This is a genomic window from Xanthomonas sp. NCPPB 1826, assembly GCF_056725285.1.
Genome location: NZ_CM161521.1, coordinates 1,661,774 through 1,775,843, shown reverse-complemented (window position 1 = coordinate 1,775,843; position 114,070 = coordinate 1,661,774). Strand labels below are relative to the sequence as shown.

At 66.1% G+C, this 114,070-nt stretch carries 104 protein-coding genes and 1 tRNA gene (2 of these 105 cut by a window edge); 69 read left to right on the top strand and 36 right to left on the bottom strand.

Features of this window, described 5'->3' with window-relative positions:
- Positions 1–274, top strand: partial view of a TatD family hydrolase gene (locus AC1PLA_RS07700; RefSeq protein WP_481105912.1) — the final stretch only. It extends 494 nt beyond the left edge of the window; the window shows 274 of its 768 coding nt (coding positions 495–768); the start codon falls outside the window, past its left edge; its stop codon occupies positions 272–274.
- A gap of 38 nt (positions 275–312) precedes the next feature.
- Here AC1PLA_RS07700 and AC1PLA_RS07695 read toward each other — a convergent pair whose 3' ends face one another.
- Entirely contained in the window at positions 313–1,143 is an 831-nt protein-coding gene (locus AC1PLA_RS07695; RefSeq protein ID WP_047124233.1) for a tRNA threonylcarbamoyladenosine dehydratase, read from the bottom strand.
- Positions 1,144–1,216: 73 nt separating this feature from the next.
- Between AC1PLA_RS07695 and AC1PLA_RS07690 the strand changes: the two genes are divergently transcribed.
- Positions 1,217–1,645 carry a hypothetical protein gene (locus tag AC1PLA_RS07690; RefSeq protein WP_481105911.1) on the top strand — a complete coding sequence of 143 codons (429 nt, stop codon included), beginning with the start codon at positions 1,217–1,219 and terminating at the stop codon, positions 1,643–1,645.
- Between the two features lie 166 nt (positions 1,646–1,811).
- On the top strand, positions 1,812–2,294 hold the full coding sequence (locus tag AC1PLA_RS07685) for a glycine zipper 2TM domain-containing protein (RefSeq protein WP_016902706.1): 483 nt from the start codon (positions 1,812–1,814) through the stop codon (positions 2,292–2,294).
- A gap of 221 nt (positions 2,295–2,515) precedes the next feature.
- Here the strand turns inward: AC1PLA_RS07685 and AC1PLA_RS07680 are convergent, their stop codons facing one another.
- On the bottom strand, positions 2,516–2,731 hold the full coding sequence (locus AC1PLA_RS07680; RefSeq protein ID WP_003483561.1) for a cold-shock protein: 216 nt from the start codon (positions 2,729–2,731) through the stop codon (positions 2,516–2,518).
- Between the two features lie 227 nt (positions 2,732–2,958).
- Between AC1PLA_RS07680 and AC1PLA_RS07675 the strand changes: the two genes are divergently transcribed.
- Entirely contained in the window at positions 2,959–3,444 is a 486-nt protein-coding gene (locus AC1PLA_RS07675; RefSeq protein ID WP_481105910.1) for a DUF456 domain-containing protein, read from the top strand.
- Between the two features lie 206 nt (positions 3,445–3,650).
- Complete coding sequence (locus AC1PLA_RS07670; protein WP_016902704.1) at positions 3,651–4,784, top strand: phospholipase A; 1,134 nt, start codon at positions 3,651–3,653, stop codon at positions 4,782–4,784.
- Positions 4,785–5,111: 327 nt separating this feature from the next.
- On the opposite strand, the gene AC1PLA_RS07665 is transcribed toward AC1PLA_RS07670, so the two are convergent.
- From AC1PLA_RS07665 to AC1PLA_RS07650, 4 genes are all read right to left on the bottom strand, one after another.
- Positions 5,112–5,750 (bottom strand): carbonic anhydrase, encoded by a 639-nt coding sequence (locus tag AC1PLA_RS07665; protein ID WP_024938923.1) that lies wholly within the window; start codon positions 5,748–5,750, stop codon positions 5,112–5,114.
- A 186-nt stretch (positions 5,751–5,936) separates the two neighbouring features.
- On the bottom strand, positions 5,937–6,572 hold the full coding sequence (locus AC1PLA_RS07660) for a glutathione S-transferase family protein (RefSeq protein WP_039520404.1): 636 nt from the start codon (positions 6,570–6,572) through the stop codon (positions 5,937–5,939).
- Between the two features lie 13 nt (positions 6,573–6,585).
- Positions 6,586–7,011: a hypothetical protein gene (locus tag AC1PLA_RS07655; protein WP_166764524.1), complete on the bottom strand. Its 426-nt coding sequence runs from the start codon at positions 7,009–7,011 to the stop codon at positions 6,586–6,588.
- A 196-nt stretch (positions 7,012–7,207) separates the two neighbouring features.
- Positions 7,208–8,725: a fumarate hydratase gene (locus AC1PLA_RS07650; protein ID WP_481105909.1), complete on the bottom strand. Its 1,518-nt coding sequence runs from the start codon at positions 8,723–8,725 to the stop codon at positions 7,208–7,210.
- Positions 8,726–8,980: 255 nt separating this feature from the next.
- Between AC1PLA_RS07650 and AC1PLA_RS07645 the strand changes: the two genes are divergently transcribed.
- Together AC1PLA_RS07645 and AC1PLA_RS07640 are read left to right on the top strand one after the other, a co-directional pair.
- Positions 8,981–10,861: an ABC transporter ATP-binding protein gene (locus AC1PLA_RS07645; protein ID WP_481105908.1), complete on the top strand. Its 1,881-nt coding sequence runs from the start codon at positions 8,981–8,983 to the stop codon at positions 10,859–10,861.
- Positions 10,862–11,060: 199 nt separating this feature from the next.
- On the top strand, positions 11,061–11,840 hold the full coding sequence (locus AC1PLA_RS07640; RefSeq protein ID WP_481105907.1) for a ferredoxin--NADP reductase: 780 nt from the start codon (positions 11,061–11,063) through the stop codon (positions 11,838–11,840).
- Positions 11,841–11,971: 131 nt separating this feature from the next.
- On the opposite strand, the gene AC1PLA_RS07635 is transcribed toward AC1PLA_RS07640, so the two are convergent.
- The gene (locus tag AC1PLA_RS07635; protein WP_104645083.1) at positions 11,972–12,460 is read right to left on the bottom strand and encodes a glutathione peroxidase; all 489 of its coding nucleotides are present in this window, start codon (positions 12,458–12,460) and stop codon (positions 11,972–11,974) included.
- Between the two features lie 441 nt (positions 12,461–12,901).
- On the opposite strand from AC1PLA_RS07635, the gene AC1PLA_RS07630 reads away from it, so the two are divergent.
- Complete coding sequence (locus tag AC1PLA_RS07630) at positions 12,902–15,100, top strand: M3 family metallopeptidase (RefSeq protein ID WP_481105906.1); 2,199 nt, start codon at positions 12,902–12,904, stop codon at positions 15,098–15,100.
- A gap of 97 nt (positions 15,101–15,197) precedes the next feature.
- On the opposite strand, the gene AC1PLA_RS07625 is transcribed toward AC1PLA_RS07630, so the two are convergent.
- From AC1PLA_RS07625 to AC1PLA_RS07615, 3 genes are all read right to left on the bottom strand, one after another.
- Positions 15,198–15,698, bottom strand: a complete 501-nt coding sequence (locus AC1PLA_RS07625) for a MarR family winged helix-turn-helix transcriptional regulator (RefSeq protein WP_039520389.1) — start codon at positions 15,696–15,698, stop codon at positions 15,198–15,200.
- Between the two features lie 66 nt (positions 15,699–15,764).
- The gene (locus tag AC1PLA_RS07620; protein ID WP_039528199.1) at positions 15,765–16,610 is read right to left on the bottom strand and encodes a DUF3298 and DUF4163 domain-containing protein; all 846 of its coding nucleotides are present in this window, start codon (positions 16,608–16,610) and stop codon (positions 15,765–15,767) included.
- Positions 16,611–16,658: 48 nt separating this feature from the next.
- Positions 16,659–16,943 (bottom strand): GNAT family N-acetyltransferase, encoded by a 285-nt coding sequence (locus AC1PLA_RS07615; RefSeq protein ID WP_481105905.1) that lies wholly within the window; start codon positions 16,941–16,943, stop codon positions 16,659–16,661.
- Between the two features lie 216 nt (positions 16,944–17,159).
- On the opposite strand from AC1PLA_RS07615, the gene AC1PLA_RS07610 reads away from it, so the two are divergent.
- Positions 17,160–17,360: a hypothetical protein gene (locus AC1PLA_RS07610; protein ID WP_481105904.1), complete on the top strand. Its 201-nt coding sequence runs from the start codon at positions 17,160–17,162 to the stop codon at positions 17,358–17,360.
- A 141-nt stretch (positions 17,361–17,501) separates the two neighbouring features.
- Here the strand turns inward: AC1PLA_RS07610 and AC1PLA_RS07605 are convergent, their stop codons facing one another.
- Both AC1PLA_RS07605 and AC1PLA_RS07600 read right to left on the bottom strand, forming a co-directional pair.
- Entirely contained in the window at positions 17,502–18,110 is a 609-nt protein-coding gene (locus AC1PLA_RS07605) for a rhomboid family intramembrane serine protease (protein WP_104594812.1), read from the bottom strand.
- Positions 18,111–18,117: 7 nt separating this feature from the next.
- Entirely contained in the window at positions 18,118–19,683 is a 1,566-nt protein-coding gene (locus AC1PLA_RS07600; RefSeq protein WP_167704307.1) for a POT-type proton-dependent oligopeptide transporter, read from the bottom strand.
- Between the two features lie 291 nt (positions 19,684–19,974).
- Here AC1PLA_RS07600 and AC1PLA_RS07595 point away from each other — a divergent pair, with 291 nt between their 5' ends.
- The 4 genes from AC1PLA_RS07595 to AC1PLA_RS07580 all read left to right on the top strand — a co-directional run bounded on the left by AC1PLA_RS07595 (position 19,975) and on the right by AC1PLA_RS07580 (position 25,408).
- Positions 19,975–21,744: a M14 family metallopeptidase gene (locus tag AC1PLA_RS07595; RefSeq protein ID WP_481105903.1), complete on the top strand. Its 1,770-nt coding sequence runs from the start codon at positions 19,975–19,977 to the stop codon at positions 21,742–21,744.
- A gap of 123 nt (positions 21,745–21,867) precedes the next feature.
- Positions 21,868–24,105: a beta-glucosidase family protein gene (locus AC1PLA_RS07590; protein WP_481105902.1), complete on the top strand. Its 2,238-nt coding sequence runs from the start codon at positions 21,868–21,870 to the stop codon at positions 24,103–24,105.
- Positions 24,106–24,247: 142 nt separating this feature from the next.
- Positions 24,248–24,334 (top strand) — tRNA-Leu (locus AC1PLA_RS07585).
- Positions 24,335–24,505: 171 nt separating this feature from the next.
- A complete protein-coding gene (locus AC1PLA_RS07580) occupies positions 24,506–25,408 on the top strand; it encodes a DUF2884 family protein (protein WP_481105901.1) in 903 nt (300 codons plus the stop codon).
- A 21-nt stretch (positions 25,409–25,429) separates the two neighbouring features.
- Here AC1PLA_RS07580 and AC1PLA_RS07575 read toward each other — a convergent pair whose 3' ends face one another.
- The 5 genes from AC1PLA_RS07575 to AC1PLA_RS07555 all read right to left on the bottom strand — a co-directional run bounded on the left by AC1PLA_RS07575 (position 25,430) and on the right by AC1PLA_RS07555 (position 30,630).
- Complete coding sequence (locus tag AC1PLA_RS07575) at positions 25,430–25,666, bottom strand: hypothetical protein (protein WP_481105900.1); 237 nt, start codon at positions 25,664–25,666, stop codon at positions 25,430–25,432.
- A 221-nt stretch (positions 25,667–25,887) separates the two neighbouring features.
- The gene (locus tag AC1PLA_RS07570) at positions 25,888–27,468 is read right to left on the bottom strand and encodes a DHA2 family efflux MFS transporter permease subunit (protein WP_024938907.1); all 1,581 of its coding nucleotides are present in this window, start codon (positions 27,466–27,468) and stop codon (positions 25,888–25,890) included.
- 6 nt (positions 27,469–27,474) lie between these two features.
- On the bottom strand, positions 27,475–28,668 hold the full coding sequence (locus AC1PLA_RS07565) for an HlyD/EmrA/EmrK family protein (RefSeq protein WP_047125658.1): 1,194 nt from the start codon (positions 28,666–28,668) through the stop codon (positions 27,475–27,477).
- A gap of 10 nt (positions 28,669–28,678) precedes the next feature.
- The gene (locus AC1PLA_RS07560) at positions 28,679–30,166 is read right to left on the bottom strand and encodes an AdeC/AdeK/OprM family multidrug efflux complex outer membrane factor (protein WP_181142528.1); all 1,488 of its coding nucleotides are present in this window, start codon (positions 30,164–30,166) and stop codon (positions 28,679–28,681) included.
- A gap of 23 nt (positions 30,167–30,189) precedes the next feature.
- A complete protein-coding gene (locus AC1PLA_RS07555) occupies positions 30,190–30,630 on the bottom strand; it encodes a MarR family winged helix-turn-helix transcriptional regulator (protein WP_481105899.1) in 441 nt (146 codons plus the stop codon).
- A gap of 123 nt (positions 30,631–30,753) precedes the next feature.
- On the opposite strand from AC1PLA_RS07555, the gene AC1PLA_RS07550 reads away from it, so the two are divergent.
- The 3 genes from AC1PLA_RS07550 (at position 30,754) to AC1PLA_RS07540 (ending at position 35,053) form a co-directional block, all read left to right on the top strand.
- Positions 30,754–31,605, top strand: coding sequence for an AraC family transcriptional regulator (locus tag AC1PLA_RS07550; RefSeq protein WP_481105898.1), 852 nt, complete (start codon positions 30,754–30,756; stop codon positions 31,603–31,605).
- Between the two features lie 60 nt (positions 31,606–31,665).
- Positions 31,666–33,909, top strand: a complete 2,244-nt coding sequence (gene parC / locus AC1PLA_RS07545; RefSeq protein ID WP_039528220.1) for a DNA topoisomerase IV subunit A — start codon at positions 31,666–31,668, stop codon at positions 33,907–33,909.
- A gap of 487 nt (positions 33,910–34,396) precedes the next feature.
- A complete protein-coding gene (locus AC1PLA_RS07540) occupies positions 34,397–35,053 on the top strand; it encodes a thiopurine S-methyltransferase (protein WP_481105897.1) in 657 nt (218 codons plus the stop codon).
- Positions 35,054–35,330: 277 nt separating this feature from the next.
- Here AC1PLA_RS07540 and bfr read toward each other — a convergent pair whose 3' ends face one another.
- Positions 35,331–35,816, bottom strand: a complete 486-nt coding sequence (gene bfr, locus AC1PLA_RS07535) for a bacterioferritin (RefSeq protein ID WP_039511630.1) — start codon at positions 35,814–35,816, stop codon at positions 35,331–35,333.
- 146 nt (positions 35,817–35,962) lie between these two features.
- Between bfr and AC1PLA_RS07530 the strand changes: the two genes are divergently transcribed.
- The 3 genes from AC1PLA_RS07530 (at position 35,963) to hpaM (ending at position 42,042) form a co-directional block, all read left to right on the top strand.
- The gene (locus AC1PLA_RS07530; protein ID WP_481105896.1) at positions 35,963–38,371 is read left to right on the top strand and encodes a penicillin acylase family protein; all 2,409 of its coding nucleotides are present in this window, start codon (positions 35,963–35,965) and stop codon (positions 38,369–38,371) included.
- Positions 38,372–38,606: 235 nt separating this feature from the next.
- Entirely contained in the window at positions 38,607–40,751 is a 2,145-nt protein-coding gene (locus AC1PLA_RS07525) for a TonB-dependent siderophore receptor (protein ID WP_481105895.1), read from the top strand.
- Between the two features lie 241 nt (positions 40,752–40,992).
- Positions 40,993–42,042 (top strand): type III secretion-associated outer membrane-bound protein HpaM, encoded by a 1,050-nt coding sequence (gene hpaM / locus AC1PLA_RS07520; RefSeq protein ID WP_481105894.1) that lies wholly within the window; start codon positions 40,993–40,995, stop codon positions 42,040–42,042.
- 68 nt (positions 42,043–42,110) lie between these two features.
- Here hpaM and asnB read toward each other — a convergent pair whose 3' ends face one another.
- Positions 42,111–43,805 carry an asparagine synthase B gene (asnB, locus tag AC1PLA_RS07515; protein ID WP_481105893.1) on the bottom strand — a complete coding sequence of 565 codons (1,695 nt, stop codon included), beginning with the start codon at positions 43,803–43,805 and terminating at the stop codon, positions 42,111–42,113.
- Positions 43,806–44,167: 362 nt separating this feature from the next.
- Between asnB and AC1PLA_RS07510 the strand changes: the two genes are divergently transcribed.
- Entirely contained in the window at positions 44,168–45,040 is an 873-nt protein-coding gene (locus AC1PLA_RS07510; protein WP_481105892.1) for a tetratricopeptide repeat protein, read from the top strand.
- A 208-nt stretch (positions 45,041–45,248) separates the two neighbouring features.
- On the opposite strand, the gene dapE is transcribed toward AC1PLA_RS07510, so the two are convergent.
- The 7 genes from dapE to AC1PLA_RS07475 all read right to left on the bottom strand — a co-directional run bounded on the left by dapE (position 45,249) and on the right by AC1PLA_RS07475 (position 52,201).
- A complete protein-coding gene (dapE, locus tag AC1PLA_RS07505; RefSeq protein ID WP_481105891.1) occupies positions 45,249–46,379 on the bottom strand; it encodes a succinyl-diaminopimelate desuccinylase in 1,131 nt (376 codons plus the stop codon).
- Positions 46,380–46,490: 111 nt separating this feature from the next.
- The gene (locus AC1PLA_RS07500; protein WP_039528236.1) at positions 46,491–46,847 is read right to left on the bottom strand and encodes an arsenate reductase; all 357 of its coding nucleotides are present in this window, start codon (positions 46,845–46,847) and stop codon (positions 46,491–46,493) included.
- The gene (locus AC1PLA_RS07495) at positions 46,844–47,317 is read right to left on the bottom strand and encodes a hypothetical protein (protein WP_481105890.1); all 474 of its coding nucleotides are present in this window, start codon (positions 47,315–47,317) and stop codon (positions 46,844–46,846) included. The genes AC1PLA_RS07500 and AC1PLA_RS07495 overlap by 4 nt, the downstream gene beginning before the upstream one ends.
- Positions 47,314–48,477: a 2,3,4,5-tetrahydropyridine-2,6-dicarboxylate N-succinyltransferase gene (dapD, locus tag AC1PLA_RS07490; protein ID WP_481105889.1), complete on the bottom strand. Its 1,164-nt coding sequence runs from the start codon at positions 48,475–48,477 to the stop codon at positions 47,314–47,316. Before dapD ends, AC1PLA_RS07495 begins: the two co-directional genes overlap by 4 nt.
- 21 nt (positions 48,478–48,498) lie before the next feature.
- Positions 48,499–51,108, bottom strand: coding sequence for a [protein-PII] uridylyltransferase (locus AC1PLA_RS07485; protein ID WP_104561619.1), 2,610 nt, complete (start codon positions 51,106–51,108; stop codon positions 48,499–48,501).
- On the bottom strand, positions 51,105–51,881 hold the full coding sequence (gene map, locus AC1PLA_RS07480; RefSeq protein ID WP_039520326.1) for a type I methionyl aminopeptidase: 777 nt from the start codon (positions 51,879–51,881) through the stop codon (positions 51,105–51,107). Before map ends, AC1PLA_RS07485 begins: the two co-directional genes overlap by 4 nt.
- 8 nt (positions 51,882–51,889) lie before the next feature.
- Positions 51,890–52,201 carry a hypothetical protein gene (locus AC1PLA_RS07475; protein ID WP_481105888.1) on the bottom strand — a complete coding sequence of 104 codons (312 nt, stop codon included), beginning with the start codon at positions 52,199–52,201 and terminating at the stop codon, positions 51,890–51,892.
- Here AC1PLA_RS07475 and AC1PLA_RS07470 point away from each other — a divergent pair.
- The 16 genes from AC1PLA_RS07470 to bamA all read left to right on the top strand — a co-directional run bounded on the left by AC1PLA_RS07470 (position 52,200) and on the right by bamA (position 70,315).
- Positions 52,200–52,724, top strand: coding sequence for a Csu type fimbrial protein (locus AC1PLA_RS07470; protein ID WP_039530071.1), 525 nt, complete (start codon positions 52,200–52,202; stop codon positions 52,722–52,724). The genes AC1PLA_RS07475 and AC1PLA_RS07470 overlap by 2 nt on opposite strands.
- Before the next feature lie 8 nt (positions 52,725–52,732).
- Positions 52,733–53,503 (top strand): fimbrial biogenesis chaperone, encoded by a 771-nt coding sequence (locus AC1PLA_RS07465; RefSeq protein ID WP_039511607.1) that lies wholly within the window; start codon positions 52,733–52,735, stop codon positions 53,501–53,503.
- A gap of 16 nt (positions 53,504–53,519) precedes the next feature.
- Positions 53,520–55,871: a fimbria/pilus outer membrane usher protein gene (locus AC1PLA_RS07460; protein ID WP_481105887.1), complete on the top strand. Its 2,352-nt coding sequence runs from the start codon at positions 53,520–53,522 to the stop codon at positions 55,869–55,871.
- On the top strand, positions 55,868–56,902 hold the full coding sequence (locus tag AC1PLA_RS07455) for a Csu type fimbrial protein (protein ID WP_481105886.1): 1,035 nt from the start codon (positions 55,868–55,870) through the stop codon (positions 56,900–56,902). The genes AC1PLA_RS07460 and AC1PLA_RS07455 overlap by 4 nt, the downstream gene beginning before the upstream one ends.
- A 48-nt stretch (positions 56,903–56,950) precedes the next feature.
- Positions 56,951–57,283, top strand: coding sequence for a hypothetical protein (locus AC1PLA_RS07450; RefSeq protein WP_349793811.1), 333 nt, complete (start codon positions 56,951–56,953; stop codon positions 57,281–57,283).
- Between the two features lie 2 nt (positions 57,284–57,285).
- Positions 57,286–57,993, top strand: coding sequence for a fimbrial biogenesis chaperone (locus tag AC1PLA_RS07445; protein ID WP_481105885.1), 708 nt, complete (start codon positions 57,286–57,288; stop codon positions 57,991–57,993).
- A 405-nt stretch (positions 57,994–58,398) separates the two neighbouring features.
- Complete coding sequence (rpsB, locus tag AC1PLA_RS07440; protein ID WP_026064294.1) at positions 58,399–59,220, top strand: 30S ribosomal protein S2; 822 nt, start codon at positions 58,399–58,401, stop codon at positions 59,218–59,220.
- Between the two features lie 169 nt (positions 59,221–59,389).
- Positions 59,390–60,268, top strand: coding sequence for a translation elongation factor Ts (gene tsf, locus AC1PLA_RS07435; RefSeq protein ID WP_016902389.1), 879 nt, complete (start codon positions 59,390–59,392; stop codon positions 60,266–60,268).
- Positions 60,269–60,551: 283 nt separating this feature from the next.
- On the top strand, positions 60,552–62,075 hold the full coding sequence (locus AC1PLA_RS07430; protein ID WP_481105884.1) for a sensor domain-containing diguanylate cyclase: 1,524 nt from the start codon (positions 60,552–60,554) through the stop codon (positions 62,073–62,075).
- Between the two features lie 104 nt (positions 62,076–62,179).
- A complete protein-coding gene (gene pyrH / locus AC1PLA_RS07425) occupies positions 62,180–62,902 on the top strand; it encodes a UMP kinase (RefSeq protein ID WP_039520304.1) in 723 nt (240 codons plus the stop codon).
- Positions 62,903–63,099: 197 nt separating this feature from the next.
- Positions 63,100–63,657 carry a ribosome recycling factor gene (gene frr / locus AC1PLA_RS07420; RefSeq protein WP_016902392.1) on the top strand — a complete coding sequence of 186 codons (558 nt, stop codon included), beginning with the start codon at positions 63,100–63,102 and terminating at the stop codon, positions 63,655–63,657.
- A 17-nt stretch (positions 63,658–63,674) separates the two neighbouring features.
- On the top strand, positions 63,675–64,436 hold the full coding sequence (gene uppS, locus AC1PLA_RS07415; RefSeq protein WP_065050119.1) for a polyprenyl diphosphate synthase: 762 nt from the start codon (positions 63,675–63,677) through the stop codon (positions 64,434–64,436).
- Positions 64,433–65,260: a phosphatidate cytidylyltransferase gene (locus tag AC1PLA_RS07410; protein WP_016902394.1), complete on the top strand. Its 828-nt coding sequence runs from the start codon at positions 64,433–64,435 to the stop codon at positions 65,258–65,260. Before uppS ends, AC1PLA_RS07410 begins: the two co-directional genes overlap by 4 nt.
- A 2-nt stretch (positions 65,261–65,262) precedes the next feature.
- Positions 65,263–66,453, top strand: coding sequence for a 1-deoxy-D-xylulose-5-phosphate reductoisomerase (locus AC1PLA_RS07405; protein WP_047128444.1), 1,191 nt, complete (start codon positions 65,263–65,265; stop codon positions 66,451–66,453).
- Between the two features lie 26 nt (positions 66,454–66,479).
- Entirely contained in the window at positions 66,480–67,826 is a 1,347-nt protein-coding gene (gene rseP / locus AC1PLA_RS07400) for an RIP metalloprotease RseP (protein ID WP_481105883.1), read from the top strand.
- 83 nt (positions 67,827–67,909) lie between these two features.
- Positions 67,910–70,315, top strand: coding sequence for an outer membrane protein assembly factor BamA (gene bamA / locus AC1PLA_RS07395; protein ID WP_180969299.1), 2,406 nt, complete (start codon positions 67,910–67,912; stop codon positions 70,313–70,315).
- Positions 70,316–70,387: 72 nt separating this feature from the next.
- Here bamA and AC1PLA_RS07390 read toward each other — a convergent pair whose 3' ends face one another.
- Positions 70,388–70,582 carry a hypothetical protein gene (locus AC1PLA_RS07390; RefSeq protein WP_039511580.1) on the bottom strand — a complete coding sequence of 65 codons (195 nt, stop codon included), beginning with the start codon at positions 70,580–70,582 and terminating at the stop codon, positions 70,388–70,390.
- Positions 70,583–70,710: 128 nt separating this feature from the next.
- Here AC1PLA_RS07390 and lpxD point away from each other — a divergent pair, with 128 nt between their 5' ends.
- The 8 genes from lpxD (at position 70,711) to AC1PLA_RS07350 (ending at position 80,874) form a co-directional block, all read left to right on the top strand.
- On the top strand, positions 70,711–71,724 hold the full coding sequence (gene lpxD / locus AC1PLA_RS07385) for a UDP-3-O-(3-hydroxymyristoyl)glucosamine N-acyltransferase (protein ID WP_024940380.1): 1,014 nt from the start codon (positions 70,711–70,713) through the stop codon (positions 71,722–71,724).
- Positions 71,721–72,182 carry a 3-hydroxyacyl-ACP dehydratase FabZ gene (fabZ, locus tag AC1PLA_RS07380; protein ID WP_016902400.1) on the top strand — a complete coding sequence of 154 codons (462 nt, stop codon included), beginning with the start codon at positions 71,721–71,723 and terminating at the stop codon, positions 72,180–72,182. Before lpxD ends, fabZ begins: the two co-directional genes overlap by 4 nt.
- 23 nt (positions 72,183–72,205) lie before the next feature.
- Positions 72,206–72,997, top strand: a complete 792-nt coding sequence (lpxA, locus tag AC1PLA_RS07375) for an acyl-ACP--UDP-N-acetylglucosamine O-acyltransferase (protein WP_481105882.1) — start codon at positions 72,206–72,208, stop codon at positions 72,995–72,997.
- Positions 72,998–73,026: 29 nt separating this feature from the next.
- Positions 73,027–74,298 (top strand): lipid-A-disaccharide synthase, encoded by a 1,272-nt coding sequence (gene lpxB / locus AC1PLA_RS07370; protein WP_481105881.1) that lies wholly within the window; start codon positions 73,027–73,029, stop codon positions 74,296–74,298.
- Positions 74,295–75,017 (top strand): ribonuclease HII, encoded by a 723-nt coding sequence (locus tag AC1PLA_RS07365; RefSeq protein WP_326519826.1) that lies wholly within the window; start codon positions 74,295–74,297, stop codon positions 75,015–75,017. Before lpxB ends, AC1PLA_RS07365 begins: the two co-directional genes overlap by 4 nt.
- A 288-nt stretch (positions 75,018–75,305) precedes the next feature.
- A complete protein-coding gene (dnaE, locus tag AC1PLA_RS07360) occupies positions 75,306–78,893 on the top strand; it encodes a DNA polymerase III subunit alpha (RefSeq protein WP_102596364.1) in 3,588 nt (1,195 codons plus the stop codon).
- A gap of 180 nt (positions 78,894–79,073) precedes the next feature.
- A complete protein-coding gene (locus tag AC1PLA_RS07355; RefSeq protein ID WP_016902405.1) occupies positions 79,074–80,033 on the top strand; it encodes an acetyl-CoA carboxylase carboxyltransferase subunit alpha in 960 nt (319 codons plus the stop codon).
- A gap of 85 nt (positions 80,034–80,118) precedes the next feature.
- On the top strand, positions 80,119–80,874 hold the full coding sequence (locus AC1PLA_RS07350; protein ID WP_046342159.1) for a tetratricopeptide repeat protein: 756 nt from the start codon (positions 80,119–80,121) through the stop codon (positions 80,872–80,874).
- 287 nt (positions 80,875–81,161) lie between these two features.
- On the opposite strand, the gene AC1PLA_RS07345 is transcribed toward AC1PLA_RS07350, so the two are convergent.
- Positions 81,162–81,608, bottom strand: a complete 447-nt coding sequence (locus tag AC1PLA_RS07345) for a CopD family protein (RefSeq protein ID WP_481105880.1) — start codon at positions 81,606–81,608, stop codon at positions 81,162–81,164.
- Between the two features lie 74 nt (positions 81,609–81,682).
- Between AC1PLA_RS07345 and AC1PLA_RS07340 the strand changes: the two genes are divergently transcribed.
- Together AC1PLA_RS07340 and AC1PLA_RS07335 are read left to right on the top strand one after the other, a co-directional pair.
- Positions 81,683–82,285, top strand: coding sequence for a methyltransferase (locus AC1PLA_RS07340; RefSeq protein WP_167704363.1), 603 nt, complete (start codon positions 81,683–81,685; stop codon positions 82,283–82,285).
- Positions 82,286–82,771: 486 nt separating this feature from the next.
- Entirely contained in the window at positions 82,772–84,079 is a 1,308-nt protein-coding gene (locus AC1PLA_RS07335; protein ID WP_481105879.1) for a polyhydroxyalkanoate depolymerase, read from the top strand.
- Between the two features lie 477 nt (positions 84,080–84,556).
- Here the strand turns inward: AC1PLA_RS07335 and AC1PLA_RS07330 are convergent, their stop codons facing one another.
- A complete protein-coding gene (locus AC1PLA_RS07330) occupies positions 84,557–85,468 on the bottom strand; it encodes a sensor domain-containing protein (protein ID WP_481105878.1) in 912 nt (303 codons plus the stop codon).
- Positions 85,465–85,827 (bottom strand): PadR family transcriptional regulator, encoded by a 363-nt coding sequence (locus tag AC1PLA_RS07325; protein ID WP_016904272.1) that lies wholly within the window; start codon positions 85,825–85,827, stop codon positions 85,465–85,467. Before AC1PLA_RS07325 ends, AC1PLA_RS07330 begins: the two co-directional genes overlap by 4 nt.
- 336 nt (positions 85,828–86,163) lie before the next feature.
- Here AC1PLA_RS07325 and AC1PLA_RS07320 point away from each other — a divergent pair, with 336 nt between their 5' ends.
- The gene (locus tag AC1PLA_RS07320) at positions 86,164–87,723 is read left to right on the top strand and encodes an alginate export family protein (protein ID WP_481105877.1); all 1,560 of its coding nucleotides are present in this window, start codon (positions 86,164–86,166) and stop codon (positions 87,721–87,723) included.
- Positions 87,724–87,851: 128 nt separating this feature from the next.
- On the opposite strand, the gene AC1PLA_RS07315 is transcribed toward AC1PLA_RS07320, so the two are convergent.
- Positions 87,852–89,210 carry a hypothetical protein gene (locus tag AC1PLA_RS07315; protein WP_481105876.1) on the bottom strand — a complete coding sequence of 453 codons (1,359 nt, stop codon included), beginning with the start codon at positions 89,208–89,210 and terminating at the stop codon, positions 87,852–87,854.
- 154 nt (positions 89,211–89,364) lie between these two features.
- Here AC1PLA_RS07315 and AC1PLA_RS07310 point away from each other — a divergent pair, with 154 nt between their 5' ends.
- From AC1PLA_RS07310 to AC1PLA_RS07300, 3 genes are all read left to right on the top strand, one after another.
- Positions 89,365–90,039: a DUF502 domain-containing protein gene (locus AC1PLA_RS07310; RefSeq protein ID WP_024940643.1), complete on the top strand. Its 675-nt coding sequence runs from the start codon at positions 89,365–89,367 to the stop codon at positions 90,037–90,039.
- 4 nt (positions 90,040–90,043) lie between these two features.
- A complete protein-coding gene (locus AC1PLA_RS07305) occupies positions 90,044–90,820 on the top strand; it encodes a queuosine precursor transporter (RefSeq protein ID WP_047125687.1) in 777 nt (258 codons plus the stop codon).
- A 221-nt stretch (positions 90,821–91,041) separates the two neighbouring features.
- On the top strand, positions 91,042–91,644 hold the full coding sequence (locus AC1PLA_RS07300) for a LysE family translocator (protein WP_026064763.1): 603 nt from the start codon (positions 91,042–91,044) through the stop codon (positions 91,642–91,644).
- Here AC1PLA_RS07300 and AC1PLA_RS07295 read toward each other — a convergent pair.
- Positions 91,608–92,405 (bottom strand): AraC family transcriptional regulator, encoded by a 798-nt coding sequence (locus tag AC1PLA_RS07295; protein WP_052767944.1) that lies wholly within the window; start codon positions 92,403–92,405, stop codon positions 91,608–91,610. The genes AC1PLA_RS07300 and AC1PLA_RS07295 overlap by 37 nt on opposite strands.
- A 226-nt stretch (positions 92,406–92,631) precedes the next feature.
- Here AC1PLA_RS07295 and AC1PLA_RS07290 point away from each other — a divergent pair, with 226 nt between their 5' ends.
- A complete protein-coding gene (locus AC1PLA_RS07290; RefSeq protein WP_102581034.1) occupies positions 92,632–94,572 on the top strand; it encodes a DUF885 domain-containing protein in 1,941 nt (646 codons plus the stop codon).
- A gap of 6 nt (positions 94,573–94,578) precedes the next feature.
- On the opposite strand, the gene mmuM is transcribed toward AC1PLA_RS07290, so the two are convergent.
- From mmuM to AC1PLA_RS07270, 4 genes are all read right to left on the bottom strand, one after another.
- Positions 94,579–95,541 (bottom strand): homocysteine S-methyltransferase, encoded by a 963-nt coding sequence (gene mmuM / locus AC1PLA_RS07285; protein ID WP_481105875.1) that lies wholly within the window; start codon positions 95,539–95,541, stop codon positions 94,579–94,581.
- Complete coding sequence (gene mmuP / locus AC1PLA_RS07280) at positions 95,538–96,935, bottom strand: S-methylmethionine permease (protein WP_481106173.1); 1,398 nt, start codon at positions 96,933–96,935, stop codon at positions 95,538–95,540. The genes mmuM and mmuP overlap by 4 nt, the downstream gene beginning before the upstream one ends.
- A gap of 548 nt (positions 96,936–97,483) precedes the next feature.
- The gene (locus AC1PLA_RS07275) at positions 97,484–97,909 is read right to left on the bottom strand and encodes a hypothetical protein (protein ID WP_039520257.1); all 426 of its coding nucleotides are present in this window, start codon (positions 97,907–97,909) and stop codon (positions 97,484–97,486) included.
- A 56-nt stretch (positions 97,910–97,965) separates the two neighbouring features.
- Positions 97,966–98,646, bottom strand: a complete 681-nt coding sequence (locus AC1PLA_RS07270; RefSeq protein ID WP_104561585.1) for a hypothetical protein — start codon at positions 98,644–98,646, stop codon at positions 97,966–97,968.
- Positions 98,647–99,275: 629 nt separating this feature from the next.
- Here AC1PLA_RS07270 and gloA2 point away from each other — a divergent pair.
- The 18 genes from gloA2 to AC1PLA_RS07180 form a co-directional block, all read left to right on the top strand.
- Positions 99,276–99,665, top strand: a complete 390-nt coding sequence (gene gloA2 / locus AC1PLA_RS07265) for an SMU1112c/YaeR family gloxylase I-like metalloprotein (RefSeq protein ID WP_167707376.1) — start codon at positions 99,276–99,278, stop codon at positions 99,663–99,665.
- A 205-nt stretch (positions 99,666–99,870) separates the two neighbouring features.
- On the top strand, positions 99,871–100,416 hold the full coding sequence (locus AC1PLA_RS07260) for a hypothetical protein (protein ID WP_481105874.1): 546 nt from the start codon (positions 99,871–99,873) through the stop codon (positions 100,414–100,416).
- Positions 100,406–100,969: a hypothetical protein gene (locus AC1PLA_RS07255; RefSeq protein ID WP_481105873.1), complete on the top strand. Its 564-nt coding sequence runs from the start codon at positions 100,406–100,408 to the stop codon at positions 100,967–100,969. Before AC1PLA_RS07260 ends, AC1PLA_RS07255 begins: the two co-directional genes overlap by 11 nt.
- Before the next feature lie 88 nt (positions 100,970–101,057).
- The gene (locus AC1PLA_RS07250) at positions 101,058–101,507 is read left to right on the top strand and encodes a DUF2147 domain-containing protein (RefSeq protein ID WP_481105872.1); all 450 of its coding nucleotides are present in this window, start codon (positions 101,058–101,060) and stop codon (positions 101,505–101,507) included.
- A 234-nt stretch (positions 101,508–101,741) separates the two neighbouring features.
- A complete protein-coding gene (gene metG / locus AC1PLA_RS07245; RefSeq protein ID WP_481105871.1) occupies positions 101,742–103,829 on the top strand; it encodes a methionine--tRNA ligase in 2,088 nt (695 codons plus the stop codon).
- A gap of 184 nt (positions 103,830–104,013) precedes the next feature.
- Positions 104,014–104,604, top strand: coding sequence for an HAD family hydrolase (locus tag AC1PLA_RS07240; RefSeq protein ID WP_039528307.1), 591 nt, complete (start codon positions 104,014–104,016; stop codon positions 104,602–104,604).
- Between the two features lies 1 nt (position 104,605).
- Positions 104,606–105,037: an Rnf electron transport complex subunit RnfB gene (gene rnfB, locus AC1PLA_RS07235; protein ID WP_051747452.1), complete on the top strand. Its 432-nt coding sequence runs from the start codon at positions 104,606–104,608 to the stop codon at positions 105,035–105,037.
- A gap of 195 nt (positions 105,038–105,232) precedes the next feature.
- Positions 105,233–106,021 (top strand): hypothetical protein, encoded by a 789-nt coding sequence (locus AC1PLA_RS07230; protein WP_047128432.1) that lies wholly within the window; start codon positions 105,233–105,235, stop codon positions 106,019–106,021.
- A gap of 85 nt (positions 106,022–106,106) precedes the next feature.
- Positions 106,107–106,475: a DUF4345 family protein gene (locus AC1PLA_RS07225; protein WP_024940530.1), complete on the top strand. Its 369-nt coding sequence runs from the start codon at positions 106,107–106,109 to the stop codon at positions 106,473–106,475.
- Between the two features lie 58 nt (positions 106,476–106,533).
- A complete protein-coding gene (locus AC1PLA_RS07220) occupies positions 106,534–107,097 on the top strand; it encodes a sigma-70 family RNA polymerase sigma factor (protein ID WP_024940529.1) in 564 nt (187 codons plus the stop codon).
- The gene (locus tag AC1PLA_RS07215) at positions 107,094–107,936 is read left to right on the top strand and encodes an anti-sigma factor (RefSeq protein ID WP_181118747.1); all 843 of its coding nucleotides are present in this window, start codon (positions 107,094–107,096) and stop codon (positions 107,934–107,936) included. Before AC1PLA_RS07220 ends, AC1PLA_RS07215 begins: the two co-directional genes overlap by 4 nt.
- A 226-nt stretch (positions 107,937–108,162) precedes the next feature.
- Positions 108,163–109,161, top strand: a complete 999-nt coding sequence (locus AC1PLA_RS07210) for an acyl-CoA desaturase (RefSeq protein WP_481105870.1) — start codon at positions 108,163–108,165, stop codon at positions 109,159–109,161.
- A complete protein-coding gene (locus AC1PLA_RS07205; protein ID WP_039520238.1) occupies positions 109,158–110,408 on the top strand; it encodes an NAD(P)/FAD-dependent oxidoreductase in 1,251 nt (416 codons plus the stop codon). The genes AC1PLA_RS07210 and AC1PLA_RS07205 overlap by 4 nt, the downstream gene beginning before the upstream one ends.
- A complete protein-coding gene (locus tag AC1PLA_RS07200) occupies positions 110,408–111,313 on the top strand; it encodes a DUF1365 domain-containing protein (RefSeq protein WP_481106172.1) in 906 nt (301 codons plus the stop codon). The genes AC1PLA_RS07205 and AC1PLA_RS07200 overlap by 1 nt, the downstream gene beginning before the upstream one ends.
- Entirely contained in the window at positions 111,310–112,605 is a 1,296-nt protein-coding gene (locus AC1PLA_RS07195; protein ID WP_481105869.1) for a class I SAM-dependent methyltransferase, read from the top strand. The genes AC1PLA_RS07200 and AC1PLA_RS07195 overlap by 4 nt, the downstream gene beginning before the upstream one ends.
- Positions 112,602–113,147: a DUF2878 domain-containing protein gene (locus tag AC1PLA_RS07190; RefSeq protein WP_481105868.1), complete on the top strand. Its 546-nt coding sequence runs from the start codon at positions 112,602–112,604 to the stop codon at positions 113,145–113,147. Before AC1PLA_RS07195 ends, AC1PLA_RS07190 begins: the two co-directional genes overlap by 4 nt.
- Complete coding sequence (locus AC1PLA_RS07185) at positions 113,144–113,926, top strand: DUF1295 domain-containing protein (RefSeq protein ID WP_024940522.1); 783 nt, start codon at positions 113,144–113,146, stop codon at positions 113,924–113,926. Before AC1PLA_RS07190 ends, AC1PLA_RS07185 begins: the two co-directional genes overlap by 4 nt.
- A 17-nt stretch (positions 113,927–113,943) precedes the next feature.
- Positions 113,944–114,070: the 5' end (the start) of an SAM-dependent methyltransferase gene (locus AC1PLA_RS07180; protein ID WP_039528333.1), read on the top strand. Its footprint extends 944 nt past the window's final position; only the first 127 of its 1,071 coding nucleotides appear in the window; the start codon lies at positions 113,944–113,946; its stop codon lies off the right edge, out of view.

The window sequence follows — 114,070 nt, the reverse complement described above, 5'->3', positions numbered from 1 at the left end:
GAAGCTGGATTTCATGATCGGCCTGGGCGGCCCGGTGACCTACCCGCGTGCCAATCGCCTGCGCGGCCTGGCTGCAACGATGCCGCTGGACTGGCTGCTGCTGGAAACCGATGCGCCGGATCAGCCCGACGCCAGCATCCGCGGCCAACGCAACGAGCCGGCCTACCTGCGCACGGTGCTGGACTGCATCGCACAGCTACGCGGCGAGGCGGCCGAGCACATCGCCGCGCAGACCACCGCCAACGCGCGGCGGTTGTTCGGGTTGCCGGGCTGAGCGCACTGCCCGTTGCCGCATGACACGGCAACGCGCACTCACCCCGCCGAGGCAGCCTCGGCAACAGGCTTGGCAGCAGCCACCTTCGGCTTGAGCAACATCTCCAGCGCCTTGCCCACCGCGACAAACGCAAAGGTGCCGGTGATATGCGTGGCTGCGCCCAGCCCTGCCCCGCAATCCAGCTTGAGTGTGGCGTCGGCATCCAGTTGCGGGCGGATGCCGCAGACGCTGCCATCGGCCTGCGGATATTTGACGTTCTCCAGCGAGTACACCGCCGGCACGCCGAAATAGCGCTGCGGATTCTTGGGGAAGTTGAACTCGCTGCGCAGCTTCTTGCGGATCAGCGCCAGCATCGCGTCGTGTTCGGTGCGCGAGACATCGCGTACCCGCACCAGGGTGGGATCGGTGCGCCCGCCAGCGGCGCCCACTGTCAGCAAGGGCAACTTGCGTCGGCGACACCAGGCGATGGTTTCCACCTTCACCCGGAAGCTGTCGCAGGCATCGATCACCAGGTCGAACGCATCGCCGAGCAGCTGTTCGATATTGCCGGCGGTGAGGAACGACTCCACCGCATCGGCTTCGATTTCCGGGTTGATCGCCACGCAGCGTTCGGCCATCGCGCGCGCCTTGTTGCGTCCGTACTGCCCTGCCAGCGCCGGCAGCTGCCGGTTGGTATTGGACACGCACAGGTCGTCGGCGTCGATCAGGCGGATATGGCCGACGCCGGTACGCGCCAGCGCCTCGACCACCCACGAGCCCACGCCGCCCATCCCCACCACCGCCACGCGGCAGGCGGCCAGCCGCTCGACCGTGCCGACTCCGTACAGCCGGTCGATACCGGCAAAGCGTTCACGCCATTGTGCTTTCATCGGCCTATTTTACGCGCGCCGCTCAGCGCGCGCCCATCGACCTATTGAAGCCCGCGTCCACGGAGGTCCGTCCATGCCCGCCCCGCCCACCGAACAATCGCGCGCGTCCCGCTATGCCTTCCTGCTGGTGCTGGGCATCCTGATCGGGCTGGCGTGCACGGTGATGGTGGCGCGCGTGCTGCAGGCCAGACGCAACCCGGTGCCGGACAGCCTGATGCAGGTGATGGCTTACCAAGTGCGCGCCCTGCAAGCCGATACCGATGGTGGCTGCAACTCCACACGCCAGCGAGCGCGACTGCAATCGCTGCGCCTGCTTGCCGGCGAACTGGAGCCGGCCTTTCCAGACATCGGCGAGGACCGCCGCTTCGGCGAGCATGCCAGCGCCCTGCGCACCGTCCTGGACCAGGCACAGCGCACGCCGCCAGCCGATTGCGCCGCGCTTGCCGCAGTCAGGCCACAGATCAATGACGCCTGCGAGGCCTGTCATCGCGACTTCCGCTGACCGCCATCGCACCTCCGCATCGACGCGCATGGCAGCGGTTGTGAACAGCACGCTCGGGTTTCGTTAAGCCTGGAGTGATCCAGTTGGCAGACCGTTCACCCTGACCAACACAGGATGACGTCGCCGCGGCCCTGACCGCTTTTTCGAACCACCCCGGAGAGACCTCATGAAGACCCGACTGCTCGTCATTGGCCTGGCTGCAACCGCAACGCTGGTTGGCTGCGCCACCTCCCAGCCCCAGTACGGCAGCTACCGCGGCGACCGCGGCTACGACCAGGGCTATTCGCAGCCGCAGGCACGCTGCGTGGATTGCGGCATCGTGACCCGCATCGATGAAGTCGGCCCGACCCGCAGCGCTCCTACCGGCACCGGTGCTGTGCTCGGCGGCATCGTCGGCGCGGTGGCCGGTCGCCAGATCTCCAAGGAGACCGGTGGCAGCAAGGGCAACAAGAACGTCTCGGCCGTGGCCGGTGCCGCCGCCGGCGCGCTGGCGGGCAATGCGATCCAGAACAACGTCACCAGCGACAGCTTCGATGTGCAGGTGCGCATGGACGACGGCCGCGTGATCGTGGTGAACCAGCGCGACCTGGCTGGCGTGCGCGAAAACGCCTATGTGCGCGTGGTCAACGGCAAGGTCGTGCTGCGCTGATCGGCGCGCTTACCAGTAGCGGCCAGGAAAACCACTGCGCTCACCGTCAGGCCGGCGCAGTCGGCGCCCGGAATCGACATGCATCCACGTGTACTTCGATCTCTTCGTGCCCGCCTGACCACTGCTCGCTACGTTCGATTCGCCAGTGTTGGCGAATGACAGAAAGGCCCGGCGACGGGCCTTTCTGCTGTCTGCGCGATGGCCGCGGTGTTGCGCCGCGCTCAGACCACCTGCACCGCATCGGCCTGCAGGCCCTTCTGTCCCTGCACGACGGTGAAGCTGACCTTCTGGCCTTCCTTGAGGCTCTTGAAGCCCTGGATCTGGATCGCACGGAAATGGACGAAGACGTCCTCGCCGTTTTCGCGACTGATGAAGCCAAAGCCCTTGGCATCGTTGAACCACTTCACGACACCATTCTCGCGTTCGATATTGGACATCTCGACTGACTCCCTACGACACTGTGATGGACTGACGGTGGTGGCTGTGATTGCAAGGAGGAAGCGAGGTACAAAGATGTAGCGGATCGAACGATCTACCGCATCAGGCCACGATTCACGGTGACCGTTGCAAACAGCAGCGCTGGCAACTTAACCCGCGCCAAACGAATTTTCAAGCAGCCCTTGCGCAATTTTGTCAAGCCTGAAACAGGACATTTTTAAACATCATGGATACCACCGTCGTCTACTACATCCTGGCTGGCGTGCTGGTCCTGATCGGCCTTGCCGGAGTCGTCCTGCCGGCGCTGCCAGGCCTGCCACTGGTGTTCGCGGGGCTGCTGGTGGCCGCCTGGGCCGATGGCTTTGCCCACGTCGGCTGGGTGGCGCTGGTGATTCTGGGCCTGATGACGGCGTTGTCGTTTGCGATCGACTTCCTTGCCACTGTGTACGGCGCCCAGCGGGTCGGCGCCAGCAAGGCGGCACTGTGGGGCTCGCTGATCGGCTCGGTCGTCGGCATCTTCTTCATGCCGATCGGCTTGTTCGTCGGGCCGTTCGCCGGCGCGTGGCTCGGCGAGTATTGGCAGACCCGCAAATCCGACCAGGCCACCAAGGTCGGCTTCGGCACCTGGCTGGGCATCGTGTTCGGCACCGCGACCAAGCTGGCACTGGGCCTGTGCATGCTGGGCGTGTTCGCCATCGCTTGGTTTTTCTAGCCGATTTCCAGCGCTCACCGAGGCTGAGTGGGTCGATTGATCGCATGGAAAACGACAACCCAGCCGCCAACGCGGTCGCGGCCAGCTATCGATTGCAGGCATCGCCCGGATGTTATGCCACCGTGTACACACCGCGTATGCAGGCGCGACCGTTAAGCTTCGCATCTGACGCGCCTGCCTGGCGCCTTTATTCGGCCAGACTGCCCATGTCCAAGCACCGCACCCGTCCCTTGATGCTGATTGCCCTGGCGGCCGCGCCGCTGGCGCACGCACAGGAAATCGCCCCTACCCCCGCCTCGCCGCAGGCCTGCACTTCCGTCACCTCGGATGCGGCACGGCTGGCCTGCTACGACCAGGCGCTGGGCTATACCCCGCAGCTGACCGCCGAGGCCGATGCCGCCGCGCAGATCGCCAAGCAGAAAGAGTCCAAGCCGCAGGACGAGCGTGCCATCAGCCGCGTCGGCGATTTCTTCCGTGCCGATGGCCAGGACCAGCCCAAGGCCGAGGCGGTCGCCAACGCCGGCCGCGGTTCGTTGCTGGACCGCCGCTGGGAGCTGGCCAAGGATTCCAAGCTGGGCACCTTCCAGTTGCGCGGCTACAAGCCGGTCTACCTGCTGCCGGCGTTCTGGACCAGCGACTCCAACCGCACCCCGCAGTCGCCGAACCCGGCCAACTCGGTGTCCACCCCGCAGCAACTGGACAGCACCGAACTGAAATTCCAGCTCAGCTTCAAGACCAAGGTGGTCGAGGATCTGTTCGGCGACAACGGCGACATCTGGATGGGCTACACCCAGAGCTCGCGCTGGCAGGCCTACAACACCGATGCCTCGCGCCCGTTCCGCGAAACCAATTACGAGCCGGAAGCGATGCTGGTGTTCCGCAACAACTACAGCCTGTTCGGCTGGAAGGGCCGCATGAGCGGCATCAGCATCAACCACATGTCCAACGGCCGCGAAGATCCGCTGTCGCGCTCCTGGAACCGGGTCATCCTCAACATCGGGCTGGATCGCGAGAACTGGGCACTGACGCTGCGCCCGTGGTTCCGCATCAAGGAAGACCGCGCCGACGACAATAATCCCGATATCGAGGATTACATGGGCCGTGGCGACGCCACCCTGGTCTACAACAAGGACGGGCACGAAGTGGCATTGATCGCGCGGCATTCGCTGCGCGGCGGCGACCGCTCGCACGGCTCGGTGCAGCTGGACTACGGCTTCCCGATCACCAACCTGCTGCGCGGCCACGTGCAGGTGTTCGACGGCTACGGCGAAAGCCTGATCGACTACAACCACAAGGCCACCTACATCGGCCTGGGCGTGTCGTTGCTGGAGTGGTTCTAAGCACATCGCACCGCTGCGCTGAGCAACGTCGAGACCATTGAAAAGCCGGCATGCGCGCATGCCGGCTTTTTTACTTGTGGACTTGCAGCTTGGAGCGGCAAAACGTAGCAAGCAGTCGTCAGCTGGGCGCGCAGGAATCGTAGTGCATGCGTGGCATGCAGGTTCCGGACACGGCCCACGCCTGCCTGGCGATGAGCGCAGCAGTTTGATAGCCGCTCCAAGTTCCACAGCGCTGACAGCTAGGCTGCTCCACACCCTCCGCACATACAAAAAAGACAGCGCAGGAGATCATCCTGCGCTGTCTTCATGAAACGGCTTTGGCAGCGATCAGACGTCGAAGAAATCGACCTTGCCATCTTTCAAGGTGTAATACGCACCGACGACGCGAACATTGCCTGCGCGCAGCGGTTCGAGCAGCGCCGGCTCGGACGCGCCACGCAGGCGGTCGACGGTGCGCTTGACGTTGGCCTTGACCGAGGCCGCCAGCAGGTCGTCGCCGCCCTTGCTCTTGGCGGTCAGCACGGCCGGGACGATCGGCTCGATCATCGCGCCGATCGCGCCCGGGAAGAATGCGTTCTTCTCCACCACCGACACCGCCGCGGCGACCGCGCCACAGCTCTCGTGGCCCATCACCACCACCAGCGGCACGCCGAGCTGGCTGACCGCGTATTCGATGGAGCCCAGTGCCGTGGTGTCGACGGTATTGCCGGCATTGCGGACGATGAACATCTCGCCCAGGCCGCGGCCGAACAGCAGTTCCGGCGGCACGCGCGAATCCGAGCACGACACCAGAATCACGAACGGGGTCTGCCCCAGCGCCAGTTCCAGACGGCGCTTGCTGTCGGAAATGACCTTCTTGGGGCGGTTTTCCACGAAGGCGGCATTGCCGTCACGCAGCACCTGCAATGCCTGCTCGGCATTGAGATCGGTCTTCTTCGACGGCGCCGCACCAACGGCGAACGGCAGTGACGCGGCGGCGGCCGCGATCGGCGCACAACAGGCACATTGCAGCAGTTTTCGACGGGATGCGGAATGCGACATGGACGAGCCCCTGCTCTCTGGTTGTCTGGCGATCGTACACCGCGCCAGGCGCGGCACCACGGCGCGACTGGAGCTTATGTCGACACGATTTCGCGGCCCGCGCCCTTCGGTTCAGGTCCAGTCCGTCAGACCCTCGCGGCGATAGGTTTCCTGAAATGCCGGGCGGGCTTTCATTCGCTGCGCATGCGCCTGCAAGGCCGGCCAGGTGTCGCTGGGCCGGGGCATGTTGCGCGACCAACGCATCATCATGGTCAGCATGAAATCGGCCGCCGACAGGGTCTGCCCGAGCAGATACGGGCCATTGGCCTGCAGGTGTGCATCGACCCGCGCCCAGGCCGCCTCCAGTCTGGCGCGTGCCTGGGATTGCGCGGCATCCGCGTGCGCGGCGCCGGCCGGCTCGTCCGGATAGAACCAGGCCCGGTACGCCGGCTGCAAGGTGTTGGCGCAGAAGAACATCCACTGGTAGTACGCCGCGCGCTCGGGAGTACCGAGCGGCGGTGCCAGCCCAGCCTGCGGATGCAGGTCGGCCAGATGCAGCACGATCGCGGCCGCCTCGGTCAGCACGTGTCCGTCGAGCACCAGCGTCGGCACCACGCCGGCCGGATTGAGCGCCAGATACTGCGGCGATTTCTGCTCGCGCCGGTCGAAGTCCAGCGGATGCAGTACGTGCGGCACATCGAGTTCGATCAGCAGCCAATGCACGACCAGTGCGGCAGTGCTGGGGGCGTGGTACAGCGTGGTGGTCATGCAAACTCCTTCGTCAGTTGGTACAGGAACGCAAGCAGGCGAGCTTGCGGGGTTCACAGCGATTGACATCGCTCTGCTGCGTGCAATCGAACACCTGGGCCATGCAATTGGCCCGCTGCGCCGGATTCTGGGTTGCGTCGCAGCTCTTTCCGCGTGGTGCAACCGCCATGCGGCAGCTGCTTTCGCTGGGCCGGTCGGCGGCGCACTGCGCGGCGCGGCGGTTGCACTGCGCGATGCAGCGCTCCATCGCCGAGGGGCCGTTGAAGCGCGTTGCGGTGTCGCTGGGCTTGAGCGGCTTTTTCTCGGCAAACGGTACTGGCGCGGTGGGTTGCGGCGCATAGTTGCCGGACGGAAACAGCACGGTGGGCTGGGTCTTTTGTTGCGCTGCCAGAGGCAGGCTGGCGCACACCAGGAAGGCGAGGCAGACGAGACGGAGCATTCCTGTTCTCCTGAGGGTGCCGGCATGTACGCCCCGAGCATAGCCCGTTCCTGTTGGGCCGTCCCGCCACCCTACGTGAGACACGCATGCAGGCGTTTTTTCCAACACATAGGCAGCGCGTGCGAACAGCAGGCACGCGCAGCGCCCAAACTGAAAACGGCGACGCAGTGCAAGTGCGTCGCCGTTCCAGGGTTACTTATTCCACCACGACCGGAATCTTGCCGATGCGCGATTGCCATTGCCGCGGGCCGGTCTTGTGCACCGATTCGCCGGTGGAATCCACCGCCACGGTGACCGGCATGTCCTTGACCTCGAATTCGTAGATCGCTTCCATGCCCAGGTCTTCGAATGCGAGCACGCGTGCGGCCTTGATCGCCTTGGACACCAGATAGGCCGAGCCGCCGACCGCCATCAGATACACGGCCTTGTTGTCGCGGATCGCCTCGATCGCCGCATCGCCACGCTCGGACTTGCCGACCATGCCCAGCAGGCCGGTCTGCTCCAGCATCTGGCGGGTGAACTTGTCCATGCGCGTGGCGGTGGTCGGGCCGGCCGGGCCGACCACTTCATCGCGCACCGGGTCGACCGGGCCGACGTAGTAGATGAAGCGGTTGGTGAAGTCGACCGGCAAGGTTTCGCCCTTGTTGAGCATGTCGATCATGCGCTTGTGCGCAGCGTCGCGGCCGGTCAGCAGCTTGCCGTTGAGCAGCACTACCTCGCCCGGCTTGAAGCTGGCCACTTCCTCACGGGTGATGGTGTCCAGGTTGACCCGGCGCGCGTTGGTCGGGTTGTAGGTGAGCTTGGGCCAGTCTTCCAGCGACGGCGGGTCCAACATCACCGGGCCGCTGCCATCCAGGGTGAAGTGCGCATGGCGGGTGGCCGCGCAGTTGGGAATCAGCGCCACCGGCAGGTTGGCCGCGTGGGTCGGGTAATCCTTGACCTTGATGTCCAGTACCGTGGTCAGGCCGCCCAGGCCCTGCGCGCCGATGCCGAGCGCGTTGACCTTTTCGTAGAGTTCCAAGCGCAGCTCTTCGGCGCGATTGGACGCGCCGCGCGCCTGCAGGTCGACAATGTCGATCGGCTCCATTAGCGCTTCCTTGGCCAGCAGCATGGCCTTTTCGGCGGTACCACCGATGCCGATGCCGAGCATGCCCGGCGGGCACCAGCCGGCGCCCATGGTCGGCACGGTCTTGAGCACCCAGTCGACGATGGAGTCGGACGGGTTGAGCATGGCGAACTTGCTCTTGGCCTCCGAACCGCCGCCCTTGGCCGCGACGATCACTTCGACATGGTGGCCGGGCACGATCTTGGTGTTGACCACCGCCGGGGTGTTGTCGCGGGTGTTGGTGCGCTTGCCGGCCGGGTCGGCCAGCACGCTGGCGCGCAGCTTGTTGTCAAGGTGGTTGTAGGCGCGGCGCACGCCTTCGTTGACCATGTCTTCCACGCCCATGGTGGCGTCGTCCCAGCGCACCTGCATGCCGATCTCGAGGAACACGGTAACGATGCCGGTGTCCTGGCAGATCGGGCGATGGCCTTCGGCGCACATGCGCGAGTTGATCAGGATCTGCGCGATGGCGTCCTTGGCCGCCGGCGACTCTTCGCGCTCGTAGGCAGCGGACAGGTTCCTGATGTAGTCGACCGGGTGGTAGTAGCTGATGTACTGCAACGCGTCGGCGACGGACTGGATGAGGTCTTCCTGCTTGATCGAGGTCACGGCTGGCTCTACGGCTGGCGGGGGCAATCCGGCCATTTTAGTCGAAACTCCCGGCGTGTCCGGGCGTTGCGTCAATCGAGGCAATTGATCAGGCCTGCGATCGCACGCGGGGGCTGCCCCCGCGGTATTGGCGCGCTACAGGCAAGCGACCACGTTGCTTGCACGCGTGCAGTCGGCAGCGGCGCGCCAATGCCGCCGTGGGCGCGGCGCACCTCCAACACCCCGCGCCGACGCGTGGCGCTGCACACTAAGCCGATGTCAGCCTCCCGTTCCGGCGCCTCTGCGCCTGCCGCTCCCCGTACCGGCCCTACCCTGCGCGAGCGCCTGGATGCGCTGCGCAACCTCCCGCCCTTCCTGCGCCAGATCTGGCAGACCAGCCGCTGGCTGAGCGCCAGCAGCATCGGCCTGCGCGTGCTGCGCGCGTTGATGCCGGTGGCCTCGTTGTATATCGGCAAACTGATCATCGACGAGGCCATCCACCTGGTCGGTCAACCGCCGGCCTTCGACTCGCTGGCGCAGGCGCTGGGCAGCGGCCGGCTGAACCGGTTGCTGGAATTGCTGGCGCTGGAACTGGCCCTGGCGATCGGCTCGGACCTGCTCGGCCGGCTGGTCGGCTACGCCGATGCCTTGTTGTCGGAGCTGTTCAACAACGCCGCCAGCGTGCGCCTGATGGAGCACGCCGCGCAGCTGGATCTGGAGGACTTCGAAGACCCCGACCGGCAGGACAAGCTGGATCGCGCGCGGCGCCAGACCATGAACCGCATGAACCTGATGAGCCAGCTGTTCGGCCAGGTGCAGGACGCCATCACCGTGGTCAGCCTGGCCGTGGGCCTGGTGGTGTATGCGCCGTGGTTGATTCTGCTGCTGGCGATCGCGCTGATCCCGGCCTTCATCGGCGAGGCGCATTTCAATGCGCTGGGCTATTCGCTCAACTTCCAGTGGACGCCGGAGCGGCGCCAGCTTGACTACCTGCGCCAGGTCGGCGCGAGCGTCGAGACCGCCAAGGAAGTCAAGATCCTCAACCTGCACCGCTTCCTGATCGCGCGCTATCGCCGGCTGGCCGACAAGTTCTTCCAGGCCAACCGCGCGCTGGCGCGCAAGCGTGCGTTGTGGGGCGCATTGCTGGCTGCGCTGGGCACCCTGGGCTACTACATGGCCTATGGCTACATCGCCTGGCGCACCGTGCGCGGCGATTTCAGCATCGGCGATCTGACCTTCCTGGCCGGCAGTTTCCTGCGCCTGCGCCAGTTGCTCGAAGGCCTGCTGATCGGGTTCTCGCAGGTCGCCGGCCAGGCCTTGTATCTGGACGATCTGTATTCGTTCTTCAACATCGTGCCGGAGATCCGCTCGCGCCCGAACGCGCTGCTGGTGCCGCGACCGATCCGCCAGGGCTTCGTGTTCGAGGACGTGGGCTTCCGCTACCCGGATGCCGAACAGTGGACGGTGCGGCATCTGGATTTCGAACTGCGTGCCGGCGAAGTGCTGGCGCTGGTCGGCGAAAACGGCGCCGGCAAGACCACCCTGGTCAAGCTGCTGGCGCGGCTGTACGACCCGGACGAAGGCCGCATCCTGCTCGATGGCCGCGACCTGCGCGACTACGACCTGGACGATGTGCGCGCCAACCTGGGCGTGATCTTTCAAGACTTCGTGCGCTATCACCTGAGCGTGGGCGAGAACATCGGTGTCGGCCAGGTCGATGCGATGGACGATGTGCCGCGCATCCGCGCCGCTGCGCAGCGTGCGATGGCCGGCGAGCTGATCGACAGCCTGCCCGATGGCTACGACCAGCTGGTCGGACGCCGCTTCAAGAACAGCGTGGACCTGTCCGGCGGGCAATGGCAGAAGATCGCCATCGCGCGCGCCTACATGCGCGATGCGCAGCTGATGATCCTGGACGAACCCACCGCCGCCCTGGATGCGCGCAGCGAGTTCGAGGTGTTCCAGCGCTTCAAGGAGCTGTCGGACAACCGCACCGCGGTGCTGATCTCGCACCGCTTCTCCAGCGTGCGCATGGCCGACCGCATCCTGGTGCTGGCCGCGGGCCGCATCGAGGCCAACGGCACCCATGCCGAACTGATGGCCCAGGGCGGGCGCTATGCGGAGCTGTTCGAGTTGCAGGCGGCGGGGTATCGGTGAGGCCGGGATTGGGGAGTCGGGATTGGGGATTTGCAAGAGCAGATCCTGGGTTCTGGACGCATCGGGCTCGCGGATGAGCCGGCAGCTCTTACCAATCCCCAATCCCGACTCCCCAATCCCGGCACCCAAATGAGAGCCTCTCTCATTTGGCCGGCTTGAGGTAGAATTGCCGGGTACTCTTCCCACGACACTTACCGGTATGTCTTCCGCTTTCGGCGCCGAAACGGTGCTTGAGGTCCGTCACTGGACCGATGCCTACTTCAGCTTCACCACCACCCGCGATGCCGGTTTCCGCTTCGAGAACGGGCAGTTTGTGATGATCGGTCTGGAGACCGAGACGCGGCCGCTGCTGCGCGCTTACTCGATCGCCAGCGCCAACTGGGAAGAACACCTGGAGTTCTTCAGCATCAAGGTGCCGGACGGTCCGCTGACCTCGCGGCTGCAGCACATCCAGCCGGGCGACAAAGTGCTGGTTGGCAAGAAGCCCACCGGCACGCTGCTGATCAGCGACCTGCACCCGGGCCGCAACCTGTATCTGCTGGGCACCGGTACCGGTCTGGCGCCGTGGCTGTCGGTGATCAAGGACCCGGAAACCTACGAGCGTTTCGACAAGGTGATCCTGACCCAGGGCGTGCGCTTCGTGCAGGATCTGGCCTATCGCGACTACTTCGAGCGCGAGCTGCCGCAGCACGAATTTCTCGGCGACATCCTGCGCGAGAAATTGATGTACTACCCGGCGGTGACGCGCGAGGCGTTCGCCAACCAGGGCCGCCTGACCGAGCTGATGGCCGATGGCCGCATGCAGCAGACGCTCGGGCTGCCGCCGCTGGATCCGGCCAACGACCGCTTCATGATCTGCGGCAGCCCGCAGATGCTGGCCGACCTGCGCAGCTTGCTGGATGCACGTGGCTTCCAGACCTCGCCACGCATCGGCACGCCGGGGCATTACGTGTTCGAGCGTGCCTTCGTTGAGAAGTGATGCGGCGCGCGTGAGACGCCCGCGCGATGCGGCGTTTACGCAGACCGCGACGCCGGCATGCACTGTCGTAGGAGCGCACCTGGGCGCGATGAAGCGTTGCCGGTAATGCCTCATCGCGCCCAGGTGCGCTCCTACGGTTCAACTAACGCGCGCTCGATATCCGCTGCCAGCGCGTCCGGCTTGGTGGTCGGGGCGTAACGCTCCAGCACCGTGCCATCGCGGCCGATCAGGAACTTGGTGAAATTCCACTTGATCGCTTCCGATCCCAGCACGCCGCGCTGTTCGCGCTTGAGCCATTGCCACAGCGGATGCGCGCCGCTGCCATTGACCTCGACCTTCTCGGCCAGCGGAAAATCCACCGCGTAATCGAGCGAGCAGAACTGGCGGATCTGCGCGGCATCGCCCGGCTCCTGATGACCGAACTGATCGCAGGGAAACCCGATCACCACCAGACCACGCTCGCGATAGCGCTGCCACAGCGCCTGCAGGCCTGCGTATTGTGGGGTAAAGCCGCATTTGGAAGCGACATTGACCACCAGCACCACCTTGCCGGCGTAATCGCGCATCGAGCGGGGCCGGCCTTCCAGGTCGGTGAATTCGAACGTGGAGATGTCGCTCATGGCTGCCCTGAAGTGTGCGAGGTGGGCAGCGTAACCCAGCAGCCCGCGGTGTCGCATCGCGGTTGCCGAGCGCGTCAGCCGGGAGGGGCGGTTTTCAACGGACCCGTCGCCGCAGCCAGCTGACCCTTCCCGCTGGTCCCGGCCGTTGCCGGCCGCTGACACGGCACGCTACCGGCCAGCATCCGTCAGGCGGACTGATCGAGACCTCGCTGCCCGCCGAGCAGCCGGAATGCAGCCGAGTGGAACACGCCGCAGCGCATGCCGGCAGCGCCGGTCCGGCGGCTGCGCGCGCATGGTGTCATCGGTTCCTGCATCCGCAAGGCGAGCACCGCTCGTGCCCGCCTGATGGCATCGCAATGACCTTGCAGCCATGCCTTTTGTCACACGCCTGTCCGGCCCGGCTGGGGTAGCCTCGGCGGCTCGCACTTTGGAGCCACCCTCTTGACCACCCGTCTCGCCTTTGCCCTGGCCGCTTCCCTGGGACTTGCCATGCCGTCCTACAGCATCGCCGAACCTGCCGCCACGCAGGCCGCCACCCAAGCCAACCCCTTCTTTGCCGACAGCACGCTGCCACTGCACTACCCGCAGTTCGACAAGATCAAGGACAGCGATTTCGCACCCGCCTTCGACGCCGGCATGACCGAGCAGTTGAAGGAAGTGGAAAAGATCGCCAACCAGAAGGCCAAGCCGAGCTTCGACAACACCCTCATCGCGCTGGAAAAAAGCGGCGCCACGCTGGATCGCGCCACCACGGTGTTCTTCAACCTGGTCGGTGCCGACACCAACGACGCGCGCAAGAAACTGCAGGCCGACTATTCGGCGAAGTTCGCCGCGCACCGCGATGCGATCTCGCTCAATGGCAAGCTGTTCGCGCGTATCCAGACCCTGTACGACCAGCGCAGCAAGCTGGGCCTGGACGCCCAGGGCGTGCGCCTGGTCGAGAAGTACTACAGCGATTTCGTACGCGACGGCGCCAAGCTCTCCGATGCCGACAAGACCACGCTCAAGGCGATGAATGCCGAGCTGGCCAACCTGGGCACCACCTTCAGCCAGAACGTGCTGGCGGAAGTGAATGCCGCCGCCGTTGTCGTCGATGACGTCAAGCAGCTCGATGGCCTGTCCGAAGAGCAGATCGCCGCTGCCGCCGAAGCCGCCAAGGCGCGCAAGCTCGACGGCAAGTACGTGATCGCGCTGCTCAACACCACCGGCCAGCCGCCGCTGACCCAGCTGAAGAATCGCGAACTGCGCAAGAAGATCTACGACGCCTCGGTGTCGCGTGGCAGCCACGGCGGCCAGTACGACAACACCGCACTGGTGGCGCGCATCATGAAGCTGCGCGCCGACAAGGCCAAGCTGCTCGGCTTCCCGACCTACGCTGCCTATTCGCTGGAAAACCAGACCGCCAAGACGCCGGAAGCGGTCAACGCGATGCTGGGCAAGCTGGCACCGGCCGCGGTGGCCAACGCCAAGCGCGAAGCGGCCGATCTGCAGGCGATGATCGACAAGGAACAAAAAGCCGCGCGCAAGCCGAGCTTCAAGCTCGAAGCCTGGGACTGGGCCTACTACAGCGAGAAGGTGCGTCAGGCCAAGTACAACTTCGACGAATCCCAGCTCAAGCCGTACTTCGAGCTGAAGAACGTGCTGGAAAACGGCGTGTTCTATGCGGCCAATCAGGAATATGGCCTGACCTTCAAGCAGCGCACCGACCTGCCGACCTACCGCGACGACATCACCGTCTATGACGTGTTCGACGCCGACGGCAAGCAGCTGGCGATCTTCATCGCCGACATGTACGCACGCGAATCCAAGCGCGGCGGCGCCTGGATGAACTCCTACGTGTCGCAGTCGGCGCTGACCGGTTTCAAGCCGGTGGTCGCCAATCACCTCAACATCCCCAAGCCGCCGGCCGGCCAGCCGACGCTGCTGACCTGGGATGAAGTGACCACCATGTTCCATGAGTTCGGCCATGCGCTGCACGGCATGTTCTCGGACGTCAAATACCCGTATTTCTCCGGCACCAGCGTGCCGCGCGACTTCGTCGAGTTCCCCTCGCAGGTCAACGAGATGTGGGCCGACGAGCCGTCGATCCTGAAGAACTACGCCAAGCATTACCAGAACGGCACGCCGATGCCGCAGGCGCTGCTGGACAAGGTGATTGCCGCGTCCAAGTTCAACCAGGGCTTTGCCACCACCGAGTATCTGGGTGCGGCCATGCTCGATCAGAACTGGCACCAGATCAGCGCCAGCCAGGTGCCCGACGCCGCCGGCGTGATGGCGTTCGAAGCCAAGGCCCTGCAGCAGGACGGCATCGCCTACGCGCCGGTGCCGCCGCGCTATAAGACCCCGTATTTCAGCCACATCATGGGCGGTTACGCGGCCGGCTATTACGCCTACATCTGGTCGGAAGTGCTCGACGCCAACACCCAGCAGTGGTTCAAGCAGCACGGCGGGCTGAGCCGCGCCAACGGCGATCGCTTCCGTCAGACCCTGCTCTCGCGCGGCGGCAGCGTCGATGCGATGGAACTGTTCCAGAACTTTGCCGGCCATGCGCCGCAGATCGAGCCCCTGCTCGAGAAGCGCGGCCTGAGTGCGCAAGGCGGCGATGGCGCCACGCCGGAAGCGCCGCAGTCCAAGCCGTAATCGCACCGCGTTGAAACCAAGACGCCGCCCGGAGCGATCCGGGCGGCGTTTTTGATGGTCGCGATGAAACGTGCTGCGCGAGCCGCAGACGCCGCGCTCAGAGCTCGACCGAATCCACGCCGTCGAGCAATTTCCTCAACAGCTTTTCCAGCCGCACCTGCTCGGCATCGCTGATGCTGGAGGTCTCTGCATTGAGCAGCGTGCAGGCGTCGGGAAGCAGGCTGTTGATCAACGCCAGGCCTGCCGGCTGCAAGGTCAGCATGATCTTGCGCCGATCGTCCGGGCTGCTGCCACGCGCGATCAAGCCCTTCTCGCACAACTGGTCGGTGAGCCGGGTGATGTTGGCCGGCTTTTCGCTGGCGGCCTCGGCCACCTCGGTAGGCGTGATCGCCTGCTCCGGGGTGCCGTAGAGCATCATCAGAATCTCGTATTCCGGCGGGCTGATGCCGTATGGCTTCAGCCGCACACAACCCTGCGTATGCAGTCGCTTGTAGAGATGCTTGATCAGCCGCACCAGGACGGCTGGTTCACGCGGAAACGCCGGATAGCGCACACAGGTGTGGTCCACGCGACTTGCGGTTGGATCGAAACTACTCATATCACCCGTTTGATTACATTACTGAATGGCCAAGCCATTCAATCACATCATCTGCGGGGTGACACCTCAGCGTGCGAAGAGATGTACATATTCCGGCGCGACCGACGCCAACAATGTTGAGGCAGCGACCTCGGCCGTTTGCGTGCCATCCGAATACGGTCCCACCTGATACGGCGGAAACACGAACCGAAGCGCGGTGATCTGCCCGGCCGGATTGAGCACCGGCACGAACTGGGCAAAGTTGTCGACCTGCGCGGCAGTGCCTTCGGCAATCATGCGATCGGCCGAGGCCACCTGCTCGGCCTGTTCTGCGACCGGCACGCGATCGGCTTCCACGCGCTGGGTGGCGGCGTTGTGCAATTGCACGGCCACCTCGCGCCCGATCTTTTCCCAGCCTGCCGGGTCCGGAATCAAGGCCTGCGCGGTCAATTGCCTGCGCTCCTTGACCAGCCAGACGAAGCGCGCCACCAACGGCTCGCCATGCGCACCACCGGTATAGCGGCTGCCGTCAGCGGACACGACGATCAAGTCCGGGGTCTGCAATACGGTCTCGAACGCCAGTGACAATTCGTAAGGTGCGGCTGGCTTGTCGTTGCCGAGCCCGGACACCGCTTCCATGAGTTCGGCGCGTGCTGCCTGCGCATAGCTGCGGATCAGTCCGCTCAGCTCGGGAAACGCGTCCAGCCCACGCGGATAGCTGATACCCACCATATAGGCGGGTGCTTGCTCGATCACATCCTCCAGCGGGCCGCTTTGCACCAGCACGGGCTCGGCCGGCGGTGCCGCAGCAGCGGTTGCGTCAGCTGCCGGCTGTGCCGATTCGGCCGTTGTCGGCTCGCGCTGCGTACATCCTGCCAACACGGCCAGCATCAGCAAGCCCCGGACTGCGTTCACTCCTGACAACCGCCCCATTCCCACCTGCTCCCCATCGATACATCTGCAAAGACACGCTGCCGGCGATCAGGCCAGCAGATCCTGAAACTGTTGGTGCCGCCGGATATACGCCTCGGCGTAACTGCAGGCAGGCACGACCTTGTAGCCCTGCTGGCGCGCGTGGGCCAAGGCAGCCTCGACCAGCACTGCGGCAATGCCGCGTCCCCTGATCGCGTCGGGCACATGCGTATGCGTGATGGTCATGCGCTCACCTTCCAGACGGTATGCCAGCTCGGCACGTTGTCCATCGGTGTCTACGCTGAAGAGCTGCTGCGTGGAATCGTGGTCTGCCTGCACTGTCGCTGCCTCCATGGTGGTCTGCACGAGGCAGTGACGATGGCGAGCAGTGTGACCAGCGCGGCGCCGCGCCTGCGTGAAAATGAATCGATGCTGTGACCGCCCGCGCAGCCTGCCGGACCGGCACTTAAGTTCGCTCGCGCCGCGCCGATAGCTCAGCCGAAGGCGCCCGTTGCAAGCCGGGCCGGCGCGACCGCCGATGCCTTCGCCTTACCTACGAGGAGTCACCGCATGCACAACGATTCGGCAGGACACAGCGCAGACAGCGATAGCTCGCTGCTGGAAGGCCTGTTCCAGTTCGCCATCACGGGCGACACCCACAACCCCGACTTCGCGCAGCTCAACGACACGGTGTACCAGCGCCTGCAGCAGGCCTACGGGTCGGTGCCCACCGGCAGCGTCGCTGGCGACCAGAACCGCGACGCGGCCTGAGCCGGCATCGCATCACTGCCCAGGACCACGCGCGCACTCGCGAGGGTCATGGTCCGGTCGCCCAAGGCGGCCCGCTCTTCCCGACACCGTCGACCTAACCGCGCGTGCCCACCGGCGGCCAGCGGTCGGTTTGCCAACCGATCAGCCGAAACGCGGATTGGATAGCTGCTGCAGGAATACCTGCAGCACGCGCGGCTCCATGATCAGCATGAACATCACGCCGAACGCGGCACCGGCCAGGTGCGCGCTGTGGTTGATGCGATCGCCGCCGCGGCGGTCCATCCACAGGCTGTAGCCGACATAGAACACCGCGTAGATGATCGCCGGCGCCGGAATGAACAGCACCAGGATGATGGTCCACGGCTGCAGCAGGATGAAGGCGAACAACACCGCCGACACTGCGCCGGAGGCGCCCAGGCTGAGATAGTTCGGGTTCTTCTGGTTCTTCAGATAGCTGGGCAGGATCGAGACCACCAGCGCCGCCAGATAGAACAGCGGGTAGGTCAGCACGCTGCCGGTCAGCTGGGTCATCACTTTTTCGATCACCCGGCCGAAGAAGAACAGCGTGATCATGTTGAAGACCAGGTGGCCCAGGTCGGCATGGATGAAGCCGTAGGTGACCAGGCGGTCGTACTGCTTGTGCTTGTCCAGCGCCGGCGGCCACAGGACCAGGCGGTCGGCCAGCTTGCGGTTGTTGAACGCCATCCACGAGACGATGCCGGTGATGGCGATCAGGATCAGGGTAATCATGCGGACCTCAGGCAGAACGGTAATTGTCGACCATGCGATACCCGCGCGCGTACAGGCCGAAGGCCAGTGCCGCCAGGAACGCGAAGGCCGCGAAGAAGAACATCAGAAATGCCGCTTCGCTGAGCCCAGTATCGGCGATGTGGGAGGTCACCGTGGCGTTGCGCACTGCCACGTTCGACAGCAGCACCCATAGATTGCCCACCGTGGTGGTCAGATACCAGAAGCTCATCACCACGCCCTTCATCGACGGCGGTGCCTGGCTGTAGGCGAACTCGATCCCGGTAGCCGACACCAGCACCTCGCCGAAGGTCAGCAACGCATAGGGCAGGATCTGCCAGGCGATATGCATCGGCTCGCCGCCGTCCATGCTGATCTGGATGGCGCCGACCGCGATCCAGGCCAGGCCGCCGAAGGCGATGCCGCAGGTCATGCGGCGCAGCGCGGTCGGCTCCCAGCCGCCACGTCGCAGCAGCGGATACAGCACCAGATTGTTGAACGGGATCAGCAGCATCACCAGCAGCGGATTGAGCGCCTGCATCTGCGAGGCGGTGAACCAGGCCGGCATCGTCATCTCGCGCCCCTGCAGGACCCAGGTCGAGGCCTTCTGGTCGAACAGCGAGAAGAACGGCGTCACCAGCGCGAAGATCACCAGCACCCGCAGCAGCGCGCGCACGCCTTCGACCGCGGTATCGGGATGGGTGCCACGCGCACGCTCCAGCTGCCACCAGGTGCCGCCGCCGATGCCGGCCAGCAACAGCACCAGCGCCATGCACAGGCAGATGACGATGCCGAGCTGGTCGACCAGCGCGAAGCACGCCAGCGCCAGCAGCACCGAGACCACTGCCAGCATCAGGCCCGGGCGGCCCTGCCCCGGCGCCTGTGTCAGCAATGCGGTGCGTACCACCGCACCGAAGCCGTGCGGGTCCTTCGGCGGCAACGGCACCCGCACATAGCGCCTGCGGCCCAGCCAGAACACCAGCGTGGCCACGAACATCAGGATGCCCGGAATGCCGAATGCCCACGCCGGGCCCAGGTTCTTCAGCGCCAGCGGGATCAACAACGAGGCGAACAACGAGCCGAAGTTGATGATCCAGTAGAAGCCGTCGAACACCACCTTGGCCAGGTGCTTGTTGGACTGGTCGAACTGGTCGCCCATGAACGAGGCCACCAGCGGCTTGATGCCGCCCGCACCCAGCGCGATCAAGCCCAGCCCGAGGAAGAATCCGTTGCGGCTGCCTTCGAACAGCGCCAGGCAGGCATGCCCGGCGCAATACACCAGGCTGAACCACAGGATGGTGTTGTATTTGCCGAAGAAGCGATCGGCCAGCCAACCGCCGAGCAGCGGGAAGAAAAACACCCCGATCATGAAGCTGTGCAGGATGTGCTTGGCCTCGGCCTCGCGGCCGGGTCCGCTGACCTCCTGCAACAGCAGCGAGGTGATCAGGAACTGCACCAGGATGTTGCGCATCCCGTAGAAGCTGAAACGCTCGCAGGCTTCGTTGCCGATGATGAAGGGTATCTGGCGCGGCAGCCGCGCACCGGCAGTGGGGCCCGGCAAGGTGGAAGTGGTCAAGGGCAGTCCGGTCGAGCAGAAAACACGCGCTATCGTACCGGCGGCCGCCGGTTGGCCGCCATCGCGACCATGGGATAAGGCCTTGGATGCGCGCGGCATGCATCGACGCCGCTGCGCTCATTGCCGCCGTTGCGGTGCACCTGACACGTCCTCCAGCCCAGGCGTGCCGAAAAATGCTGTCGGTACGCCGCAACCACGCCGATCACACGCAAGTCATGACGCAGTGCAGATTGGCCTGCTGCGCCGGCTCGGCTACATTGCAAACGTTTTCCTGGAACACTGGACCGCTGGATGCCCCGCTTCACCCGCCTGGCCCTGAGCCTGTTGCTGCTGACCACCGCCCCTGCCGCACTGGCCGCCGACCCGCTGACCACCCAGGCCGAGCGCAGCGGGTTTGCGCAAACCGGACGCTACGATGAAGTCATCGCGCTCTGCGATGCCTTTGCGCAGCGCTACCCGCAGGCGGTGCGCTGCATCGAGTTCGGTACCACCCCGGAAGGCCGGCCGATGAAGGCGCTGATCGTCTCCACCAGCGGCGCACTGGATGCCGACAGCGCTGCGCAGCGCAAGTTGCCGGTGGTGCTGGTGCAAGGCGGCATCCATGCCGGCGAGATCGACGGCAAGGACGCGGGCTTTCTGGCCCTGCGCGAATTGCTGGACGGCAAAACCGGCAAAGGCGTGCTCGACAAACTGGTCTGGGTGTTCGTGCCGGTGTTCAACGTCGACGGCCATGAGCGCTTCGGCACCTGGAACCGGCCCAATCAGCGCGGCCCCGAGCAGATGGGCTGGCGCACCACCGCGCAGAACCTCAATCTCAATCGCGACTACCTCAAGGCCGACGCGCCGGAAATGCAGGCGATGCTGCGGCTGGTGCAGCACTGGGATCCGCTGATGTACGTGGACCTGCACGTCACCGATGGCGCCAAGTTCGAGCACGACGTGTCGGTGCAGGTGGAACCCGTGCACGCCGGCGATGCCACGCTGCAACGCGACGGCACGCGCTGGCGCGATGCGGTAATTGCTGACCTGTCCAGACAGGGCTCGCTGCCGCTGCCGTATTACCCCTCGTTCGTGCACGAGGACGACCCGACCTCGGGCTTTGCCGACGACGTGTCGCCACCGCGGTTTTCGCATGGCTATTTCCTGCTGCGCAACCGCTTCGGCATGCTGGTGGAAACGCATTCGTGGAAGACCTACCCGGTGCGCGTACGCGTCACCCGGAACGCCATCGTGTCGGTGCTGCAGCAGGCCGCGCGCAACGGCGTCAGCTGGCGCGCCGATGCGCTGGCGGCCGATCAGCGCGCCACCAGGCTGGCCGGCGAGATGGAGCCGTTGAGCTTCGCTGCCGGCCCGGCCGCACGCACCGTGGCCTTCCGTGGTTACGCCTACACGCGTACGCCCTCGCCGATTTCCGGCGCGTTGATGACGCGCTACGACGAGACCAGGCCACAACTCTGGAAGGTGCCGTTACGCGATCAGATCAAGCCGGACGTAGTGGTCGATGCGCCACGCGGCGGCTACCTGGTACCTGCCGCGCAAGCGGCGCTGGTGGCGGAGAAACTGCGCCTGCACGGCATCGCCTTCGACACCATCGCCACCACTGCCGCCCATCCGGTGCAGAGCTTCCGTGCCGACAAGGCCACGTTTGCCGCGCGCTCCAACGAAGGCCACCAGAACCTGGAGATCACCGGGCAATGGCGCGATGAAACCCGCACCGTGCCGGCCGGCTCCTTGTTCGTGCCGATCGCCCAGGCCAGGTCGCGCCTGGTGATGGCGATGCTGGAACCGCAGGCGCCGGATTCGCTGCTGCAATGGGGCGTGTTCAACACCGCATTCGAGCGCAAGGAATACATGGAGGACTACGTCGCCGAAGAGGTCGCGCGCGACCTGCTCGAGCGCGACCCGGCAGTGAAGGCGCAGTTCGAACAGCGCCTGGCCAGCGATGCGGCCTTCGCGGCCGACCCGAAGGCACGCTTGGAATTCTTCGCCCGCCTGCATTCCTCCTGGGACGAGCGCTACCGCCTGTATCCGGTGTTACGCACGGGACAGACGCAGTTCTGAGCCGGCACCCGCTTCCGGCAAGCACCTGATTCGGCGCGCACGCGCGCCTTTCGAACCTGGGCACTGCGGTGCCCTCCCCTGATTGCAACCGCACCACAAGGACCACCCGTGCCACACCTCGATATGAAACCGTTTACACACTCCAGGCCACGCCATCTCGCGCTGGCCATCGCCCTTGGCGTCAGCACCGCGTTTGCCGCCCCGCTCGGCGCACAGACCGCCGCCGCAGTGCAGCCGTGGATGGACACCGCGCTGACCGCGGACCAGCGCGCCAACCGTCTGCTCGCGCAGATGAGCGAGGACGAAAAATTCCAGATGTTGCGCAGCTACTTCGGCCTGGGCACCGACAAGATTCCCAAGCCCGAGGGCGCGTTGGGCTCGGCCGGCTATGTCCCCGGCGTCCCACGGCTGGGCATCCCGGCGCAGCAACTGGCCGATGCCGGCGTGGGCGTGACCAATCCCGGCGGCATCCGTAAGGGCGACTTCGCCACCGCGATGCCGTCCGGCCCGTCGGCTGCGTCGAGCTGGAATCCGCAGTTAGCCTATGCCGGCGGCAAGACCATGGGCCGCGAATCCTGGCAGCAGGGCTTCAATGTGCTGCTGGCCGGCAGCGTCAACCTGCAGCGCGACCCGCGCAACGGACGCAATTTCGAATATGCCGGCGAAGACCCGCTGCTGGCCGGCACCATGGTCGGCGAGTCGATCCGCGGCGTGCAGAGCGAGCACGTGCTGTCGACGATGAAGCACTACGCGCTCAACGACATGGAGACGCGCCGCAATTTCCACAGCGCCGAGATCGGCGAGCAGGCGATGCACGAATCGGACCTGCTGGCGTTCGAGATCGCGTTGAAGATCGGCGACCCGGCCTCTGTGATGTGCTCCTACAACAAGATCAATGGCATCTACGGCTGCGAGCACGATTACCTGCTCAACCAGGTACTCAAGCAGGAATGGAAATACCCCGGCTACGTGATGTCCGACTGGGGCGGCGTGCACAGCGGCTCCAAGGCGGCCCTGGCCGGGCTGGATCAGCAATCGGCCGGCGAAGTGTTCGATGCGGCGGTGTTCTTCGACGCACCGTTGCGCATGGCGGTGTCGGCCGGCGTGGTGCCGCGCGCGCGCTTCGACGACATGGTCAAGCGCGTGCTGCGCAGCCTGTTCGCGCATGGCGCGTTCGACCATCCCACCCAGCGCCAGCCGATCGACGGCAAGGCCGGGCAGCTGTCCGCGCAGCATGTTGCCGAGGAAGGCAGCGTGCTGCTGCGTAACGAGCAGGCCACCTTGCCGCTGTCCAGGGACGTGCGCCGCATCGCGGTGATCGGTGGGTATGCCGACAAGGGCGTGATGTCCGGCGGCGGTTCCTCGCGTGTGGACTACACCATCAACGGTGGCAACGCCGTACCCGGCCTCAACCCGACCACCTGGCCCGGCCCGGTGATCATCCATCCGTCCTCGCCGCTGCAGGCACTGCGCGCCGCGTTGCCGAACGTGCAGATCGATTATGTCGACGGCAAGGACCGCGCTGCCGCGGCACGCGCGGCCAAGGCCGCCGATGTGGCGATCGTGTTCGCCACCCAATGGTCGGCCGAATCGGTGGACCTGCCGGACATGCAATTGCCCGACAACCAGGATGCCTTGATCGAGGCGGTGGCCAAGGCCAACCCCAAGACCACCGTGGTGCTGGAAACCAATGGCCCGGTGCGCATGCCCTGGGCCGAGCGCGTGCCGGCGGTATTGCAGGCGTGGTATCCGGGCATCGGCGGCGGTGAGGCGATCGCCAACCTGCTGACCGGTGCGGTGAATCCTTCCGGCCATCTGCCGGTGACCTGGCCGGTGGACGAATCGCAGCTACCGCGTCCCTCGATCCCGGGCCTGGGCTTCAAGCCGGCTAAGCCGGGCGAAGACAGCATCGACTACGCCATCGAAGGCGCCAACGTCGGCTACAAGTGGTTCGCCGCGCGCAAGCTGACCCCGCGTTATGCGTTCGGCCATGGCCTGTCGTATACGCAGTTCCGCATGGGCGGGCTGCGCGTGGAAGCCAACGGCAGCCAGCTCACGGCGAACTTCGAGGTGGAAAACATCGGCCAGCGCGAAGGCGCCGCCGTGCCGCAGCTCTACGTCACCCTGCCCGACGGCCATGCCACCCCGCTGCGCCTGATCGGCTGGCAGAAGCTCACGCTCAAGCCGGGCGAAAAGCGCACCGTGCAGGTGATCGCCGAACCCAAGACGCTGGCCGACTTCGATGCCAAGGCGCGTCACTGGACGATTGCCGCCGGCACCTATCGCGTGCAGCTGGCGCGTTCGGCAAGCGAACCGGTGCAGAGTGCAGAGGTCAGCTTGCAGGCGGCGCAGCTGCCGTAATCCGGTGTGGTGGCGGGCATGCAGTGCGCATGTCCGCCACGCCGTCTTCTCCTTTCGCCAGCAGACACCGGCCACCACGAAAAATTTGTGCCGGATGCGTTGACAGCGTCGCGCGCAACTTGCACAATTCGCCTCCTGAGTCGCCCAGGTGGCGGAATTGGTAGACGCACTAGCTTCAGGTGCTAGCGGGGGCAACTTCGTGGAGGTTCGAGTCCTCTCCTGGGCACCACGACTCACGATAGATCGTAAAAAACCCCGCTCAGGCGGGGTTTTTTGCGTCTGGGCCATACGATTGCACGATGGTGTGTCGGCATCGGTGATGTCTGCAGATCGGCAGCGTCGCAAGGGTGCGGTGTCAGTGACTTTCGACACGCGACCAGCTGTTGCCGCTGTAGCGACCATGCACGACGCCTCAACGACGGCAGCACGCCCCATGCGCATCCTCCTCTGGCTTGCCCTGCTGCCGGCCGTTGTCAGTCCGCATGCACGGGCACAGCAGACCGACAAACACGATGCCCCGCGCCATCGCGCGCAGGTGTCTTCGCAGCAATGCGGTCTCGGCACACCATTCAACGTGCTCGCCGACAGCGGCGGCATCTGGCTTTACCGCGACAGCGATTGGCCACGCGAAATTTTCTTCCACGGCGGCGAACTGAGCATCGACCACAAGCTGCAGCAGACCAGCACGGCCGATGCACGACGCCTCTGGGAGATGGAACAACGCACCCGCGCATTGATGCCGCAGGTTGCCGGCATTGCCTATCAGGTGATCGACCTCAGTTACGACGCGCTCGGTGGTGTCATCGAGGTCATGACAGGCAGTGCACTCAACGCCCGCAAGATCGAACGGCTGCGTAAGCGCGCACGCGCGTATGTCGACGGCACCCTGGGTAGGGGGCGTTGGGAGCAGGAGGCCTTCGGCGGCAACTTCGCGAACTACGTCGAACACGAAGCCGAGCAATTCAAGGGCAGCATCGCGCGCCACATGCTCTGGCAGATCGTCACCGGGCGTTCGGACGGAATCGACAAACGCGCCCAACAGATGGAGGGCCAACTGGATGCAAGGCTGGATGCCCAGGCGTCCACCATCGAGGCCAACGCCAACGCGCTATGCACCCAGGTGCAAGCACTGCGTCAGTTACAGGACGCGCTCGAGTTCCGCTATCAGGGCAAGCGGCTGCAACTGCTCGCGCCCCAGGACGACACGCCGCGCCATGACACCGAGCATGACGAACCGAAGTCGGACAACGGCGACGCACCACCGAACCGCGCAGTCGAGCTGCAACCAGCAACAAACAGCTGAGACCTCACGCCCTCGGTCTGATCATTGTTTCCTGGGCGGGGCGGGCATGTCCTTGAAGCCCTTCCGGATGGCACTCGAACGGGCGAGATCTCCGCTTGCCTCATACGCCTCGGCAAGGCTGTCCAGCGCATTGCGGGACGCCGGAAACAGCAACACATTGAGCGCGAACACACGAATCGCCGCATCTGCGCCGGTCAAGGTTGCAGCGCCCTCACCGCTCCAAACGGTTTGCTGGTTGCTTTGCAAAGTGCTGCGCACACCAACCATCTCGACTGGCTCTTGCCCACCCACCGTCGCGGGACCTTACGCGGCATGGATGCCGCGTAAGAGCCTACACGGACGTACTTGCGGCGTGTCCCGCGAGGGTGGGCGGGCAAGAGCCCTGCAGCCAAGTCGCAGATCACCCGCTCTGCACTACACCGGCATGAAGTCGTTGTCTTAGCCGATGTTAGAGCGGCCAAGCGCCTTGTGACTCGCGCTCAATGCCCGCCCGCCGCCGCCGCGCCGCCCGCACCTGCGCCGAACGGTGGTTTGGCCAGCCACAGGAAGAAGATGATCGCCAGGAAGGTCCAGCCGAGCAGGTAGAAGATGTCGTTGAAGCCCATCTGCGAGGCCTGGTGGTTGATCATATTGTTGAGCGAGGCTGCGCCGCGTTGCAGGTCGCCCTGCCCCATCGCGGTGACCTGCTCCTGCATGCCCGGCGTATACACCGAGATGTGTTCGGTGATGTGCGCATGGTGCACCTGGGTGCGGCGTGCCCACAGATAGGTGGTCAGCGATGCGGCAAAGCTGCCGCCCAGGGTGCGCAGGAAGGTGGCCAGGCCGGAACCTGCCGCGATCTCGCGACCATCCAGGTCCGAGAGCAGAATCTGCAGCACCGGCATGAAGAACAAGGCCACACCTACGCCCATCACCAGCTGCACGGTGGCCACATGGCTGAAATCCACCTGCAGGTTGAAGTTGGAGCGCAGGAAGCTGGTGAACGACAGGAAGATGAAGGCGACGGTGGCGAGCATGCGCAGGTCGAAACGTAACGCGTACTTGCCCACGAATGGCGTCATCAGCACCGGCAGGATGCCGATCGGCGCGGTGGCAAGGCCGGCCCAGATCGCGGTGTAGCCCATGTCGCGTTGCAGCCATTGCGGAATCAGCAGGCTCACGCTGAAAAACGCCGCATAGGCCACCACCATCGCCAGTGTGCCGGCGCGGAAGTTGCGATGCCGGAACAGCTTGAGATCGACGATGGGATCCTTGTCGGTGAGTTCCCAGATCACGAACACCACCAGCGCCACGGCAGCGACGCAGGCCAGCACCACGATCTTGTCGGAAGAGAACCAGTCCTCGTCGTTGCCCAGGTCCAGCACCAGCTGCAGCGCACCGACGCCGACCACCAGCAGGATCAGGCCGATGTAGTCCATGCGCGGCTTTTCCAGCTGCTCGGGGCGATGGCGCAACTGCGAACCGACAATACTGCTGGCGATGATGCCCAACGGCACATTGATCAGGAAGATCCATTCCCAGCTGTAGTTGTCGGTGATCCAGCCGCCCAGGATCGGCCCGGCAATCGGCGCCACCACGGTGATCATCGCCAGCAAGGCGAGCGCCTGCCCGCGTTTTTCGCGCGGGTAGATCGACACCAGCAGGCTCTGGGTGATCGGGTACATCGGCCCGGCAACAAACCCCTGCAGCGCGCGCGACACCACCAGCATGCCCATGCTCTGGGCCAGGCCGCACAGCAACGAGGCCACGGTAAAGGCCAGCGTCGACCACACGAACAACTTGGTCTCGCCGAAGCGGCGGCTCAGCCAGCCGGTCAGCGGCAGGGCGATCGCGGTGCTGACCGCGAACGAGGTGATGACCCAGGTGGCCTGCTGCGAGCTGGCGCCGAGATTGCCGGCGATGGTCGGCAACGAGACGTTGGCGATGGTGGTGTCCAGCACCTGCATGAACGAGGCCATCGCCAGGCCCACGGTGCACAGCGCCACGCTCGCCGGGCGAAAGCCGGCAGCGGGCGCAGGTGCCGAGGGACCGCCTGGCGCGGTGGGAGCTTGCGAAGACATGCTGGCTTAGCCCGCCTTGGACGCAGCCTGCGCAGGCAGGTTGTCCTGGATGATGCGTTGGATGTCCGCGTCGGCGGCCTGCAACTGCTGCGCATACACGTCGGTGGAGAACACCGCGCCATTGGCGAACTTGGTCGGCAGCACGCTGCCCTGCTGGTCGTGCAGGTTGACGTCGACCTTCATCGACAGACCGATGCGCAGCGGATTGCCGGCCAGTTGCTTGGCATCGACCGCAATGCGCACCGGCACGCGCTGCACGATCTTGATCCAGTTGCCGCTGGCGTTTTGCGCCGGCAACAGCGAGAACGCGCTGCCGGTGCCCAGGCCCAGGCTTTCGATGCGGCCGGTGTAGTTCACGCCGCCGCCATACAGATCCGAATGCAGCTCCACTTCCTGGCCCAGGCGCATGTGCTTGAGCTGGGTTTCCTTGAAGTTGGCTTCCACCCACACCTGCTCCAGCGGCACCACTGCCATCAGCACGCTGCCGGGCTGCACACGCTGGCCCAGCTGCGCCGAGCGACGTGCCACGTAGCCGGACACCGGCGCGATGACGCCGGTGCGCGCATGGTTGAGATAGGCCTGACGCAGCTGCGCGGCGGCAGTCTGCACGTCCGGCTGGTTGGCCACCGCACTGTCGTCCACCAGCGCGCGGTTGCGTTCGAAGCTCTCGCGCGAACCGCTCACCGCCGCTTCGGCCGCGGCCAGTTCCTCGCGGGCATGCGCCAGTTCTTCGTTGGAGATCGCGCCGCTGGCGGCCAGATCCTTGCGGCGTGCGAAGTCGGCACGTGCGCTGCGCAGGCTCACCTCGCGCGATGACAGTTCGGCCTGCGCGCCTTCCACGCTGCGGTACAGACCACGCACCTGGCGCACGGTCTTGGCCAGATTGGCCTCGGCCTGCTGCAACGCGACCGCGGTGTCGGCCGGGTCCAGCTGCACCAGCAACTGGCCGCGCTCCACGCGCATGCCGTCTTCGGCGCCGATGCTGACCACGGTGCCGCCGACCATCGGGGTGATCTGCACTTGGTTGCCCTGCACGTAGGCGTCGTCGGTGTCTTCGTGCCAGCGGCCGACCAGGAAGTACCACACCACAAGACCGATGATCGCCAGGATCACCACAATGGCCACGATGCGCAGCGCCGCACGGCGCTTGCTGGGCGCGGCCGGCGCAGGTTGGGAAGAAGTTGGAGTCGTCTGGCTCATCGTCGCTGTCTCAGGAATTCGGTTGTGCGGAAGTGGTCGCGGCGTGTGCGGTATCGCGCGCAGGTTCCGGCGTGAATCCGCCGCCCAGGGCACGCTGCAACCTCACCGAGGCCAACAGTTGTTGCGATTGCAGGCTGGCCATGCGCTGGCGTGCGAGCAGCAGTTGCTCCTGCACGCTGAGCACTTCCAGGTAGCTGCCGATGCCGGCGCGGTAGCGCTGCTGCGCCAGTTCGAAGGCGGCGGTCACGGTCTGCACCGCGTCGTCCTGCGCACGCGCACGCTGCTCCAGCGAACGCACGGCGTTGACCTGGTCGGCTACCTCGCGCAGGGCGTCGATCACCTTCTGGTTGTAATCGGCCACCGCCAGGTCGTATTGCGCATCGCTGCCGGCCAGATTGGCGCGCAGCTTGCCGCCATCGAAGATCGGCAGGCTCAGCGCCGGCGCAACCACGCCGAACACCGAGGCGCTTTCCAGCAACTGGCCGACATCGCGATTCACCACACCGCCCAGCGCCGTGATGTTGAAACTGGGGTAGAAGCGGGTCTTGGCGGCGGCGATATCCTGATCGGCGGCCTCCACGCGCCAGCGCGCGGCGACCACGTCGGGGCGGCGGCCCAGCAGGTCGGCGGGCAGGTTGCTCGGCAGCTGCGTGGCGATGGCCGCCCCCAGCGTCGGGCGCGCGATCTCCAGCCCGCGATCCGGGCCCTGCCCGGCCAGCGCGGCCAGGGCGTTGCGGGCCTCGTCGATCTGCTGCTGCGCGGACTGCAGCTGCTGCTGCGCCGACGGTACGCGGGCCTGCGCCTGGCGCACCTGCAGATCGCTGTCGATGCCGGCGCCGCGGCGTTGCCGGGTGAGCTCCAGGGTCTTCTGCACGCGGGTCAACTCATCGTTGGCCACGTCGTGCAGACGCCATGCGTAGTCGAGCTGCGCATAGGCTTCGGCGATCGCCGCCGACAGGTTCAGGCGTGCCGCCTGTGCGTCCACCTCGGCCGCATGCGCCTGGTCCACCGCCGCTTCCCAAGTGGCGCGCTTGCCGCCCCACAGGTCCACGCCATAGCGGAAGTCCAGCACCAGTTGGCCGTTGCCGCCGAACTTGCCGCCGCGCTCATCGCCCACCATCGATTCGGGCAACTGCACGCCCGCATAGCCGCCGGACACCGACAGGCTGGGTCCGCGATCGGCCTGCGCGCTACCGATGCGTGCCTGCGCCTGACGCAGGCGCGCATCGGCCGCCGCCAGGCTGGGACTGTGCTGCAGGCCTTCGGCGATCAGCGCGTTCAATTGCGCATCGCCCAGGGCGCGCCACCAATCGCTGGCCGGCCAGGCGGCCGGGCTCAGGTTGGCCTGCGCGAGGGTGCGCTCGGCATGCAGCGCGCCCGGCTCCAGCATGGTGCCCTGCGGGGCAAGCCCACGGCTGCTGGCGCAGGCGGCCAGCGCCAGCGTCAGCGCAGTGAGGACGAGCGGCCGCGCAAGCTGCGTGGACCGCAGGCGCAGCATCTTGATCGGGGAACTAGCAGCGTTCATGAGTTGAGTGCATCGCGGACACGGATGAGAAGAGAGGTGAGTTGCTCGCGCTCGGGCGGGGCCAGATCGCGCAAGCCATACTCGATGGCGCGCTCGCCGCGCAGCTTCAGGCGCTCCCACAGCGCCACGCCCTGTTCGGTCATGACGATCTGCAGCGCGCGCCGGTCCTGCGCATGTGGCTCGCGTCGCACCGCACCGAGCGCTTCGAGCTTGTCGAGCAGGCGGGTGACCGCGCTCGGGGTCTGGTCCAGCGCCAGCGCCAGCTCGTTGGCCGTGCAGGGCGAGCGCACCGCCAGGATCTTCAGGCCGACGTAGTGGCTGAAGCCGAAGTCCGGCAGCTCGCCCTTCATTTCGGCATCGAGCTGACGCATCAGCGCATCGCGCACCTGGCGCAGCAGCAGGCCGAACGACGGCGAGGCGGTGGAGAGGTCATTCATGGCGGGCCATTTTCTTCCGAAAAATATATTTGTCAACGCAAATATTTCTAACGGGATTAAACCGCCAGCAAGGATCGCCACCTTACGCGCCTGCACCCCTGGCCTGGTAATACAATTGCGCCAATGACTGTCGAAAATCCGCCAACCACACGCGATGCCCTGCCGCCCGGCGTGCGCGACAGCTTCGAGTGGGCCGACGGACCGGAGGTGATCGCGTTCCTGGCCGACCTGCGCGCGGTATGGGCGCCGGAGACGGTTCGGCATGCGCATGTCCGCGGGCAGCTGATGTATGTCGAGCACGGCGTGCTGACGGTGCACACCGAGCAGGGAACCCTGTCGCTACCGCCGGGCTGCGCCGGCTGGATGCCGCCCGGCCAGCAGCACACCGTGGAACTGGCCGGGCCGCTGCGCGGCTGGGGCGTGGTGGTCCGGCCGGACGCTTGCGCCGCGTTGCCCGCGCAAGGCGGGGTGATCCGCCTGACCGGGCTCGCCCGCGAGGTGATCATGCGCGCGGCCGACTGGCCGCTGGGCCAGCCGCTTGCCCCCGCCCGGCAACGCCTGGCCGCGGTGCTGCTGGACGAATTGCACCAGGTGCAGATCGACCACCTGCACCTGCCGATGCCGGCCGACCGGCGGCTGCTGCGCATCGCCCGGCAGTTGCTTGATACCCCGGCCGACCCGCGCCCGCTGGACGCCTGGGCCGACTGGGGCGGGCTGTCGGCGCGCAGCCTGAGCCGGCATTTCCGCAGCGAAACCGGGCTGAGTTTCGCGCAGTGGCGGCAACAGGCCCGGCTGGCAGAGGCGCTGCGGCGGCTCAGCCAGGGCAGCCCGGTCGCCCAGGTCGCCGACCAGCTCGGATACAGCAGCCCCAGCGCCTTCGTCAGTGTGTTCCACCGCCATTTCGGCGCTCCACCCACGCGTTATCTGGCCGGCACGCATGCGCGCGGCTTGGCATCCCCCGCCGCATCCGGATAATCGGCGCTCTTCGAGCTCGCGCCAAGGCGCGGGCTCCTCTTTCGTAGGACCTGGCTTTACATGACCGATCTGACCCGCCCCACCTTCCACGGCTTCGAGCAGCTGCCGCTGCGCGAGTACGCCGAACGCGCCTATCTCGACTATTCGATGTACGTGGTGCTCGACCGCGCCCTGCCGTTCCTGGGTGACGGCCTGAAGCCGGTGCAGCGGCGCATCATCTTCGCGATGAGCGAGCTGGGCCTGAATGCCGCTGCCAAGCCGAAGAAATCCGCGCGCACCGTGGGCGACGTGATCGGTAAGTACCACCCGCACGGCGACAGCGCCTGCTACGAAGCGCTGGTGCTGATGGCGCAGCCGTTCTCCTATCGCTACCCGCTGATCGAGGGCCAGGGCAACTTCGGCTCCACCGACGACCCCAAGTCGTTCGCGGCGATGCGCTACACCGAATCCAAGCTGACCCCGATCGCCGAGGTACTGCTGGGCGAAATCGGCCAGGGCACCACCGATTGGGCGCCCAACTTCGACGGCACCCTGGAAGAGCCGACCTGGCTGCCGGCGCGCCTGCCGCACCTGCTGCTCAACGGCACCACCGGCATCGCGGTGGGCATGGCCACCGACGTGCCGCCGCATAACCTCAACGAGATCGTCAGCGCGCTGCTGCGCCTGCTCGACAACCCCGATGCCACGGTCGCCGAGCTGTGCGAACACGTGCTCGGTCCGGACTACCCGACCACCGCCGAGATCATCACCCCGGCGGCCGATCTGCGCGCAATCTACGAGACCGGCCACGGCAGCGTGCGCGCACGCGCCACCTACAAGAAAGAACACGCCAACATCGTCATTGATGCGTTGCCGTACCAGGTCTCGCCGTCCAAGGTGATCGAACAGATCGCCCAGCAGATGCGCGCCAAGAAGCTGCCGTGGCTGGAAGACATCCGCGACGAGTCCGACCACACCAGCCCGGTGCGGGTGGTGCTGGTGCCGCGCTCCAACCGTGTCGATGCCGAGCAGCTGATGGGGCACCTGTTCGTCACCACCGACCTTGAGCGCAGCTACCGCGTCAATCTCAACGTGATCGGCCTGGATGGCCGCCCGCAGGTCAAGAACCTCAGGCATTTGCTGAGCGAGTGGCTGAGCTTCCGCAGCGACACCGTCACCCGCCGCCTCAACCATCGCCTGCAGAAGGTCGAGCGCCGCCTGCACCTGTTGGAAGGGTTGTTGATCGCCTTCCTCAACCTGGACGAAGTGATTCGCATCGTCCGCAGCGAGGACGAACCCAAGCCGGTGCTGATCGCGCGCTTCGCGCTCAGCGAGGAACAGGCCGAATACATCCTGGAAACCAAGCTGCGCCAGCTGGCGCGCCTGGAAGAAATGAAGATCCGCGGCGAGCAGGAAGCCCTGGCCAAGGAACGCGCGCAGTTGATGGCGATCCTGGAAAGCAAGACCAAGCTGAAGAAGCTGATCAAGGACGAGCTGACCGCCGACGCCAAGAAGTTCGGCGACGCACGCCGCTCGCCGCTGGTGCAGCGTGGCGCCGCGCAGGCGATCGACGAAACCGAGATGGTCACCAGCGAACCGATGACCGTGGTGCTGTCGGAAAAGGGCTGGGTACGCGCGGCCAAGGGCCACGAGGTCGACCCGGCCGGCATGTCCTACCGCGAAGGCGACAGCCTGCTGGCAGCGGTGCGCAGCCGCAGCACGCATCAGGTGGCGTTCCTGGATTCGGAAGGCCGCGCCTATTCGACCGCCGTGCACACCCTGCCCTCGGCACGCGGCAATGGCGAACCGCTGACCGGCCGTTTCTCACCGGCCTCGGGCGCGGCGTTCCAGGTCATGGCCAGCGCCGACAACGCCACCCGCTTCGTGCTGGCGTCCTCGCACGGCTACGGCTTTGTCACCCGCTTCGAAAACCTCACCGGCCGCAACAAGGCCGGCAAGGCGATGCTCAACCTGACCACCGGCGCGCATGTGCTGACGCCTGCGCAGGTGACCAATCCGCAGAGCGACCGCATCGTCGCCGTCACCAGTGCCGGCAATCTGCTGGCGGTGACCGCCAGCGATGTGCCCGAGCTGGACAAGGGCAAAGGCAACAAGATCATCGACATCCCCAAGGCCAAGCTCGGCACCGAGCGCGTGGTCGCGGTGGTGGCGGTGGCACCGGGCAACACGCTGCTGGTGCGCAGCGGTGCACGCACCATGAGCCTGTCGTTCAAGGATCTGGATAGCTATGTGGGCGCGCGTGCGAGTCGCGGGGCATTGTTGCCGCGAGGGTGGCAAAAGGTGGACGGGCTGGAAGTGCAGTAACGGTGATTCGCTGACGCACCGCGCGATGGCGCGTTTGCCGTGCGGTTTTGAGCGACCCACAAAACTACCGCCAGCTGGACGCTGCCGGCGTTACGGCATCGTGCCCTCGGCCAGGTTGGCTTGCAACGGCGAGGTCACGCTGAGGCTCAAGCTCTGCATCGCCTTGAGAGGTAATCGAACGGTACGGATGCGTCGGCTGTAGAGCGAGAGACTGCGGCCTTGCTGCAGGGCCCTTGCCCGCCCACCATCGCAGGACACGCCGCAAGTACGTCCCTGTAGGCTCTTACGCGGCATCCATGCCGCGCAAGGTCCCGCGACGGTGGGCGGACAAGGACCGGTCGAGATGGTCGGTGTGAGTAGTTGTGCGCAGTGCATGTCGCACGGCGATGCGATGTGGTCTGAGCGGTTCCTTTCGATCTGCAGTGCCATTGCCATTGCCATTGCCTGCATCACGTCACTCGTCAACGCAAACCAACAAGACAACATCATGGACACAGATTTCTGGCTGCAGCGTTGGCAGAACGGTCAGATCGGCTTCCATCAGGACCAGGTGATGCCGTTGCTGCAAAAGCACTGGCCGGCGTTGCAGCTGCCGCAGGCTGCCCGCGTGCTGGTGCCGTTATGCGGCAAGACGCTGGACCTGCACTGGTTGGCCGCACAAGGCCATCGCGTGCTAGGCGTGGAGATATCGCCGCTGGCGGTGACGCAATTCTTCGCTGATGCCGGCCTGCAACCGCAGCGCCACAGCAGCCGCGCGGGCGAGCACTTTATCGCCGGCCCGATCGAAATCATCTGCGGCGACGCGTTTGCACTGGAGCCAAGCGTGCTGGCCGATTGCAGCGCCGTCTACGATCGCGCCGCATTGATCGCCCTGCCGGCCGGCTTGCGCCAACAGTATCTGCACACCATGTACGCGCGCCTGCCTGCGGGATGCCGCGGGCTGTTGATCACCCTGGAATACCCGCAGGCCGAAAAGGCCGGGCCGCCGTTTTCGGTGGACGCTGCCGCGGTGCACGCACTGTTCGACACGCAATGGCGGGTGCAGCAACTGGAACGCCGCGACATCCTCGATCAGGAGCCGCGCTTCCGCGCCGACGGCGTCACTGCCCTGTCGACCGGCGTCTATCGCCTGCAACGCAACTGACGGTCGCGGGCGAACTTTGTCATCGGCGAGCGCTGCCGACGCTCCAGTCGGGCGACGCAGACGTTGCACAGGCAGCGCAGCGCGCGCCGATCAGCACCGCGCGGCGTTGCGCCACGCAATGATGGTTCGCACAACAGCGAAATGCGCGAGCAACACCGCCGCAGGCCGCCGGCAGTTGACGCAGACCACGGAGCAAGGCGATGCCCTGCGCGGCACCTGCCGATTGCAACCCTGCGCTACGCACGCTCAGCGGCTGCGCAGCGCCCAGTCACCGGACTCAGCCGGCGACGTGGCCCTTGTCGATCTTCGAGGTCTGGTACAGCTCCAGGCCGATCCGCTTGATGAGGCCCAACTGCTGCTCCAGCCACCAGGCGTGGTCTTCTTCGGTGTCCTGCAGCTGCTTGAGCAGGATGTCGCGGCTGACGTAATCGCCGTGTTCTTCGCACAGTTTCATGCCGGCGGCGAGATTGGCGCGCACTTCGTATTCCACCACCAGATCGCGCTCGAGCATCTCCACCACGGTCTTGCCTGGCGCAAACTCGGCCGGCCGCATGTCCGGGTCGCCTTCCAGGAACAGGATGCGCCGCAGCAGCGCGTCGGCGTGCTCGGTCTCCTCTTCCATTTCGTGGTTGATGCGCTCGTACAGCGCCATCAGGCCCTGGTCCTCGTAACGGCGCGAGTGCAGGAAATACTGGTCGCGTGCGGCCAGTTCGCCGCGCAGCAGCTGTTTGAGGTAGTCGACGACTTCGGGATGGCCTTTCATGATGTGCTCCAGCGACGCAATGCGCGCATGGTGCCCTAAGCCGCGGCGCAATGATCTAATCGGAATCACTTTCAGTTGCGCTTGCGGCCAGACCCGCCACGGTCATGACCGGCCGCCACACTGTGACCGAACTCAAGGACTCGACAATGCGCAAATGGCTGGGCCGGCTGCTGCTGGCAATCGTGGTATTGATCGTGGCGGCGGTGCTGGCCGCGTATCTGCTGATGCGTGGCAGCCTGCCGCAGCTGGATGGCAACAGCGCACTGCAGGGCCTGGCGGCACCAGTCAGCGTGCAACGCGACCGGCGTGGCGTGGTCACCATCGATGCGACCAGCCAGGTCGATGCCATGCGCGCACTCGGCTATGTGCACGCGCAGGAGCGCTACTTCGAGATGGACCTGATGCGCCGCGCACCGGCCGGCGAGTTGTCCGAGCTGTTCGGGGCCGCAGCGCTGGACCTGGACAAACGCAATCGCGTGCACCGGCTGCGCGCGCGCGTGCATGCCAGCCTGGATGTCGCGGTCGGCAGCCAGCGCGCGGCGCTGCAGGCCTATACCGAGGGCGTCAATGCCGGGCTGGCCACACTGCGCGTGCGCCCGTGGCCGTACCTGTTGCTGCGGCAGACACCGCGCGCGTGGACGCTGGACGACTCCATCCTCACCGGCATGGCGATGTATGCCGACCTGCAGGACAACGACAACCAGACCGAACTGGCTGCCGCCCGCATCCGTGCGGTGGTGCCGGCGGCGCTGGCGGCATTGCTCGACCATCAAGGCTCCAGCTGGGATGCGCCGCTGTTCGGCCCCGCGCAAGGCGATGCCGTGCTGCCCGACGCCGCCACGCTGGATCTGCGCCGCCTGCCGCATCCAGCCGCCCCCACCGGCGCCGAGCCGCAGACGCCGGGCAGCAACAACTTCGCCGTGGACGGCAGCCTCACCAGCGATGGCCGCGCCATCGTCGCCGACGACATGCATCTGGGTCTGCGCGCGCCCAATATCTGGTTCCGCGCGCGCCTGCGTTACCCGGACACCAGCGCGCCCGACGGCAAGGTGGACGTCACCGGTTTCACCCTGCCCGGCTTGCCGGCGGTGGTGGTCGGCAGCAACGGGCATGTGGCCTGGGCCTTTACCAACAGCTACATCGACACCGCCGACTTTGCGCGGATTGCGCCGGCCACGCCGGGTCATCCGCAAGCGCTCACCACCCATGTCGAAACCATTCGCGTGGCCGGCGCCGCGCCGGTGCGTTTTGCGGTGCGCGAGAGCGCCTGGGGACCGGTCCTGCACGACAACGCCGATGGCAGCCTGCTCGCACTGCGCTGGGCCGCGCAGCTGCCCGGTGCGATCCGGCTGGACTTTGCGCAGATGAGTACGGCGGCCGATGTGCAGGCCGCCTTTGCAGTGGCCGATCGCTCGGGCATTCCGGCACAGAACCTGTTGCTGGCCGATCGCAGCGGGCGCATCGCCTGGCGGTTGATCGGTGCGCGCCCGGTGCGCAACGCCGGCTGTGACCCGAGCGGCATCGCCGAACTGGCAAGCTCGGCGCAGGGTGCGGACGCGGCACCGCCTTCGGTTGCGGCAACGGCGACACCGGCGCCAGCGCCGGGCGGCTGCCTGCCCTGGCCGGTGCGCAGCGACGCTGCTCCCGCCCTGATCGATCCTCCCTCACACCGGCTCTGGACCGCCAACAGCCGCGTCGTCGATGCGCAGCAGTTGGCCACGCTCGGCAATGCCGGCTACGACCTGGGTGCGCGTGCGCAGCAGATCCGCGACGACTTGTTCGCCAGGCAGCGTTTCAACGAGCTGGACCTGCTCGCCATCCAGCTCGATGATCGCGCCGTGCTGCTCACGCGGTGGTGGCAGTTGTTGCGCAGCGTGGTCGAGCACAGCAAGGACCCGGCCTTGCAGCAGATCGAAGCCGCCACCCGGCAGTGGGACGGGCACGCATCCACCCGCTCGGCCAGCTATCGCATCGTGCGCGGCTTTCGCGGCATGACCATCGACGCAGTGGAAGCGGGCCTGCTGGCGCCGGCAAAAGCCGCGCTCGGCGAGGACTTCCTGCCGCCGCGTCGCGCGCAGCTGGAAGGCATCGTCTGGCCGTTGCTGCAGCAGCGCCCGGCGCATCTGCTGCCGCCCGCCTATGCAAACTGGGATCAGCTGCTTGCCGAGGCTGCACGCAATGCGCAGACCGATCTCGCTGCGCAGGACGGCGCCTTGAGCGAACGCACCTGGGGCGAACGCAACACCGCCGCCATCTGTCACCCGATCGCGCGGGCATTGCCTGCGCTCGCCAAGCGCTGGCTGTGCATGCCACCCGACCAACTGCCAGGCGATCGCGACATGCCGCGTGTGCAAGGCCCGACCTTCGGTGCCTCCGAACGCATGGTGGTGTCGCCCGGCCACGAACAGGACGGCATCGTGCACATGCCGGGCGGCCAGAGCGGACACCCGTTGTCGCCGTTCTGGGGCGCAGGCCATGACGATTGGGTACACGGCCGGCCAACCCCGTTCCTGCCGACCGCAACCCGCTACACGCTGCAATTGCAGCCGAAATAGGCATGCTCTTGCTGTTTAGTCTGTCGACACAGGTTTCGACAGTCGTTGGGGGCTGGACGAACGCAAAATCGGTGTCTGCGTTCTGCCGATCGCACCCCGCACTTCGCACTTCGCACCTCGCACCTCGCACATCTGGATACCCAAGTATCCGCAACCACGCCCGCCCACCGATCTGCCCAATCAAGCGAGCACGACATGCTAAGATGCATTTGATAACCATTCCCATTAGTGACCAATGCGCCCCACGCTCCTTGTCACCGCGCTCGCCGCTGTCTTGGCTTTACCCTCGCCCCGCGCCTTCGCCCAACAACACACCAGCACCTCGGCAGCCGTCACCGACCTCGATGGCGTCGACGTCGTCGGCCGTGCGCAGACGCTGTACAAATCCGACGATGCCGCGGTGGCCACACGCACCGATACGCCGTTGTCGCTGGTGCCACAGTCGGTGCAGGTGCTGCCACGCGAACTGATCGACGACCAGGCCGCGCGCCAGATCACCGATCTGTATCGCAGCATCAGCGGCATCAGTTTCTTCAGCTACGCCGGCGTCACCCTGCGCGGATTCCGCCAGGAAAACGTGCTCTACGACGGATTGCGTGGCGATCCGTATGCCGGCTTCTCGGTGCCGCAGCTGTTCAATATCGAACGCGTGGAAGTGCTCAAGGGCCCGGCCGGTGCGTTGTACGGCGGCGGCGAACCCGGTGGCGTCATCAATTACGTCACCCGCAAGCCCGGCCATCAGGCCGCGCGTCGGGTGGAGCTGCAGGTGGGTAATCAATCCTTCGGGGCGGCCTCGTTCGAGGCCACCGGGCCGGCACGCGAAGACGAGCGCATTCGCTACCGCGTTGGCGCCTATGCCGATGGCGAGGATGGCTTTCGCCGCAACACCGATAGCCAGAGCCAGATCGGCGATGCGTCGGTGGCGTTCGATATCGGCCAGACCGGCGAGCTCACGCTGCAGTACACCGACATCACCCAGAACCTGGGCGGCAATCGCCTGCGCGGCGTGCCGGTGGATGACGACGGCAACTTCCTCACCAACCGTCGCTGGAACCACAACGAGCCCACCGATTTCCTCGACATGCGCGCCAAGGTGGCGTTCGCGCAGTACCGCTTTGCGCCGTCGGATGCATGGGATGTGGATATGGCGATGCGCTGGTTCAAGAACGACGAGCATCAGATCTATCACGAGCCAATGGGCCTGATCGACCGCGATGGCGACGGCACCGCCGAATGGATGACGCGGCAGCTGCGCAACCAGTTCCGCGACAACGATGCAATTTCCAGCAACATCAATGCGGTGTTTCGCACCTGCATCGGCGCGATCGAGCACAAGCTGCTGATGGGCGCGGACTACTACCGGCTGGATGCGGATTTCCGCGCGCAGACCGCCAACACCGCAGACACCGGCCGCGTGCGTGGGCCGGTGCCGGGCATCGACCTGTTCAACCCGGTGTATGGCCGCAGCGGCTTTTACGACTACGGCCTGGACAGCCTGCCCTGGCGCGCCACCAGCACCCGCAGCCAGCGCTATGGGGCGTACCTGCAGGACGAACTCACGCTCACGCCGCGCTGGTTTGCGATGGCCGGACTGCGTTGGGACGGCTTCAAGGACGACAACCGTCTGGACGGCTCGCGTGTCACCGGCAACGATCTCAGCTGGCGTGTGGGCAGCACCTTCGTGCTGCGCGATGGCATCAACGCGTACGCGAGTTATGCCAGCGGCTTCCTGCCGCAGGATGCGGCCAATCAGGACAGCAGCGTCGGCGGGCCGTTCGATCCCGAACGCAGTACACAGTGGGAAGTGGGCCTGAAGACCGCGCTCAACGATGGCGGGCTGACGCTCAACACCGCGCTGTATCGCATCGAACGCAGCAATATCGTGCAGGCCAACGGCAGTATCGTCGATGGCGTCAATCAGCTCTCCGCGCTCGGTCTGGTGCGCAGCGAAGGCCTGGAAGTGGATCTGCTGGCCGACCTCACCGAACGCTGGGTGCTCAACCTGACGTACGCCTACAACGATGCACGCGTGCTCGATGCGGGCACCAACGGCATCACCAATGCATCCGGCGACCGCTTCGCCAATGCACCGCGCAACACCTTCGGTCTGTGGACGCGCTACGACCTGCCGGCCTGGAACTCGGCGATTGCCTTCGGTGCCGACTACGTGGGCGAGCGGGTCAGCCTGGAAGGCCAGCGCGTCAAGCCGTACGCCATCTTCGACATCAGCTGGCAGACGCAGTGGGATGCCTGGAAACTGCAGGTCAACGTCAAGAACCTGTTCGACAAGGTCTACGCCGCCAGCGGGTTCACCGAACGCACCGGGCACTTTCCTGGCGAACCGCGCCGTATCTACGCGCAGCTGGCCTACAGTTTCTAAGCGTGGCGAACGGGCGCCTGTCCGGGCCTTGAGCGATGCTGCAACTGTGATGTTCGTCGACCATAGCGGCCGCCGCAGGCACAGTTGCGGCCTCGACTACGGCAGTGCAATGAACCTGCGCCGAATCAGGCAGGCCGGAATCAGCCAGACTTTAACGTCCGGTGGGACACACTAGAGGCCGTCGCGATCTGCAACGTGTTTGCGCACGATCGCCCTCCTCCCCCCACTGATCGGAATCCGCATGCCTCAGCTTGCCCGCTCCGTTTCCGCCCTGTTGCCCCTGCTCGTTGCCACTGCCTGCTCGGCAGCGCCGCCCGCCAAATCCGGCCCACCAGGTGCGCCGGTCGCCGCCTGTACTGCCAAGGTGCGCCCCGGGCAGGATCTGCAGAAAGCCATCGACAAGCTCCCGCAAGGCGATGCGCCTGCGGTGCTGTGCCTGGAAAAAGGCGAATTTCCGCTCAACGGCCTGGTCTCGATCCACCGCGGCAATCTCGTCTTGCGCGGCAAGGGCCCGACCACGGTGCTGCGCATGGCCGATGGCGTGCAGCAACCGGCGCTGGTGGTCGGCGACTACGAAAACCAGCAGCCGACCGGCGTGATCCGCAATGTCAGCATCGAAGACATGCAGATCGTCGCCAGCACCGGCGACAAGGAATTCATGCCCGAGCGTCCGTACCTGAGCAATAGCGCGGTGGTGGTGCGTTCCGGCCAGGGCATCCGGCTGGCCGGCCTGCAGGTCAACAAGTGCCGCAGCGCCTGCCTGCTGAGCGAGTACGACACCCGCGAGATCACCATCGAAAACAACGATGTGTCCGGCGCGATCTGGGATGGCGTGTCGTTCAATCGCACCGCCAAGGTCACCATGGTCAACAACTACATCCACGACAACGTGGCTGCAGGCCTGACCACCGAGCATCTGGAAGACAGCGAGATCCGCAACAACCGCTTCGAGCGCAACGGCAGCCAGGGCATCTATCTGTCCGACGCGCGTCGCAACCGCTTCAGCAACAATCAGTTCGACGGCAACAAGGTCGCCGGCGTGTTCCTGGCCTGCGCCATCCGCTATCGCACACCGGAAATCCTGTGCTGGGACAACAGCATGAGCCAGGACAACGTGTTCGAGAACAACCGCTTCTCCAATACGCCGTTCACCTACACCATCGGTGTGGACCGCGCTGCCAACTGCACGGCGGCCGACTTCAAGCCGAACCTGTGGCGCAACAACCAGGCCGACGTGGCCGGCGTGGATATCGAGCCGCAACGCTACGGATACTGCGTGCGCCACGAGTGATCGCAGCAGCGGCCGGCAGCGCGTGAGCGCATGCCGGCCGCTGGAGTTTCAACTCCGATGCAGCAGCGTTACGACGCCAAGGCCTGTTCGTGCACGCCGGCAATCGCACGGCCGGATGGGTCGGCCATCGCGGCGAAACTGGCATCCCAGGCGATCGCGGTCGGCGACGAACACGCGATCGACTTGCCGCCCGGCACCGTCTCCGCAGCCGCCTGGCTGGGGAAGAACTGCTCGAACAGCGTGCGATAGAAATAGGCTTCCTTGGTCTGCGGCGGATTGACCGGAAAGCGCTTGGAGGCGGCGGCCAGTTCGCGGTCGCTGACATGCGCGGCGGCGTGCGCCTTGAGCCCATCGATCCAGCCATAGCCCACGCCATCGCTGAACTGCTCTTTCTGCCGCCACAGGATCGACTCGGGCAGATAGCCGGCAAACGCTTCGCGCAACACGCCCTTTTCCATCCGCGTGGCGCCGCTGCTGGTCTTGTCGATCATCTTGAAACTGGCGTCCATGCGCATGGCCACATCCAGGAACTCGCGATCCAGGAACGGCACGCGTGGCTCCACGCCCCAGGCCATCATCGACTTGTTGGCGCGCAGGCAATCGTAGTTGTTGAGTGCATCCAGTTTGCGTACCAGTTCCTCGTGGAATTCGCGTGCGTTGGGTGCCTTGTGGAAATACAGGTAGCCACCGAAGATTTCGTCGCTGCCTTCGCCCGACAGCACCATCTTCACGCCCATCGCCTTGATGCGTCGTGCCAGCAGGAACATCGGCGTGGAGGCGCGGATGGTGGTGACGTCATAGGTTTCGATATGGCGGATGACCTCCGGCAGCGCATCCAGGCCCTCCTCGAAGCTGTACTCGAAGCCGTGATGCACGGTGCCCAGCGCGGCGGCGGCGACTTCGGCGGCGGCCAGGTCCGGCGAGCCTTTCAAGCCGATCGCGAACGAATGCAGGCGTGGCCACCAGGCTTCGGTGGTGTCGTTCTCCTCGATGCGATGACGTGCATAGCGCGCGGCAACGGCGGCGACCAGCGACGAATCCAGCCCGCCGGACAGCAGCACGCCGTACGGCACATCGGTCATCAACTGACGATGCACCGCACGCTCGAAGGCCTCGCGCAATTCCTGCAACTGCACCTGCACGCCTTCCACCTCGGCGTATTCGCGCCAGGAGCGCTCGTAATAGCGGCTCAGTGCACCGGTGGCGCTGTCGTACCAGTGGCCGGGCGGAAACTGCGCGGCATCGGCGCAATCGTCCACCAGCGATTTCAGTTCGGAAGCAACCCGCAAGCGGCCTTCGCGATCGTGGCCCCAGTACAGCGGCACCACGCCGATCGGGTCACGCGCGATGAGCACCCGCCCGGCCGCCTTGTCCCATAGCGCGAACGCAAAGATGCCGTTGAGGCGGTTGAGGTAGGAGGCCGGCGCATCCTCGCGGTACAGCGCATTGATCACCTCGCAATCGGAGCCGGTCTGGAAGGCGTATGGCTGCACCAGCTCCTGCTTGAGCTCGCGATGGTTGTAGATCTCCCCATTCACCGCGAGCGCAAGCGCGCCATCTTCGGACAACAAGGGCTGCGAGCCGCCGGCCGGGTCGACGATGGCCAGGCGCTCGTGCACCAGGATCGCACCGGTGTCGACATACACGCCGCTCCAGTCCGGGCCACGGTGACGTTGCCGCTGCGAACATTCCAGCGCCTGCCGGCGCAATGCCTGCAGATCGTCACCGGGTTGCAGGCCGAAAATACCGAAGATGGAACACATGGAAACACTCCTGGATGAAACTGCGGGGGTTGGCGGCCGGTGGAAGAGCGTGCTGCACGAGAATGACACCCATAAAAAAACCCGCATCGGCCGATGCGGGTTCTCTGATTCCTGGGCGTGTGGTTTTACTTCGCCTAGTCGCAGACCCGCATCGGCCGCGCACGATTGTTCGCGCGCAGATTGTTGCGGTTGGCGTTATTGACGAGGTTGGGCAGGAGCGATGACATGACTCGACCGTATCCCGCTTTCGACGGCGGCGCAACTGTTGCGATGGCAACCAAGCCCGGCATCGCAGACCACGCCGCTGTCGCACCGACGTATTGCGAGGATAATGACCGCCCCCAACAATCGGCAGTAATGGAATGACCCCACGCATCGGACGCATGCCGCCCCTGGCCCTGTTGCTTGCAGTGTTGCTGCAGGCCTGCAGCAGCGCCCCTCCGCGCACCGATCCAGTCTATCTGCAACAGCTGGAACAACACGCGGCCGATGGCAGTTTCGACAGCGCGTGGAATGCGGCCGAACGCCTGGAGGCACGCAACGACCCGCGCGCCATCCACTGGTACGAACGTGCCGCTGCGATCGCCCCGTGGACGTTCCGCAACACCCGCGCCGAACTGGCGCTGGGACGGATCTGGGCAAGCGGGACGCTCTTCCATCCCGACAGCCCGTACATCGACCAACGCGTCGCATTACGTGCGTCGCCGCGCAAGGGCGAGCACTGGTACCTGGCAGCGGCCATGCATGGAAACCCGTATGCCATCGCCGAGCTCGCCAAGTTTCACCGCGACCGTGGGGAGGCGGCTGCGGCGTTGCGCTGGGATCTGCGCGCGACGATCTATGAGCGCTCCGCATCAGGATCGTCGGGGCTTCCCGCCGCCATCGCGCCAAGCGGAGGTGCATTGCACCCGCTGATACGCGACATCCAGCGCCGCGCCCGTAACGGCGATGCCGAGGCGCAGGTCGATCTTGGCGCACTCCATGAAAAAGGAATGGGTGGCGTGGACAGAGATGGTACGGAGGCGCTGCGCTGGTACCGGCGCGCGGCGGACCAGGGCAATGTGTATGGTCAGTATTTCTCTGGTCTGCTGCTCGGACGCGGCAGCAGCGGCGTGACGCGCGACGTGGAGACGGCGGCAACCTGGTTTGCCAAGGCGTCCGCACAGACGTTCTATATCGCGGACGAATCGCATTGGCGCGAGGCGATCAAACCGCCGTTCTGGACGTTCGACTAGCCCCCCGAGCCTTGTGCGTCCATGCCGCCTGGCAGCGCAATGCAATGCAATGCAAGCGCGATGCTGCTGCAATCCAAAAGGTCTTAGTGCAGCTTGGCGATGCCCGCGTCGCGCAGCAGCATCGGCATGCCGCCGCAAGTGAACGCATGCCGTGCGCTGGCTGCGTAGTGTGCAAACCAGCGCGTGGCATTGGGCATGTCCCGGCAACTCAGACCAGCAGGCGTTCGATCAGCGTGCGGTACAACGCCGGCAGCGCTTCCAGATCGGCCACGCGCACATGCTCGTCGACCTGGTGGATGCTGGCGTTGACCGGGCCGACCTCGATGCATTGCGCGCCCAGCGGCGCGATGAAGCGCGCATCGGAGGTGCCGCCGCCGGTGCTTTCTTCCGGCGGTGCGCCGGCAAACTGGCCCAGCACCTCGCGTGCGACGCTGCGCAGACGGCCTTCCGGGGTGTAGAACGGCTCGCCGCTGCGATGCCAGCGCAGCGCATAGTCCAGCCCGTGGCGATCCAGCAATGCGGTGATTTCCGCTTCCAGCCGCGGCGCATCCCACAGCGGGGTGTAGCGCAGATTGAAGGCCACCTGCAGCTCGCCCGGAATTACATTATTGGCGCCGGTGCCGGCATGGATGTTCGACACCTGCAGGCTAGTCGGCGGAAAACTTTCGAAGCCCTCGTCCCACTGCCGCGCCACCAGCTCGGCCAAGGCCGGCGCGGCCAGATGGATCGGATTGCGCGCCTTGTGCGGATACGCCACGTGCCCCTGCACGCCCTTGACGATCAGCGTGCCGGACAGACTGCCGCGGCGGCCCACGCGCAGCAGGTCGCCCAGCCGTTCGGTGGACGACGGCTCGCCGGTGATGCACCAGTCGATCGCCTGCCCGCGCGCACGGAACAGCTCGGCCACGCGCCGCACGCCGTCGATGGCATCGCCTTCTTCATCGGAGGTCAGCAACACCGCCAGCGTGCCGGCATGCTGCGGGTGGGCGGCGACGAACTGTTCGGCAGCGATCGCGAAGGCGGCCACGCTGCCCTTCATGTCGGCCGTCCCGCGCCCGTACAGCACACCATCGCGGATCTGCGGATCGAACGGATCGCTGGTCCAGGCCTCGCGCGGCCCCGGCGGCACCACATCGGTGTGGCCAAGCAGCACCAGCACCGGCGCACCGCTGCCATGCGTGGCCCACAGATTGTCGACTTCGCCCAGGCGCAGATGCTCGCAAGCGAATCCGGCAGCCTCCAGGCGCTGCGCAAGCAGCGCCTGGCAGCCGGTGTCGTCCGGTGTCACCGAGGCGCGTGCGATCAGCTCGCAGGTCAGTTGCAGTACGTCGCTGGTCATGCTCGTCCTTCCGATAAAAGATGCACCTGGGCTGCCGGCATCAGCAGGTCGCCTGCCGTCCCCGCGCCCGACCCGCACAGGCCTGTACGGACCGATGACGCGGTGGCGCCATCAGGCGATGTTGAAGCGCGCCTTGAACCCGTTGTCGGAGAAGCCCTGGCTGAGCGCGCCATCGTCGCTCACCACCACCGGGCGACGGATCAATTGCGGGTATTCGCGCAGCAGCAGCTTCCATTCGGCGTCCGAACCCGGCGTCTTCTTGTTGTCGGGCAGCTGGCGCCAGGTGGTCGAGGACTTGTTGATCAAGGCCTCGAATCCGCCGGCCTTGCCGGCCCAATCCAGCAACGTCTCCGGCGCGGGCGTGTGCTCGCGGTAATCGACGAAGCTGTAGGCCACGCCGAAGCGGTCCAGCCACTTGGTCGCCTTCTTGCAGGTGTCGCAGTTCTTCAATCCGTAGAGCGTGGTCATGTCGTCGCCTTTTCGACTCCGCGGCGCGCGCTTGCACGCGCCAACAGGGTGGTTACCAGTTGATCGTGTTTCTGCCCGTGTGCGGGCAGGAACACCACATCGGCGCGTGTGCCGTGGAATTTCAGCGCCATCCGCCGCGGCGGGATCAGCGATGCCGCATCGACCGAGCGCAACTCGGCCAGGTCCACACGCTGCGATCGTCCTTGCTGCTTGATCTCCAGCGCATCGCCCGCATCGCGGACCTGTGCCCAGCGGGCGGATGCCCATGCCAGACGCAGGGTCATCAGCACCACCAGTGCAGGCGCCAGCCAACGCAGGACCTCCAGCTGCTGCGGCACGCCATCGCGCAGCAGCGAGCCGGCCACGTAGAGCGCTACCCATCCCAACCACAGGGCCGGGATGCCCCAACGGACCCAGCCACTGAGCGGACGCGACAGCATGGTGCCGCGCGCAGGCTGCGCGGTACTCAATCGGCCAGGCCGCGCAGCAGCTCGTTGACGCTGGTCTTGCTGCGCGTCTTGGCATCCACCTGCTTGACGATCACCGCGCAATACAGCGAGTGCGAGCCATCTTTCGACGGCAGCTGGCCGGACACCACCACGCTGTAAGGCGGCACGTAGCCATAGGAAATCTCGCCGGTGGCGCGGTTGTAGATGCGTGTGCTCTGGCTGATGAACACGCCCATGCCGATCACGCTGTGGTGACCGATGACCACGCCTTCGACCACTTCCGAACGCGCACCGATGAAGCAATGATCCTCGATGATGGTCGGGCTGGCCTGCAGCGGTTCGAGCACGCCGCCGATGCCGGCGCCGCCGGACAGATGGCAATGCGCGCCGATCTGCGCACACGACCCCACCGTGGCCCAGGTATCGACCATGGTGCCTTCGCCCACATACGCGCCGATATTGGTGAAGCTCGGCATCAGCACCACGTCCTTGCCGAAGTAGCTGCCGCGCCGCGCCACCGCACCCGGCACCACACGCACGCCGGCCTTGCGGAACTCGGCTTCGCCGAAGCCGGCAAAACGCGACTCCACCTTGTCCCAGAACGGTGCCGGCTGCGCGTCGATCACGGCCATCTCGTTGACGCGGAAATACAGCAGCACGGCCTTCTTCAACCACTCGTTGACGGTCCAGCCGCCCTGCCCGTCCGGCTCGGCGACGCGGAACTCGCCGCTTTCCAGGCCGTCGATGACGCGGGTGACGATGGCGCGGGTGGAGCCGTCGATCTCGTCGACGGTCAGGCTGGCGCGGCGCTCGAATGCGCTTTCGATGCCGAACTTGAGTTCGTCAGTACCCACCGGCGTTGCAGCGCCGCCGACGGCCTTTTCGGCGAGCGGCAGTTTCTTCGCGGCTGCAGCCTTCTTGGCGGCCGGCGCGGACACCACGCTGGTCGGCTGCTTGGCCACGCGCGGGGCCGCACTGGTCGCCGGCTTGGTCGCGCTTTTCCTGGTCACCTGCTTGGTAACGCTCTTACTGGCGGCCACCGGCTTGGCAGCAGCCGTGGCCTTGCGCTTGTCGACGGCCGGCGCCTGGGGCGCCTTGCCGCTCTTGCTCGGCGCGCGCTTGGGCGCTGCGTCGGTGGGGGTCGCGCCCTGCTTGCGCGCGGTCTTCTTGCTGGTGGCCATGGGGGGTCTCCGAACGGACTACTAGGTGGGATCGAGGCAGGCGCACAGCGCGTCGCGCAGCGCCTGCCGGGCGGATTCGGGCAACGGGCGGTCGTGCTCGTCGGTGATCTGGAACTGGTCTTCGGCGCGCTCGCCGAAGGTGGCGATGCGCGCATCGTGCACACGCAGGTGTTGCAGGCGCAGCACATTGGCCACATCGGCCAGCAAGCCGGGGCGATCGGGCGCAACCAGACTGATGCGGGTGCGGCGGCCACCGGCGCTCTCGCTGAATTCCACGCGCGGCGCAAAGCGGAAGTGGCGCAGCTGGCGCGGCACCGCACGCCGCGAGGGCCGCACCTTGTGCAGGTCGCCGGCCAGCACCTGGCGCAAGGCTGCGGCCAGGCGCTGCGGGTCGCCATCGGCGGAACTGTCCTGCGGCAGCACCTCGAACACGTCGAAGATCGCATCGTGCGGCGCATCCAGCACGCGGGCACGATGGATGCCATACCCCTTGCGATCCAGCGTGGCGACGATCGCGGAGAACAAACCATCGCGATCGGGCGAATACACGAACACTTCCAGCGCATCGTTGTCCGGCACCGCGCGCCGCGCCTTGACCATGGTCTGGCCAATCTGCACCTCGATCAGCGACACCGCCTGCCAGGCCAGTTGCTCGGGACGGAAGCGCAGGAAGTTTTCATCCGGCATGCCGGCGAACTGGCGGTCGATGGTGGCATCGTCGTGGCCTTGCGCCTGCATCAGCGCGCGAGCGGACTCGCGCGCTTCGCGCAGGCGCTCTTCGCGCGGCGGCGGATGCTCCAGGCCCTCGCGCAGTGCGCGCCGCGCGGCAAAATACAGGTCGGCCAGCAGCCGGTCCTTCCAGGCGTTCCACAGCTTGGGACTGGTGCCGGCAATGTCGGCGCAGGTCAGCAGATACAGGTAATCCAGGCGCTCGCGCGTGCCGACCAGGGTGGCGAAACGGTGGATCACCTCCGGGTCGGAGATGTCCTGCTTCTGCGCGGTGACCGACATGCGCAGATGCTGTTCGACCAGCCAGGCCACCAGCGCGGTATCGCCTTCGCTGAGCCGGTGCGCCTGGCAGAACGCGCGCGCATCCACCGCGCCCAGCTCGGAATGATCGCCGCCGCGGCCCTTGGCGATGTCGTGAAACAGGCCGGCCAGCAACAGCAATTCCGGCTTGCGCAGGCGCGGCCAGACTTCATGGGTGATCGAAAAACGCTCGTCGGCGCGACCGGCGGCAAACAGCGAGATGTTCCGCAGCACCATCAAGGTGTGCTGGTCCACCGTGTAGACATGGAACAGGTCGAACTGCATGCGCCCTGACACGCTGGCGAATGCCGGAATCCACTGGCCGAGCACGCCCAGGCGCGCCATGCGGTTGAGCGACTCCACCGCCCGCGGGCCGCGCAGCAGCGCCATGAAGCGGTCGCGCGCGGTCGCATCGGCGACGTCGTAGGCCGGCAACTCGCGCAGCACCTCGGCCAGCGCGCGCGCGGTCAGCGAATGCAGCCCGCGTACCTCGCGATGCGCCGCCCACTGCGCAAACAGCGCAAAGACCTGCAGCACATCGCCGGCCGGCCAGTCCTCTGCATCTGCGGCCAGATAGCCGCGGCGCAGACTGAAGCCCTCGCCGAGCGGCTCCGGTACCGCCTCGCCGTCGAACTGTTCTTCGAAGCGCTGCAGCAAGCGGTCGCTGATACGGCGGATCAACGCAGCGCTGCGGTAGAAGCGCTGCATCATCTTTTCCACGCCCAGGCTTTCCGGGTCGTCGGCAAAGCCCAGCCGCTCGGCAAGCGTCTTCTGGTAATCGAACCCCAGCCGCTCTTCCGGCCGTTTGGCGACCAGATGCAGGCCGAAGCGCAAGCGCGCCAGTTCCTCGCGTTCGCGCCGCAGCGCTGCGGCCTCGTCGAAGCCGACATGGCCGAGCCCGACCAGCGCCTCCAGATCCTTGACACCGAATGCGCGTAGCGCCATCCAGCCCAGCGTCTGCAGATCACGCAGACCACCAGGGCCGTCCTTGATGTCCGGCTCCAGATTGTCGGCGGTATCGCCAAAGCGCTGGTGCCGCGCCAGCAGCTCTTCGCGCTTGGCCTGGAAGAATTCGCGCGCCGGCCACACCTGTTGCGGCGAAATCGCTGCCGCCAGCGCGGCACGCGCCTGGCTGCCGGCCACCAGCGGGCGCGACTCGATCAAGGCAGTCAGCACCGTCTGATCGGCGGCCGCGGCGGTGCACTGCGCCGGCGAGCGCACCGCGTGGCTGATCGGCAGGCCCACATCCCACAGCAAGGCGAACAGCCGCGCCAGGGCCTGTTCGTGCTGTTGCTGCACGCCGGTCTCGCCCAGCACCAGCACATCCACATCCGAGCGCGGGAACAGTTCACCGCGCCCATAACCGCCGACGGCATGCAACGACAGCCCGGCGTCGGCCGGAATGCAGCGCGTCCACGCATTGCGCATCAATTGATCGACTGCGCGCGCGCGCAAGGCCACCAGGCGTTCGATCGGCTCGCCCTGGTCGAAGCGCTTGCACAGCCGCATGTCGGCATGCACCAGCAGCGGGCGCGCTTGCGCGGCCCACTCGGCATCGCCGGCGACACCCGGGTCGGGTCGGTCCGCCGGCGTGGCCGTCATACCGGAGCGGGAGCGTTCGGCGACAGCGTCAGCACATCCACGCCGTCTTCGGTCACCGCGACCATGTGTTCCCACTGCGCGGACAACTTGCGGTCCTTGGTCACCACGGTCCAGCCGTCCGGCAGGGTCTTATGGTGGTAGGTGCCTTCGTTGATCATCGGCTCGATGGTGAAGGTCATGCCGGGCTTGAGCACCAGGCCTTCGCCGGGACGGCCGTAATGCATCACCTGCGGCTCGTCGTGGTAGACCTTGCCGATGCCGTGGCCGCAGTAGTCGCGCACCACGCTGAAGCGCTCGGCTTCGGCGAACTTCTGGATCGCGTGGCCGACATCGCCCAGCGTTGCGCCCGGCTTGACCGCTCGGATGCCGCGCCACATCGCCTCGTAGGTGGTTTCCACCAGCCGCTTGGCCATCACCGACGGCGTGCCGACGTAATACATGCGGCTGGTGTCGCCATGCCAGCCGTCCTTGATGACGGTGACATCGATATTGACGATGTCGCCGTCCTTCAGGACCTTGGCCGCGCTCGGGATGCCATGACAGATCACGTTGTTGACCGAGGTGCACACGCTCTTGGGAAAGCCGCGGTAGCCGACGTTGGCAGGAATGGTGCCCTGCACGTTGACGATGTGGTCGTGGCAGATGCGGTCCAGCTCGGCCGTGGTCACGCCCGCCTGCACATACGGCGCCACAACATCGAGCACCTCGGCGGCCAGACGGCCGGCGACGCGCATCAGTTCAATTTCTTCTTTGGTTTTCAGATTGACGCTCATGACAGCGATTATCGCCGATTCGGGCTGAATCTGAACGGCCTGCGCGGGCGTTTTTTCTGCTGGAGGCCATCCGCCGTCAAAACGGACGGGGCAGCAGGAAACTGGCGGCGCCGCGTATTCATGTGTGACGCACTACCGCGCGCGTCAAAAAGTCCGTGAACGGGGTCATCCGAAAGACATCGCAATTTCGCGAAAACTTTGAGGATAAACAGCGAGATAGCCAAATCATTCAGGGTAATCTTTGGCACAGCTGATGCATTGGAGGCAGGGCGACGAGTCGTCGCGTCACCAATGACCAGACCGGTCAAGGAAATGTCCATGCGTACTGTCCGCCCTGTCCTGCTGTCCCTCGGCCTGCTCTCGACCATTGGCGTTGCCACTGCAGCAGATACCACCACATTCAACGTCAAGATCGCCGTCACCAAGGCCTGCACCATCACCGCCGCCTCCGCGACGGACGTTGACTTCGGCTCGGTGTTGTCCACCTCCACCGCCAATGCCGACGCCAACGGCAGCGTGACCGCGCAGTGCACCGCGCTGACGCCGTACAACATCGCGCTGAGCGCGGGCAGCAATGCCGGCACCGCCAACGACGTCACCACCCGCCGCATGAAGAACACCGATGCGCTGGTCACCACCAACAACTTTATCGCCTACCAGCTGTACCAGGATCTGGGCCGCAGCACGGTGTGGGGCAGCACCACCGGCACCAATACGCTGAGCCGCACCGCCACCGGCATCAACCAGGTCTACCCGGTCTACGGCCGCGTGACCAACCCGTCGGCCAACAATCCCGCGACCGGTACCTACCAAGACACCATCACCGCCACGATCGTCTACTGAGCGCGCGCATGCCATTGCACCACCGCCTGTCGTACCGGATGCCGGCCTGGCTGGTCACGGCCGGATTGAGCCTGACGCTGGCGCTTGGCAGCGGCGTGCCGCTGCAGCCGGCCCATGCGGCCAGTCTGCAGCTGGCGCCGACCTCGCTGACGCTGAGCGCACAGCAGTCCGCCGACGGGCTCTGGTTGAGCAACAGCGGCAGCGCGCCGGTGCAGGTGCAGACCCGCGCCTATCGCTGGACCCAGCGTGACGGCAAGGATCAGCTCGACCCGACCCAGGAACTGCTGATCAGCCCGCCGATGCGCACGCTGGCCGCCGGCGAGCGCCAGCTGATTCGGGTGATTCGCGCCGGGCCCGCGCCGACCAGCGAGGAAGTCTGCTACCGCATCATCGTCGACGAACTGCCCAACGCCGATGCGGATCGCAAGGGCATGCAGTTCGTGTTGCGCTACTCGGTGCCGATCTTCCTGCTGCCGCCGGGCAAGACCGAATCCACCCCGACCTTGAGCACGCAGGTGATTGCCGGCAGCGACGGCAATGCGCAGATCCAGATCAGCAACACCGGCAATGGGCACGCCCAGGTCGCCGACCTGCAGCATCGGGTCGATGGCACGACCAGGACGGCATTGAACGGGCTGGTGGGTTATGTCCTGCCCGGCCAGACCATGCGCTGGTCGCTGGGTGCACCGCTGGCCCAGTTCGGCCGCGGCACCATCATCGCAAGGATCAATGGTGAGGCGGACGAACGCACCTTGTTGGCCGCGCCAGCAGCGCCGTGATGCGGGCCGGCTGGCGATGACGCTGCTTGCGACCGCCACCTGCCTGGCACATGCCGCCTCCGGCGATCTGGCCGACATGGCGCCGTTGCCCGATCAGGCGCCGCAGAACGTGGCGGCCCTGCCGCAGACGCTGTACCTGGATGTCAGCCTCAACCAGGCCGACCGCGGCCTGGCACCGTTCGAACTGGTGGACGGCCACCTGCGCGGCTCGGTCGACACGCTGCGCAAGCTGGGCTTCCTCCTGGCCGACCGCGCCGCCAGCGAGCTGGTCGACCTGGATCGCCTGCCCGACGTGGAGGTGCGCTACGACGCTGCGCTGCAACGGCTTGCGTTGCAGGTGCCGCTGGCGCAGCTGTCGCTCTCCACCACGGTACTGAAGGCCGAACAGGTCGCACCGCCCAGCGCCACCGCCTCGCCGGGCATGCTGCTCAATTACGACCTCTATGCCACGCGCAATGCCGGGGCCAGCAGCGTGTCGCTGGCGACCGAAGTGCGCGGCTTCGGCATCGGCCGCGGCATGGTCGACACCACCGCGGTGTTCCTGGCCTACGACCGCCCGCAGGACCAGCGCTGGCGCAGCGAAGCGGTGCGCCTGGACAGCGCCTGGCAGATGGATTTCCCCGACAGCGCCACCAGCATGACGGTCGGCGACTTCTACAGCGGCTTTGTCGACTGGAGCCGTTCGATCCGCCTGGGCGGGATACAGATCGGCCGCAATTACGCCTTGCAGCCGTACCGCGTGCTCACCCCCACACCAAGCTTCCTGGGCGAGGCGGTGGTGCCGTCGACGGTGGAGCTCTACGTCGACGGACTGCGCCAGTACAGCGGCCAGGTGCCGGCCGGCCCGTTCCAGCTGGCCGCGCAACCCGGCATCAGCGGCACCGGGCAGGCGCAGATCGTGGTGACCGATGCGTTCGGCCAGATGCGCCGGTTGGACTTCGCGTTCTATGGCACGCCGCAACTGCTGGCGCGCGGCATTTCCGAATGGTCGGCCGGCATCGGCCATCTGCGCCAGGACTACGGCGTGCGCTCGTTTTCCTACGAGTCGCGCACGGTCGCCAGTGCCACCCTGCGCAAGGGCCTGCGCGATGACTTCACCATCGAAGCGCATACCGAGGCCGGCGGCGGCGTGGTCAACGCCGGTGCCGGCGGCGTGTGGCTGCTCGGCGCAGGCGGCGTGGTCAACGCAGCCTATGCACATAGCCGGCTGGATGCGCTGCGCGGCGGCCAGTACGTGCTGGGGTATGCCTGGAACAACCGTCGCTTCAACTTCACTGTCGGCACCCAGCGCACCCACGGCGACTATCGCGACCTGGGCGCGCTGCAGGGCGCGTTGCCGGCGCGCATCAGCGACCGCGCGGTGTTCGGCATCAACGTCAATCCGATCGGCTCGCTGGGCACCAGCTATGTGCGGCTGAGCTACCCGCAAGGCGACACCTCGCGCTACGCGAGCCTGTTCTGGTCGCGCAGTTTCGGGCGCAACTGGGCCGCCAATCTGTCCGGCAACCAGAACCTGGACGTGCGCAGCGACCGTAGCCTGTACCTGTCGCTGTCGACCACGTTCGGCGAGTTGCGCCAGGCCAGCGCCTCGATGCAGCGCAACGGCAACCGCACCGGATTTGTGGCCGATCTGAGCCAGCCGCTGCCCGGCGACGGCGACCTGGGCGGGATCGGTTGGCGCCTGCAGGGGCGTGCCGGCGACGATGCCAACGGCGGCTTGGCCGAGCTGGGGTGGTTGAACCGCGTCGGCCGCTACAACCTCGGCGTCGCCAACCAGGATGGCGCCAACTTCGGCTATGCCAGCGCCAGCGGCAGCCTGGTGTGGATGAACGGCCGCGGCTTTGCCGCGCGCGATATCCAGGATGCCTTCGCGGTGGTCTCCACCGACGGCCAGCCCGGCATTCCGGTACGGCTGGAGAATCGCCTGATCGGCGTCACCGACGCGCGCGGAATGCTGCTGGTCACCCCGCTGCAGTCGTGGCAGCGCAACCAGCTGTCCATCGACACATTGAACCTGCCGGCGGACCTGCGCGTGGACCGCGTCGATACCGCGGTGACACCGCGCCAGCAGTCCGGGGTGGCGGTGCGCTTCGGTATCACCCGGGTACGTGCGGCCATGATCGTGCTGCATGACGCCCAGGGCGTGCCGTTGCCGGTCGGCAGCGTGGTGCAGCGCGAAGGCGATGCCGAACGGGTGGTGGTCGGCTACGACGGCGAGACCTATCTGGACAACCTGCAGATCGACAACCGCATCCTGGTCGAGCTGCCGGATGGCCGCTGCAGCGCGCGCTTCACCTACCCGGCCAACCCCGGCGGCATTCCGCGGGTCGGCCCGCTGCCCTGCGTCCTCGAGCAGAAAACCCCATGAGCCTGCCCGCACTGTGGCGCCTGATGCTTGCGCTGGCGATCGCCACGTTGTGGCTTGCACCCGGCCAGGAGGCGCGCGCGGACACCACCTGCAGCGTCACCCTCGGCACCCCGCTGGCGTTCGGCAACGTGTCGGCCAACGGCACCACCGATGCGGTGGCAACGCTCAACGTCTCCTGCGCGACCGCCGCGCTCAGCGTGCTGGGCTATGCCCAGGTGAGCCTGTGCCTGGACCTCGGGCCGGGCAGCGCCAGCAACGGGCTGTACGCGCCGCGCCGCATGCTCAACCCCACCAGCGACAGCCTGGACTTCCAGATCTACAGCGAGGCCACGCGTACCCAGGTCTGGGGCGCCACCGGGTCGACGACGCCGTCGCCGCGCCTGCTGACACTGTCCTACGGCGTTCCGGTGGTCACCGGTGGCTCGCAGACGACCACCGTCACCGTGTACGGGCGGATTCCGGCCAACCAGATCCTGTCGGTCGGCAACCACACCAGCAATTTCGGCGGTGCCGACACCGTGCTGCGCTACTCCTACAACGAGAGCGTCATCGGTGTGCCACCGGCGCCGAGCAGCTGCACGGCCGGCGGCAGCGGCGCCAAGACCGCCAGCAACGCATTCCCGTTCACTGCCTCGGCCAACGTGCCGGCACGCTGCAATACCTACGTCACCACCGACCTGGATTTCGGCAGCATCGCCGGCACCATCGATACCGCCATCGACCGCACCTCCACCATCAGCCTGTCGTGCACCAACCGCACCGCCTGGAACATCGGGCTGGGCGATGGCATCAATGCCACCGGCAGCGTCCGGCGCATGCGCCATGCCAGCAGTACCAACTACATCGCCTATGAGCTGTACCGGGACGCCGGCCGCGGCAACCGCTGGGGCACCAGCATCGGTGTCGATACACTCAGCGGCACCGGCAACGGAGTCGCGCAGACGGTGACCGTGTATGGCCGCGCGCCGGCACCGCAACAGCCCATTGCGGGCGCCTATAACGACACGGTGACCGTCTCCATCACTTACTGACAGTTAATAAAGTTCACATCGGGGGCGTCGCTATTTGTTACGTCTCCAATGCAAACGATTGCCTTCATGACGCTGGTCACTCTGTTGAAGCGCCTGACGCTGGTCGCCCTCGTCTGCACCGCGAGCTCTACCGCGGCGAATGCGGCCACCGCTCGCGGCCCGGAAAACTTCACTTTGCACATCGGCCTGCGCCTGCTCAGCGGCTGCGAGCTGCGCACTGCGCCGCCACGTGCCAGCTGTTCCCGAGGCACGCCGATGGCGATCGCGCCGCCAGCCAGCGGCGCCGATACCCCCGCCGTCACCAGCACCGGGCAGGACGCCAGCGCACTTGCCGGGCCAGCGCCTGCCGGCAGCGCGCCCATCACCACGATCGCGTTCTGACCATGGCCGCGTCTCGCTCCTGTTGCGGCCTGCTGGCGCTGGCGTTGGCCGGCCTGGCCATCGGTGGCAGCGCCGTTGCCGCCGAGATCGCCATCGCCCCGACCACCGCACGCATTCCCGCCGACAGCGACCAGGCCACCGTCTGGCTCTACAACCAGGCGGCACTGCCGTGGCGCGCGGAAGCCAAGCTCTACCGCTGGCGCCAGGACGGCGACCGCGAGTTGCTCGAACCGGCCACCGCCGCCACCGTCAGCCCGGCGCATTTCGAAATTGCTCCGCAAGGCCGGCAACTGCTGCGGGTGATCCGCCTGGGCCCCAGCCCGGTGCAGACCGAAGACAGCTACCGGTTGGTGGTGACCCAGCATGCCGCCGGTGGCGACACCGAATTGCTGCGCTATTCCACGCCGGTGTTCGCCCTGCCCAGTCAGCCCGGCGACCCACACCCAGCACTGCAGGCGAGCGTGTCGGGCCAGGGCAGCGGCCGCGCACTGAAGGTCCACAATGCCGGGCTCAGCCATGCCAGGCTGGCCGACCTGGCCTACATCGATGCCGGCGGCACCCGCCGCAGCATCCGCGATGATCTGGCCGGCTACGTGCTTCCCGGCCAGACCCGCCAATGGCCACTGCCAGCCAACCTGCCCGCCGGCAGTGGCCGCTTCGTGGCACGTATTAATAGCGATATCGAGACCACGTTAGCGCTGGAGCCGTGAGTAGGGAATCGGGAATCGGGAGTCGGTACAGCGCATCGCGGTAGCTGACCCTTCGTGGGCTTGTGGACGCTCACGGAGCTAAACTTGCCCGATTCCCGATTCCCGATTCCCGAATCCCCAATCCCGATTCGCCAATTGCGCGCGCCCGCTCAGCCGGCTATACTCCTCCGGCTGTTTTGCGTCTCTTGCGCATTGCGTCGTTCACGTCGGACGTCATCGACGAATTCACACCTGCTGCCACCATCCGTGCCGGGGTGCCCCGCAAGGGGTTCGTCACGGAGGCGACAGGGAAGCCCAACCCCGGAATCGTTTGTGCGCATCCTTTCGCAAGGGCCCGCACATCCATGTGCGGACTCTTCAAAGTCCAGTCCGCGCACGTAGATTCCGCTATCAGGAGTTACTTCAATGCCCCAAGTCACCATGCGTCAGATGCTGGAAGCCGGCGTCCATTTCGGTCACCAGACCCGCTACTGGAACCCCAAGATGGCGCCGTACATCTTCGGCGCGCGCGGCAAGATCCACATCATCAACCTCGAGAAGACCGTTCCGCTCTTCAATGACGCGATGAACTTCCTCTCCTCGATCGCGCAGAAGCGCGGCACCGTGCTGTTCCTGGGCACCAAGCGCAGCGCGCGCGAGTCCATCAAGGAAGAAGCCGAGCGTTGCGGCATGCCGTTCATGACCCAGCGCTGGCTGGGCGGCACGCTGACCAACTTCCGTACCGTCAAGCAGTCGGTTGCCCGCCTGAAGGAACTGGAGTCGGCCGAGACCGACGGCACCTTCGACAAGCTGGTCAAGCACGAAGTGCTGGGCCTGCGTCGCGAGCGCGAGAAGCTGGACGCCTCGCTGGGCGGCATCAAGGAAATGAACCGTCTGCCCGACGCGATCTTCGTGATCGACATTGGCCATGAAGACATCGCCATCAAGGAAGCCAAGAAGCTCGGCATTCCGGTGATCGCGGTGGTCGACACCAACTACGACCCGGCCCTGGTCGACTACGCCATCCCGGGTAACGACGACGCCATCCGTGCCGTGCAGCTGTATGCACGTGCCGCCGCCGACGCCGTGCTGGAAGGCAAGGCTGCTGCGCCAAACTCCGCTTCGGTCCGCGAAGAAGAGTTCTCGGCCGAGTCCGCCGACGAAGGCAAGGGCCGTCGCGCTCCGGCCAAGAAGGGCGACAAGAAGGCTGACGCACCGGCCGACGCTGCCGCTCCGGCTGCCGAGTAATCGGCCTGCAATGCGGCCGCACCATGCTGTGCGGCCGTAGCCCCGACGGGTCCAGCGCGGCCCGTCGCCGAGGCCACTGAACATTTCTACGGGGGCGGCCGGCCTGGCTGCGCCGTCTCCTACTGGCGGAACACTCCGCCGCACGCATTCGTCCATATGAGGTAATTCCATGGAAATCACTGCTTCCCTGGTCAAGGAACTGCGCGAGCGCACCGGCGCCGGCATGATGGAGTGCAAGAAGGCACTCGTCGAAAACGCAGGCGACATCGACGCCGCTGCCGAATGGCTGCGCAAGTCGGGTCTGGCCAAGGCCGACAAGAAGGCTGACCGCGTTGCCGCCGAAGGCCGCATCGCCACTGCACAGGCCGGCGGCAAGGCCGTGCTGGTCGAAGTCAACTCCGAGACCGACTTCGTCGCCAAGGACGAGAACTTCCTGGCCTTCACCGAGACCGTGGCCACCGCCGCGCTGAACTCGGATGCAGCCGATGCCGAAGCACTCAAGAGCGTCAAGCTCGACAGCGGCGAGACCATCGAAGAGCGTCGCGCCGCGGTCATCGCCAAGGTCGGCGAGAACCTGCAGGTGCGTCGTCTGGTCCGCATCGACAGCGCCAACAACGTTGCAGCCTACGTGCACGGCGGCCGCATCGGCGTGCTGGTCGAGTTGAAGGGTGGCGACATCGAGCTGGCACGCGGCATCGCCATGCACATCGCCGCGATGAACCCGCCGCACGTCAAGGCCTCCGATGTCCCGGCCGAGTTCGTCGCCAAGGAAAAGGAAATCGAACTGGCCAAGATGTCCGAAAAGGACAAGGCCAAGCCGGCCGAGATCCTGGAAAAGATCATCAGCGGCAAGATCAGCAAGATCGTCAACGAAGTGACCCTGTACGGCCAGCCGTACGTGCTGAACACCGACCAGACCGTCGAGCAGGCCGTCAAGGCTGCCGGTGCCGAGGTGGTCGGCTTCCAGCGCCTGGCCGTTGGCGAAGGCATCGAGAAGGTGGTGGAAGACTACGCCGCCGAAGTGATGAAGCAGGCCGGTCTGGCCTGATCCTCGCCACTGCGTAGAGAAAGCCGCGGCTTGCCGCGGCTTTTTTTTTGGGCCAGCCGCTGTGGCGCAAGCCCATCGACGCACGAAGCTGAAGCGAACGCATCCGCCGGGCACGCAACCGGCCTCAACTCTACAGATGTCGTTATGGTTGCCGCTACAACTGGATGCCGACCAGGCTTTTCAGCGTCCATCACGCACGCGCTGCAGCGCGGCGGCGACAGAGCTTGGCGTGCCCCATTAACGAGCGCAGCGGTATGCTTGCGCCCACCGTCGGCGATGACCCATGCAACCAGATCTACAGGCCGCCCTGCACTACTGCCGCAACCTGCCCTCGCCCCCAGGCGTTGCGCTGCGCGTCATCGAGCTGGCGCAGGACCCCGATGTGGACATGACCACCACGGCCAACCTCATCGGCATGGACATGGCCCTGAGCGCGCGCATGCTGCGCGTTGCCAATTCGCCGCTGTACGCCAGCCGCCGCCGCATCGACAACCTCGGCCAGGCGCTGACCATGCTCGGCCTCAACGCGACCCTGAGCCTGGCGCTGGGGTTTTCGATGGTGCACGGCGTACGCAGCACCTTCACCGCGCATCCGCTGCATGAGCGCATCTGGCGCCGCGCCGGCCTGTGTGCGCTGGCCAGCCGCATCCTCGGCCAGGCCTACGGCATCCGCAAACCCGAAGAACTCATGCTGGCCGGCCTGTTGCAGGACATCGGCAAGCTCGCCCTGCTGCAGGGCGCGCCCGAACTGTATGCGCCGCTGCTGGAGCAGGCGCCCGACAACGCCGCCCTGCTCGATGCCGAACGCGCGCATCTGGGCGCCACCCATGCCGAAGTCGGCGCCTGGCTCGCGCATCAATGGCAGTTGCCGCCGTACCTGCAGAACGCCATCGCGCAGAGCGAGGAAGAGCCCGCCAGCCTGGAGCCGTTCATGGCTTGCGTCGCGCTGTCCGGACGCCTGGCAGACATCTGGCTGTCGGCCAGCGCCGCGGCCGCCACCGAACACGCGCAGCGCCAGGCGCAGGACGTGCTGGAACTGGATGCCGAACGCTTCGAAAAGGTGATCGAACGCATCGCCGAATCGCTGCCGGAACTGGAAGCCCTGTTCGACATCCGCGTGCCGCAACCCGAGCACATCCAGATGATCTTCGAACAGGCGCGCGAGCTGGCGATGCTGCGCAGCCTGCGCGAGTTGCAGGATGTCGCCGAAGCGCGCCGGCATGCCGACGAATCGGAAAACCGCATGCGCCATCTGGCCGAACAGGCCAGCCGCGATGCATTGACCGGCGTGTTCAATCGCCACCAGCTCGGCACCGCGCTCGCGCACGAGTTCGAGCTGGCATCGCGCCAGAACTGGCCGCTGTCGATCGCCTTCATCGACCTGGACGACTTCAAGCGCGTCAACGATGCGCATGGCCATCTGATCGGCGACGAGGTGCTGCGCAACTTCGCGCAGACGCTGCAGCGCATGGTGCGCACCAGCGACCTGGTGGCCCGCTATGGCGGCGAGGAATTCCTGGTGCTACTGCCCAATACCGCGGCCGACGCGGCGTTGACGGTGGTCGAGCGCATCCTGGCCGAGACCGCACGCACGCCGATGGCGCAACTGCAGGGCGGCCCGTTGCACATCACCTTCTCGGCGGGACTGGCCACCCACGGCGGTGGCGACCGGCAGTTCGAGAGCATCGAGCATCTGCTGCAGGCAGCCGACAGCACGCTGTATCGCTCCAAACATCGCGGCCGCAACCGCGTCACCGCCTACGATGCGACCGACATGCCGACGCCGCAGCCCCCGCGTGCGCACTGAGCAACGCGTCACGCATCGCCAACTACCGAATTTTTACCACGCCCGGTGACAGGCTTCCGCTAGACTTGCCGGCGTTTGCCGATCCCCCATACCGAGGTCTCCCCATGTCTGAACTTCCCTATCGCCGCATTCTTCTCAAACTTTCCGGGGAGGCGCTGATGGGAGACGGGGATTACGGCATCGATCCCAAGGTCATCAACCGCCTCGCCCATGAAGTGATCGAAGCCCAGCAGGCCGGTGCACAGGTCGCGCTGGTGATCGGCGGCGGCAACATCTTCCGCGGCGCCGGCCTAGCCGCCAGCGGCATGGACCGCGTCACCGGCGACCACATGGGCATGCTGGCCACCGTGATCAACGCGCTGGCGATGCAGGACGCGCTGGAAAAGCTCGGCGCCAAGGTGCGCGTGATGAGCGCGATCAAGATCAACGATGTCTGCGAGGACTTCATCCGCCGCCGTGCGATCCGCCATCTGGAAAAGGGCCGCATCGCGATCTTCGCCGCCGGCACCGGCAACCCGTTCTTCACCACCGACTCGGGCGCGGCGCTGCGCGCGATCGAGATCGGTGCCGACCTGCTGCTCAAGGCAACCAAGGTCGACGGCGTGTACGACAAGGATCCCAAAAAGCACCCCGATGCGGTGCGTTACGACAGCCTGACCTACGACCAGGTCATCCTGCAGGGCCTGGAAGTGATGGACACCGCCGCCTTCGCCCTGGCGCGCGACAGCGACCTGCCGCTGCGTATCTTCGGCATGAGCGAGCCCGGGGTGCTGCTGCGCATCCTGCATGGCGAGCAGATCGGCACGTTGGTGCAGGGTCGGAGCTGAGGCCGGGAATCGGGAATCGGGATTGGGGATTCGTTAAAGCGCAGTGCTGACGCCTGCGTTGATGCCTGCCGGTGAAGCGGCTCCAGCGGAAGCGGCGCCGGCAAGTGAACCGGCTGCGCGGGTCCTGACGACCCGCGAGTCGTGAAACCCCAGTCCCGGCTATAATCTCCGGATTCAGCTCCACACGGATTCCGGCGATGCTCAACCAGATCAAACAAGACGCGCAGACGCGCATGACCAAGAGCATCGATGCTCTGCGCCATTCCCTGACCACCGTGCGCACCGGCCGCGCCTCTCCGGCGCTGCTGGACGGCATCAAGGTCAAGGCCTACGGCACCGACACCCCCCTCAACCAGGTCGCCAGCATCAGCGTCTCCGAAGGCCGCTCGCTGGTCATCAGCCTGTTCGACAAGGGCATGATCAAGGACGTGGAAAAGGCGATCTACGCCTCGGATCTGGGCCTGACCCCGACCGTGGTCGGCACCGTGATCCGTCTGAACCTGCCGCCGCTGACCGAGGAGCGCCGCAAGGAGCTCAGCAAGGCCGTGCATGGCGAGGGCGAAGACAGCAAGGTGGCCATCCGCAACATCCGTCGCGATGCCAACCAGCAGGTCAAGGATCTGCTCAAGGACAAGGCAGTCACCGAAGACGAAGCGCGCAGCGCCGAAGACGACATCCAGAAGCTCACCGACAAGGCCATCAAGGATGTGGATGAGGTCGTCAAGGCCAAGGAACAGGAACTGATGACGGTCTGATCGTGGCATCGCCTGCCATGCATCCAGCACCTTCCGCTGCCGCCGTGCCGCGCCACATTGCCATCATCATGGATGGCAACGGGCGTTGGGCGCAGCGTCGGCGGCGTCCGCGCATGATCGGTCATCGCGCCGGCGCGCGCGCGGTCAATCGCACCATCGATTTCTGCCTGGAAAAAGGCGTCTCGGCGCTCACCCTGTTCGCGTTCTCCAGTGAAAACTGGGGCCGCCCGCAGGAGGAAGTCGATGCGCTGATGAAGCTGTTCCTGCATGCGCTCGATCGCGAAGTCGACGAACTGCAGCGGCGCGGCGTGCAGGTGCGCTTCATCGGCGATCGCAGCCGCTTTGCAGCGCCGCTGCGCGAGCGCATGGCCGCCGCCGAGCGCGTCACTGCCGCCAATGCGCGGCTGGTGCTGAGCATCGCCGCCAGCTATGGCGGCCGCCAGGACATTGCGCTGGCCGCGCGGGCATTGGCCGAAGAAGTGGCCGCCGGCCGCCTGCAGCCGCAGCAGATCGACGAAGCGCTGCTGGCCAGCCGCGTCGCGCTGGCCGATCTGCCGGCGCCGGACCTGTTCATCCGCACCGGCGGCGACACCCGCATCAGCAATTTCCTGCTGTGGCAGCTGGCTTATACCGAACTGTGGTTCACCGAAACCCTGTGGCCGGAGTTCGATGCCGGCGTGCTGCAGCAGGCACTGGATGACTATGCCGGGCGCGAACGTCGCTTCGGCCTGACCAGCGCCCAGATCGCCGACAAGGCGACGGAGAGTTCCTCCGCATGACCAAGACCCGCGTGATTGCCGCGCTGATCATGGCGCCGCTCGCCATCTGCGCGATTGTGCTGCTGCCCACGCAATGGCTGGCGGCGCTGGCGGCGATCCTGTTCCTGACCGGCCTGTGGGAGTGGCTCAAGCTCTCCGGCATCGACGACAGCCTGCCGCGTACCGTGCTGCTGATGCTCAATCTGCTGCTGATGGTGCTGATGGTGTGGGCCTCGGCCGGCTCCATGGTGCTGTTCCAGATCGCCGCCCTGGTGGGGGTGGTCTGGTGGCTCCTGGCGTTGTTGTGGCTGCGCTTTTTCACCTTCGGTGCCGATCACGGCAACGGTCAGGCGCGCGCGCTCAAGCTCGCCGCCGGCACGTTGGCGGTCCTGCCGGCCTGGGCCGCGCTGGTGCTGCTGCATGCCAACCCGGACAAGGGCAACCTGTGGCTGCTGACCGCGCTGACCATGGTGTGGGCGGCCGATTCGGGCGCCTATTTCGCCGGCCGCGCGTTCGGCAAGCACAAGCTGGCGCCGCGGGTCAGCCCCAACAAGACTATTGAAGGCCTGCTCGGCGGCATGGTCGCCGGCATCGTGGTCGCCTGCGCATTCGGCTGGCTGGCCGGGCTGACCCTGGCGCATGTGCCGCAGCTGGTGCTGGTCTCGGCGGTGGCGGTGCTGGCCTCGGTGCTGGGCGATCTGTTCGAGAGCCTGCTCAAGCGCCATGCCGGCGCCAAGGACTCAGGTGCGGTGATTCCGGGCCATGGCGGCGTGCTGGATCGTATCGACGGCGTGCTCGCCGCCCTGCCGGTGTTCGCACTCGGCAAGGAAATTCTCGGATTCTAGGCATGGCTGGCTCTCCTCTCCGTCAGGTCGCCGTGTTCGGCGCCACCGGCTCGATCGGTGCGTCGGCACTGGATGTGATCGCCCGTCATCCGCAGCGGCTGCGCGCCAGCGTGCTGTCGGCCGGCAGCAAGGTCGACGAGCTGCTGGCGCTCTGCGTCACCCATCGCCCTGCGCATGCGGTGATCGCCGACCCATCCCTGTATCCGGCACTGCGCGACGGTCTGCGCGCGGCCGGATTGGCCACCCAGGCGCACGCCGGCTCCGACGCCCTGGACGCGCTGGCCGCCAGCGATGCCTGCGACACCGTGGTCGCGGCGATCGTGGGAGCGGCCGGCCTGCCCTCCACGCTGGCCGCGGCCCGCGCCGGCAAGCGCCTGCTGCTGGCCAACAAGGAATCGCTGGTACTGGCCGGCGAGCTGCTGACCCGTACCGCGGCGGCGGCCGGCGCCGAGATCATCCCGATCGACAGCGAACACAGCGCGATCTTCCAGTGCCTGCGTTCCTGCGACGCCAGTCGCGGCGTGCGCCGGGTGATCCTGACCGCGTCCGGCGGGCCGTTCCGCGGCTGGGACCGCGCCGCGCTGGGCGCCGTCACGCCCGCGCAGGCGGTCGCCCATCCCAAATGGTCGATGGGGCCTAAGATCTCGGTGGATTCGGCGACGCTGATGAACAAGGGCCTGGAAGTGATCGAAGCCCATCACCTGTTCGGCCTGCCCGGCGCGCAGATCGATGTGCTGGTACATCCGCAGAGCCTGGTGCACTCGCTGGTGGAATTCGTCGACGGCTCCACCCTGGCCCAGCTCGGCCTGCCGGACATGCGCACCACGCTGGCGGTTGGCCTGGCGTGGCCGGAGCGGGTCGAGTCCGGGGTTGCCGGGCTGGACCTGCTGACCCAGGGGCGGCTGGATTTCGAGGCGCCGGACACCGCCGCATTCCCATGTCTGCGCCTGGCCTGGGAGGCGCTGGAGGCCGGTGGAACCGCCCCTGCGATCCTGAACGCGGCCAATGAAGTGGCTGTTTCAGCGTTTCTTCAGGGCCAGGTGGGTTTCCTAGCGATTCCCGCGTTGGTCGAACACACACTGACAACGCTCCCACGGCACAATGCCGACTCCCTCGACACCCTGCTTTCTGCCGATGCGCAAGCGCGGCAGATCACCGAACGCGCCCTCGCCCATCACAGCCTTCATGCCTGATCGATTTACGCAGACGAGTTGCATCCATGGGTGATTTCATCGGTTCGGTCTGGTGGATGATCGTCAGCCTGGGCGTGTTGGTGACCTTCCACGAATTCGGCCACTTCTGGGTCGCGCGCCGCTGCGGCGTCAAGGTACTGCGCTTTTCGGTGGGCTTCGGCAAACCGTTGTGGATGCGGCGCGACCGGCACGGCACCGAGTTCGTGGTGGCGGCCATCCCGCTGGGCGGCTACGTCAGGATGCTCGACGAGCGCGAAGGCGACGTGCATCCGGCCGAGCAGGACCAGGCCTTCAACCGCAAGACGGTGTGGCAGCGCATCGCCATCGTGGCCGCCGGCCCGATCGCCAACCTGCTGCTGTGCATGGCGATGTTGTGGGCGATGTTCGTGGTCGGCAAACAGGATTACTCGGCCACCGTCGGCCGTGCCGATGGCCTGGCCGCCGAAGCCGGCCTGACCCCGGGCGAGCGCATCGTGCGCATCGATGGGCGCGATGTCAGCAGCTGGAGCGATGCCAGCATGCAGCTCACCACCGCGGCCATGGACAAGCGCGATATCCGCGTGCTGACAGCCACCGACGGCGCCGGCAACCGCGAGCACACGCTACGGCTGTCGCGGCTGCCGGCCGGCTTTGACGAGCGCCGCGTGGCCTCGCTGGCCGGCATCGGCTGGCAGTTCATGCTGCAGCCGCCGGTGGTGGGCCAGGTGGTCGCCGGCTCCGCGGCGCAGGGGCTGCTGCAGCCGGGCGACCGCATTGTCGCCATCGACGGCCAGCCGATCCGCTCGGCCGACGAGATTCCCGCCCAGCTGCAGGCACTGGGCGCGCAGGGCGGTACCGGCATGATCGAGGTCGCGCGCGGCGAAGACCGGCTGGCGCTGGAAATCGCCCCGCGCCGGTCGCCGCAGGGCCAGTGGCTGCTGGGCGTGGGATTTGCGGCAGCGCAGGCGCCGGCCTACGACAGCCGCCAGCAGTACGGCGTGTTCGCCGCGGTGCCGGCGGCGATCCGTGAAACCGGCCGGATGACCGCCGATTCGCTGGGCATGATGAAGCGCATGCTGACCGGCCAGGCCTCGGTCAAGAATATCTCCGGGCCAGTCACGATCGCGCGCGCGGCCAACGCCTCGGCCGAACGCGGGCTCGACTGGTTCCTGTATTTCCTCGGATTGCTGTCGCTCAGCCTGGCGATCATCAACCTGATGCCGATCCCGATCTTGGACGGTGGGCATCTGCTGTATTACCTTATCGAGTTAGTCAAGGGCAGCCCGATCAGCGAACGGGCCATGATTGCCGGGCAATATGTCGGCCTGGCGGTCCTGGCCGGGCTGATGGGACTGGCGTTCTACAACGACATCCTCGGCCTGGTTCCACGATGAAGCTGCTCCACTCTTTCCGCCTGTTGTCGTCGTCATACGTCGGCATCCAGCAACACCCGAAATCGACTCCAACCGGATGTGACATGACGCGTCTTCCCACTCGCCGCCTGCTTGCCCTCGCTCTTGCCGCCGGCCTCAGCCTGCCAGTCGTTGCCCTGGCCGCAGAGCCGTTCGTTGCCAGCGACATCCGCGTCGACGGCCTGCAGCGCATCGCCTCCGGCACCGTGTTCACCTATCTGCCGGTGAACCGCGGCGACACCGTGGACGATGCCAAGGTCGCCGACTCGATCCGCGCGCTGTACCGCACCGGCTTCTTCGAGGACGTGCAGCTGGATCGCCAGGGCAACATCCTGGTGATCACCGTGAAGGAGCGTCCGGCGATCAACAAGCTCACCGTGACCGGCAACAAGGACATCAAGTCCGAGGAGCTGCTCAAGGGCCTGGGCGACATCGGCCTGACCGAAGGCGGCACCTTCGATCGCCTGAGCCTGGACCGCGTGACTCAGGAACTGACCCGCCAGTACAACAACCGCGGCAAGTACAACGTCGAGATCACCCCGACGGTGAGCCCGCTGGACCGTAACCGCGTGGACGTGGCGATCGCGATCAAGGAAGGCAAGGCGGCCAAGATCCGCCACGTCAACCTGATCGGCACCGAGAAGTTCGCCAACGAGGACATCCTGGAGAACTGGGAATCCAAGGAGCACAACTGGGCCTCGTGGTACCGCCGCGACGACCAGTACTCCAAGGAGAAGATGTCCGGCGATCTGGAGAAGCTCAACTCCTGGTACCTGGACCGTGGCTACGTGGACTTCAGCATCGACTCCACCCAGGTGTCGATCAGCCCCGACAAGCGCGACATGTTCGTCAGCGCCGGCGTCACCGAGGGCGAGCAGTACAAGATTTCCGAGATCAAGGTCACCGGCGACACCGTGCTGCCGCAGGCCGACATCGAGCGCCTGGTCATCCCCAAGGCCGGCGACATCTTCTCGCGTGCGCTGCTGGAGTACACCTCCGATGCCATCACCAACACGCTGAGCAACGTTGGTTACGCGTTCGCCAAGGTCAACCCGCTGCCGACCCCGAACCGCGAGGACCGCACCGTTGCGGTGAACCTGCAGGTGGTGCCGGGTCCGCGCGTGACCGTGCGTCGCATCCTGTACAAGGGCAACAGCCGCACCTCCGATGAGGTGTTGCGCCGCGAAATGCGCCAGTTCGAAAACACCTGGTACTCGCAGGCGGCGATCGACCGTTCCAAGATCCGTCTGCAGCGCCTGGGCTACTTCGAGAGCGTGGACGTGGAAACGCCGGCGGTGCCGGGCAGCAACGACCAGGTCGACGTGGTCTACAACGTCAAGGAAACCACCTCCGGCAGCTTCGTGTTCGGCCTGGGCTACTCGCAGAGCTTCGGTGTGACCACCTCGGTGCAGTTGTCGCAGAACAACTTCCTGGGCGGCGGCAACCGGGTGGCGGTGGAAGCCTCGCGCAGCAGCTACCAGCAGCGCTACGCGTTCTCCTACACCAACCCGTTCTTTACCGACGACGGCGTGTCGCTGGGCTACAACCTGTCGTGGCGCTCGCTGGACTACTCGGACTTCAACACCGCGCAGTACAACAGCAAGAATGGCTCGGCACAGGTGGTGTTCGGCGTGCCGATCACCGAGAACGACACCGTCTCGGCGATGGTCGGCATCGACAGCAACCAGATCAATACGTTCCAGGGCCAGACCCCGCAGGCGATCATCGACTACATCGATGCGGTCGGTACAAGTACCTTCCATGCCTGGCGTACCGAGCTGGGCTGGGCACGCGACACCCGCAACGACTTCTTCATGCCGACCCGCGGCATGTACCAGCGCGTCGGCCTGGAGACCACCCTGCCCGGCTCCACGGTCGAGTACTACAAGTTCAACTACCAGATCTCCAACTACTGGCCGATCATCCCGGCGATCGTGTTGAACACCCGCTTCGAGCTGGGCTACGGCGACAGCTATGGCAACGACAGCTCGCGCGACGTGTGTGGCGTCGTTGCCAATAACGCTTATACGGAACAGGCTTGCGACGGTAACAACCGGCTTCGCACCGTCACCGCCACCGGCTTGCCGTTCTACGAGAACTTCTACGCCGGCGGTACCAACTCGGTGCGCGGCTTCGAAGACAACACGCTGGGTCCGCGTTCGGAACAGACCTTCAATTACACGCGCGGCCAGCCGCTGGGTGGTTCGTTCAAGACCGTCGGTTCGGTGGAAATGTATTTCCCCAAGCTGTTCGACAGCCCGTCGGCCCGCGTGTCGGCGTTCTTCGACTTCGGTAACGTCTACGACGGCGTGGACAACTTCAAGGCCAACGAGCTGCGTGCGTCCACCGGCGTGGCGCTGTTGTGGCGCGCACCGGTCGGCCCCATCTCGATCAGCTACGCGTTCCCGCTGAAGAAGGAAGACAACGACGAGATCGAACGTCTGCAGTTCACCTTCGGCGGCCAGTTCTAACAGCCAACGGCAACAAAAAAGGCGGCCCGCGTGTGCGGGCCGCCCGTGTATCGCCGGTGGGATGTCGGCCGGTCAGAACCAGCTGTCGAACCAGGTGGACACGGTGTTGGACAGGCAGCTGGCGATGTCGCCGGCAGGCAGGCTGAGACACTGCAGTTGCTGCTGACCAGTGGCCTTGCCCTGCTCGATATCGAAGGTCTGGGCCGATGCACTCGCGACCGCGCCCATCATGACCAGACCACCAAGGATGGAAAGAACGGTTTTCATATGCTTGCTCCTGGATTCGCCGCTTGATTGCGACAGGACCCTAGATACGCAGGCTTTGTTGGGAACTGTTTAATGGTGTTTTTTCCCCGTTAAAGCGGCGCTCCCACATTTACAAGAGGTTCACCCTTATGCGCTTGACCGCCAGTGCGATTGCCGAACAATTTGGGTTGACCGTCGTCGGCGATGGCGCCGTCGAAGTCAGTGGCGTCGCCACTCTGGCGCATGCCGGCGCCGGGCAATTGAGCTTTCTGTCCAATCCGCGCTACCGGCCACAGCTGGGCCAGAGCCAGGCGGCCGTGGTGGTCCTGCGCGCCGACGATGCGGCGGATGCACGCGGCACCGCGCTGGTGGCCAAGGATCCCTATACAGCGTTCGCCAAGATCGCGGCCTTGTTCGATGTGGCGCCGGTGCGCGAACCGGGGATCCACCCTTCCGCGGTGATCGACCCCAGCGCACAGGTTTCGCCAAACGCACACGTCGGCCCATTCGTGAGCATCGGTGCGCGCAGCCGCGTGGGCGATGGCTGCGTGATCGGCACCGGCAGCATCATCGGCGAGGACTGCGTGGTCGATGACGGCAGCGAGCTGCTCGCCCGCGTCACCCTGGTCACCCGGGTACGCCTGGGCAAGCGCGTGCGCATCCATCCCGGTGCGGTGATCGGTGCCGACGGCTTCGGCCTGGCGATGGATGCCGGGCACTGGATCAAGGTCCCGCAACTGGGCGGCGTGGTGATCGGCGACGACTGCGAGATCGGCGCCAACACCTGCATCGACCGCGGCGCGCTGGAAGACACCGTGCTGGAAGAGGACGTGCGCGTGGATAACCTGGTGCAGATCGCACACAACTGCCACATCGGCGCACATAGCGCCATCGCCGGCTGCACCGGGATCGCCGGCAGCGCCAAGATCGGCCGTTACTGCCTGCTCGGCGGGCATGTCGGCGTGGTCGGGCATCTGGAGATCTGCGACAAGGTGGTGATCACCGGCAAGTCGGTGGTACGCAATTCCATCCATGAGCCGGGCGAGTATTCGTCCGGCACCCCTCTCACCGACAATCGCACGTGGCGCAAGAATGCCGCGCGCTTCAAACAACTCGATGTGCTGGCAAGGCGCATCCTGGCTGTGGGCAAGGAGAAAGAATGAGTCACCCCACTTACGAGCTGCCGATCGACGTCAACCAGATCCAGACGCTGATCCCGCACCGCTATCCGTTCCTGCTGATCGACAGGGTCATCGAGCTCGACCTGGATGCCAAGCGCATCGTCGGGCAGAAGAACGTCAGCATCAACGAGCCATTTTTTCAGGGCCATTTCCCCACCCGCCCGGTGATGCCCGGCGTGCTGATCATCGAGGCATTGGCGCAGGCCGGTGGCGTGATGACCCAGCTCGGCCTGGGACGCGACGCGCTGTCCAAGCTGTTCTACATGGTCAAGGTCGACAATGCCCGCTTCAACAAGCAGGTGGTGCCGGGCGACGTGCTGATGCTGGAAGTGCAGATGAAGCGTCTGATCCGCAACATGGGGTGCTATTACGGCGAGGCCAAGGTCAACGGCGAAGTCGTGGCCAGTGCCGAAGTCATGTGCGCCGGCGCCAAGGAATAACCCGTTTTTGGAGGTGAGACACGATGCGTGATCAAGCACCCTTGATTCATCCCACCGCCGTCATCGATCCGTCGGCGCAACTGGCCAGCGATGTGCGCGTGGGCGCGTTTTCGCTGATCGGCGCCGATGTGCGGATCGATGCGGGCACCGAGGTGGGGCCGCATTGCTCGATCCACGGCCCGACCCGGATCGGCCGCAACAACCGCTTCATCGGCCACGCCGCGATCGGCGGCGAACCGCAGGACAAGAAGTACGCTGGAGAGCGCACCGAACTGGTGATCGGCGACGGCAACGTGATCCGCGAATTCGTCACCATCAATCGCGGCACCGGCGGCGGTGGCGGCATCACCGTGGTCGGCGACGACAACTGGATGCTGGCCTACACGCATGTGGCGCACGACTGCCATGTCGGCAACCACTGCGTGTTCTCCAACAACACCACGCTGGCCGGCCATGTCACCGTGGGCGACTACGTGATCATCAGCGGCTTTGCCGGCGCGCATCAGTTCTGCCGGATCGGCGCGCACGCCTTCCTGGGCATGGGCGCGCTGACCAACGGCGACGTGCCGCCGTTCACCATGGTCGGCAGCGAATCGCTGGGCCGCCCGCGCGGCATCAACAGCGAAGGGCTCAAGCGTCGCGGCTTCGATGCCGAGCGCATCACCGCGATCAAGCGCGCCTACCGCACGCTGTACGTCGCCGGCCTGCCGCTGGCCGAAGCCAAACTGCAGCTGGCCGAACAGGCCAAGAGCAGCGAAGACGTGCGCGGGCTGCTCGAGTTCATCGAGGCGGCGGAAAGGCCGTTGTTGCGATGAAGGCCGGGATTCGGGATTCGGGATTGGGGATGCAAGGCGTCCACACCACACCGGGCGAAGTCGTGCACGACGCGCTGGCCAATCCCCAATCCCCAATCCCCAATCTCCGCTCTCCACGCATCGCGCTGATCGCCGGCGAAGCTTCCGGCGACATCCTGGGTGCGGGCCTGATCGACCAGCTGCGGCGCCGTTATCCGGGCGCTGAATTCGTCGGCATCGGTGGCGATGCGATGCGTGGTGCCGGCTGCCAGACCTGGTTCGATGCCAGCGAGCTGGCGGTGATGGGGCTGACCGAAGTGCTGCAGCATCTGCCGCGGCTGTTGAAGCTGCGCCGCGCCTTCCGCGAGCGGGTGCTGGCGTGGAAGCCGGACGTGTTCATCGGCATCGACGCACCCGATTTCAATCTGTCGGTCGAGCGCTGGCTCAAGCAGCGCGGCGTGCGTACCGTGCATTACGTCAGCCCGTCGGTCTGGGCCTGGCGCGAGAAGCGTGCGGAAAAGATCGGCGCCAGCGCCGACCTGGTGCTGTGCCTGTTTCCGATGGAGCCGCCGATCTATGCCAGGCACGGCATCGATGCGCGCTTTGTCGGCCACCCGATGGCCGACGACATCGCCTACCAGGCCGATCGCGCAGCCGCGCGCGCCAAGTTGGGCCTGTCCGCCTCCAGCACGGTGCTGGCGGTGTTGCCCGGCAGCCGGCATGGCGAAATCAGCAAGCTCGGCGATACCTTCTTCCAGGCCGCCTGGCTGGTGTCCGAGCACCTGCCCAACCTGCACGTGCTGGTTCCCGCGGCCAACCCCGGCTGCAAGCAGCTGCTGGCCGAACAATTGTCGCGGTCGTCGCTGCCGGTGCTGCGTTCGCACCTGCTCGATGGCCAGGCGCGCACCGCGATGCTGGCCGCCGACGTGGTGCTGCTGGCGTCGGGCACCGCCACGCTGGAGGCGATGCTGGTCAAGCGCCCGATGGTGGTCGGCTACAAGGTCGCCCCGCTCACCTACCGCATCGTCAGGACGCTGGGCCTGCTCAAGGTCAACCGCTACGCGCTGCCCAACATCCTGGCCAACGACGACCTCGCCCCCGAGCTGATGCAGGACGACTGCACCCCGGAACGGCTGTGCGTGGCCCTGCTGGACTGGTTCAAGCACCCGGAAAAGGTCGCCGCCCTGCAACCGCGCTATCTCGCCCTGCACGCCGAACTGCGCCGCGACGCATCGGCACGCGCGGCCGATGCGGTGGCTGGGCTGCTGGAGGGCCGGGATTCGGGAGTGGGGAGTGGGGATTCGGCAGGAGCAAAAGCGTGAAGATCATCGCTGCCGGCGCTCAAGCCGAGGCGCGCCAGTCGCCCTTGTTCGGCCAATCCCAAATCCCCAATGCCGAATCCCGGCGTCTGATCGCCGGTGTCGACGAAGCGGGCCGCGGCCCGCTTGCCGGGCCGGTGGCGGTGGCTGCCGTGGTGTTCGACCCGAGCAAGCCGCGCATCAACGGGCTGGACGATTCCAAGCAGCTGAGCGCGCAGCGGCGCGAGCAGTTGTATGCGCGCATCGTCGAGCGGGCGCTGGCGTGGTCGGTGGTGCTGATCGACAGCGAGGAGATCGACCGCATCAACATCTACCAAGCGACCATGCTCGGCATGCGGCGTGCGGTGGAGGGCGTGGCGCATGTGGCCGGGTTTGCGCGCATCGACGGCAACCGGGTGCCCAAGGGCCTGCCCTGCCCGGCCGAGGCCTTGATCGGCGGCGATGCGCTCGATCGCGCCATCATGGCCGCCTCGATCGTGGCCAAGGTCACCCGCGACCGCCTGATGCACGAGCTGCACGCCCAGCACCCGGAATACCGCTTCGACCAGCACAAGGGCTATGCCACGCCGGTGCATCTGGCCGCGCTGCGCAGCCACGGACCCTGCCCGCAGCACCGCCGCAGCTTCGCCCCGGTGCGGCGTGCGTTGGGCATCGAGGCGGCGCAGTCGCCGTGGGACGTGCCCTGCGCGGCCCCGGCCGATGACCTGCTGCTGGCCGACTGACCGACCGCCCTCCGGGCGAACCTGGAACGGTAACGGCGTCCTCCATCGCTTGGCGTGCATGCCGCCGCTGCGGCCATGGCCCGGAGCGTCGCGTCCCGCACCCACAGCCCCGCACGCCTGCCGATCCGCGCAATCGCCACCGTCGCGCTGCGCGCAGCTAGCCGAAGCCTGAATCGGCCGCACCGCCCAGCCCCCGTGGCAGCTGGCCGCGGCCCTGCGCCGGCGCTGTCAAGCCTTGTTCGACCCGACCACGCTCGCTACCCTGACCACGCATTATTCCGGTCTCGCATGTCCACTTCCCGCTTCGTCCATCTGCACGTCCACACCGAGTTCTCGCTGGCGGATTCCACCATCCGTGTGCCCGAGAAACCGGATCAGGCTGACCCGAAAAAGGCCAAGCAGGCCAACCTGCTGAGCCGCGCGGTCGAACTCGACATGCCCGCGCTGGCAGTCACCGACCTCAACAACCTGTTCGCGCTGGTCAAGTTCTACAAGGCCGCCGAAGGCGTGGGCATCAAGCCGATCGCCGGCGCCGACGTGATGATCGCCACCCCGGACATGACGCCCTGGCGCATGACCCTGCTGTGCCGCGACCGCGAAGGCTACCTGAGCCTGTCGCGCCTGCTGACCCGCGCCTGGATGGAAGGCCACCGCCCCGAAGGCGGCGTGGCGATCCACCCGGAGTGGCTGCAGAGCGGCCACGCCAACCTGTTCGCCCTGGCCGGGCGCGACAGCCTGGCCGGGCGCCTGTTCGGCGAAGGCCGCGCCGACCTGGCCGAGCAGCAGCTGGCCGACTGGCAGCGCGTGTTCGGCGACGGCCTGCACCTGGAACTGACCCGCACCGGGCGCGAGGGCGAGGAACGCTTCAACCAGTTCGCGCTGCATGCGGCCGGCGTGCGCGGTCTGCCGGTGGTGGCCAGCAACGATGTGCGCTTCCTGTACGCCAGCGACTTCAATGCGCACGAGGCGCGGGTGTGCATTTCCTCCGGCCGCGTGCTCGACGATCCCAAACGCCCGCGCGAGTACAGCGACCAGCAGTACCTGAAGTCCGGCGACGAAATGGCCGCGCTATTCGCCGACGTGCCCGACGCGATCGACAACACGCTGGCGCTGGCGCAGCGCTGCAACATCGAGATGCGCCTGGGCACCTACTTCCTGCCCGCCTACCCGGTGCCGGAAGACGAGACGCTGGACAGCTGGATCCGCAGCCAGTCGCGCGATGGCCTGGCCGCGCGCCTGGAAAAGAACCCGATCGCGCCCGGCAAGACCCGCCAGGACTATGTCGACCGGCTGGAATTCGAGCTGGACACCATCATCAAGATGGGCTTCCCCGGCTACTTCCTGATCGTGGCCGACTTCATCCAGTGGGGCAAGAACCAGGGCATTCCGATCGGCCCGGGCCGCGGTTCCGGTGCTGGCTCGCTGGTGGCGTGGGCGCTGCAGATCACCGATCTGGATCCGCTGCCGTACAACCTGCTGTTCGAGCGCTTCCTCAACCCGGAACGCGTGTCGATGCCCGACTTCGACATCGACTTCTGCATGGACCGCCGCGACGAGGTGATCGACTACGTGGCGCGCAAGTACGGGCGCGAACGGGTCAGCCAGATCATCACCTACGGCACCATGGCGGCCAAGGCGGTGGTGCGCGACGCCGGGCGCGTGCTCGGCTTCAGCTATGGTCTGGTGGACAGCGTCGCCAAGCTGATCCCCAACATCCTGGGCATCACGCTCAAGGATGCGATGGGCGAAGGCAAGGACTCGGAGATGGCCTCGCCGGACCTGATCCAGCGCTATCAGGTCGAAGACGACGTGCGCGACCTGATGGATCTGGCCCGTCAGCTCGAGGACCTCACCCGCAACGCCGGCAAGCACGCCGGCGGCGTGGTGATCGCGCCCGAGCCGCTCTCCGAATTCTGCCCGCTGTTCGCCGAACACGACCAGGACGGACGCGGCAAGAACCAGGTCACCCAGTTCGACAAGGACGACGTCGAAGCGGTCGGCCTGGTCAAGTTCGATTTCCTCGGCCTGCGCACGCTGACCATCATCGACTGGGCGGTCAAGGCGATCAACGTGCGCCACGCACGCGCCGGCATCGACCCGGTCGACATCAGCGCCATTCCGCTTGACGATGCCCCCACCTACAAGGGCGTGTTCGCCTCGGGCAATACCGGCGCGGTGTTCCAGTTCGAATCCTCGGGCATGCGCCGCCTGCTCAAGGACGCGCGCCCGGACCGTTTCGAAGACCTGATCGCGCTGGTGTCGCTGTACCGCCCCGGCCCGATGGACCTGATCCCGGACTTCAACGCGCGTAAGCACGGCCAGCAGGAGATCATCTACCCGGATCCGCGTACCGAAGTCATCCTCAAGGACACCTACGGCATCATGGTGTACCAGGAGCAGGTGATGCAGATGGCGCAGATCGTCGGCGATTATTCGCTGGGCGGCGCCGACCTGTTGCGTCGTGCGATGGGCAAGAAGGTGCCGGCCGAAATGGCCAAGCACCGCGAGATCTTCCGCGAAGGCGCGGCCAAGGGCGGAGTGAGCGCGGCCAAGGCCGACGAAATCTTCGACCTGATGGAGAAGTTCGCCGGCTACGGCTTCAACAAGTCGCACGCCGCCGCCTACGCGCTGGTCAGCTACCAGACCGCCTGGCTGAAACGGCATTACCCGGCCGAATTCATGGCCGCGACGCTGTCCTCGGACATGGACAACACCGACAAGGTGGTGGGCTTTCTCGACGAGGTGCGCAATCTCGGCCTGACCGTCAAGCCGCCGCGCGTCAACGAGTCGGCCTACATGTTCGAGGCCGCCAGCCCGGACACCATCCAGTACGGCCTGGGCGCGATCAAGGGCGTCGGCCAGGGCGCCTGCGAGGCGATCGTCGAAGAACGCCAGCGCGGCGGCCCCTACACCACGTTGCTGGATTTCTGCACGCGCGTGGGCACCGCAAAGCTCAACCGGCGCACGCTGGAAGCGATGATCAACGCCGGCGCGATGGACGGGCTGGGCAAGAACCGCGCCTCGCTGATGCTGCAGCTGCCGGAAGTGGTCAAGGCCACCGAGCAGTTGGCGCGCGAACGCGCCTCGGGCCAGAACTCGCTGTTCGGCGGGCCGGACCCGAGCGCGCCGGCGCTGCGTCTGGACCTGCCCGAAAGCAAGGAATGGCCGCTGGGCCAGTTGCTCACCGGCGAGCGCGAAACGCTGGGCTTCTATCTCAGCGGTCACCCGTTCGACCCGCACCGCGACGAAGTGCGCGAGCTGGTCGGCTGCGACCTGGGCGCGCTGGAGAAGATCCTCGCCTCGCAACAACGCGGCGGTGGCGGTGGCGGCGATGGCGAAAAACGCGCCTGGCGCCCGGAAGTCAGCGCGATCCTGGCCGGCCAGGTGATCGGCGTGCGGCGCAAGGGCGACAGCCAGGTGTTCGTGCAGCTCGAAGACGGCCGTGGCCGGGTCGAATGCAGCGCGTTCTCCGATGCGATGGCCGAGTTCGGGCATCTGCTCACCCGCGACCGCATCCTGATCGTCAAGGGCGGCCTGCGCGAGGACGAATTCAACGGCGGCTACAGTCTGCGCATCCGCCAATGCTGGGATTACGAGCAGATTTGCGCCGACCACGCGCAGCGCCTGTCGCTGCGCCTGGACCTGCGCGAGAAACAGGCCTGGAAGCGCATCGACGCGCTGCTGGCCAAGCACCGCCCCGGCAAGACCCCCCTGCGCCTGGACCTTCTGCTGCGCGCCCCGACCGGCGGCGTGGCCGGCATGCTCGACCTCAACGGCAGCCACTCGGTGCGGATCGACCAGCAGCTGATGGACAGCCTGCGCGCCGACCCCGCGGTGCGGACCTTGAAGATCAAGTACAGCCCTCCGTGGGCTTGAGGGGCGGGGATTGGGCATTCGGGATTCGGGATTGGCAACAGCAACCCGGACGCAGCAGCGCCGCTTTTGCCAATCCCGAATCCCCACTCCCGAATCCCTGCCGTGCATCCGAACGGCCCCGTACGGGCCGAAGGCAGCGCTTCAGCTACACTCCCCGCCTTACGTTGACGACACCACTGCATGAATCCTAACTACCTCGACTTCGAGCAACCCATCGCCGATCTGGAAGCAAAGATCCAGGAACTGCGCAAGGCCAGCACCGGTCCTGCAGTCAACGTGGACACCGAGGTGCGTGCGCTGCGCGACAAGCTGCGCGTGCGTACCGCACAGATCTTCCGCGACCTGTCGGCCTGGCAGGTCTCGCAGCTGGCGCGCCACCCGCAGCGCCCGTATACGCTGGACTACATCAACACCATCTGCGACGAATTCCAGGAACTGGCCGGCGACCGTGCCTATGCCGACGACAAGGCGATCGTCGGTGGCCTGGGCCGTATCGATGGCCGCGCGGTGGTGATCATTGGCCACCAGAAGGGCCGCGACACCAAGAGCAAGGTTGCCCGCAATTTCGGCATGCCGCGCCCGGAGGGCTACCGCAAGGCGCTGCGGCTGATGAAGCTGGCCGAGCGTTTCCGCCTGCCGCTGCTGACCTTTATCGACACCCCGGGCGCCTATCCGGGCATCGGCGCCGAAGAGCGCGGCCAGTCCGAAGCGATCGCGCGCAACCTGCTGGAGATGGCCGAGCTGAAGATCCCGGTGATCTGCACCGTGATCGGCGAAGGCGGCTCCGGCGGCGCGCTGGCGATCGGCGTGGGCGACCGCACCTTGATGCTGGAATACGGCACCTATTCGGTGATTTCGCCTGAAGGCTGCGCCTCGATCCTGTGGAAGGACGCGGCCAAGGCCAAGGACGCGGCCGAACAGCTCGGTTTGACCGCCAAGCGCCTGAAAGGCCTGGGCCTGGTCGACAAGGTGATCCGCGAACCTACCGGCGGTGCGCACCGCAATCCCGAGCAGATGGGCAAGCGCCTCAAGGCGGTGCTGCTCAACGAGCTGGAAGCGCTGGAAAAGCTGCCGGTCGAGGGCCTGCTGCAGCGTCGTTACGAGCGCCTGCGCAGCTACGGCGCCTACGAAGGCAACTGATCGGAGGTCTGCCGGGGCGATGGTGCTGCACGCAGCATTGCCAGCCAGCAAGACGATTGCCCACCATGGAAGGACCTGTTCGGATATGAGCCCGCTACTTCTGCTGTCGCTGGTATTGCAGGCCGCCTGCTGCGTACACGTGGTGCGCAGCGGCCGCCCGCTGTACTGGATCTTCATCCTGCTGGCGTTTTCGTTGCTGGCGGTCCTGGTCTACGTGTGCGTGGCGGTGATCCCGGACCTGCGCAACGACCCAACGGCGCGCCGTGGCTTGCGCAAGGTGCGTCAGCGTATCGACCCGCAACGCGAACAACGCGATGCATCGCGCCAGCTGGATGTGGCCGACACCCCCGAGAATCGCCGTCGCCTCGCGCAGACGCTGCTGGAACAGGGCGACTACGCGCGTGCCGCCGAGCTGTATCAGGGCGCGCTGCGCGGCATCTATCAGGACGATCCGGACCTGATGCTGGGCCTGGCCAAGGCCCAGTACGGGCTGGGCCAGGCCGCAGACACGCGCAAGACGCTGGACGCGTTGATCGCGGCCAATCCGAACTTCCGTTCGCACGACGGGCACCTGCTGTACGCGCGCGCAGTCGAAGACAGCGGCAGCATCGACGAGGCGCTGCACGAGTACGAAACGCTTGCGCAAGGCTATCCGGGCGAAGAAGCGCGCGTGCGTTATGCGCAACTGTTGTTGCGCGCCGCGCGCCCGCAAGACGCCAGGGCCGTCTTCGAGCAGGTGCTGCGCCACGCAGCCGCCTCGCCCAAGCATTACCAGCGCGAGCAACGCGCCTGGATCGACCTGGCGCGCAAGGGACTGAGCGAGCTCGGCGCCCAGGCGTGATCGCCGCCTGACGCGATACTCGAGCTGCGAAACACGGATGGCGCGCGCATCGTGTTCCCAGAAGACCTGGTACGCAACCGAGGGCGCTGCCATGCCCAGAAGGATGGGATAGCGGCAAGCCTGAAGGCCCGGATCGATCACCTGCTGCAATTGTCGGTGCAGCCGTTTCGCAATGGCGCCTTGGCGGAATCCCTCGACCATCCGCGCCACATCACCGCCGTGCTGCGCGAACACGCCAGCGACGACCGGCGCATCCGGCAAGCCTATGCACTTGCCCGGGTGTTGTGTCAGAACGGCTTGGCCAGCACCAGCCAGATCACCCCGACCAGCAACACCACCGGCACTTCATTGAATAGCCGCAATGCGCGGCCGCTGGGCAGGCTGCGGCCCTGATCCACGCCCTTCAACCAGCGCCCGGCCACGATGTAATGCGCCAGGATCAAGGCCACCGCAAACAGTTTTGCGTGCAGCCACCCACCGGCCACCATCGTTGGGAAATCCGAAATCACCCGATAGCCCTGCCACAGCACCGCGCCCAGCAGCAGCGCCAGCCCCAGCATGCTGTGGCCGAATTTGTAGAGACGGCGCCCCATCAGCACCAGGCGCATACGTACCGCAGGCTCGGCACCGGCTTCGGCGATATTGACCAGGATGCGTGGCAGGTAGAACACCGCCGCCATCCACGCAGTGACGAACAACAGATGGAAGGTCTTGATCCACAGGTACAGGGTCATGTGCTGGCTTCGCTGGCTGGCGTAGGATGGCCCGCATTTTCACCTATCCGCTGACGCGAAAGCACCTGACGTCCATGTCCGAACCCGACGACAAGCAGTACGACGCCCACTATTTCCGCCGCTGGTACCGGGATGCCGGGCTGGCCGACCCTGCGCGCCTGCGACGCAAGGTCGCACTGGCGGTGAGCCAGGCCGAGTACTACCTGGAGCGCCCGATCCGCAGCGTGCTGGATATCGGCTGCGGCGAGGCGGCCTGGCGCGCGCCATTGCTGGCGTTACGCCCCAAGCTGAGCTATCTGGGCTTCGACAGCAGCGCCTACGCGGTGCAGCGTTACGGACGCAGCCGGCAGATCCACCCTGCCCGCTTCGGCGATTTCGCCTGGCTGCGCCCGTGCGCGCCGGTGGATCTGCTGATCTGCTCGGACGTGCTGCATTACGTACCCACGCGCGAGTTCAACCAGGGCCTGCCGGGGTTGGCCGAGATGTGCGCGGGCGTGGCGTTTCTGGAGACCTTCGCCGAGGAGGACGCCTTCGAAGGCGACCACGATGGTTTTCAGGCGCGGCCGGCGCGCTGGTATCGGCGTCGCTTCGCCAGCGTGGGATTTGCTGCACTCGGCTCGCACTGCTGGTTATCGCCGCAGTTGGCCGATGAGGCGGCTGCGCTGGAGCGTGGCTGAGCAGAACGCTGGCCGGTTGAGGCACGCATGGCGAGTGGCTTCGCCGCGTACCTCACCCCAGCCCCTCTCCCGCAGGAGAGGGGCTTTACTCCACTCATTTCCCCGCAGGCAGAGGACCGTCACTCCCTTCTCCCACCGGGAGAAGGTGCCCCGCAGGGGCGGATGAGCTTGCGTGCGAAGCCTGGTGGAGATTGAACGCTGATAAAGGTTGAGTGCACTGCGCTTCGCCCTGCACCTCACCCATCCCTCTCCTGCAGGAGAGAGGACTCGTCCAGCAGCCGTAGGGTTCTGCGACGAACGCGTGCTTTCGGTTCGCGCAGCCACCTAAAGAATCACCAATCGCGGCAAACAAAATCGCGGCCAATCAACGCGCTGACGCCTGCCATAAGTCGTATGACAGCCTCTACCGTCCGCAGCCCCATTAAGGTGCAAATGCGCCAAAGGGGGTATGCTGCGCGGCAGCAAAGAGCCGCACGGATGGGTGGAATGCTTTATCAACTGCACGAGCTGACCCGCAATCTGCTAGCCCCTTGGGTGCACCAGGCCCAGGCGAACGCCAAGATGTTCTCCGACCCCGACAGCCTGTGGGCCTCGCTCCCGGGCGCCGAACGCATGGCGGCCAGCAACGAGCTGTTCCATCGCCTGGGCAAGGAATACGAAAAGCCGGCCTGGGCGCTCGACGATGTCGAGGTCGACGGCCATTCGTTGCCGATCATCGAGCGCGAGGTGCTGAGCAAGCCGTTCTGCCGTCTGCTGCGCTTCAAGCGTTTCAGCGACCATGTCGAGCTGATCGGCACGATGAAGCAGCAGCCGGCCGTGCTGGTGGTGGCGCCCTTGTCCGGCCACCACGCCACCTTGCTGCGCGACACCGTGCGCACCCTGCTGCGCAACCACAAGGTCTATGTCACCGACTGGGTCGACGCGCGCATGGTGCCGCTGGAAGCCGGCGCCTTCCGGCTCGAGGACTACATCAGCTACATCCAGGAGTTCATCCGTCACATCGGCGCCGAGCGCCTGCATGTGGTGAGCGTGTGTCAGCCCACCGTGCCGGTGCTTGCGGCGGTGTCGTTGATGGCCACCAACGATGAGCCCACGCCGCGCTCGCTGGTGATGATGGGCGGGCCGATCGATGCGCGCCGCAGCCCGACCCAGGTCAACAACCTGGCCACCGAAAACGGCATCGAGTGGTTCCAGAACAACCTGATCCATACCGTGCCGTTCCCGTATCCGGGCCACGGCCGGCAGGTGTATCCGGGCTTCCTGCAGCATGCCGGCTTCCTGTCGATGAACCCCAACCGGCACGTGATGTCGCATTGGGATTTCTACACCGACCTGGTCAAGGGCGACCTGCAGGACGCGCAGGCGCACCGGCAGTTCTACGACGAGTACAACGCCGTGCTCGACATGCCGGCGGAGTATTACCTGGACACCATTCGCGTGGTATTCCAGGACTTCCTGCTGCCGCAGGGCAAGTGGAAAGTGGATGGCCAGCTGGTCAAGCCGTCGGCGATCCGCAACACCGCGCTGCTCAGCATCGAAGGCGAACTGGACGATATCGCCGGTCTTGGCCAGACCGAAGCGGTGCACGATCTGTGCACCGGGATCGACGTGGCGCATCGTCGTCATCTGGTAGTGGAAGGTGCCGGCCACTACGGCATCTTCAGCGGCCGTCGCTGGCGCGAAGTGGTGTACCCGCAGGTGCGCGAATTCATCGCTCGCTATGATGCCGACCCGGTCGGCAGCCGCGACCCCGCCACCGTCACCCCGATCCGCAAGCGCGGCAAACGCGCCTGATTGGCCGACAAATCGGCCGACAAAAACGCCCCTTGATCGAGACCGATCAAGGGGCGTTTTTTATGCGCAGATTTTTGGTTCTAGTAAAAACAGCGCACTGCGTGGCAACGTGCGCGACGCCCGCACAAGACAGCTTGCCGGTCGCTTTATTGAAAGTGCTTGCCACCACGCACACCGACCATCTTCGATGGCCCTTGCCCGTCCACCGTCGCGGGACCTTACGCGGCATGGATGCCGCGTAAGAGCCTACAGGGACGTACTTGCGGCGTGTCCCGCGACGGTGGGCGGGCAAGGGTCCTGCTGCCAAGCGACAGAGCGGCCGCCCTGCAACTGCTCCATCCGCGCTGCCCAATCACCCACACGACAAACAGACTTCATATCGTCGCGTCTGTCAGGGCTTGCACTGCAGACCACGCGGCAGCAAGACGATCGCAGTCGCGTGCCGCACAACCCGCAACCCGCAACCACACGGTGCACTCAGCCTTCACCGCTCTTGACCAGCAAGCGCTTGGCGAACATGCCGTGCAGCTTGCCGAAGGCGCGTGCCAGGTGCAGCGTGACGAACAGCAGCAGCACGCCCACGACGAACAACGGCAGCGTCAGCCAGGGACTGGTGACATCCACGCCATCCCAGGTCAGCACCGCCGTGTTGTCGAACAGCAGCACCAGCGGTGAAGCGGCCAGGCCCAGCGCCAACGACAACAAGGTGGTGAACACGCTGAAGTAGACGATGCCCAGCGGCAGCATCAGCAGGAAGTACAGCATCGTGCTCCAGGTGCGCGCATCGGTGAACATTGCGCCGATGCGTTGCAGCCAGCCACCTTGCGGCCCCGGATGGGCAGGACGACGCGGCATGCGCACGCCCAGCAGCGCCTCCACCACGCGGCCTTCCACCAGTGATAGCACCCGCACCGATCCGAAGAACAGCACCAGCAACGGCACGCCGATGATCAGGATCATCAAGCCGGCCGACAGGCTCGCACCGGTGATCACCCAGGTGAAATAGAACACGCCGGTGACCAGCGACAGCAGCATGTAGAACAGCGCGCCGTAGCTGCGTGGATCGGCAGCCACGCCGAAAAACCTGCCGAGCCACGTGCTGCGTCTGCGCGGCAGCGGCGGACGCAGTGCACGTGTCACCGTCACTTCAGTTTCGCGATAGATCTCGGCCACTTCATCCGGCGCCCCGTAGCTGCCTGCCACGCCGGCGATTACTTCCGCTTCGCTCTTGCCGGCCTGCTCGGTTAGTTCGGCGCGCAGATACTCTTCGGCGTCGTAGAGCGCGTCCTGGATCATCGCCGGGTCCGCGCCGGCCAGGGCCTGGCGCAGTTGTGCCAGGTAATCGGGAATGGTGGTCGGCAACGGGCGTGCCGGCGCAATGGTCGTCATGAGTGGGTCCCCTCCAGCACTGAGTCAACGGAATCGCGGGTGGCGCGCCAGGCGGCGGTCCAGTCGCGCAGGCAATCACGCCCGGTTTGGGTGATGCGGTAATAGCGCCGCGGCGGACCGGACGCGGACGGCTCGACATGGCTTTGCAGCAACCCTGCCCCCTCCAGATTGCGCAGCACCGGATACAGCGCGCTCTGCTTGCCGCTCAGCACGCCGTCCAGCCGCTCCATGCGTTTGGCGATCAGGTAGCCGTACAACGGCTCCTCGGCCTGCGCCAGCACCGCCAGCAAGGCCAGCGACACCGTGCCGGCACTCAGCTCTTTCTGAAATTTCCGCAGGTAGGCATCGGGTTCGCTCATCGGCCATCTCCGCTAGGTCGAAGGCAATGCTATTGCGAAGTTGGGTATAGTGGATGTGCCGGTAGTCATGAGGCGGGGATTGGGGATTGGGGATTGGGGATTCGCAGAGCATTCCGGCTGAGAATTTCCTTGCGTTCACTCAAGCGGACTGAAGAAGAACTGGAGCGTCACTTGCACGCCTGTTTTTGCAAATCCCCAATCCCGACTCCCCAATCCCCGCTCATGTGCTTAGAACCATTGGGTTACTCCCTTTGCGGCAGCGCTCCACTACAGTCATTGCCCACTGGGCCGATACCACTCGCTCAGACGACCCACTTTTTTCGATAGGGCGACACGATGCGACTAGCACGCTTGGCACAGCCGGCCATGGCTGAAACTTCCTTTGGTGCCACCCGGCGCCTGTGCCTGGCGATCGGGTTGTCACTGCCGGGATTGGGGTTTGCGCAGGCGCAGACCGCGCCGGTCAATGCCGAGCAGACCCAACCGGAACCGGTGAAGGCTGCACCCGCCGCTCCGGCAGCGCCCGCTACCGCGAAGGGTTATCCGCTGGAAGCGCAGGGTTGGGGCGCCAAGCAGGGCGGCAACATGTGGCAGGTGCGTTGGGCCGAAGACTGGTCGTATCTGAAGGATCCGTCCAAGCGCAAGAGTCCGTTCGATCCGCTCAAGTACATCCCGTTCAATGAATCGGGCGATGTGTATGTCTCGCTCAGCAATGAATTACGTGTGCGCAGCAACACCATCACCAATCCCGGTCTGATTCCCGGCAGCCATTCGCAGCAGCAGTATCTGTTCCGCGCGTTCTTCGGCGCCGACTTCCATGTCGGCGAGCATTTCCGTCTGTATACGGAACTGGCGCACGGCAGCCTGGATGGACGCAACGAAGGTACCAAGACCGGCACGCAGGAAAACAACGCGATCCTGCAGCAGGTGTTCTTCGATGTGAAAGGACGCGTCAAAGATGCCGACCTCGGCCTGCGAGTCGGTCGTCAGGTGTTTGTCGATGGTCCCACCACGCTGATGGCATTGCGCGACAACACCGATATCTTCGTGACCTTCAACGGTGTGCGCGCCTGGGCGATCGGCGAAAAGACCCGTGTGGACCTGTTCGATTTCAACTTCAACCTCGATGGCACCGAGGGCCTGGGCGACGATCGCATCGACCGCTCGCGGCATTTCCGCGGCGTGGTCGGCGGCTATCGCATGCCGACCGCCAAGCCGATGTACCTGGAGCCGTTCTTCTACCAGTTCCGCAACGACAATCAGGTCTGGGGCCGGCAGACCGCCGAAGAAAACCGCAATTATTACGGCCTGCGCCTGTGGGGCAATGTGGGCAAGCTGCGCACCGACTCGTTCGTGACCGTGCAGCGCGGCAGCTACGGCGGGCGCGATCTGCGTGCCTACATGGCCAGCACCTCCAATGCCTGGACGCTGAGCGAATCGGGCTGGAAACCGCGGCTGGGCTTCCATAGCGAAATCGCTTCCGGCGGCGGTGGCACCTCCGGCACCGGCACGCTGCGCAACAACAACTTCCTCTATGGCAATACGATCTACTTCAGCTGGGCCACGTTCTTCGGCCCGGTCAACCTGGTCACCGCTGCGCCCACGTTCACCTTCTCGCCCACCTCCAAGATCACCGTGAACCTGGAATGGGAAACGCTGTGGCGGCAGACCACCAGCGATGCGATCTACAACAACCAGGCACGCGCCTACGCCCGCACGCAGAGCACCGGCGAGCGCCGTATCGGCACCATGCCGCGCATCAACGCCACCTGGAACATCGACCCGAACTGGTCGGTGACCTTCCGCGCCGAACACCTGATGGCCGGGCCTGCGCTCGAAAAGGCCGGTTACGGCGATTCGACCTTCGTGATGGGCTGGTTGAATTTCCGGTTCTAAGCAGGGGCATCACACTGATGTAGCGACTGACAACGCCGTCCGGGATCCGTTCCTGGGTGGCGTTGTCCGTTATGCAATCAGCGATGCGTGCTTGCCTGCACTGGTGTCGCCTTCTGCAGCCGCAAGTGTCACGGCTTGCCCTGCATCGCTGCTGCCTGTGCCACCTTGCTTGCCGCCAATGGCATCTGCAGGTTGGCGTGATCGCTGCGCGCGTAACGCGTCAGTTCTAGCGTCTTTCCATCTTCGCCTGCGTTGATGTCGCGCCCTGGTCGGATCAGCGTGGCGGGCAGTTGATCCAGGCGCTGCGCCAGCGTCTGTTGCTCGGCAGGATGCGCACGTAGCCACAGCACTGCCGAGGTCAGCCGCGTTGTCGCGGCCAGATCCTGCAACTGCCATTGATACTGCGCGCTATCCATATGCTCCACGTCGGCGAACAGGCAGCCGATTGCGTTAGCGATACAGGCGAAGGTCACTGTTGGCGCGGCAGGCATGGCACTGGTCGGCACCTTGCGGTCCTGCTCCAGCTGCGTGCGCACGTCGGTGTGGCAGGCCCAGGTGTAATACGGCGCGGTCAGTGCACGGGTTCGTTCAACGTCCAGCAGCGGCGGCACCAACCTGTCGTACCAGCGCCGCTGCTCGCCGCCGGCTTCGACGACCGCGCGGTAATTGGCGCTGACCAAGCGTGCTTCGCCACGTAGCCCCCCACACAGGCTGGTCTCATCCATCGTCAACGGCGCAAATGCCGCTTGGCAATGCGCAGGTAATGGCTGGGTGGACGGCAGTTCGCTCAGCATGCCGGTGAACAGCTCGGCGTTACCGCGCAACATGGCTGCCCCGATCATCGTCGCGATCAGTGTGTCCTGACCGCGCAACAGCACGCGCGCCACCTGTGCGTCCGCACACACACCAGACAACGCAGCCTGCTGGTGGCCCTGGACGAAGTCCAGCGCGTGCTGGGTCATCGGCACACTCAACCCCTGCAACTCCGGCAGCGGTGTGTCGGCACGGGTCGGAAACAGATTGCGGTAGTAGTCACGCGATGACAGTGTGGCGGCGCGCTGCAGCAGCGGTGCCTGGGACATCAGCGCCTCGGCATAGGCTTGGGGCTGAGCGCGCACCTTGTCCAGGCAGTCTGGGGTGGACCAGTTGCACTTGGGCGGTGCAGCGGCTGGCCACGGCGGCGTGCGCGGATAGCGCGCTGCGTCGCTGACAAAACCGGCCGCAGTCCTGGCGTTCGCAAACTGCTGCAGATCGCGTTCCATCACGACGTCCTGTTCGGTAGCCGGGACGACATACGGCAGCAACCAGAGTGCAGCAAATAGATTCGAGCCTGCCGGCGGTGCGGCTGGTGGTTGATCGATCTGCGCCAACGCCTGGCGCTGCGCGTCAGGAATCGGCCAGCGCGCGGAGATCGCGTACAGGGCCACCAGCAGGGCGATCAGGATGCATAGCCCCAGCAGGGCCGACTTGAGGAATTTGGCGAGCATGCGCGGGCACCGTCCGTGGATGAGCTGCGCCATCTTAGAGCGGCCCGGACAGAGCCGCGAGTGGCATGGCGCCAATGCGCACTTGCCGTCTCCCCGGCGAACAAGGCGCGCCGCGCGCCTGCACCGGACGCGGCCGAATGCCTACAATGCGCGTATGTCCGAATCCCCCACTCCGCCCACCCGCCCTTCCCTGCAACGCGTCTTTCTGACCGGTTTGCTCACCCTGCTGCCGGTCTGGTTGACCTGGGTGGTGGTGAAGTTCGTGTTCTCGCTGTTGTCGGGCATCAGCAGCCCGTGGGTGGTGCCGTTGTCCGAACGCATCGCCGCCTCGTTCCCCGACTATCTGGGCTGGATCAAGGCACTGTGGGTGCAGAACACCATCGCGCTGATCGCCACCGTGGGCGCGATCCTGTTTGTCGGCATCCTGAGCCGGCGCGTGATCGGCCAGCGCCTGCTGCGCTGGTTCGAGGCGATCATGCGGCGCATCCCGCTGGCCAGCGTGGTGTACGACAGCGCGCGCAAGTTGCTCGACATCCTGCAGACCCAGCCCGGCAGCACCCAGCGCGTGGTGCTGATCGACTTCCCGCACCGGGACATGAAGTCGGTCGGTCTGGTCACGCGGGTGATCAAGGAACAGGGCACCGGCCGCGAGCTGGCGGCGGTGTACGTGCCGACCACGCCCAACCCGACCTCCGGCTATCTGGAGATCGTGCCGGTGGAGCTGCTCACGCCCACCGACTGGAGCGTGGACCAGGCGATGAGCTTCATCATCTCCGGCGGCGCAGTGGCGCCCGAATCGGTTCCCTTTACCCGTACCGCGGATCGCTAAAGCCATGACACAGGTGCGCACCCTCGACGATCGTGCGGTTCGCCTGTTCATTGCGCTGGCCGCGTTCTTCTGCGTCAACGCGGCATTGGCCGAGTTCATCGGGGTCAAGATCTTCGCGCTGGAAGACACCCTCGGCATCGCGCCGTTGAACTGGAACCTGTTCGGCCAGACCGGCTCGCTCAGCTTCACCGCCGGCACCTTGCTGTGGCCGGTGGTGTTCATCATGACCGACACCATCAACGAGTTCTTCGGCAGCCGCGGGGTGCGTTTCATCTCGTGGGTGGCGGTGGCGCTGATCGGCTACGGCTTCGTGTTCGCGTTCGCCGCCATCGCACTGGCGCCGGCGGGTTGGTGGGTCACGGCGGCGCAGAGCCAGGGCGTGCCCGACTACCAGGCCGCCTTTGCAGCGGTGTTCGGCCAGGGGCTGTGGACGATCGGCGGGTCGCTGGTGGCCTTCCTGTTCGGCCAGTTGATCGATGTGTCGGTGTTCCATCGCATCCGCCGCGCCACCGGCGAAAAGCACGTGTGGCTGCGCGCCACCGGCTCCACGGCGGTGTCGCAGTTGGTGGACAGCTTCGTGGTGATCTACATCGCCTTCGTGCTCGGCCCGCAGCATTGGTCCATCGACCAGTTCCTGGCGGTGAGCACGCTCAACTACGTCTACAAGATGGGCTTTGCGATCGCACTGATCCCGCTGCTGTATCTGGCGCGCCGCGCCATCGGCGCATACCTGGGCGCCGAGCGCGCCGAGCAACTGCGCGAAGAAGCCGCCGCCGGCTGACAACGCGAAAACCTGCCGGCCGCAGCGCTGCCAGGCGACGGCCGGCGCCCGTGGCGTTGGCTCGCACTCGGCCTCATCGGTCATGCGTGCCGCCTGCCTGACGACCGCTCGCTGCGTTTGCCGATCATGTAACGCCCGCAGCGACCGCCCATCGAAATTTTGTTCAATCCGTCGCCGCGCTCGCTGGCCATGCTGTTGCGCCCCGCTACGGATTCCGCGCCATGGACCATCTTGTCGCAATGGCCAGCTTCGCGCTGGTGTGCTCGATTTCGCCCGGGCCGGTCAACCTGGTCGCGCTGAGCACCGGCGCCAGCGCCGGCGCGCGTGCCGGGCACGGCCATGTGATCGGCGCCACCGTCGGCTTCGTCGCGCTGCTGTTGCTGGTGGGCATGGGACTGCAGCAGGTGCTGCTGCGCTGGCCGCTGCTCGGCCGTGCATTGCATCTGGCCGGGGTGGCGTTTCTGCTCTACATGGCCTGGCGCCTGCTGCGCGACGATGGCGTCATCCAGACCGCCGGGGCGCGCCCGGCGGCCTCGTTCTGGACCGGTGCGGCGATGCAATGGCTCAACCCCAAGGCCTGGTTGGCGGCGACCTCCGGCGTTGCCCTGTATGCGACGGCAGGCACCACGCAGCTGGCGGGTTTTGCGGCGTTGTATGCGCTGATCTGCTATCCCTCGCTGGGGTGCTGGTTGCTAGCCGGCGCCGTGCTGCGGCGGCACGTGCAGGTACCAAGGCAGCTGCGACGGTTGAACCGGGTGCTGGCGGCGCTGCTGGTGCTGAGCGCGGTCTATCTGTTGCTGGAATGGGGCACGGCATTGCGGTAACGCCCTGGCGTCACCGCCCAGGCACGTTTGAAGCTGCGCTGCAGATGCGCCTGGTCGGCGTAGCCATGCGCGTAGGCGACCTCGGCAATGTCACCGCCGTGCCGCAAGGCCTCGCGCGCACGCTGGAAACGGCAATCCAGCAGATACGCATGCGGGGTCAGCCCGTGCGCCTGACGGAAGCCGCGAATCAAGCGCGGTGCCGGCATCCCGGCCAGCGTACACAGCTCGCGCAGCGAGACCGCACGCGCATGATGGGTCTGCAGATACTCGGCCACCCGCTGCATCGGCCCGGTATCGACCGCGAGCGCACGACTGATCGGCTCCACATGCAGATGCAGCCGCGCCACGAACGCGATCAACGCACTCTCGCGTGCCAGCGCATCGGCGTTGCCATCGGTCAACACGGCATGCATGCGCTCGAAGGCGGCATAGGCAGCCGGGGTCTGGCACAGCGGCGCTGCCAGCATGTGCACATCCGCATTGGCGGCCAGGCCGAGTGCGCGTTGTTGTTCGCGCAGCCATGCCACGTCCAGATACAGCATGCGGAACGACCAGTCCTGCTGCTGATCCGGATTGCAGGCATGCACATCGCCAGGGTTGATCAGGGTCAGCGACCGCGCGCCAACCTGCGCTTGCATGCGTCCATTGCGATAGCGCGCCAGCCCGCGATCGATCGCGCCCACCGACCATTGCTCATGCGTATGCGCGGCGTAACACAGGCTGCGGCTGTTGATCACCTGGCGCAGTTCGACGAAGGGCAACGCCGGATCGCGCCAGAAGCCCTGCCCACCCTGTACGGGCAGCTGCGTCCCGCATGTCGATTCATCCCTTGGCATATGCGCAAGCCTATCGCACTGCAACATGCCTGCGTGCTGCAGGCGTGCGCAGCGGGCTTCATGAATTCCAGGCGCGCCCCGTGTGCCGCATGGGTGGCCGGAACGGTGCGGATCGGGCAAGCTCCCCGCTCGCTTGTTCCCGGAGCCGGTAATGCCCCTCAGCTTTTCCCGCCTGCTGTCCCTGGCCCTGGCCGCCGTGCTGAGCCTGTCAGTGGCAGCGCCCGCCGATGCGGCCAAGAAGAAAACCGGCAAGGCACAGACCACGCAAACCCGCGCCAAGGCGAGCAAGGGCAAGAAGACCGCCAAGCCGGCGGCCAAGACCACCAAGGCCACCAAGGGTGGCAAAGCCGCCAAGCCCAGGCCGCGTGCCGTGGCCGCACCGGTGGTGCTGACCAAGGCGCAGCAGCTCAATTTGCTCTACGACCAGTACTGGGATGCCTCGCTCAAGCTCAACCCGCTGCAGGCCACCTTCCAGGGCGAGACCCGCTACAACGACCAGTTGCCCAACTTCCTGTCGCCGGCGTTCCGCCAGCAGTCGCACGACTTCACCGTGCTGTGGCTGGGCAAGGCCGAGGCGCTGGGGCCGGACGGGCTGAGCGGGCAGGACCTGCTGAGCTACCAGATTTTCGTGCGCGATGCGCGCAGCGCACTGGCGGCCGAGCAGTTCCCCAGCTGGATGCTGCCGATCAACCAGTTCTACAACATCGCCAGCATCGCGGTGGTGCTGGGCTCGGGCACCGGCGCGCAGCCGTTCAAGACGGTCAAGGACTACGACAACTGGTCGCGGCGCGCGGTGGGCATCCCTGACCTGTTCGACCAAGCCATCACCAACATGCGCGCCGGCATGCAGGCCGGCGTGGTGCAGCCGAAGGTATTGATGCAGAAGGTGCTGCCGCAGCTGGACGCGATCATCGCGCGCAATGCCGAAGACAGCCTGTTCTGGGGTCCGGTGCGCAACCTGCCGGCAGACATGCCCGAGGCCGACAAGCAGCGCATCACCGCCGAGTACAAGCGGCTGATCGAAGTGCGGATCATGCCGGCGTACCGGGCGCTGCGCGGCTTCATCGCCACCGAGTACCTGCCGGCCTGCCGCGACACCGACGGCCTGACCGCGCTGCCCAATGGCGCGGCCTGGTACGCCTACGACGTGCGCCAGAGCACCACCTCCGAGCTGACCCCGGAGCAGATCCATCAGGTCGGGCTGGACGAGGTCGCGCGCCTGCAGGCAGAAATCGCCACGCTGGCCAAGCAGGTCAGGTTCCGCGGCAACCTGCCCAAGTTCTACAAGTTCATGCAGACCGACAGGCGCTTTGCGTTCCGCAGCGAGACCGAACTGCTGGGCTATTACCGCGGCCTGCAGGGACGCGTGCAGGCTGCGGTGCCGCGCCTGTTCAATGTGCAGGGCATGCCGGCGCTGGAAGTGCGCGTGGTGGAACCGCAGCGTGCGCAGTCGGCCGCCAGCGGCTCGTACATGCGCCCCAGCGGCGACGGCAGCACACCGGGCGTGTTCTACGTCAACACCTCCGACCTGGACACGCGCCGGACCTGGGAGACCGAGAGCCTGTATCTGCACGAGGCCATCCCCGGCCACCATTTCCAGCTCGGGCTGCAGCAGCAGCTGACCGACCTGCCCAAGTTCCGCCGCCTGGGCGGCGAGACTGCCTATATCGAGGGCTGGGGGCTGTACGCCGAATCGCTGGGCCGCGAACTGGGCCTGTATCAGGACCCGTACAACTACTACGGCTATCTGCAGAATGCGTTGTGGCGCGCAATTCGCCTGGTCACCGACACCGGCCTGCACAGCAAGGGCTGGACCCGTACCCAGGCGATCGACTACATGCTCAACAACTCGGCCATGACCCGGACCGATGCCGAGGCCGAGGTGGACCGCTACATGGCCATCCCCGGCCAGGCGTTGGCCTACAAGGTCGGCGAGATGAAGATCGCGCAGTTGCGTGAGCAGGCGCAACGCGAACTGGGCCCGCGCTTCGATGTGCGCGCCTTCCACACCGAAGTGCTCAAGGACGGCTCGGTGCCGCTGGATATCTTGCAGGACAAGATCCAGCGCTGGATCGCCACGCAGAAGGGCTGAGGCAGCTCAGCCCGCCACCCGCGCACGCGCCAGCGCGGCGATGTCGCGCGGTGTGGTGCGGCAGCAACCGCCGATCAGCCGCGCACCGGCCGCCAGCCACTGCGCATGCTGGTCGGCCAGGGTGCATGCGGTCGTGCTGCCGGCATGCCACTGTTTTGCGCCGGCATCGTAGTGCTCGCCGGAATTGGGGTACACCACCAGCGGCAGCGCCGTCAGCGCGGACAATGTCTGCAACGCGACGGTGACCTGGTCCAGCGCAATGCAGTTGATGCCCACCGCGATCACCTGCGCGCACGCATCCAGCGCGGGGATGACCTGCGCCAGCGCGGTGCCATCGCTCAAATGTGCCGCATCGCGCAGGGTGAACGAGAACCACGCATGCAGCTGCGGGAACTCCTCCAGCAGCAGGCGCAGCGCGACGATCTCGTTGGCCGACGGCAGCGTCTCGCAAGCCAGCACATCCACCCCCGCCTCGGCCAACGCGGCGATGCGCGGGCGATGGAAGTCCATCAGTTGCGCCAGCGGCAGGGCGTAGTCGCCGCGGTACTCCGAGCCATCGGCCAGGTAGGCGCCGTACGGCCCGACCGACCCGGCCACCCATAACGGCGCGTGCTGCGGTTGCGCCTGCAGATGATCGGCACGCGCCTGTGCGGCCAGGGCCACGCTGCGTGCGATCAACGCCTGCGATTGCGCCAGGTCTAGCCCGCGCGCGGCAAAGCCCAGCGGCGTGGCCTGGTAGCTGGCAGTGATGGCGCACTGCGCGCCGGCAGCGAAATAGTCGCGATGCACTTGGTAGATCAGCTCCGGCTGCTCCATCAGCACGCGCGCCGACCACAGCGCATCGTTGAGATCGCAGCCGCGCTGCTCCAGTTCGGTGGCGAGCGCGCCATCGAGCAGCACGTAGCCGCCCTGCTGCAGCGCCTGGCTGAAAGGCGCACCAGCGCGCGGCTGGCGCGGAAGAATCGTCATGCGGGTTGCCTCCTGCTCGTAAGCCATTGGGTGAGTGCGTAGGCGCCGTAGCACAGCGCCACAAACGGAATGCCGCACCACAGCGCAATGCGCTGCTGCGGATCGAATGCCAGGCCGATGCAGGCCAGCAGACAGAGTGCAAAGCCCAGCAGCGGCGTCCACGGATACCACGGTGCGCGATAGGCCAGGCTCTCTGGCGCGATGCCATCGCGCAGCAACTGGCGACGGAAACGATAGTGCGAAGCACAGATGCTCAGCCACACCACCACCACCGCAAAGCCGGACACCGCCGAAATCGCCACGAACACGGTATCGGCCGCATAGACGCCGGTGAGCAGCGCCAGCAGACCGCCCAGCATGCTCAGTATCAAGGCCGGCAACGGGATGCCGCGCCGGGTCAGGCCTGCGAGCCGCGCCGGCAGCGTGCCTTCGTTGGCCAGCGACCACAGCATGCGCGCGGCCGCATACAGGCCGGAATTGGCCGCCGACAGGATCGCCGTCAGGATCACCGCATTCAACAGATCGGCCGCATACGGGATGCCCAGCAACTCGAACGCGCGCACGAACGGGCTGGTGTCCACCGCCGCCTGCTCGGCCGGCAGCAACGCGGCCAGCACCAGCACGGTACCGACGAACAACAACACCAGCCGCACCAGCGTGGTACGGATTGCCAGCGGAATCGCACGCGCCGGCTGCGCGGTTTCGCCAGCGGCCACGCCGATCAACTCGGTGCCGGAAAAAGCGAAGTTCACTGCCACCATCGTCATCAGGATCGGCAGCGTGCCTTGCGCAAACCAGCCGTCGGCGCGCAGGTGGCGCAATCCGGGTGCTGGCGACCCATCGGCCAACGGCAGCACGCCGATCACCGCCGCGCCGCCAAGCACGATGAACAGCACGATCGTGATCACCTTGATCAGCGAGAACCAGAATTCGCCTTCGGCAAACCAGCGCGCCGACACCGTGTTCAGGCCGAAGATCAGCGCGCAGAACAGCAGGCACCACGGCCATGCCGGCGTGTGCGGGAACCAGTACTGCATGCAGAACGCCGCCGCAGTCAGGCTCGAGCCCAGCGCCACTGTCCAGGTGAGCCAGTACAACCATGCCACCACGTACCCGGTGGCCGGGCCGAGATAACGCGCGGCATACACATGAAAGGCGCCGGTCTGCGGCATCGCCACCGCCAGCTCGCCCAGGCACTGCATCACCAGATACATCACCAGCGCGCCGATCAGATAGGCGATCACCGTGCCAAGCGCGCCGGTGCTGGCGATGATGTAGCCAGTATTGAAGAACAGGCCGGTGCCGATCACGCCCCCCAGCGACAGCATCACCAGGTGGCGCACCTGCATGCTGCGCTGGAATTGCGGTATGGCGGTCGGCGACGATTCGGGCATGGGTGCAACTGATCGGGGGGAAGCTGCATCCTGCCACGCGCAGGCAGACGGGCACAGCCGTGTGCGGGCGAGCCGTGAGCCATGAGCTTTCGCTGGCTGACGGGCGGCGATGCTGCCGATTGGTTTCCGCAGGCCCTCGGCATGCCGCATCATCGCCATCCAGCTGCGCAAACATCTGCGCGCGGCCGGTCTGCCCACAAACCTGCCAATGCCACAGCACGGTGCATGCGATGACCTTGCTGCGCTCTGCATCGCGGGCACACGCCTGCCCTCTATGTGCGACGCGCCCTGACGTGCCGGGTCGAGCCGCACCTGCACGCGGGCATGCGCGCCGCTGTCTTCGTCGTCGATGACCACGCCGCCGACCTTGGGATGCTGCACGTTGGCGCCGAGCGTGATCGCCGGCGCCTCGATCATGCCGTGCCGCAGGCTGCGCGGCGCGCCCGGCGAAGCGCTGCGCGAGACCTGCACCTTCGGCCGCACGTCGTGCAGCAGTTCGCGCGAGATCTCGCGCAGGAAGCGCGAGGGCAGGACGTTCGCCGTGCCAGTCAGGGATCGAGCCGGCAATAGGCGCCCGGTGTATAGCCGAAGCTCTCGCTCATCGCGTTGCGAAACTCGGCGAACGTGAAGTCGGTCGCCACCCGCATCAATACGCCGGCATAGGCACCGCCGGTTCTGCCGCCGCTGCCGGTGCCCCACTGCACCTGCCAGGTCGCGTAGGTGTTACCGTCGTGGGTCTGGGCGCGCTGCAGGTCCACACGCAGGCCTTTGACCTCTTCCATGTCCGCAATCACGCCTTCGCTGTTGGCGTAGTTGGCGGGGACTTGGATCACGGTAGCGTCGTTGACCTCGCTGCGGCGGATGCCGACATGGTTGGCGATCTTCGCCGCCAGGTAGTCGTCGAGCACATGCTTGCGGATCTTGGTGGTGGCACTGCTGAACGTGCCGGTGCCGTTGTTGGTATAGGTGGTCATGGAGACAGTCCTCTTTTGTTGGGTGGATGCGCGGATGGACGACGGCGCCGGGCCGGTCAGAGCTGGTGCAGGCGTTCGATGAACCCGGCGCGGTCCTCGATGCGCTGGTCGGTGGCGATCAGCGGCCTGTCCTGCCAGGTCGCCTTGCCGACGCGGACGAGGGTTGCCTGGGCATCGGTGAGATCGCCGGCCTTAACCCCCACGCTCTCGGTCAACTGCGCATAGCGGATCAGCAACCGGTCACGTGCGATGTAGACCACCTGGCTGGACGTTGCCGTGTGCATATTGATCTCGATCTGCTCCACCAGCGCCGGCAACCGGTGCGATGTCAGCAGTTCGAGGCGATTGACGCCGCAGATGCACGACCAGCCGGCAAACATGCCGTCCTCGGTGAGCAGGGGAGCAAATTGCGGCAGCCAAGCCAGCGAAAAGCAGCTATCGACGATCAGCGCCGGCGTGCGGATGCCGATGGTGACCAGATCCTCGATGAAACTCGTGACCTCTTCGACACCTTTGCAGTCGTTTAACTGGATCGGTGCGCCTTGGTTGTCGACATCGCCGTGGCCGCCGCCGATCCACAGCGTGTCGTAATGCAACTGCGGCGTGCCCTGCTCGGTGCGCGGCAAAGCTGCGACGATCGCGTCGCGATCAGGCAGCGTGCCGGCCGTGTGCCGGATCACATGCACGCCCTGGGGGATGGATTTGAGATGCTGCGGCTGGAACGCAAGAATGGACATGGGCAGACTCGGTTGGCATGGAAGGACGATGCCCCGGCGGCGTCATGCAAATGCGCACCGGTACGACATCGGTGTCCAGCATCGGTTGCGTCGACAGTGCAGCCCATCGGCAAACCCCTGAGATCGGCCTGCCACGCGGAGGATGTCGGCGGAGAGCACCACGATGCGCTTCCGCATTCCCGGCCAGGAATCGCGCATGCGGCGCTACATGTCCGTGCAGGGGCGTTGGCGGATCAGCCGTGCTGTGGTCCTCGATGTGCACGCGCGGAGCGCTGCGTCACGCGCATTACATCGCTGCCGCACGATGTCGATCAGCCATCCTGCAACACGTGCGCAGACGAGCACAGCCGTATGCCAGGGCCCGCGGCTAACTATCGGGCGGTTATGCTGCCGATTGGTTTCTGCTGGTCCTCTGACATGCCGCACCATTACCTTTCATCTGCGCAAACATCCGCGCACTGCCTGCTTGCTCGGGGCTTGCCCACAAATCTGCCAATGCCGCAGCACCTTGCATGCGATGACGTTGCTGCGTCATGCATCGCGGGCACGCGCCCGCCATCTGCATGCGAGGCGCCGCCGAGCGTGCCGGTAATGCCCGGCTGGTCGACGTCAATGCGTTGGAGCGCGGCATGAAGCTCGCCGGCATCCACCATGTGGCGATCATCGCTGGCGACTACGCGGTGTCCAAACGGTTCTACTGCGACATCCTGGGCCTGCGGGTGCTCGATGAGCATTACCGGCAGGCGCGCGATTCCTGGAAGCTGGACCTGGCACTGCCCGATGGCGGCCAGATCGAGCTGTTCTCGTTTCCCGCCGCACCGCTGCGCCCCAGCCGCCCGGAAGCACGCGGCCTGCGCCATCTTGCCTTCCGCGTCGAGGATCTGGACGCGGCCGTGGCGCATCTCACTGCGCATGGCGTGGTCACCGAAGACATCCGCATCGACGAGTACACCGGCCGCCGCTTCACCTTCTTCGCCGACCCGGATGACCTGCCGCTGGAGTTGTACGAGATTGCCTAGCGCGTATGCCTGGCTGTCACCGCCGCTGCGGTAGAGAGTCTTGCCCGTCAAGAGAGGGCAAACCTTCGCCTCGCGCGGTGTCGATCGTGCGACTCAAGCGCAAAGTAGCCCAGCCGCTATCGACAGAGCGGCGTCATGTCGCCGCAGCGTCGTCGCAGGCATGGATGCGGCACGGGCCAACAAACGCCATGTCGGAATTGCACGCATGTATCACTTCATCCTGCGCATCGTTGTCGCTGTAGCGATCATTCTTGCCGGCTGCGGCTTTCTTTTCCCAAAGCGGTATGTCGCGCCGAAACCTGGTGAGCCCCTCGCCACCTTGACGCTTGCCAAGCCCACCAAGCCCAGCCCGATCCCTATCGAGCCAGTCCAGTACTTCGATGTCTTCGAAGATGCCAGTTGTGCAAAGGGCGGACGTGGCGGATTTCTAGGCACGCTGACTGCTCCGGTCAAGGGCGTCCTTGGCAAATTGAGTAACAATCAGCCTCGGGAGGAGTATTCGGTTGTCCCCGACAAGCAGCTCTTTTTGCGCGCACGAATGGTGCAAACGCTCGACTCACGCCGTCGAAGCCTGACCACCAACAACTGTACCAATCTTGTGTCATTCACGCCGATGACTGGGGAGCACTACATCGCCAGCCAACTCTACGAGAACGACCGCTGTCGGCTGATCGTCACCGATGCGAAGACCGGCGCTGCCCCGGCGGATCTGGAATTTGTTCCGATGTCAGGAGAGTGCCATGAGAACTGAACGTGTCCTTTTGGCAGCAATGATGGTGCTCCTGGCCGGCTGTGGGGCAACACGCAGCGCAGCGCTTTCCTTGTCGACGTTCGATGAGCCAAGCGATGGGCTGCGTGCACGTATTCGCCTGGTCACCGAGCGACCCGCACCCATGCTTTATCCAAACCGCACCTGCGTCGGCGGAACGAGCCGGGATGCCGGCATTGCACCAAGCTCGCGGCCAGGTCCGTTCGGCACGGGCGCGGGGCAAAAAATCGGCATTCCCCCCGTTGCCGTCAGCGGAGGACGATACGTCACTGAAACACATGTCAGGTCAGGCGAACCGATCACCCTGTCGCTGTCGGCAGGGGGCTGCACGGACAACCGCTGCGTGTTGAACACGCCGCTATGCACCGTGAGTCGCAGCTTTGTCCCGGAAACGGGTCAGGACTATGTGGCGACCATTCTGTCGCGTGGGCCGGAATGTGAGGTGGAAATTTCTCGCATCGTCAACCAGCACGGGCGAACGCGCCTCATGGCGGAGCAGACGGCATCAGCATCCCGTTGTCCTTCCTCAAACTGAACGCCCTGTCTTTCCGCCACCATACTCCACGGTATACATTCCGGTCAGGCCGTCGACGGCGGCCATAGCAATCCCTGGGAGGGGACACATGCGCAAGACCTTCAAGACCCTGGTGCTGGCCCTGCCGCTGGCCGCCGCCTCGCTGCTGGCCCAGGCCGCCGATTCGCCGGTGGGCCGCTGGAAGACCATCGACGACGAGACCGGCAAGCCCAAGTCGGTGGTGCAGATCGAACAGCTCGGCAACGGCACGCTGAGCGGCAAGGTGGTCGACATCCTGCAGTCCAACCACGGGCCCAACCCGACCTGCGACAAGTGCGATGGCGCGCTCAAGGGCAAGCCGATCAAGGGCATGACCATCCTGTGGGGCCTCAAGCCGGACGGCACCGCGGTGTGGAGCGGCGGCTCGGTGCTCGACCCGGCCAAGGGCAAGACCTACAAGGCCAAGGTCACCCTGACCGATGGCGGCAAGAAGCTGCAGATGCGCGGCTATGTGGGCATCGAGGCGTTGGGCCGGACCCAGACCTGGATTCGCGAATAGGCCGGGAATCGGGAATCGGGATTGGGGAATCGGTAAGAGCAGGCGCCCGTGAGGGCGCCTTTTTTGTGCGCTTCCATCCTGACGCTACATGCGCGGCCAAACACCTGCGCGCCTCGACAACACGGCCGCATGACCCTGCTTTGACCGATTCCCCAATCCTGATTCCCGATTCCCAGCCCCAATCCCGGCTCTCGACTAATGCGATAATCGGCTGTCCCCCGCATTACGCCTGCCATGACCCGCACCGCACTCGTCACCACCGCCCTGCCCTACGCAAACGGGCCGCTGCATCTTGGCCATCTGGTCGGCTACATCCAGGCCGACATCTGGGTGCGCGCGCGCCGGCTGCGCGGCGACAAGACCTGGTTCGTCTGCGCCGACGACACCCATGGCACGCCGATCATGCTCGCCGCCGAAAAGGCCGGGGTCACCCCGGAAGCCTTCATCGCCAACATCCAGGCCAGCCATGAGCGCGATTTCGCCGCGTTCGGGGTGACCTTCGATCATTACGATTCGACCAATTCACCGGTCAATCGCGAGCTCACCGAGGCGTTCTACACCAGGCTGGAGGCCGCCGGTCACATCAGCCGTCGCTCGGTGGCGCAGTTCTACGACCCGGCCAAGGGCATGTTCCTGCCGGATCGCTACATCAAGGGCATCTGCCCCAACTGCGGCAGCGCTGACCAGTACGGCGACAACTGCGAGGTCTGCGGCGCCACCTACGCGCCGACCGAGCTGAAGGAGCCCAAATCGGTGATCTCCGGCGCCACGCCCGAACTGCGCGACTCGGAGCATTTCTTCTTCGAAGTGGGCCATTTCGATGGCTTTTTGCGCGAGTGGCTGGCCGGCGATGTGGCGCTGCCCGGGGTCAAGGCCAAGCTCAAGGAATGGCTGGACACCGAAGGCGGCCTGCGCGCCTGGGACATCTCGCGCGATGCGCCGTATTTCGGCTTCCAGATTCCCGGCCAGCCGGGCAAGTATTTCTACGTGTGGCTGGACGCGCCGATCGGCTACCTGTGCAGCTTCAAGACCCTGTGCGCGCAGATGGGCGAAGACTTCGACGCGCATCTGGTGGCCGGCACGCAGACCGAGCTGCATCACTTCATCGGCAAGGACATCGTCAATTTCCACGGCCTGTTCTGGCCGGCGGTGCTGCACGGCACCGGCCATCGCGCGCCGACCCGGCTGCACGTCAACGGCTACCTCACCGTGGACGGCGCCAAGATGTCCAAGTCGCGCGGCACCTTCGTGATGGCGCGGACCTTCCTGGACGTGGGCCTGGAACCGGAGGCGCTGCGCTACTACTTCGCGGCCAAGTCTTCCGGCGGCGTGGACGACCTGGACCTCAACCTGGGCGATTTCATCGCGCGGGTGAATGCGGATCTGGTCGGCAAGTTCGTCAACCTGGCCAGCCGCTGCGCCGGCTTCATCGGCAAGCGCTTCGACGGCAAGCTGGCCGACGCCCTGCCCGACCCGGCGCAATACGACCGCTTCGTTGCCGCGCTGGCGCCAATCCGCGAGGCCTACGAGCGCAACGATGCGGCCAGCGCGATCCGCCAGACCATGGCGCTGGCCGACGAGGCCAACAAGTACATCGACGACACCAAGCCGTGGGTGATCGCCAAGCAGGACGGCGCCGATGCACAACTGCAATCGGTGTGCACGCAGGGCCTGAACCTGTTCCGGATCCTGGTGGCCGCGCTCAAGCCGATCCTGCCGCGCACCTGTGCCGAGGCCGAAGCCTTCCTGTCGGCACCGATGACCAGCTGGGAAGACGTCGTCCGCCCGCTGATCGCCCACGTGATCCAGCCCTACACCGCCCTGTTCACCCGTATCGACCCCAAACTGATCGACGCCATGACCGACGCTTCAAAAGACACCATGGCCGCACCTGCGGCACCCGCTGTCACTACCGCCAAGCCTGCCCCGTCCAAGGCCGAGACGACGCCGGCGGCCGCTGCCAATCCCCAATCCCCAACCGCCACTTCCAGCCTCATCGGCATCGACGATTTCGCCAAGCTCGACCTGCGTATCGGCAAAGTCCTGGTGTGCGAATTCGTGGAAGGCTCGGACAAGCTGCTGCGCTTCGAACTGGATGCCGGCGAACTGGGCAAGCGCCAGATCTTCTCGGGCATCCGGGCCAGCTATGGCGAACCGGAAGCGCTGGTCGGCCGCAGCGTGGTGTTCATCGCCAACCTGGCCCCGCGCAAGATGCGCTTCGGCATCAGCGAAGGGATGATCCTGTCGGCCGGCTTCGACGGCGGCGCGCTGGCACTGCTGGACGCCGATAGTGGTGCGCAGCCGGGGATGCCGGTGCGGTGAAGCGGGATTGGGGGGCGGGAATCGGGAATCGTAGAAGCTACAGCTGATTGTTGAGGAAGACCTGACACGCGTGCCTGGCCCGACCCCTCATCCGCCCCTAAGGGGCACCTTCTCCCGGTGGGAGAAGGTACAGACACCACGCTTCCAACCAATCCCCACTCCCAACTCCCCAATCCCCGCCCCCATGCACCTGGCCCTGTTCGACTTCGACCACACCATCACCACCTGCGATAGCTATGCGCGCTTCCTGCGCAAGGTGGCGACGCCTGCGCAGCTGGCGACGGCGAAGTGGCAGGCCGGTCCGTGGGTGTTCGGCTATCGGGTCGGGCTGGTCTCCGCACACGCATTGCGTGCGCGCGTCACGCGCCTGGTCTTCAGTGGTCGCTCGCTGGATGAGATGGCCGCCCATGGGGCTGACCATGCACGCAACGCATTGCCCGGAATGTTGCGCGCCGAGATGATGCGACGCATCGACTGGCATCAAGCACAGGGGCATGAGGTCGTGCTGGTGTCGGCATCGCTGGACCTGTATCTGCAGCCGTGGTGCGCCCAGCATGACCTGTCGTTGATCTGCAACAAGCTGGAACACCACGCCGGCGTGCTGAGCGGGCGCTATGCAGACGGCGATTGCGGCCCGCACAAGGCCGCGCAGATCCGCCTGCGCTACGACCTGTCGCACTACGAATGCGTCCACGCCTACGGCGACAGCCGCGAGGACAAGCCGATGCTGGCGCTGGCACAGCAGCGCTGGTATCGCGGCAATCTGCTGCACTGACATGCATATCGCAACGCCCGCCTCATCGCCCGATCTGGTCGAACGCCTCGACCGCCTGTTGCCGCAGACCCAATGCGGCCAGTGCGGCTATGACGGCTGCCGCCCGTATGCGCAAGCCATGGCCAACGGCCAGGCCGATGTCGATCACTGCCCGCCCGGCGGCGACGCCGGGGCGCGCGCGTTGGCGCACGTGCTGCAGCGTCCTGCACGCCCGTACGACCGCAGCCGTGGCAGCCACACGCCGCCGCAGGTGGCCTGGATCGTCGAGGCCGATTGCATCGGCTGCACCAAGTGCATCCAGGCCTGCCCGGTGGACGCCATCGTCGGCGGCGCCAAGCACATGCATACGGTGATCGCCGCGCTGTGCACCGGTTGCGAGCTGTGCCTGCCGGCCTGCCCGGTGGACTGCATCGCGCTGCACCCAGGCGGCTGAAACGCTGGCGAGTCGGCGTGCAGCATCCGACACAGCGCTGGCCAGCGTTGCGCGTATCGCACCGCGACGCCATCCCTGACCAACGGCACCGGCCGCCAACGACGCCCTGTTTGTCGGGAACGTCCTGACGCATCCGGCGCATCCGTGCTGCGGATGCGCTCGTATTGGTAGGCACTCCCATCGAGGAATCCGCCGATGCGCCCACTCGCCGCCGCCCTTGCCGCGCTCGCCACCGTCTGCCGGCCGATTCCGCCGTTGTTGCTGCTGGTGCTGGGCGGCCTGCCGCTGAGTGCGGCTGCGGTCACCCGCGTGGATGGCGATGCCTTCGATGGTGACAGCGGCGCGCTGCGCTATCGCGAGTCGCACTGGCTGCTCGACGATGGCGGGCGCGTGGTGCTGTATCGCTGCCCGGATGGGCGCCCGTTCGCGCGCAAGCAGGTCGATGGCGGCGGCAGTTCGCCCGACTTCAGCCTGATCGACGGCCGCGATGGCTATCGCCAGGGCGTGCGGCAACGCAACGGCGTGCGCGAGATGTTCCAGCAGGAGCCCGGCAAGGCCGAGCAGCGCACCCCACTGCCGGCCGACGACGGCCCACGCGTGATCGATGCCGGCTTCGATGCCTACCTGCGCAGCAACTGGGACGCGCTCGCCAGCGCGCCGCAACGCGTGGACTTCGTGCTGCCCAGCCTGCAACGCCAGCTGGCGTTCCGTGTCGAGCGTATCGGCGATACCGGCGGCGAGCGGCGGTTTCGCTTGAGCCTGGATGCCTGGTACGGCGCGGCCGTGCCCTCGCTCGAAGTGCGTTATGCCATCGCCGACAAGCGCCTGCTGCAGTTCCGTGGCGTGGGCAACCTGCGCGACGCGCGTGGCCGCTATCCACACGTACGCATCGTTTTTCCGGACACCGCTGCGCGTGCCGTCGGCGCCGATGAACTGCGCCAGGCGCGCGAGCAACCGCTGGCCAAGAGCTGCAGCGCCCCGTGAACCAGACACCTGCCATCTTCACGTTCGACCACACGCGGTTGCGTACAACGGCCCGGTCACTTCTTCCCCATACAGGACCATCGCCATGGCCAAGGCCTACCTCTGGATCAACGCAGTGCTCTACGTCGTCCTGGCGATCTGGTGCACGCTCTCGCCGGCCAAGACCGCCAATGCCGTGGGTTACACCCAGCTCTCGCCGGCCGGCCAATCGGAATACCTGGTCATCTATGGCGGCCTGCAGCTGGGCATGGCGTTCCTGTTCGGCTATTTCGCCTGGATCGATCAACCGCGCACCGGCCTGCTGGTCGCACTCGCGTTCTACGTGCCGATCGTGCTGTTCCGCAGCGTCTCGCTGGCGCGCCTGTGGCCGGTCTCCGCACCCACGGTGGCATTGGCGGGCGTCGAGATCCTGCTGCTGCTCGCGGCAGTGCTGCTGTGGTTTCAGCGCAAGTGAAGGACAGCGTCAGCACAGTCCGGTAGCATCGCCCCCACCTCAAAAAACGCCCGACCGCATGAGTGCCATCCCTGGCCACGACGACGATGAAACCGGACGACTGCTGACCGCAACCGCGGGCGGCGACCGGCATGCCTTCGAAGCGCTGTACCGGCAGACCTCGCCGAAACTGTTCGGGGTCTGCCTGCGCATGATCCCGCAACGTGCCGAAGCCGAAGAGGTGCTGCAGGACGTGTTCACGCTGATCTGGCACAAGGCCGGGCAGTTCGATCCCGCCCGTGCACGCGGGCTCACCTGGCTGGCGATGATCGCGCGCAACAAGGCCATCGACCATCTGCGCGCCAATGCACCGCAACGCCGCAATGTGGCGCTGGACGATGCCGGTGAACTGCGCGCCGGCGATGCCTCGCCGCTGGAGCGCACCGAGCGCGCCAGCACGCGTCGCCGCATCGACCATTGCCTGGCCGAGCTGGAGCCGCCGCGCAGCGAATTGATCCGCACCGCGTTCTTCGACGGCATCACCTACGAAGAACTCGCCGCGCGCACCGACACACCGATCGGCACGGTCAAGAGCTGGATCCGCCGCGGCCTGGCCAAACTCAAGGCATGTCTGGAACGATGAGCACGCCCTTTCCCATCGACCAGGAACCGCCGCGCGACGTGCTGGCCGGCGAATACGTGCTGGGCCTGCTCAGCGCCGACCAGCGCCTGGCTGCCGAACAACGCGTCGCCACCGACGGCCAGTTCGCCCAGGCGGTGACGCAGTGGCAGGAACATCTGGCGCCGCTGCTGGACGAGATCGCCGCGGTGACGCCGCCCGGCCAGGTCTGGGCACGCATCCGCCAGACGCTGGGCTTCGATACGCCGTTGCATGCGGTAGCCTCCGCGCCATCGGCAACGCCGCCGGCAGGCACGCCAAAGCCAGCGGTGTGGAACAGCGTGCGGTTCTGGCGCTGGGCAAGCGCCGGTGGCCTGGCCACTGCCGCGGTCTGCGTGCTGGCGCTGTTGAACCTGCGCACGCCGCCGGCAGCGGTGCAGCCGCCGCCGGGCACCGGCACGGTGGTACAGACACCGGTGACGCCGCCTGCAACCACCACCGCGCCGGCGACCGGTATCGCGATGACTTCCACGCTGGCCACCGAAGACGGCCGCCCGGGCTATGTCGCCTTGATGGATGCCGATAAGCACACCATCACGGTGACGCCGCTGGACCGCACCGCCACCGCCGACAAGGTGCCCGAGCTGTGGCTGATCACCCCGGACGGCAAGGCCCATTCGATGGGTACCTTCGACGACCAGCGGGCACGCCGCGCGCAGATTCCCGATCAGCTGATGCCCATGCTCAGCAACGAGGCCATTCTGGCCGTCACGCTGGAGCCGCCAGGCGGCGCACCGGGCGGCATTGCCACCGGGACCGTGGTGGCCAAGGGCGGCATCAGCACACTGGCAATGGCGCCCTGATCCGGCGCGCCTGACGCCGCCTGCGACCACCTCGCAGGCGGTGGCTTCCAAGCAACAGCCTCATCCGCCTCCACCCTGGCTTGCGCCGTTGAATGTGTGCGCAATTGCGCGATTCGTTCGCACCGGCACGCCAAGTGCGCGCACGCATGCGACGATCAAACGGGCTGGTGCATCTGTTTGCCGGCGGCGTCCGTAAAGGGTCACGACTACACACGGAGAACCACGCGTGCCGAGTACTGGCTTTGACCCACATGCCGCGCCGCCGCAGCCTGCCGACACCCGCCGTCGCGGGTGGCTCGCGGTACGCACCGGCAGCCTGCGTCGTTGGGTGGATTCGCAAACCGACGAGCCGCTGGACGAGGCACGCGCAGACCGCATCGACTGGCTGCGCGCCCTGCCCTTCATCGCGCTGCACCTGGCCTGCCTGGCGGTGTTCTGGGTCGGTGCGTCCTGGTTCGCAGTCGGCATGGCGGTGGCCTTGTACGCACTGCGCATGTTCGCGCTGACCGGGTTCTATCACCGCTATTTCTCGCACCGCGCGTTCAAGACATCGCGCGTGCTGCAGTTCGGGTTCGCGGCCATCGGCGCCACCTGCGTGCAACGCGGGCCACTGTGGTGGGCCGCGCATCATCGTAACCATCACCGCCATACCGACACCGGCCGCGATCCGCATTCGCCGGCGCAGCACGGCTTCTGGTGGAGCCACACCGGCTGGTTCCTGACCCCGCGCAACTTCCGTACCGATTGGGAGGTCATTCCCGACCTGCGTCGCTTTGCCGAGCTGCGCTTCCTGGACCGCTTCGACATCGCGATGCCGGTGCTGCTGGCGACCGGACTGTACCTGCTCGGCGACTGGCTGGCGGTTGCCGCGCCCGCGTTGAAGACCACCGGTGCGCAGCTGCTGGTGTGGGGCTTTGTGATCTCCACCGTGGCCTTGTTCCATGCCACCTTCACCATCAATTCGCTGGCGCACCGCTTCGGCAGCCGGCGCTTCGACACCCGCGACGACAGCCGCAACAACTGGCTGCTGGCACTGCTCACCTTCGGCGAGGGCTGGCACAACAACCATCATTTCTTTCCCGGCTCCGCGCGCCAGGGCCTGCGCTGGTGGGAGTACGACGTCACCTGGTACGGGCTCACCGCGATGTCGTGGGTGGGCCTGGTGTGGGACCTCAAGCCGATGCCGAAGTCGCTCACCCAACGTGCCGAGCGGGTGAGCCGATGAGCGAGGGCAGGATTGCCGTGGTCGGCAGCGGGATCGCCGGCCTGGGCGCAGCGTGGCTGTTGTCGCGCCGCTACGAAGTCACCTTGTTCGAGGCCGCCGATTATCTAGGCGGGCATACGCATACGCACGACATCCAGCTGGACGGCCAGCGCTATGCGGTGGACAGCGGCTTCATCGTGTTCAACCCGCAGCACTATCCGCTGCTCACGCGCATGTTCGCCGAACTGGACGTGGCCGCGCAGCCGACCACGATGAGCTTTTCGGTGCACGATGCGCGCAGCGGGCTCGAATACAACGCCGGCAGCCTGGGTGGGCTGTTCTGCCAGCGCAGCAACCTGCTCAGCCCGCGCTTCTGGGGCATGCTGGCCGACCTGCGCCGTTTCTACCGGCAGGCACCGGCGGTGCTGCACAGCGAGGAGCGCTTCAGCACGCTGGGCGCGTATCTGCAGCGGCATGGGTACTCGGACGCGTTTCGCGACCAGCATCTGGTGCCGATGGCCTCGGCGTTGTGGTCATCGCCCTCGCAACGCATCCTCGAATTCCCGATGGGCCAGCTGATCGGCTTCATGGCCAATCACCACATGCTGCAGCTCAGCGGGCGTCCGCAATGGCAGGTGGTGCGCGGCGGCTCCAACAGCTACGTGCGTGCGCTGCGTCGGCGCTGGCAGGTGCTCGAGCGCCTGTCCACGCCGGTGCATGCGATCCGGCGCGCGCCCAACGGCGTGGTGCTCAGCTCCCTGCGTGGCGAGGAGCACTTCGACAACGTGGTGCTGGCCTGCCATGCCGACGATGCCCTGGCCTTGCTCAGCGACGCCACAGCGGCCGAGCAGCAGATTCTGGGCGGCATCACCTACCAGGACAACGACACCGTCCTGCACACCGACGCCAGCGTGCTGCCGCGCGACCGCCGCGCCTGGGCAGCGTGGAATGCGCATGTGCCGGCCGACCCGCAGGCGCCGTGCACGGTGAGCTACTGGATGAACGCCCTGCAGTCGATCGATGCGCCGCAGCCGTTCATCGTCAGTCTCAATCGCGACCACGACATCGCCCCGGACAAGGTGCTGCGACGCATGCGCTACCGCCACCCGGTGCAGAATGCGGCCGCGCTCGCCGCGCAGACGCGCAAGGCCGAGATCCAGGGCCTGCAGCACACCTGGTTCGCCGGCGCGGCATGGGGCTTCGGCTTCCATGAGGACGGCCTGCGCAGCGGCGTGGACGTGGCCCGTGGCCTGGGAGTGGACTGGTGATGCAGCTGCTGCGCGAAGCCAGCCCCGATGCGGTACCGCTGCCTCCGGGCGAGGACAGCGGTGCCGGCAGCGTGGCGGGCACACTGCGCAGCGCGATCTACACCGGCTGGGTGCGGCACCGTCGGTTTGCGCCCAGAGCGCTGGCGTTCCGCTACCGGCTGTTCCTGATGTACCTGGATCTGTCCGAGCTCGATGCGGTGTTTGCGCGGCGTTGGCTGTGGTCGGTGGGGCGCGCCAACCTGGCGCAGTTCCGGCGCAGCGATTATCTCGGCGATCCGAACGTTCCGCTGGACCAGGCCGTGCGCGATTGCGTGCAGACCCAGACCGGCGAGCGCCCCGATGGCGCGATCCGCCTGCTCACGCATCTGCGCTACTTCGGCCACGTGTTCAATCCGGTCAGCTTCTACTACTGCTTCGATCGCCACGGTGGCCTGCGCTGGATCGTTGCGGAAATCACCAATACGCCCTGGCAGCAGCGCCACACCTACGTGCTGCCGGTCGCGCAGGCGCGCACGCATCGCGACGTGCATGCCTGGCGCTTCGACAAGCGCTTCCATGTTTCACCGTTCATGGGCATGCAGCACCAGTACGACTGGCGTTTCAGCGTGCCGGATGCGCAATTGCGCGTACATATGCAGGTGTTGGATGCGCCCGGCGGCGATACGCCGGCCACTCATCCTGACCCCGATGGCGCAGGCAGCGAGCGCGGCGCGCGCCGCTTCGATGCCACCCTGGTCCTGCAACGCCAGCCGCTCAACGCACGCACCCTGGCGCGCACGCTGCTGGCCTACCCCTTGATGACCGTGCAGGTGGTGCTGGCCATTCACTGGCAGGCCCTGCGCCTGTGGCTACGCGGCAACCCCGTCCACGATCACCCTCATCCGCCTGTGCGAGAACCCCGATGAACGCCACGTCCCTGCCCGACACCGCTACGCCGCGCGCGGCCTCCTGGACGGACCGCCTGTTGCGCAAGCGCCTGCTGGCCACGCTCGGCGAGCTGCGCAATGGACAGTTGCAGCTGCACGAAGCCGACGGCGTCACCACCCTCGGCAACGCCAGTGGTGCGGATGCGCTGCAGATGCAGTTGCGCGTCATCGACCCCGGCTTCTATCGCCAGGCCGCGCTCAATGGCAGCGTCGGTGCCGGCGAGTCGTACATGGACGGGCAATGGCAATGCGACGATCTGGTCGCGTTGATGCGCCTGCTGCTGCGCAATCGCGAGCGCCTGGATGCGATGGAGACCGGCACCGCGCGGCTGGGCGGCTGGGCGATGCGCAGCCTGCATGCGTTCGCACGCAATACCCGCAGCGGCAGCCGGCGCAACATCGCCGCGCATTACGATCTGGGCAACCCGTTGTTCCGCCTGTTCCTGGACGAGAACCTGATGTATTCCTCGGCGATCTTCGTCGAGGGCGAAGAGGCCCAAGGCGAGGCCGCACTGGAGCGCGCAGCCACACGCAAGCTCGAACGCATCTGCCAGAAGCTGCGGCTCGGCCCGCAGCACCACGTGGTGGAAATCGGCACCGGCTGGGGCGGCTTTGCGCTGCACGCCGCACGCGAGCATGGCTGCCGCGTCACCACCACCACCATCTCGCGCGAGCAGTTCGAACTGGCGACCCAGCGCATCGCCGCGGCCGGCCTGAGCGACCGGGTCAGCGTGTTGCTGCGCGACTACCGCGATCTGGACGGGCGCTACGACCGGGTGGTGTCGATCGAGATGATCGAGGCGATCGGCCATCAGTATCTGGACACCTATTTCGCCAAGGTCGGCAGCCTGCTGGCCGACGATGGCGAGGCGCTGATCCAGGCCATCACCATCGAAGACCATCGCTATGCGCAGGCGTTGCGCTCGGTGGACTTCATCAAGCGGCACATCTTCCCCGGCAGCTTCATTCCGTCGGTGGCGGCGATGACCGGCGCGATCGCACGCGCCAGCGACCTGCGCCTGTTCAACCTGGAAGACATCGGGCCGAGCTACGCGTTGACGCTGCGCGCCTGGCGGCAGCGCTTCATGGCGCAGCTGCCGCAGGTGCGCGCGCTCGGCTATGACGAGCGTTTCATCCGCATGTGGGAGTTCTACCTGGCCTATTGCGAAGCCGGTTTCCTGGAACGCTCGATCGGCGATGTGCATCTATGGCTGAGCAAGCCGGGCGCACGCCCGCCGCAGTTCGTGCCCGGCCTTCCCGTTCACGCATGAAGCAGCTCGGCAACTATCTGGGCCTGCAGGTGCTGTGGCTGGTGGCCGTCAGCGCGGCCGCACAGGCGCGCGTCTGGCCTACCCTGCTGGTACTGGCGCTGTTCGCGCTGTATCAGCTGTGGCCGTCGCGGCGTGCGCCGGGCGATCTGCAGTTGCTGGTCGCCGCGCTGTCGCTGGGCTTGCTGCTGGACACCACGCTGGCCGCCGCAGGCTGGGTGCGTTATGCCGCACCGTGGCCGGGCACCCTGCTGGCGCCGGCCTGGATCCTGGCGTTGTGGCTGGGCTTTGCGCTCACGCTCAATCATTCGCTGGCGTCGGTGATGCAGCGGCCGTGGCTGGCGGTGCTGCTGGGCGCGATCTTCGGGCCGTTTTCGTACTGGTTGGCGCAGCGCAGCTGGCAGGCGGTGCAATTCCAGCAGCCGCAGCTGCATGCGGCGGTCGCGGTCGGCATCGGCTGGGGCGTGGCCTGCGGTCTGTTGTCGCTGTATGCACGCCGCCTCGCGCGACCATCGCCTGAACACCTGAGGGGAGAACTGCAATGAATGCCTGGCCGCTGCTGCATGTGGGCGTGTTTGCGAGCGTGGTGATGGTGATCGGCTGGCTGTGGCAACGCCGCAGCGGCAATGCCGGCCCGGTCGACGTGCTGTGGGCCGCGTGCCTGGCGGTGGCGGCGCCGTATTGCGCATGGATGTCCGATGGCGCGCTGCTGCCGCGCGTGCTGGTCGGCGTGCTCGGCGGTGTCTGGGGCGCGCGCCTGGCGTTGCATCTGGGCGTGCGCGTGTTCGGCGACCCGCACGAAGATGGCCGTTATCGCGCCCTGCGCGAGCACTGGAACGGCGACCAACGCAAATTCCTGGGCTTCTTCCTGGCGCAGGCGGTGGTCGTGGTGCTGTTTTGTGTGCCGTTTCTGGCCGCTGCCAGCAACCCGACTCCGGCCTGGAGCGTGTGGAGCACGCTGGCGATTGCGGTGTGGTTGATCGCGGTCGGTGGCGAAGCCCTGGCCGACCGGCAACTGTCTGCGCACAAGGCCAACCCGGCCAATCGTGGCGTCACCTGCCGCAGCGGCTTGTGGCGGTATTCGCGCCATCCCAACTACTTCTTCGAGTTCGTGCACTGGTTCGCCTATCTGGCACTGGCCGTCGGTGCCGGGCCGTGGCCGCTTGCCCTGGCTGCGCTGGGGCCGGTGGTGATGTTCGTATTCCTGTATCGCTTCACCGGCATTCCCTACACCGAGCAGCAGGCGCTGCGCTCGCGTGGTGAGGACTACGCGCAATACCAGCGCAGCACCAGCGCGTTTTTCCCACTTCCCCCTTCGTCCTGAGTCGCCTGGAGAGTCGTATGTCCACCGTCACCGTCCCGCCCTCCTCGCTGCCCGAAGAATCCTTCGCCACCCGGCTGGCCGAATCCGGCGTCCTCCCCGACGCCGCATTGCGTTACGGCATCCGCCGGCTGTGCGCGCAACGCC

Bases quoted from the DNA above. Each gene is read 5' to 3' on its own strand.
- AC1PLA_RS07455 (WP_481105886.1), top strand. From the start codon at position 55,868: ATGAGCCTGCCCGCACTGTGGCGCCTGATGCTTGCGCTGGCGATCGCC.
- bamA (WP_180969299.1), top strand. From the start codon at position 67,910: ATGACGCGTCTTCCCACTCGCCGCCTGCTTGCCCTCGCTCTTGCCGCC.
- uppS (WP_065050119.1), top strand. From the start codon at position 63,675: ATGCATCCAGCACCTTCCGCTGCCGCCGTGCCGCGCCACATTGCCATC.
- AC1PLA_RS07310 (WP_024940643.1), top strand. From the start codon at position 89,365: ATGTCCGAATCCCCCACTCCGCCCACCCGCCCTTCCCTGCAACGCGTC.
- AC1PLA_RS07250 (WP_481105872.1), top strand. From the start codon at position 101,058: ATGCGCAAGACCTTCAAGACCCTGGTGCTGGCCCTGCCGCTGGCCGCC.
- pyrH (WP_039520304.1), top strand. From the start codon at position 62,180: ATGTCTGAACTTCCCTATCGCCGCATTCTTCTCAAACTTTCCGGGGAG.
- AC1PLA_RS07620 (WP_039528199.1), bottom strand. From the start codon at position 16,610: ATGGGGCGGTTGTCAGGAGTGAACGCAGTCCGGGGCTTGCTGATGCTG.
- AC1PLA_RS07605 (WP_104594812.1), bottom strand. From the start codon at position 18,110: ATGATTACCCTGATCCTGATCGCCATCACCGGCATCGTCTCGTGGATG.
- AC1PLA_RS07390 (WP_039511580.1), bottom strand. From the start codon at position 70,582: ATGAAAACCGTTCTTTCCATCCTTGGTGGTCTGGTCATGATGGGCGCG.
- rseP (WP_481105883.1), top strand. From the start codon at position 66,480: ATGGGTGATTTCATCGGTTCGGTCTGGTGGATGATCGTCAGCCTGGGC.
- dapD (WP_481105889.1), bottom strand. From the start codon at position 48,477: ATGGCCACCAGCAAGAAGACCGCGCGCAAGCAGGGCGCGACCCCCACC.
- AC1PLA_RS07305 (WP_047125687.1), top strand. From the start codon at position 90,044: ATGACACAGGTGCGCACCCTCGACGATCGTGCGGTTCGCCTGTTCATT.
- AC1PLA_RS07240 (WP_039528307.1), top strand. From the start codon at position 104,014: ATGCACCTGGCCCTGTTCGACTTCGACCACACCATCACCACCTGCGAT.
- AC1PLA_RS07645 (WP_481105908.1), top strand. From the start codon at position 8,981: ATGTCAGCCTCCCGTTCCGGCGCCTCTGCGCCTGCCGCTCCCCGTACC.
- AC1PLA_RS07190 (WP_481105868.1), top strand. From the start codon at position 112,602: ATGAAGCAGCTCGGCAACTATCTGGGCCTGCAGGTGCTGTGGCTGGTG.
- AC1PLA_RS07670 (WP_016902704.1), top strand. From the start codon at position 3,651: ATGTCCAAGCACCGCACCCGTCCCTTGATGCTGATTGCCCTGGCGGCC.
- rnfB (WP_051747452.1), top strand. From the start codon at position 104,606: ATGCATATCGCAACGCCCGCCTCATCGCCCGATCTGGTCGAACGCCTC.
- AC1PLA_RS07315 (WP_481105876.1), bottom strand. From the start codon at position 89,210: ATGCTCGCCAAATTCCTCAAGTCGGCCCTGCTGGGGCTATGCATCCTG.
- AC1PLA_RS07590 (WP_481105902.1), top strand. From the start codon at position 21,868: ATGAAACCGTTTACACACTCCAGGCCACGCCATCTCGCGCTGGCCATC.
- gloA2 (WP_167707376.1), top strand. From the start codon at position 99,276: ATGAAGCTCGCCGGCATCCACCATGTGGCGATCATCGCTGGCGACTAC.
- AC1PLA_RS07220 (WP_024940529.1), top strand. From the start codon at position 106,534: ATGAGTGCCATCCCTGGCCACGACGACGATGAAACCGGACGACTGCTG.
- map (WP_039520326.1), bottom strand. From the start codon at position 51,881: ATGAGCGTCAATCTGAAAACCAAAGAAGAAATTGAACTGATGCGCGTC.
- AC1PLA_RS07290 (WP_102581034.1), top strand. From the start codon at position 92,632: ATGCCCCTCAGCTTTTCCCGCCTGCTGTCCCTGGCCCTGGCCGCCGTG.
- AC1PLA_RS07405 (WP_047128444.1), top strand. From the start codon at position 65,263: ATGGCTGGCTCTCCTCTCCGTCAGGTCGCCGTGTTCGGCGCCACCGGC.
- AC1PLA_RS07655 (WP_166764524.1), bottom strand. From the start codon at position 7,011: ATGCTCCGTCTCGTCTGCCTCGCCTTCCTGGTGTGCGCCAGCCTGCCT.
- AC1PLA_RS07350 (WP_046342159.1), top strand. From the start codon at position 80,119: ATGAGCCCGCTACTTCTGCTGTCGCTGGTATTGCAGGCCGCCTGCTGC.
- tsf (WP_016902389.1), top strand. From the start codon at position 59,390: ATGGAAATCACTGCTTCCCTGGTCAAGGAACTGCGCGAGCGCACCGGC.
- AC1PLA_RS07475 (WP_481105888.1), bottom strand. From the start codon at position 52,201: ATGGACATTTCCTTGACCGGTCTGGTCATTGGTGACGCGACGACTCGT.
- AC1PLA_RS07675 (WP_481105910.1), top strand. From the start codon at position 2,959: ATGGATACCACCGTCGTCTACTACATCCTGGCTGGCGTGCTGGTCCTG.
- AC1PLA_RS07330 (WP_481105878.1), bottom strand. From the start codon at position 85,468: ATGACGACCATTGCGCCGGCACGCCCGTTGCCGACCACCATTCCCGAT.
- frr (WP_016902392.1), top strand. From the start codon at position 63,100: ATGCTCAACCAGATCAAACAAGACGCGCAGACGCGCATGACCAAGAGC.
- AC1PLA_RS07615 (WP_481105905.1), bottom strand. From the start codon at position 16,943: ATGGAGGCAGCGACAGTGCAGGCAGACCACGATTCCACGCAGCAGCTC.
- AC1PLA_RS07685 (WP_016902706.1), top strand. From the start codon at position 1,812: ATGAAGACCCGACTGCTCGTCATTGGCCTGGCTGCAACCGCAACGCTG.
- AC1PLA_RS07430 (WP_481105884.1), top strand. From the start codon at position 60,552: ATGCAACCAGATCTACAGGCCGCCCTGCACTACTGCCGCAACCTGCCC.
- AC1PLA_RS07260 (WP_481105874.1), top strand. From the start codon at position 99,871: ATGTATCACTTCATCCTGCGCATCGTTGTCGCTGTAGCGATCATTCTT.
- AC1PLA_RS07320 (WP_481105877.1), top strand. From the start codon at position 86,164: ATGCGACTAGCACGCTTGGCACAGCCGGCCATGGCTGAAACTTCCTTT.
- AC1PLA_RS07450 (WP_349793811.1), top strand. From the start codon at position 56,951: ATGCAAACGATTGCCTTCATGACGCTGGTCACTCTGTTGAAGCGCCTG.
- AC1PLA_RS07470 (WP_039530071.1), top strand. From the start codon at position 52,200: ATGCGTACTGTCCGCCCTGTCCTGCTGTCCCTCGGCCTGCTCTCGACC.
- AC1PLA_RS07345 (WP_481105880.1), bottom strand. From the start codon at position 81,608: ATGACCCTGTACCTGTGGATCAAGACCTTCCATCTGTTGTTCGTCACT.
- AC1PLA_RS07570 (WP_024938907.1), bottom strand. From the start codon at position 27,468: ATGTCTTCGCAAGCTCCCACCGCGCCAGGCGGTCCCTCGGCACCTGCG.
- AC1PLA_RS07550 (WP_481105898.1), top strand. From the start codon at position 30,754: ATGACTGTCGAAAATCCGCCAACCACACGCGATGCCCTGCCGCCCGGC.
- AC1PLA_RS07555 (WP_481105899.1), bottom strand. From the start codon at position 30,630: ATGAATGACCTCTCCACCGCCTCGCCGTCGTTCGGCCTGCTGCTGCGC.
- AC1PLA_RS07335 (WP_481105879.1), top strand. From the start codon at position 82,772: ATGCTTTATCAACTGCACGAGCTGACCCGCAATCTGCTAGCCCCTTGG.
- AC1PLA_RS07465 (WP_039511607.1), top strand. From the start codon at position 52,733: ATGCCATTGCACCACCGCCTGTCGTACCGGATGCCGGCCTGGCTGGTC.
- AC1PLA_RS07640 (WP_481105907.1), top strand. From the start codon at position 11,061: ATGTCTTCCGCTTTCGGCGCCGAAACGGTGCTTGAGGTCCGTCACTGG.
- AC1PLA_RS07610 (WP_481105904.1), top strand. From the start codon at position 17,160: ATGCACAACGATTCGGCAGGACACAGCGCAGACAGCGATAGCTCGCTG.
- AC1PLA_RS07270 (WP_104561585.1), bottom strand. From the start codon at position 98,646: ATGTCCATTCTTGCGTTCCAGCCGCAGCATCTCAAATCCATCCCCCAG.
- AC1PLA_RS07635 (WP_104645083.1), bottom strand. From the start codon at position 12,460: ATGAGCGACATCTCCACGTTCGAATTCACCGACCTGGAAGGCCGGCCC.
- AC1PLA_RS07410 (WP_016902394.1), top strand. From the start codon at position 64,433: ATGACCAAGACCCGCGTGATTGCCGCGCTGATCATGGCGCCGCTCGCC.
- lpxD (WP_024940380.1), top strand. From the start codon at position 70,711: ATGCGCTTGACCGCCAGTGCGATTGCCGAACAATTTGGGTTGACCGTC.
- AC1PLA_RS07500 (WP_039528236.1), bottom strand. From the start codon at position 46,847: ATGACCACGCTCTACGGATTGAAGAACTGCGACACCTGCAAGAAGGCG.
- lpxB (WP_481105881.1), top strand. From the start codon at position 73,027: ATGCAAGGCGTCCACACCACACCGGGCGAAGTCGTGCACGACGCGCTG.
- metG (WP_481105871.1), top strand. From the start codon at position 101,742: ATGACCCGCACCGCACTCGTCACCACCGCCCTGCCCTACGCAAACGGG.
- parC (WP_039528220.1), top strand. From the start codon at position 31,666: ATGACCGATCTGACCCGCCCCACCTTCCACGGCTTCGAGCAGCTGCCG.
- AC1PLA_RS07595 (WP_481105903.1), top strand. From the start codon at position 19,975: ATGCCCCGCTTCACCCGCCTGGCCCTGAGCCTGTTGCTGCTGACCACC.
- AC1PLA_RS07255 (WP_481105873.1), top strand. From the start codon at position 100,406: ATGAGAACTGAACGTGTCCTTTTGGCAGCAATGATGGTGCTCCTGGCC.
- AC1PLA_RS07560 (WP_181142528.1), bottom strand. From the start codon at position 30,166: ATGCTGCGCCTGCGGTCCACGCAGCTTGCGCGGCCGCTCGTCCTCACT.
- AC1PLA_RS07580 (WP_481105901.1), top strand. From the start codon at position 24,506: ATGCACGACGCCTCAACGACGGCAGCACGCCCCATGCGCATCCTCCTC.
- AC1PLA_RS07565 (WP_047125658.1), bottom strand. From the start codon at position 28,668: ATGAGCCAGACGACTCCAACTTCTTCCCAACCTGCGCCGGCCGCGCCC.
- AC1PLA_RS07540 (WP_481105897.1), top strand. From the start codon at position 34,397: ATGGACACAGATTTCTGGCTGCAGCGTTGGCAGAACGGTCAGATCGGC.
- AC1PLA_RS07225 (WP_024940530.1), top strand. From the start codon at position 106,107: ATGGCCAAGGCCTACCTCTGGATCAACGCAGTGCTCTACGTCGTCCTG.
- AC1PLA_RS07215 (WP_181118747.1), top strand. From the start codon at position 107,094: ATGAGCACGCCCTTTCCCATCGACCAGGAACCGCCGCGCGACGTGCTG.
- rpsB (WP_026064294.1), top strand. From the start codon at position 58,399: ATGCCCCAAGTCACCATGCGTCAGATGCTGGAAGCCGGCGTCCATTTC.
- AC1PLA_RS07200 (WP_481106172.1), top strand. From the start codon at position 110,408: ATGCAGCTGCTGCGCGAAGCCAGCCCCGATGCGGTACCGCTGCCTCCG.
- AC1PLA_RS07445 (WP_481105885.1), top strand. From the start codon at position 57,286: ATGGCCGCGTCTCGCTCCTGTTGCGGCCTGCTGGCGCTGGCGTTGGCC.
- AC1PLA_RS07230 (WP_047128432.1), top strand. From the start codon at position 105,233: ATGCGCCCACTCGCCGCCGCCCTTGCCGCGCTCGCCACCGTCTGCCGG.
- dnaE (WP_102596364.1), top strand. From the start codon at position 75,306: ATGTCCACTTCCCGCTTCGTCCATCTGCACGTCCACACCGAGTTCTCG.
- asnB (WP_481105893.1), bottom strand. From the start codon at position 43,805: ATGTGTTCCATCTTCGGTATTTTCGGCCTGCAACCCGGTGACGATCTG.
- lpxA (WP_481105882.1), top strand. From the start codon at position 72,206: ATGCGTGATCAAGCACCCTTGATTCATCCCACCGCCGTCATCGATCCG.
- fabZ (WP_016902400.1), top strand. From the start codon at position 71,721: ATGAGTCACCCCACTTACGAGCTGCCGATCGACGTCAACCAGATCCAG.
- AC1PLA_RS07485 (WP_104561619.1), bottom strand. From the start codon at position 51,108: ATGACGGCCACGCCGGCGGACCGACCCGACCCGGGTGTCGCCGGCGAT.
- mmuM (WP_481105875.1), bottom strand. From the start codon at position 95,541: ATGACGATTCTTCCGCGCCAGCCGCGCGCTGGTGCGCCTTTCAGCCAG.
- AC1PLA_RS07680 (WP_003483561.1), bottom strand. From the start codon at position 2,731: ATGTCCAATATCGAACGCGAGAATGGTGTCGTGAAGTGGTTCAACGAT.
- mmuP (WP_481106173.1), bottom strand. From the start codon at position 96,935: ATGCCCGAATCGTCGCCGACCGCCATACCGCAATTCCAGCGCAGCATG.
- AC1PLA_RS07460 (WP_481105887.1), top strand. From the start codon at position 53,520: ATGACGCTGCTTGCGACCGCCACCTGCCTGGCACATGCCGCCTCCGGC.
- AC1PLA_RS07510 (WP_481105892.1), top strand. From the start codon at position 44,168: ATGACCCCACGCATCGGACGCATGCCGCCCCTGGCCCTGTTGCTTGCA.
- AC1PLA_RS07195 (WP_481105869.1), top strand. From the start codon at position 111,310: ATGAACGCCACGTCCCTGCCCGACACCGCTACGCCGCGCGCGGCCTCC.
- AC1PLA_RS07185 (WP_024940522.1), top strand. From the start codon at position 113,144: ATGAATGCCTGGCCGCTGCTGCATGTGGGCGTGTTTGCGAGCGTGGTG.
- AC1PLA_RS07300 (WP_026064763.1), top strand. From the start codon at position 91,042: ATGGACCATCTTGTCGCAATGGCCAGCTTCGCGCTGGTGTGCTCGATT.
- AC1PLA_RS07325 (WP_016904272.1), bottom strand. From the start codon at position 85,827: ATGAGCGAACCCGATGCCTACCTGCGGAAATTTCAGAAAGAGCTGAGT.
- AC1PLA_RS07695 (WP_047124233.1), bottom strand. From the start codon at position 1,143: ATGAAAGCACAATGGCGTGAACGCTTTGCCGGTATCGACCGGCTGTAC.
- AC1PLA_RS07690 (WP_481105911.1), top strand. From the start codon at position 1,217: ATGCCCGCCCCGCCCACCGAACAATCGCGCGCGTCCCGCTATGCCTTC.
- hpaM (WP_481105894.1), top strand. From the start codon at position 40,993: ATGCCTCAGCTTGCCCGCTCCGTTTCCGCCCTGTTGCCCCTGCTCGTT.
- AC1PLA_RS07525 (WP_481105895.1), top strand. From the start codon at position 38,607: ATGCGCCCCACGCTCCTTGTCACCGCGCTCGCCGCTGTCTTGGCTTTA.
- AC1PLA_RS07530 (WP_481105896.1), top strand. From the start codon at position 35,963: ATGCGCAAATGGCTGGGCCGGCTGCTGCTGGCAATCGTGGTATTGATC.
- bfr (WP_039511630.1), bottom strand. From the start codon at position 35,816: ATGAAAGGCCATCCCGAAGTCGTCGACTACCTCAAACAGCTGCTGCGC.
- AC1PLA_RS07355 (WP_016902405.1), top strand. From the start codon at position 79,074: ATGAATCCTAACTACCTCGACTTCGAGCAACCCATCGCCGATCTGGAA.
- AC1PLA_RS07275 (WP_039520257.1), bottom strand. From the start codon at position 97,909: ATGACCACCTATACCAACAACGGCACCGGCACGTTCAGCAGTGCCACC.
- AC1PLA_RS07205 (WP_039520238.1), top strand. From the start codon at position 109,158: ATGAGCGAGGGCAGGATTGCCGTGGTCGGCAGCGGGATCGCCGGCCTG.
- AC1PLA_RS07660 (WP_039520404.1), bottom strand. From the start codon at position 6,572: ATGACCACCACGCTGTACCACGCCCCCAGCACTGCCGCACTGGTCGTG.
- dapE (WP_481105891.1), bottom strand. From the start codon at position 46,379: ATGACCAGCGACGTACTGCAACTGACCTGCGAGCTGATCGCACGCGCC.
- AC1PLA_RS07625 (WP_039520389.1), bottom strand. From the start codon at position 15,698: ATGAGTAGTTTCGATCCAACCGCAAGTCGCGTGGACCACACCTGTGTG.
- AC1PLA_RS07340 (WP_167704363.1), top strand. From the start codon at position 81,683: ATGTCCGAACCCGACGACAAGCAGTACGACGCCCACTATTTCCGCCGC.